This is a genomic window from Flavobacterium sp. UBA7682 (genome assembly GCF_002482945.1).
GTDB lineage: Bacteria > Bacteroidota > Bacteroidia > Flavobacteriales > Flavobacteriaceae > Flavobacterium.
This window is the reverse complement of record NZ_DLGY01000045.1, coordinates 1-90,449: the sequence shown is the minus strand read 5'-3', so window position 1 is coordinate 90,449 and position 90,449 is coordinate 1. Positions and strand designations below refer to the sequence as shown.

Here is a 90,449-nt window from a genome sequence, read left to right as displayed (position 1 = left end):
AACTTAACCTACTAATGCTATGGTAAGGTCAAATGTAAGTGGTTTAACATTTTGCAAACAAAAAATTTAGACGAACTGCATCAAAAATCGTTTAAAGACAAAAAATGTTAAAATTTTAGTACGCACGTGCATCTTTACCTTCGAAAAAATTCATAAATGCCTTGTTTACAACACGGTTACCTCCGGGTGTTGGATAGTCGCCGGTAAAGTACCAATCTCCTAGGTTTTTCGGACAAGCGATGTGCAAATTGTCAACAGTTTGGAAAATGATTTTTACTTCAGCTTTAATGTCTTCGGGATGCAATAACTCGGCTATTTTATTCGATATTTCAGTGTCGCTAAATGGTGCGTAAATTTCGGTTACGAAATTCACTACATCAGCGTCTTTTAAATTCTCTTGTGATTTACATTTTTTATAGACATCGTCTACGATGTGATAAAGATTTCTCTCTTTCAACAATTCAATCGCAGCTTGAAAAGCAACTAGCCCTTCTAATTTAGCCATATCAATCCCATAACAATCCGGATAACGAATTTGTGGTGCCGAAGAAACTACAACAATTCTTTTCGGATTCAATCGATCCATCATTTTAAGAATGCTTTTCTTCAAAGTCGTTCCGCGAACAATACTGTCGTCAATAATTACCAAATTATCCGTTGGTTTGATCACACCATAAGTCACATCATAAACGTGCGCAACCAAATCATCACGACTGCTATCTTCAGTGATAAAGGTTCTTAGTTTAGCATCTTTTATAGCAATCTTTTCCGTTCTGATTTTTACCGAAAGAATTTCTTCGAGTTTTTCTTTGGTTAACGTTTTACGGTTATTCAAAATAAACTGGTTCTTTCTTTGGTTCAGAAAATCATTCGCTGCTTCTACCATTCCGTAAAAAGAAGTTTCAGCCGTATTTGGTATAAAAGAGAAAACAGTATTGTCGGTATCGTTTTCAATTGAATCTAAAACCGCCGGTAAAATTAATTTACCCAATTCTTTTCTTTCCTGATAGATTTCGGCATCGCTGCCACGAGAAAAGTAAATGCGTTCAAAGGAACAAGCTTTTTTTACTGTTGGCGTAATGATTTCTTGTTGCGAAACGGTTCCGTTTTTCTTTACAATCAAAGCATGTCCGGGTTGTAATTCTTGTACCTTTTCGAAAGGGACGTTGAAGGAAGTTTGAATCACAGGTCTTTCAGAAGCGACGACTACAATTTCATCATCTTCATAAAAGTACGCCGGACGAATGCCAGCCGGATCACGGAAGACAAAGCTATCGCCGTGACCTAATAATCCTGCCATCGCATAACCGCCGTCCCAACCTTTAGAAGCCCGTTTTAAGATTTTGGCAATGTCTAATTTTTCAGCTATTATAGGGGAAGCTTCTCTTTTTGATAAGCCGTTGTTTTTACATTCTTGATATAAGTCGGTCACTTCATCATCAAGAAAATGACCTATTTTTTCCATCACAGTTACGGTATCCGCCATTTCTTTTGGATGTTGGCCTAATTCTACCAAACTGTTGAAAAGTTCGGTCACATTAGTCATGTTGAAATTTCCGGCCACGATAAGGTTTCGGTGCATCCAATTGTTCTGACGTAAAAAGGGATGAACGCTTTCAATGCTGTTTTTACCGAAAGTTCCGTAACGAACATGTCCCAAAAACAATTCGCCTATATAAGGAATGTGGTCTTTTTGCAATTGTACGTTGTCATTATATTCAGGATGCAAAGTCAGTTCTTCATTAATTCTTTCATTGATTTGCGCAAAAATATCCTGAATGGGTTGTGCTTTGTTTGAGCGCACGCGGCTGATGTATCTTTCACCCGCTTCAACGTCAAATTTAATCGAAGCAAATCCGGCGCCGTCTTGACCGCGGTTGTGTTGCTTTTCCATCAGCAAATACATTTTTTGTATGCCGTAAAAAGCGGTTCCGTATTTTTCTTTGTAGAATTCTAAGGGTTTTTTTAATCTTAAAAGGGCAATTCCACATTCGTGTTTTATTGCGTCACTCATTGTAGTTGTAGTTTGTAGTTAATTTGTTTTTTTTCGCAAAGTCGCAAATTAAAAATTCAAAATAAATTTGCGAATTCGCGGTCATTTTTTAATAAAAAATGCCCCGAAATTTCGAGGCATAAAGTTATTGTAATTCTATTTCAAATTGTGTTAAAGCTTTGAATTGTTTCAAGCGCTTGTTCACTTCTTCTTTTTTCAGTGAGAGCATTCTTTCGGTTCCGAATTGCTCCACACAGAAAGAAGCCAAGTTAGATCCTTGAATGATGGCAGTTTTCATGGTTTCAAAAGAAATATCTCCTTGTTGAGTAATGAATCCTGCAAATCCTCCGGCGAAAGTATCGCCTGCACCGGTTGGATCAAATACATCGGCCAATGGTAATGCAGGAGCAAAGAAGATGTGTTCATCGTGGAAAATCAATGCGCCATGTTCTCCTTTTTTGATTACCACATATTTTGGTCCCATCGTATGGATTTTCGCAGCCGCTTTTACCAAAGAATATTCTCCGGATAATTGACGTGCTTCTTCATCATTTATTGTAATAACGTCCACACGTTTAATAACGTCCAATAATTCAGGCAACGCACAATCCATCCAAAAATTCATAGTGTCTAAAACCACTAATTTAGGTTTTTGTGTCATTTGGTTTAAAACGCCGGTTTGAACAATAGGATGTAAGTTGCCTAACATCACTACATCCGCATTTTTAAAATGTTCCGGAACAATTGGGTTGAAATCAGCCAATACATTTAATTCAGTAGCCAAGGTATCTCTTGAGTTCATATCGTTGTGGTAACGACCACTCCAAAAGAACGTTTTGCCGCCTTTTACAATTTCTAAACCTGAAATATCAATATTTCTATCAGTTAATAAGTCTAAATATTCTTGTGGGAAATCATCACCAACCACCGATACAATAGCTGATTGTAAGTTAAAATGCGAAGCGGATAAACCGATGAAAGTTCCAGCGCCACCTAAGATTTTATCCGTTTTTCCAAAAGGTGTTTCGATAGCGTCAAAAGCAACCGTTCCTACTATTAAAAGTTTGTTCATTATTTGCGTTTCAAATTAAAGGCGCAAAGATAAGCATAAGTCATAAAGTGGCAAAGTCAAAACTGATAAAGTCATCTTAAAGTAACTTTCCTTCTTCTTTCTCATAAAAAGCGTCAATGGAAAGTTTCTCCAAACCTGAAGCATAAACCGCCAATTCATCGCAGCGCTCGTTTTGCGGATGGTTATTGTGGCCTTTAATCCATTTGAAATCGACTTGGTGTTGGCGGTAGATCTTGAGGAAGCGCATCCACAAATCGGGATTCTTTTTACCGGCGAAGTTTTTCTTTTCCCAACCAAAAACCCATTTCTTTTCAACAGCATCGACTACATATTTAGAATCGGAAATGACCAAGACTTTCATGTTGGGATTTTTGAGTTTTTCCAAACCTACGATTACGCCTAACAATTCCATCCTATTGTTGGTTGTATAGCGAAAACCTTCGTAAAATTCTTTTTTATAAGGTGTTCCAACCATTTCCATGACAACGCCATAACCGCCGTTTCCGGGATTTCCTTTGGCAGCGCCGTCGGTGTAGATGTGGACTTGGTGTGACATTTGGATTTCTTAGATTGGTTAGACTTTTTAAATGGGTTAGATTGATTGTACTTTTAGACTCCTTACGTTTTTCTAAGAAGTCTAAGTTAGTCTAATAATCTAACAGTCTTTCAATTGTTTTTGGGAAGTGTTCGTGTTCTAATGCTTGAACTTTAACCGCTATTTCTTCAGGAGATTGACAATCTTCAATATTTATATTTTGTTGAAAAATGAATTCGCCTTCGTCATAATGTTCGTTGACGTAATGAATGGTGATTCCGGTTTCTTTTTCTTTGTTTTCCAAAATAGTTTGGTGTACTTTCATACCATACATTCCTTTTCCGCCATATTTTGGTAAAAGCGCCGGATGAATATTGATGATTTTATTTGGGTATTGGTGTACAATAACATCTGGCATTTTCCAGAGAAAACCGGCCAGAACGATTAAGTCAGGTTGGAGTTTGTTGATTTTTTCTAGAACAAAGCCTTCGTTTAACTCCTCCCTATTGAAAACAAAGGAAAACACATTGTGGTATTTTGCTATATCTAAAACTTTGGCATGTAGATTGTTAGTAAAGATGCCGACTATACTTATACTATCGTTGTTTTTGAAATACTGTATGATATTCTCCACATTGGAACCAGCGCCCGAGGCAAAAAGCAGAATCTTTTTCATGGAAGATCAAATTTGGTAGCACAAAAAAAAGAATAATTACTCGAATTAAAACCATCATAATGTAAGATTCTGAAATAAATTTTTTATTTTCGTGGTCACATTTAGTAACAAAAAGGTTGTTTTAAAATAAAGTTTTTTATTTTTGCCAACAATTAAAATTAAAAAATTAGAAATTATGTCAGACATTGCATCAAGAGTAAAAGCGATTATCGTAGACAAATTAGGCGTTGACGAAAACGAAGTTGTAACAGAAGCAAGCTTCACAAATGATTTAGGCGCTGATTCATTAGACACTGTTGAGCTTATCATGGAGTTCGAAAAAGAATTTGATATTCAAATTCCGGACGACCAAGCAGAAAACATTGCTACTGTAGGTCAAGCTATTTCTTACATCGAAGAAGCAAAAAAATAATAATTAAATCACCCGTGAAGAACAACTGTTTTTCACGGGTTTTTATTATTTTTACTGAAAAGAATAAACATTGATTGATATTCAATCTTAAAATATTGAAATACCCCTGTCTCTTTAATGATTATATTTGAAGAAAACATGGGTATTATTTGTTTAAATACAATTGTAAAAAACATATTATGGCGTTAAAGCGAGTTGTAGTAACAGGTTTGGGTGCATTAACACCAATCGGAAATTCCATTGAAGAATATTGGAATGCGCTGGTAAACGGTAAAAGTGGCGCCGCTCTGATTACCTATTATGATACTGAAAAACACAAGACAAAATTTGCCTGCGAAGTCAAAAACTTCAATATTGAAGATTTTATGGACCGCAAGGAAGCTCGCAGAATGGACAAGTTTGCACAATATGCTGTGGCAGCCAGTGAAGAAGCAATAAAAGATGCCGGAATTACCAATGACAATGTAAATAAACAGAGAGTTGGTGTAATTTGGGGTGCCGGAATTGGCGGATTGGAAACTTTTCAAGATGAAGTGATAAGCTACGCTCAAGGAGATGGAACGCCAAGATTCAATCCTTTCTTTATCCCAAAAATGATTGCTGATATAGCTCCAGCTCACATTTCAATGCGAAATGGTTTTATGGGGCCAAATTATACTACCGTTTCTGCTTGCGCGTCTTCTGCCAATGCCTTGATTGATGCCTTCAACTACATTCGTTTAGGAATGTGTGATGTGATTATTTCAGGTGGTTCAGAGGCTGCAGTAACTATTGCCGGTATGGGCGGATTTAACTCCATGCAAGCTTTATCAACCAGAAATGACAGTCCGGAAACGGCGTCAAGACCCTTTGATGCTACTCGTGACGGATTTGTTTTAGGCGAAGGTGCCGGAGCTTTGGTTTTAGAAGAATACGAACATGCGAAAGCACGTGGTGCCAAAATATATTGTGAAATTGGCGGTGGCGGAATGTCCTCAGATGCTTATCACTTAACAGCTCCGCATCCGGAAGGAATTGGCGTGATTGCGGTTATGGAAAATACCTTACGTGATGCAGGAATGTCACCAGATCAAGTTGATCATATCAACACGCACGGAACTTCAACACCACTTGGTGACGTAGCCGAGTTGAAAGCGATTAGTGCCGTTTTTGGTGCTCATGCAAAAAACATCAACATCAATTCTACTAAATCGATGACAGGTCACTTACTAGGTGCTGCCGGGGCGATTGAAGCGATTGCCTCTATTTTAGCTATGAAATATGGAATTGTTCCGCCAACCATTAACCATACGGTTGTAGATGAAAACATTGATCCTTCTTTGAACCTGACTTTAAACAAAGCCCAAAAAAGAGAAGTGAAAGTGGCGATGAGCAATACTTTTGGTTTTGGTGGACACAACGCTTGCGTTTTATTCAAAAAACTCGAAGACTAAAATTAGATGAAAATTCTAAAAAATATATTTAAAAATTCCCGTTCGCAAGAGGACGGGATTTTTTTTAATGAAATTCAAAAAGTAATAGGTTTTAAACCGCAATCTATCATTTATTACGAAAAAGCATTCACGCATCGTTCCACAAACCGCATGGATTTGAAAGGCAATCCGATGAATTATGAGCGTTTGGAGTTTTTAGGCGATGCGATGTTAAGTGCGGTAATTGCTGCTCATTTATACAAAGAAGCACCGGCTGGTGACGAAGGTTATCTGACCAAAATGCGCTCCAAAATTGTAAGTCGTGAGCATTTAAACGAATTGGGAAGAGACTTAAACCTAATCCGATTTGTAGAAAGTAAAGTGCCAACGCAGCACTTTGGTGAGAACATCCACGGCAATATTTTTGAAGCCTTAGTAGGTGCTATTTTCTTAGACAAAGGGTATGAATTTTGCCAAAAATTTATCCAAAGAAGTGTTATTTTACCTTACGTCGATATTGCCAAACTGGAAGGTAAAGTTATCAGTTACAAGAGTTTACTGATTGAATGGTGTCAAAAAGAAAAGAAATCCTTTCATTATGATGTGTTTGACGACAATGGTATAGACGGGCAAAAATATTTTGGCGTAAAATTGAGTATTGACGATAAAGTCATTGCGAAAGCCAGAGCTACCTCGAAAAAGAAAGCAGAAGAAAAAGCATCTCAAAGAGCCTATTTTGCGTTTCAAGAAAAAATTGACAAAAAATAATACGAATTCCCTAAAAACTATAACGTTTTCGTTCATAAAATAACGTTAAGTCAATATTGAGTTGGTTATAATCTGTTTCAGATATACTATATTTACAACTTAAATTGCAATAGTCATGTATGTTCACAAATTGCATATTGGAGAGTTTGACGAGATAGATTATCAATTAATCGCTATTCATTCGCCTTTAGAGGATTATCGATTGGCGTATTATATCAATCAAAATTTACCCGTCAATCTCAAAAAAAGCAACTGCAACATCCATATTAGCAATAAAGATGGCGAAACCCAGTTTACGAGGTTTATTTTTGAAGATGATAAAGACATAGCGTGGAATTTGGTACAAAATCAAAATGATGCTATCCTTTCTTCGGAAAATAACAATCAAGGGTTGTTTGCCAACAGCAGCAATGAGTTTTCGCCCAAAATCTATTTGATTCCCGAGTTTAAAAAAGTAGATTACTTTTTAAAAATCGAAAACGATGAAGTTGCAATTGATGTTTCAAAAATTATCAATAGCCTCAAAAAAATAGACAGAATAAGCACTGTTTATGCCGTAGAAGTAGAAAAAATAAAGTCAAAAAATAATTTAATTTTTTAATTAAAATGCCAACAAGAAAAAAAACTAAAATTGTAGCCACACTTGGTCCTGCATGTAGTTCGAAAGAAGTAATTAAAAAAATGATTGATGCCGGAGTGAATGTATTTCGTATTAATTTCTCCCATGCCGATTATGAAGATGTAAAAGAAAGAATAGATATCATCAGAGGTTTGAATGATGAGTTTGGATATACTACCGCTATTTTAGCCGATTTACAAGGGCCAAAACTTCGCGTAGGGGTGATGAAAGAAGATGTAGTGGTGAATCCGGGCGATATTATTACATTTCAAACGGCCGAAGATGTTCCGGGAACTAAGGAACGTGTTTACATGAACTATAAAGAATTCCCAAGAGATGTAAATCCGGGGGAAAAAATTCTTTTAGACGATGGGAAACTAATGTTTGAGGCTTTGGAAACCAATGGTACTACAGAAGTAGTTTGTAAAGTAATTCAAGGCGGGCCATTAAAATCAAAAAAAGGAGTAAACCTCCCGAATACTAAAGTCTCTTTACCGGCATTGACCAAAAAGGACATTAAAGATGCACTTTTTGCAATCGAACAAGAAGTAGATTGGATTGCACTTTCTTTCGTAAGAACACCAAAAGACTTAGAAGAATTGCAAGACTTAATTGCGAAACATTCAAAATATAAAATTCCGATTGTAGCCAAAATAGAAAAACCGGAAGCCGTTGAAAATATTGATAAAATCGTGGCGTTCTGTGATGGTTTGATGGTAGCTCGTGGTGATCTTGGTGTAGAAATTCCGGCGCATGAAGTGCCATTGATTCAAAAGAAATTAATCCACAGAGCGAAAACGGCCAGAATTCCTGTAATTGTGGCTACGCAAATGATGGAAACGATGATTACCAGTTTAACACCAACTCGTGCTGAAGTAAACGATGTTGCCAATTCTGTTATGGATGGCGCTGATGCGGTAATGCTTTCTGGTGAAACTTCGGTTGGAAATTATCCGGTTGAGGTGATTGAAAAAATGACACAAATTATTGAAGCAGTAGAAGATTCTCCGCTTATTTTGGTGCCACAAAATCCGCCTCACGTAAGAACAAAACGTTTTATCACCAAATCAATTTGTTATCACGCAGCGATTATGGCGAATGAAATCAAAGCGAAAGCGATTTCTACGTTGACCAATAGTGGTTACACAGCTTTCCAAATTTCGGCTTGGAGACCAAAAGCACATATCTTGGTGTATACATCGAATAAAAGAATTTTGACCCAGTTGAATTTACTTTGGGGCGTGAATGCTTTTTTCTATGACAAATTTGTAAGCACCGATGATACGGTTGGAGATGTGAATGATATTGCCAAAGCTAACGGTTATGTGAAAAAGGGCGATATGTTAATCAACTTAGCTGCGATGCCTGTTGCCGATAAAGGAATGGTAAATACTTTGAGAGTTTCTGAAATAGAATAATTTTATTACTTTTAGGCTTTAAATTTTTTTAAAACAAGAAATATGAATTCAAACAATCCGTTTTTTAAAAACAAAACTTTTTCAAATACTTCTCGTGCTAATGAAGTAGTACACGAAGCAACAGTTATTGATTACAACCAAACGATGACGGTTTCGGGAACGATTAACAAAAGTTTTCTAATGCTGGTTTTATTAATTGCCAGTGCTGCGGTTACTTGGATGATGACTTTTGATGGTCAAAACCCTATTGTGTTAACAATTGGCGGTGCTATTGTTGGATTAATTTTAGTGTTAATCGCTACCTTTAAACCGCAATATTCAACTTATTTAGCACCGGGTTATGCCATTTTCGAAGGCCTTTTCATTGGTGGTATTTCCGCTATATTTGAAGTAATGTATCCCGGAATTGTGATTCAAGCCGTGAGTTGTACGTTTGTTACGTTTATGGTTTGTTTCGGTTTGTACAAATACGGAATCGTAAAAGTAAACGACAAATTCAGATCAGTTGTGGTTGCAGCGACATTAGCGATTGCAACTTATTATTTAATTTCATGGTTGTTGTCGATGTTTACCAGTTTTACGCCGGTTCACCACGGAAATTCATTGATTAGTATCGGAATTAGTGTGTTTGTAATTGTAATTGCCGCATTGAATTTGTTTTTAGACTTTGACCAAATTGAAAAAGGCGTGGAGCAAAAAATGCCTAAATATATGGAATGGTATGGCGCAATGGGATTGATGATTACCTTGGTTTGGTTGTACATTGAATTCTTAAGATTGTTGTCAAAATTATCGAGCAGAGATTAATCTCAACATATAAAAATAAAAACCGACCAATTAGGTCGGTTTTTTTTTACTTCGTACAATTGCTTCGCCAGTTCAGCTAAAGCTTCGAGCCGGCCTACGGCCTCAGGTTGGCTAAAACTCAAACTTTAATTGTACCACAACAGTCTTTTTGATTTCGGTATTCAAGTTATTCAAAGAAATCCCAAGCAGTCGAACCGATTCTTTCATCCGTTCCTGAAACAAAAGCTCTTTTGCGGTCTCGAGAAGCAATCCTTTGTCAGAAATGAAGTAAGGCAAAGTCTTGCTCCGTGTTTGGGTCGTAAAATCGCTGTATTTGATTTTGAGTGTAACAGTTTTTCCGGAAATATTATATTTTTTTAGTCGGTTTTCCAATTCGCTAGCGATACGCTCCAGTTTTTCAATCATAAAAATCTCTGAAGTCAGGTTTTCGTTAAAAGTGTGTTCGGCCGCAACTGATTTCGCAATGCGATTGGGTTTGACCGCACTATTGTGAATACCGCGCACGATATTATAAAAATGCAGACCACTTTTACTAAAATGCTCTTCGAGAAATTCTCTTGATTTTGACTTTAAATCTTTTCCGGTAAAAATGCCTAAATGGTACATTCTATCCGTAGTGACTTTACCGATACCGTAGAATTTTTTGATGTCTAAATTTTCCAGAAAAGTTTCCACTTCTTCAGGATTGACGGTTTTTTGACCATTGGGTTTGTTGTAATCGCTGGCAATTTTGGCCACAAATTTATTCACCGAAATTCCGGCGGAAGCTGTTAAACCAACTTCTTCAAAAATTCTTTTTCGAATTTCTTGCGCTATGAGCGAAGCGCTCGGATTGCCTTTTTTATTTTGGGTGACATCCAAATAAGCTTCATCTAAAGACAAGGGTTCAACCAAATCGGTATACTCGTGAAATATCTTTCGGATTTGTTTGGAGATTTCTTTGTAGCGGTCAAACCTTGGGCGAACAAAAATCAAATCGGGACAATTCCTTTTCGCCTGAATCCCACTCATGGCTGATCGAACTCCAAATTTCCGGGCTTCATAACTCGCTGCTGAAACCACACCACGGACTTCGCTTCCGCCAACTGCCAATGGTTTTCCTTTGAGTTCAGGATTGTCCAATTGTTCTACCGAAGCGTAGAAAGCATCCATGTCGATGTGGATTATTTTTCGGTATACAACTTCGGATTCCATTTTATTTGTCTTTTACCGGAAAGAAAAATGCAGTCGGACGTTTTTTAAAATAAGCCCAGGTTGAACTAAATAAGAAGCGCAATTCCGAAAGTGGAATATTTCGAGAACGGAAGGCCAATCCTAATGAAAGTGAAAAACTCACAGCAAAATTGACAAATCCAATCAGGCCAATACCAATGATTCCCCAAACGATAGTAGATAAATCAACAATAAAATCGGAACCATACAAACCTAAGGCAAAGTTACCACTGGCAAAAGTGATATGACGTATATCAAGATTTAAACCCAGAAAAGCACCAACCGAAGCAGTGCTTCCTAAAAATACACCAAACCAACCGTTGGAAACTACGCCGGCCCAATTGTTTTCGAACCATTGGGCAATTGCATTGGTTTTTACAATCCCTAAGTTTTGTTTCAAAACCGGATGTTCTTTGATTCTGTAATACACTTGATTGTGTTTGTTTTTATTAGAAATGTTGCCCGAAATAATACCGGAAAGGAATAAAAATACACCGGCAATAGCAGCATGAAGAATAGCAGCAGAAGTTATTGGTGACAAATCATTCAATAGCTTAGCCGATTTTTCGAAAGCAATATTATAGTCGAAAAAATAATCAATCAGCCAAATCCCCAGCATTGCTAGCGGAAAAGCCATTAAAACATTGCCCACAAAAGCAATAAACTGAGAACGGAATAGCCGAGCAAAAAGTTTGGCAAACGAACTGTGTTTGTTTTCGTTTTTAGTATGTTTTTTCATCCCGCTTTCCAAGGCTTTGATCAAGGTAGCTGCAGTCATTGCGGGTTGTTTGGTAGCCAAAGTATAACCCAAAAGAAAAATAATAATAAATCCAATGGAATAATTTAAGCTATAATAAAAAGCATGGCCAAAATCACTGCTGTCCATTTTTGAAAGTAAGAGCTTGATAACACACAAGATTCCAACAATAAATCCACCACCAATGGCCGCTTTGAGCATCGAAAAATATTCTGATTTGCTCTCGGTAATATAATGTTCACCTGTTTTTGCGGTATGTTGTGTTATTTCGTAGGATATCAGTTGTGTGCTTTCGTTGATTAATTGGCGCACATTGTTTTTATGGCAATTGTATTTAATCAATCGCAACACCAATAGGATAACATTGTTTTTTTTGTCAATTTCTTTATTGACCACCAAGGTTGAAATTAAAACTTTTACCCGTTGTAATTGTTGTCGTATGCGAAGCAAACTTTGATTTACTTTGATGGAAATTCCAAATTTGGTAATATTACTAAAAGCTTTGTCCACATAATCTTCACATTGTTTGTGAAAAATAATCAATTGTTTATAATTGATGTCTTCAGAGTCTATATAGTGATTCTCTCCTTTTTTTATTCTCCTGTGGATTGTATAGAGTTCGTTTTCAAAAGCAACAAAGGGACTTTCCAACTCTTCGTATTCCGGAACCATTTTGATGACATCATTTTCCATGGATCGACCGCTCATGCGTTGGGAAATCAATCCCATTGCATTCATTACTTCGGACAGTATTGATTTTTCTTCAACTGAATTATAACCATTTTCAAAACCAAGAATGTCAAATAGTTTTTGGAGTTCTTCAAACGGAATTCGGGCAATCCAAATGGGATCAGTGCTTTTGAAAAAAACTTGGTTCAACACAAACTCTAAAGTATCTTTCTCGGGTTGAAAAGGTAAAATTTTGGCAAATAATCGCTGTCTTACTTCATAGATAAAATCAGAATCTCTGAGAATTCCTGTGTCTGATAAAACGCGACTGAATTTTCTTTGGTGAAGTAACTCGGTTAAATGATCTTTCAGTAGTTTTTTTTGTTGTAGGTTCTCGGTTAGGAATTGTAAAAGCGGTTCAATCGAAATAACACTTTCGGTTTTGGGATTGCCGGGGCGAAAAAAATTAACCAAGTCGATCAAAAAAAGTAAGCCATCGTTCGACTTATAGCTGCTTTCGTTGAAATACAAGTCGAACAAATCGCCCACAGTATTGATGCTTCTTTTGTGGCGGTAAAATTTCATCTAAAAATTGTTGTGGCTATTAAGATTATGGTAAAAATACAATTTTCAAAGTTATATATTTCATAACTTGCTCCTAAATAAATAAAGAAAAAATGGTTGAAATTGAACGTAAATTTTTAGTGCTTTCCCATGATTTTGTAAAGGAAGCTTTTTCCCGGAAAAGAATTGTGCAAGCCTATTTGAGTTCAAATCCCGATAGAACAGTTCGTATCAGAATTAAAGGTGACAAAGGTTTTATCACGATAAAAGGCAAAAGTAATTCTAATGGTACAACCCGTTTGGAATGGGAAAGAGAAATTAGTTTGATGGAAGCAGAAACGTTATTGTCTCTTTGCGAAAGTGGTACGATTGACAAAATTCGCTACGAAATAAAAGTAGGCAATCACGTTTATGAAGTCGATATCTTTTCCGGAGAAAATGAAGGTTTAGTGATGGCCGAAATCGAATTGGAATCGGAAGGAGAAACTTTTGAAAAACCCAATTGGTTGGGCGAAGAAGTAACCAATGACGAGCGTTATTACAATGCGTATTTGAGTAAAAAGCCGTTTACTACTTGGTGATTATTTTCTTTCTTCAACAACTTCTATTTTTACAATCACCACGCCTGAATTTTTATTGGTAGCAATATCCATAAAAGCCCTGCGGCTTAAATCAATTTCACGCACTTTGGAGAACGGACCACGATCGGTAATTTCAACTACGACAGATTTTCCGTTGGTTTCGTTGGTAACTTTTACAAGGGTTCCAAAAGGTAGTTTTTTGTGAGCAGCAGTATATTTGTTGTTGTCAAATCGTTTTCCGCTGGCCGTTCTTTTACCGTTAAATTTATTGTGGTAGTAGGAAGCGTGAGCACTTTTTTTGTAAATTTTTAATTTTGAATTCGGGTCAATCTGTAGTGTGTCAGTTTCTTGAAAATCGATGGCAGATCTGCTTTTTAAAGTATCTGCAACTACTTTGGGTTTGTCTTTATTGTCTTTGACTGTGGTAGTTTTCTCTTTGCTTTTCTCTTGTTGAGGTTTTTCCTTTTGTTGCGGATTTTTAACAATAGCATTGAAAGTAAAAACAGAAGTTATAATGGAAAAAAAGAGGATGACTATTTTGGTATTCATAAGGAGCTTTTTAATTAGTAAAAGGGTTTTGCAAAAACCGTACCTTGATAAAAAAAGTCCTTTTCAGGACTTTAAATTTTATTTGTTAGAACCACAATTTCCAAGGAATTCGGCTCAATATCAAGAGCAAACCTAATCCGTAGAATATGGCGATTGATCTGAATTTTCCTGTGCTGGTAGTTGCTTTTTTGTGTTTAGACCAACCGATGGTAATTAAAATGATAGCAATAATATTGGTTAAAGGATGTTCAAGAACAGTTAATCTTAATTCTGCATTTTTCATAGCTGCTCCAGAAAGCTGTTCAAATCCTTTGGAAGAAACGAAATAAAGAATTAATCCAACCACTAATTGTATGTGTGTTGCAATCAAACCAAACAAAGCAATTTTTCGGTCTTTGGCGGTAAATTCTTTTTTGGATGACATTCCAATAAACGAATTAACAACAGCGACAACCAATAATAATAGTGCTAAATAAGCCCAGCCCGAATGGAATTTTTGAATGAAATCGTTCATAGTTTAATTTTTAGAATAACAAATATAACGAAAAAGGCATAAAAAAACCTCAAACTAAGTTGAGGTTTTTGTCAAATTACTGATTTTCTAAAAGTTATAACTGATAGAAAAATTCCAAGTTCTACCAAATCCAAAATATACTTGATTGGTTTGGTCTAAACCATCATATGTTCTTAAATTAGTCAGATAGGTGTTGTAATTAGTTGTGTTAGGAGTACCATCTGAATTTAAAAAATCTCCTTGATTTTTGATGTGAATGTTTGTTCTTGATTCTGAAATATAAATTTCATCCAATAGGTTATTTACATTTAATCTGAAGTTAACCGAATTAGATTTGTCTTTTCCAACCAACATTTTATAAGAGAAACCGGCATCGACTAAGCCATAAGAAGGCAATAATAAAGAACCTTTGTCATTTGCTGCTTGGGTTCTGAAATTGGTTGGGTCAATGCTGGCATAAAGTTCATCCACAAAGCGATAATTCCCATCGATTTTTACTCTTTCCACTACTTCGAATGATGCACCGATACTGGCCGTTGTTTGAGCAGCATCGCCTACTTTTAAACCGTCAATATACAGCGTTTCGGTAAATACATCACCGCTTGGATTGGTAATAACAATATTATTGTCATCTTGATAGTTCGCTACTACATTACTTCCGTATTTCCAGTTTCCAAGAGAAAACATTCCATTGATAGCGATTCTTTTGATTGGTTTGTAGGTAAAGTCAAACTCACCACCAATGTGTATTTGTTCTACTCCTTGTAAAAAAGCATTTCCTAAAATAGTTGGCGTTGCGGAGTTTAAATCATTATCAATATTAGCAGTCAATCTGATGAATCGGTCTTTCCAAGAAGTTCTGTAGAAGTTTAAATTGGCACTAAATTTTGAAGATCTAAAACCATAACCGGCTTCAACTCCCAATATTTTTTCATTAGTAAGGTTTTCATTTACTATAGAAGCATTATTAGGGAATACCGCATTGAAGAAAGGCTGCTTAGAGTAATAACCGGCATTTACAAACACGTTGTGGTTGCGGTTGATGTTGTAATTCAAACCACCTTTAATGTTTCCGCCAAGAAGATTTTCATAATCAGTAGAATATAATGGATCAGAGGTTAGGTATTTGAAATAATCATCTCTTCTGAATCCTTGTTGAGAAACCGCACCTTGGATAAAAGCGGTTAATTTTTCAGTAGAATATTCTAATTGTGTAAACAGACCATACCATCTAACCAAACCATCATTGTTGTAATTGATTTTTTGTTGGTAATCTGAATTGAATAAAGGATTAAAGTGTGGTTTAGTCGAATGTTCAAAAGTCAAAACTCTGTTGGGATTATTAACATCAAAGTTATCGGCAAAATTGTCTGCACCCAATAAATCATTGATGTTTTGAAAATGAATTCCTCTATAAGTTCTGGCGTCTAAACCAAAATCCAACATCAGTTTGTCGTTAAATTTTTTGTTTAAATTAATGATTCCGCCATACCAGTTGTGTGAATTGATAGATGATATTTTCGAAATACCATTTGTTCCATTGTTCGAAGTTGAGTTACTGTTTTGATAAAATCCACCAATAGTTCCTCTCGGATTGTTATTTGGAATTTGGGGACCAGAAGAAGGAATGATTGATACATTTTGTCCTGAATTCCAAGCTTGAATTAAATCAACATCTATAGTTCCATCCGGTTTTCTAAGATTTGGAGCAAAAAATCTGTTGCCTCTAATAGCACCGGTTCCATTGCTTCCGCCACCACGACCCCAAGAACCATAAACTACGGTAGATAATTTGGTTGATTCGTTGATTTTCCAATCCCAATTTAAGGAAGCTACAGGTTTGTGATAATAGTTGGTTCTGAAACTGTATTCTTTTCCATCTAAATAACCCCAATCAGAGTTGTATCTGATATTTGGTTCATTGCCACCTTCACCATATTTTATATAATCAGAAATGGTTGGTGCATTCGATCTTTGATTGTGCCATTGCGGCGCTCCGGTAAAAGTAATTTGAAAGTCATGTTTTTTATTCAATTCATAGCCCAAAGCCACAAAATAGTTAGCTGCGGCAAATTTAGTTCCATCCACAAAACCATCACCAAATGTTTGGCTTATTAATAATGAAGCTGAAAAGCCGTTTTCTAATTTACCGCTTGAATAGGAAGCTAATGTTTTTAGATAATCGTCATTTCCAATGGTTGATGAAAATGTTCCGCCTTGTTTTAAATCGGAAGTTTTGGTAACTACATTGATTGTACCTCCAACTGATGAAATGGCTAATTTGGACGAACCGAGACCTCTTTGTACCTGCATCGCTGAAGTAACATCTGATAATCCCGCCCAGTTACTCCAAAATACCCTGCTGTTTTCCATGTCGTTTACCGGAACACCATTAATCATTACAGCAATATTTTCTTGAGAAAAACCACGAATATTGATTCTCGAATCTCCAAAACCACCACCCGTTTTGGTAACATATACCGAAGGCGTATTGTTAAGTATTTCCGGAAATTCCTGACTACCTAATTTTTCAATGATTTCAGCCGATTTAATAGTGGAAACGGCTATAGGAGTTTTTCGGTCTTTAGCGATATCAATTACGCTCGACTTTATTACAATTTCCTCGAGTTGATTTGACTCAGGATTAAGTCTGATAACACCTAAATCTAAAACGCCATTTTTTTCTACAGAAAAATTCAAAGTTTTTGTTTGAAAACCAATATAGGTGATGATTAACTGACCTGAATTGGTTTTAGTGCTAATAGAAAATTTACCATCAACATCTGTTGTAGTGCCATCAGTTGTTCCTTTGATTAAAACATTTACTCCAGGTAAACCGCCATTTAGTTCAGCATCCAAGATAGTTCCGGAAACCTTTCCCTGTGAAAAAGCAAGGGAAGCAAAAAGACTAAAAATTATTATAAAATAATTGTTTTTAAAATTTTTCATTTTGAGTTGTTTAAATTTTTCTGCAAAATTCAATCAACCAAAAAGAAGAGGAGTTAACAAAATATTAAGAAAACTTTGTCTTTGATAAAGGCTTATTTATTTTTTAAAAAATGTTTCAAAAGAAATTCGGTAGAGCTGTCATGTTGTTTTACATCACCGGAATGAATTTCTTCCAATATCGAATTCGCCAATTGTTTGCCCAGTTCAACACCCCATTGGTCATAGCTGAAAATGTTCCAAATAATGCCTTGTACAAAGATTTTGTGTTCGTATAAAGCAATTAATGAACCCAATGATTTTGGCGTTAATTTTTCAATCAAAAGTGTGTTGGTCGGTTTATTTCCCGTGAAAACTTTAAAGGGTAAAAGATAAGCGGCTTTTTCTCCGGTTACATTTTGTTTTTCGAATTCGGCTTTGACTTGAGCTTCAGTTTTGCCGTTTAGCAAGGCTTCGGTTTGCGCAAAAAAGTTCGACATCAATTTATCATGATGGTCTTGATTGCCATATAACGGTTTTACGTAACCAATAAAATCCGTTGGAATCAACTTGGTTCCTTGGTGAATTAATTGGAAAAATGCATGCTGAGAATTGGTTCCGGGTTCGCCCCAAATAATCGTTCCGGTTTGGTAATTAACCGGTTTTCCATCGCGCCCAACACTTTTTCCATTGCTTTCCATAATGCCTTGTTGTAGATATGGTGCTAATTTTTGTAAATATTGAGTGTATGGAATTAAAGCCTCACTTTCGGCACCAAAAAAGTTATTGTACCAAATGCTTAACAAAGCCAAAATCACCGGAATATTTTTGTCAAAAGATTCGTTTTTGAAATGGTCGTCCATTTCGTTTGCGCCTTTTAATAAGTCGTCAAAATTATCAAAACCAACCGCCAAACTGATGGATAAACCAACCGCGCTCCAAAGCGAAAAACGACCGCCAACCCAATCCCACATCGGGAAAATATTATCCGGATTGATTCCGAATTCGGTTACTTTTTGAATATTAGTTGAAACGGCAACAAAGTGTTTGGCAACCTCTTCTTGTTTGGCTGATTTTAAAAACCATGCGCGAATCGTTTCGGCATTGGAAAGCGTTTCCTGTGTGGTAAATGTTTTTGAAGCGATGACGAAAAGCGTCGTTTCGGGATTCAATTTTTTGATGATTTCGTTTACATGATCGCCATCGACATTGGATACAAAATGAACGGTTAATTGGTTTTTGTAGAACTGTAAAGCCTCAACGACCATTGCTGGACCAAGGTCTGAACCTCCAATTCCGATGTTAACCACATCTGTAAATGCTTTTCCGGTGAAACCTTTTCTTTGTCCAGAAATGACTTCGTTGGAGAAAGCCTTTATTTTATTTTTTACCGCATAAATCTCCGGCATTACATTTTCTCCATCGACTAAAACACTGGCAGTTTCAGGCGAACGCAAAGCAGTATGTAAAACGGCTCTGTTTTCGGTTTGATTGATGGCATCACCTTTGAAATATTGTGCAATGGCTTCCTGAAGATTGGCTTCTTTGGCTAATTCCTGCAATAAATTGAAAGTATCTTGACTGATGATATTTTTAGAATAATCGACTAAAAAATCATTCCATTGGATATGAAATTTTGATGCTCTTGTGGTATCATTGGCAAACATTTCCTTCATGGAAACGTTTTTCATTTGAGCGTAATGTTGGTTCAGTTTTTCCCAAGCGTTTGTGCTTGTAGGATTGAGTTGTGTTAATGCCATTCGTTTACATTTGAATGACAAATTTACAAATATTGATTGGTATAAGTGATGTGAATATTTTACGCTAACGTTGTAGTTGCAAAATATTTTTAAATTAATCTCTAAACTTTAATGAAGCAGTACTATCCAACACTTTTTTCAATGGAGTGATTACTTCTAGGAATTTCTGTTTGTATTTGGAATCCATTGGAGTAGAAGTAGGCAGTTTTAAACGCAATGCATCAACTTGTACGCCATTTTTCCAGAAACGATAACAAACATGTGGTCCGGTGGCTAAACCTGTGCTACCAACTTTGCCGATGACTTGCCCTTGAGTTACTCTTTGACCACGTTTGACCAAAATTTTGGACATGTGTAAGTATTGGGTCGAATAAGTCCTGTCGTGTTTTACTTTAACAAAATTTCCGTTTCCGGTGGTAAATCCGGCTTGTTCAACAACTCCGGCAGCGGTAGACATAATTGGTGTTCCGGTTGGTGCTGCATAATCTGTTCCGTTGTGGGCTTTCCATCTTTTTTGTACCGGATGGAATCTGTTTTTGGTATATCTTGAGGTGATATTGACAAATTTCAGCGGCGCTTTCAGGAAGAAATTTTTCAGCGTTTTTCCTTCTTCATCATAATATTCCAGTCTTTTAGAACTTTCATTAGGCGAGAAAGGAAAGGCGTAGATTTTTTTGCCTTTGTACTCAAAAAAAGAAGCTTTTAAACTGTCTACACCGTCATAAACGGTGTCATTGATATAACGTTCGGTAAAAGTCAAGCCAAATTTATCTCCTTTTTGGAGTTTGAAAAAGTCAATCGACCAAGCGTATATTTTGGCAATTTTGGAAGCCAAAGCGGGATCAACATTTTCTTTGGCCAAAGTTTCCGATAACGAACCATCTAAAGCACCGGCAATTGTTCTGGTTTTAAAAGTTAACGGTCTGGTTTTCTTGTGGGCAATAATAGAATCTCTAAAATCGATTACATAATAATTGATTTTATCAGGTTGGTATATAAAATATTGAATTTTATTGGTTTTGCCTTTGCTGCGAAGAATAGAATAAGTTTTTCCTTTTCTAATGTTTCGCACGTCAAAGCTATCTTTGACTTTAGCCGCGATGTCGAAAACGCCTTTGTTGCCTAAGTTTTGTTTGTCAATAATACTGCCAAAAGTATCGCCTGATTTTACGGTGTCATTTACAATATTAAAATCATTCAGATTAAATCCGAAATCGATCAATTTTGGTTTTGGCTTTTCTACAATGAATTCTTCCTCTTTTGTTTTATCACAAGAAATTACAAAAGAAGTAAGCACTATGGCAAGGAGGATTTTTTGAAAGATTTTCGACATCATTTTTAACTATAATCCTTCACCCCAATTTTTTAACTCGTCTTCGCTCCACAATTCAGGGAAAAATATTCGGCGTTGGTATTTGGGATGCATGTATTTTTTCCAATCGCTTCCGCCGGTGGCTTCGCCAGAACCTTGACCGCTTTCAATATATTTTTTGGCGGCATTTAAATGACCCATCACCCAAGTGATGTTTACCGTGTAATCATAATGACGCATAGCATTCACTAAAGCTGCGTCTTTTTGGTCTTCAAGAGGAAGTTGTTTGAATTTTTGCCAAATATTAATGGTGTTGTATTCTTCCATATATCGAAGAAACTCTTCGCGGTATTTTCTTTCGAATTCTAAAATCAGATAGGATTTCTCTCCGGTTTTGTGGTCTTTCCCGGCGGCTTGCCAATACAAATGTTCCAGAGCATGAGAATAAGGTGTATTTCGGTCGATGTCAGCTCTGAAACGATAATCAATTAGGTTGATTAAATCGGTTGAGGAGAATTCTATCATTCTGTATTGTGCACTTTGGAATCCGCTGGCAGGCGTCAAAGTGTTTCTGAATTTCATATATTGTTCCACTTCCATTCCGTCTCCCATAATGTCAAAAGAAGTGGTTAGCATATCAAAATACCTACTGATTCTACGTAACTTTTCGGTAAAAAAAGCAGTTTTTGGTTGGTCGGTATGACACAATTGGTCAATTTCCCAAAGGATCATTTTGAATAATAATTCGTTGACTTGATGGTACATGATAAAAACCATTTCGTCGGGCAAAACGGTTCTTTGGGTTTGCAAATTTAATAAAGCGTCAGTTTGAATATAATCCCAATAGGTGATGGGTTTTGACCAAAGTAATCCTTCAAGATGGGTTTCTGTTTTTTGATTTATAGCCTCAAACTTTTGTTCTAATGCTTCTAATGTTGAGTTGTAGTTGGTTGTTTTGTTGTTCATTATTTTTTTGATTTAACCATAAAAGGACTTTTTAATCCTTTGAAGCCGTCTAAATCTGCTTTTATGGAACCAACGGCTAAACTGGCTTTAATTCGCAAAGGTATTTTATTTTCGTCATCTGATATCCAAACGGTAAGACTTTCTTCTTCTTTAAACACTCTTCCCGATTGCACTAATGGTCTAAACACCATGGTTGCTGCGGTTCCGAATTTAGTTTTTAACTGTTCTCTTCCTGTAAATTTCAACTTGAATTTAAAAACTTCGTCATCAAAAAACATGTCAACAACAATAGATTCACCTACTTTTAATTTGTCAATATTGGGATGGTTTCTCAAGTAGTAAAAGGTAGATAAGATGTCTTGAACGTTTTCAGTGACAGCAAATGTTTTTTCGGTGTTGTTTTTGTAATTTTTCACCAAAACTTTATTGGTTGCCTGATTAAAAAAACCCTCCTGATTTTTGGTATAACCACCTTCATCAATCTTTCTCACGAATTGATAAGGTTTGTTAGTAACTTTATCAAAATAACTCTCATATGTATCATCTACTTTGAAGAAAAAACGTGACATACCGACAGTATAACCTTTGCCAATAACGTGATATACTTTTTTGTTTTCTTTTACAGCTTCTTTTACTTCCATGGTTGCAAAACCGGCATTGATAAAACCATAGTGAATTCGAAACTTGAACCATTCGCCGGTATCATAGGCTTCAGGTTTTTGAGCTTCAAAACTTACAGTGATAAAAAGCAATAATAAGAATAGGAATTTTTTCATTTTTCTATGGATTTTCTACTGTAAGTGCAATATCCGTTCCAAAAGTACCAAAACAAAAAAACCCAATCAAATTAATGACTGAGTTTTTATGCTATTAACCAACCAAAAAACTATAAATTATGAAAATTTATCCAAAACTTGAGGAAACCACTCCCCTGTTTTGTCCTGCAAAGATAAATCAACACGTTGCATTATTACAAGCTAAAAGTCAACTTTAACAATAATTTAATAAAATATGGTCTTTTTTAAGGGTTGTTTTTAAATTATATTTAACAAAATTTAAATATTACAGTGTTCCTCGCAACATTTGCTCTCTTTCTATCGATTCAAATAAAGCTTTGAAATTACCCGCGCCAAATCCTCTGGCGCCCATTCTTTGAATAATCTCAAAAAATAAGGTTGGTCGGTCTTCAACCGGTCTGGTGAAAATTTGCAATAGGTAACCTTCTTCATCCGCATCAATCATAATTCCTAGTTTTTGAAGTTCGTTAATGTCTTCTTTGAACTTACTCATGTGGTCTTTCAATCTTTCAGGAATAGCATCGTAATAAGCTTGAGGCGGAGTGGTTAAGAATTCAATTCCTCTGGCGCGCATATCCGCAACGGTCGTGATAATATCGTCGGTGGCTACCGCTATATGTTGTACGCCCGGACCTTCATAAAAGTCTAGATATTCTTCAATTTGCGAACGTTTTTTTCCTTCGGCCGGTTCATTGATTGGGAATTTGATTCTTCCGTTACCGTTGCTCATTACTTTCGACATTAGCGCCGAATATTCCGTAGTGATTTGCTTGTCGTCAAAAGATAAGAAGTTTACAAATCCCATCACGTCTTCATACCATTTTACCCAAGTGTTCATTTCGTTCCAACCTACATTTCCAACCATGTGGTCAACGTATTTTAGTCCAACCGGTTTCGGATTGTAATCGGATTTCCATTCTTTATATCCCGGTAGGAATGCACCATTGTAATTTTTGCGTTCCACAAACATGTGAACTGTTTCGCCATAAGTGTAAATTCCGGCACGAACTACTTCTCCGTGTTCGTCTTTTTCTACGGTTGGTTCCATGAAAACTCTGGCGCCACGCTTAGTAGTTTCTTCGAAAGCAGAACGGGCGTCTTCCACCCATAAAGCTACTACTTTAACTCCATCGCCATGTTTTTTTACATGTTCTCCGATTGGTGAATCGCTGTTTAAGGCAGTTGTAAGGACCAAACGAATTTTGTCTTGTTTTAAAACGTAAGACGCTCTGTCTCTCATTCCGGTTTCTAATCCAGCATAGGCATGGGATTGAAAACCAAATGCGGTTTTGTAAAAATGGGCGGCTTGCTTAGCATTACCCACATAAAATTCTACATAATCGGTTCCTAAAAGCGGTAGAAAATCCTGTGCGCCTTCAAATATTTTTTCCAGTCCGTATTCAACGGATTTTATTTCTTTTGACATAATATAATATATTTAAAGGGAATGTCATTCCCCAAAAGTTGTGTTTATTTTTTTACTCTAACCAAGATTGGAAATACTTGTCATCGGCAATTTTCATAGCTTCTTCGGTTACCATTAAAGGTTTGAAAGTGTCTACCATTACGGCCAATTCTTGTGTTTCTGTTTTTCCGATACTTCTTTCTACTGCTCCCGGATGCGGTCCGTGTGGAATTCCGGCAGGATGTAAGGAAATATGTCCGGCTTCAATATCATTTCTGCTCATAAAATCACCGTCGACATAATACAAAACTTCATCGGAATCGATGTTGCTGTGGTTGTAAGGCGCCGGAATAGCATCCGGATGGTAATCGTATAAACGTGGCACAAAAGAGCAAACCACAAATGCATCAGTTTCAAATGTTTGATGAACCGGTGGTGGTTGGTGAATTCTTCCGGTTATTGGTTCGAAGTCGTGAATTGAAAAGGCATAAGGATAATTATAACCGTCATAACCTACTACATCAAAAGGATGCGTGGCGTATACCATATCGAATATTTCGTCTTTCTTTTTGACTTTGATTACAAATTCGCCTTTTTCGTCATGCGTTTCTAATTCATACGGACGACGAATGTCACGTTCACAGAAAGGAGAATGTTCTAATAATTGTCCGAACCAATTTCTATATCGTTTTGGGGTGTAAATTGGTCGGTGAGATTCAACGATAAACAAACGGTTGTCTTCGGTATCAAAATCGATTTTGTAAATGATACCGCGTGGAATCAACAGGTAATCACCGTATTTGAAATCGAGATTTCCCAACATGGTTCTTAATTTCCCGCTACCGCGATGGATGAAAAGCAATTCGTCTGAATCGGTATTTTTATAAAAATAATCTTTGGTTGACTGTTTTGGCGCTGCCAAAGCAATATGACAATCGGAATTGGTCAACACAATTTTTCGGCTTTCCAAAAAGTCGTTTTCCGGGTTTACTTGAAATCCGCGAAGGCGATAAGATTGAATGTTATTGGCTTTTGAAATTTTGGGCGCAACGCTGTATTGGTTTCTGATTTCTTTGACTTGTGTTGGTCGGTGTTCGTGATAAGAGTTGGTAGACATTCCGTCAAAACCGACGGTACCGAACAATTGTTCGTAGTACAAATCTCCGTTAGGTTTGCGGAAAATGGTATGTCTTTTGGGTGGAATATTTCCTAATTTGTGATATAATGGCATAAATTTAATGGTTTAATTAAACAATTTGAAAATGTAGCAATTGGTAAATTGTTACATTGAATAATTGATATGCTGCATCAACTCACTCAGGATTTCTCTTGATGAGGAATTTTAAATGCGCTAATAAATTATCCCATTTTTTCATTCATACAAATATCGGAAAAATATAAACGCTGAAAATGATAATTGTCAATTTTTATAAAAGCAAAAAAGGATTAAAGAGTTTTGAATGGCTCTCTAATCCTTTTTGGTAAAATGATATAATAAAATTATTCCTGTTTATTCGGATTGTTTAGCTTACTTCTCTTTTTACTGTAACCAAAGTAAATTATGAAACCTAATGCCAACCAACCTAAAAGTCTTAACCAGTTTGTCCAACCTAATCCATAAATCATAGCTAAACAAACGATAATGCCTAAAATGGGCACAAAAGGCACAAAAGGCGTTTTGAATTCGCGCTTCATGTTTGGTTCAGTTTTTCTCAAAACAATTACAGAAACACACACTAAAATAAAGGCAAATAAAGTTCCGATACTGGTCATGTCACCTACAATATCACCGGGAACAAAGGCAGCAAAAAGGCCAACAATAATTAAAATGGCTAAGTTGGCTTTGTATGGCGTTTTGTATTTTGGATGTACTTCACTAAAGGCTTTTGGCAACAAACCATCTTTACCCATTGAGTAAAAAACTCGGGATTGGCCTAATAACATTACCAAAATTACAGAAGAAAATCCTGCCAAAATAGCCACAGTAACAAGCTGTGCTAACCATTCGTAGCCAAACATGTATTTTTGAATTGCAAATGAAACTGAAGCTTCTTTTCCACCGGTTCTAAAATCTTCAACGGTTGCCACTCCTGTTAAAACGTGTGCAAATAGGATATATAAAACAGTACAAATAGCTAATGACCCTAAAATACCAATTGGCATATCGCGTTTTGGATTTTTGGTTTCTTGAGCTGCTGTACTTACGGCGTCAAATCCGATAAAAGCAAAGAAAACAGTTCCTGCTGCACCTAGAATTCCCATAATACCACCATAATTATGGCCAATACCATGTTCGTCTGTAAAGATGCCTGGCTCCGGAATATATGGTGTGTGATTGGCGTCATCAATAAAACTCCAACCAAAAACAATAATCATTACTACAATAGCTACTTTAACCACTACAATGATTCCGTTTACAAAAGCAGATTCTTGTGTGCCTTTAATTAAAAGTAAACTGATAGCCGCTACAATAAATAAAGCAGGCAAATTGATGATTCCGTTAACACCATCTAAAGAAGTTTGGAAAGGCGAATGACAAAATTCATACGGAATTGGGCTCACATGGAGCACATTGACCAGTAGATTATTAAGATATTCACTCCAAGCAATACCAACAGTAGCAGCGCCAACAGCATATTCTAAAATCAAATCCCATCCGATAATCCAAGCAAGGAATTCACCCATGGTTGCATAAGTATAAGTATAAGCACTTCCGGCAATAGGAATAGAAGAGGACAATTCAGCATAACATAATCCGGCTAAAGCACATCCGATAGCGGCTACAATAAAACCAATTGTTACTGATGGCCCGGCATTTTGAGCTGCAGCTGTGGCAGTTCTAACAAACAGACCAGCGCCTATAATAGCTCCAATTCCCAAGGCAACCAAAGACCATGCGGTTAAGGTTCTTTTTAATCCTTTTTCAGACTCTGACGCTTCTGCTAATAACAGCGCCATAGGTTTTCTTTTCCAAATCGACATAAATAGTTAGTTTAGTTAAAAGTTTTTCAAATATAGTTTTTTATGAATTATCTACTGCAAAAAAATAGTTTTTAAGGTTAATTTCAGCATTAGAACCAAAATCCAACACTGATGAAGGTAAATCCTTTAGTCAACTCGGGAGACCAAGAGTATTTTACTTCAACCGGTCCGATTACAGATTCTAAGGCATAGCCAATGGCGTAACCGTTATAGGTTGGTTTCGAAAGCCAATTGCCGGTTCTGAACAAATCATCTTCCACATTGGCAAAGTTGGCGGCAAAATTGACGTGGTTTTTTTTAAAAAACTCATAATCAAAAGTGATGCACGACTTAATATAACTATCGGCGGAAAGACTTAAAAAATCGTAACCATAGAAGTGCTTAAAGTTATTGATGGTATTATAACCGTAACCACCCAATACAAAATCAAAGAAATGAACACTGTCATTTCCAAAGACAAAGCCTAAATCAGATTGCAATTTTACTGTGGCTTTTTTGTAAAATGTTTTGACAATGCCTATTTCTCCCTTAGCAATCGAGTAACGGTTAAATTCTCTTGTATAATCAGAAGAATACAGAAAAGATTGGACGTCACCTGAGAAAAACCAACCTTTTTTAGGAAATAGTTTGTTGTCAAAAGAATCATATTTGGCATACCCAAATACACTAGCATAAGAACTTTTTTCAAAAGTTGGATTGACCTCACTTAAGTTGTCAGTTCGAATTTTCAAATATTTCCATTCGACACCGGCGCCAATTAAAAATTTTTGAATAAAAACCGTTTGCATATAAGCTTGATTGGTGAAGTCTGAAAAGTCCATATTGATGCTGTTTAAGCCCAATTGATTCAGGATTTCACCATTTCTAAAATCAGTTTCTACATTGCGATTGAATTGATTGTATCTTGATTTGATGCCAAAACTCCAATAAAAACCATTGTCGATATAGTAATCCAGATTATACCGAATGTTATCACCAAGACCAATATCCAGAGATACTACATCGTTCTTAAAGAGTGATTTCTTTTGCGTAATATTAGTCAAAAGGGCGCTTTTGTACAAACCGTCGTAATGCAAGCCGAATTTCAAAAAAGTTTTGGTTGGATTTTCGGTTAGGCTTAATTTCAATTCATCAGCTCCTTGATAAGGTTCGATAGTGTAACTGATTCTACTGAAGTTTTGGGTAGCATTGATGTTATTCACACCGGTTTTCAAATCGTCATAACTGATTTTTGTCCCGTTTTTAAAACGCAATTTCCCAAGAATATAAGCTCTGGTATAATTGTCCAATTTGTTGAGGCTGATACTTTTAATAAACAAAGAGTCTTGCTTAACACTGTGATTGTTGAGTTTATAAGTTTGGGTTGAATCGGCCAAACGTTTGATTTTGTCAATCTCGAATAGGGCTGCAATTTCTCCTTTTTTAATAATCTCTCTTCCATCATCAAAGGAAATTACGCCATAGTTGGAAATATCGGGTTTGATATAAATATCCGTAATTCTCTTTTTTTCGTTCATGCTTTTAATCATGTCCAAATTGGTGATTTGTACCAGAATTCGAGTCGCATCTTTCAACGCATCTCGATTCTTCAAATCGTCCTGAACATCGACACCTATGATAATATCGGCGCCCATTTTTCGGACTTCTTCTGCCGGATAATTATTGACCACACCGCCGTCAATAAGTAACTTACCATCGATTTCTACAGGAGAAAATAAGGAAGGAAATGCCGAACTTGCCAATAAGGCTTGCGCCAAATAACCTTCTTTCAATATTATGGCTTCACCGGTTTCGATGTCGGTGGCTACACACAAAAACGGAATGGGTAATTTGCTGAAATCGCTAACATGTCTAACGTTGTGGATCAATTTTGACAATAAATTATAATTGTACATTCCTTTGGAAAGCGCTATTGGAATTCCGATTTTGAATTTGTGAAAAGGTAACGAAATCGCATACATTTCATCGTTTCGCTTTTCGTAAAAGCTCTTGGAAGAACGCGGAATATAATCTTGTAATAATTCGTCGAAATCGGTATTGTAAAAGATAGAGTCAATTTGCGTAGCGCTATAACCTGAAGCATATAAACCGCCAACAACCGCACCCATACTGGTTCCGCCGATGTAATCTATTTTAATGCCGTTTTCCTCTAAAACTTTCAACACACCAATATGAGCAAATCCTTTGGCGCCACCACCACTAAGTACCAAGCCAATTTTTGGTCTTTTGGTTTTGGTTGAATCTTGTGCTTTTAAGGCAATTGGCAATAGTAAAAAAGCAATTGGCAATAGGCAGTAGGCAACAGAAAGAGTTTTTTTAACGATAATGTTTCGCTTTTGGCAGGCGACTAATGGCTTTTGGCTAATGGCTAATGGCTCTTTATACATTATTGTTCTTTTTGGTAAAATTCGGAAATTTTTTTGGCTTTTGACACACCTACAACGGCTGATATTTCTTTTTCAGTGGCTAATTTCAATCTTTTAACACTTTTAAAATGTTTTATTAATGTTAACATGGTTTTTTCACCAATGCCGGGAATAGTTTCAATGGTGGTTTGCAAAGCCGATTTACTGCGTTTGTCTCGATGGTGCGTAATCCCGAATCGATGCGCTTCGTTGCGCAAATGTTGGATGATTTTGAGTGTTTCACTTTTTTTATCCAAATACAACGGCACTGAATCGCCGGGATAAAACAACTCTTCCAATCTTTTGGCAATGCCGATGATGGCGATTTTTCCTCGCAAACCTAAATCGTCTATACTTTTCAATGCTGAAGACAATTGCCCTTTTCCACCGTCAATGATGATGAGTTGTGGTAACGATTGGTTTTCGTCGAGTAGGCGTTTGTATCTGCGATAAACGACTTCTTCCATCGAAGCAAAGTCATTCGGACCTTCAACGGTTTTGATATTGAAATGGCGATAGTCTTTTTTGCTTGGCTTTCCGTCTTTAAAAACCACACAGGCCGAAACGGGATTTGTTCCTTGAATATTCGAATTATCAAAACATTCTATATGTCGAGGTTCAGTCGAAAGGCGTAAATCTTTTTGCATTTGCGCCATAATTCGGTTGGTATGGCGTTCCGGATCTACAATTTGAATTTGCTTGAGTTGTTCCAAACGTTGGTATTTTGCATTGCGTTGCGACAGTTCTAATATTTGTTTTTTATCGCCGAGTTGTGGCACGGTAACTTTTATTGTAGCGCCAAAATCCAATTCAAAAGGCAAAATAATTTCCCTAGTGGTCAAATGAAAACGTTCTCTGAGTTCAACTACAGCAAGCTCTAACAATTCTTCGTCGCTTTCGTCTAATTTCTTTTTGAGCTCCAGAGTATGTGACCGAATGATTGCGCCGTGTGCTATTTGAAGGAAATTGACATACGCCATTGTTTCATCTGAAACGATTGAAAAAACATCTACATTCGAAATTTTTGGGTTTAAAATCGTGGAACGCGATTGGTAATTTTCTAAAACTTCTATTTTTTCTTTGATTTTTTGAGCGGCTTCGAACTTCATTTCGGCAGCCAATTCTTGCATCAGTCTTTTGAAATCGCGCAAACTGTCTTTGAAATTGCCTTTTAGGATTTCACGGATGGCATCGACTTGCTTTTGGTAATGTTCCAATGTTTCATAACCTTCACACGGCCCTTTGCAATTGCCGATATGGTATTCCAAACACACTTTGTATTTGCCCGATTTGATATTGGCATCGTTTAAATCGTAATTGCAAGTTCGCAACGGATACAATTCTTTGATTAAATCTAAAATCGTATTGACCGTTTTGAAATTGGTATACGGACCAAAATATTCCGAGCCGTCTTTGACCATTCTTCGCGTTGGGAATATTCTTGAAAACGGTTCTTTTTTGATGCAAATCCAAGGATAGGTTTTGTCATCTTTGAGTAATACGTTATAACGAGGTTGTAGTTTTTTGATGAGGTTGTTTTCCAGCAAAAGGGCATCGGCTTCTGAGGAAACGACGATGTGTTTGATTTCTACAATCTTTTTGACCAACACATTTGTTTTGGCGTTATCGTGGAGTTTGTTGAAATAAGAAGTAACTCTTTTTTTTAGGTTTTTGGCTTTGCCAACATATAGAATTTTTGCGTCTTTATCATAATATTGATACACACCCGGACTATCCGGCAAGGTTTGCAATTGTAGTTCTATAGAAGGGATTTCCATAAAAACAAAGTTAACGGAAATCTCCATAAAAGCAAGAGACGAAAAGCCTAACATTTATCATGTTTTTTGAGGAGACTAAGCCTTAGTTTTGATAAAAATTTTAGGTATGAAATTCTGGAAGAAACTCACCAACGACCGAAGAAAGGATCGTATTGAAAAGGCATTGCGGTCTAATGTCAATTTTTCAAAAGACATTTCATTAGGATATCCTGCATCAAAATTAGACAGCAGAGTATTTAATGACGACGCACCATTTTTAAAAGATGCGCTTATTTTGCAAACTTATGTGGCAAATCCGAACAATATCGGTTGTCACACTTTTGGCACTTCTGAAAAGGCATTTAGCGGAACGCACGACATAGAACGAGAAGTTTTAGACGTTATTGCGGTTGATATTTTTAAAGCCGAAATAGATTCTTTTGACGGTTATATTTCGCCCGGCGGAACCGAAGCTAATATTCAAGCGATTTGGATGTTTCGCAATTATTTCATCAATAATTTTGAAGCAAAAGGAGAAGAGATTGCTATAATTTCTTCAGAAGATACCCATTATTCAATCCCGAAAGCTTCTAACGTGTTACAATTGGATTGGCTAAAAATCCCGGTAGATTTTGACACGCGTTCAATTGATAGAAATGTATTGGACCAAATGGTTCTTACTGCTCAAAAAGAAGGGAAAAAATATTTCATTGCGGTTTCCAATATGGGAACCACCATGTTTGGCTCAGTTGACAATCCGGAAGATTATATTGAAGTTTTTGATAGACATCATTTACAGTATAAATTGCATATTGACGGAGCTTACGGTGGTTTTGTTTATCCGTTCAGCAATCAGGAATCGGTGATTAATTTTAGCAATCCGAAGATTAGTTCCATCACTATTGATGCGCATAAAATGTTACAAGCACCCTACGGAACCGGTGTTTTTATTTGCCGAAAAGGCTATATCGAAAACGTGCTGACCAAAGAAGCCGAATACGTAGAAGGTATGGATTTAACATTATGCGGAAGTCGAAGCGGAGCTAATGCTGTGGCGGTTTGGATGATACTATTCACTTATGGACCCAACGGTTGGTTTGAGAAAGTTAGTGTCTTGCAAATGCGTACACAATTTTTGTGTAACCAATTGGACGCGATGAATATTCAGTATTTCCGTGAGCCATTTATGAATATAGTGACGATTAAAGCGGAGTATATTCCCGAAAAAATAGCCGAAAAATACGATTTAGTGCCACAACAACATGACGGCAACAACAAGTGGTACAAAATTGTGTTGATGGATCATGTAGAAGTAGAACATTTGACTACTTTTATAGAAGATTTGACGGTTATTAATTATGCTTAAAAAAGACTTACGCAAAAAATACAAAGAACTTCGCCAGCGATTATCTCAAGAAGAATTGGAAGATAAAAGTTTGGCGATTGCCAATCGGTTGTTGCAATTAGATGTTTGGGACAACACTTATTTTCATTTGTTTCTGACTATTGAAGAACAAAAGGAAATCGATACCGAGTTTGTGTTGCAAATTTTAGCGGGAAAAGACAAAGAAATTGTGGTCGCTAAAAGCAATTTTGAAACACTCGAAATGACCAACTATTTGTTAACAGACAATACCAAGTTTCAAAAAAACGAGTATAATATTTATGAACCCGTTGATGGAATAGAAGTGCCCACTTCAAAAATTGACGTGGTTTTTGTGCCGCTTTTGGCTTATGATGCAAAGGGAAATCGAGTAGGTTATGGCAAAGGATTTTACGATAATTTTTTGTCTCAATGCAAAGAAGATGTGGTTAAAATAGGTTTGTCGTTCTTTGAACCAGAAGATTCAATAGAAGATGTTTCGGTAATTGATATTCGTTTGGATTATTGTATAACGCCTATGACTCTGTATAGTTTTCGATAGCCGTTTTTTTGGCGAAAGCCTTTTTGTTGAAAACGATTAAAATACCAACACCGGTTGAAATCGCCATATCGGCTATGTTGAAAATGGCATTGAAGAATTTGAAAGGTTGTCCGCCCCAAATGGGTAACCAATCCGGAAAGTGTCCTTCGATAATCGGGAAGTATAGCATGTCGACTACTTTTCCATGAAACCAAGTGCCATAAGGTTGGTCAGAGAACATGGTTGATAAATGGCCGTAGCTGTCATCAAAAATAACACCGTAGAAAACAGAATCGATTATATTTCCGGCAGCACCTGCAAATATCAAAGCAATGGCAACCATTAAATATCTTGAACTGTGTTTGGTACTGGCATCATACAACCAATATCCAATTCCGAAAACTGCTAAAATTCTGAAAAGCGTTAGAAATAATTTACCGTATTCTCCCGGAATTTTTGTTCCCCATGCCATCCCTTCGTTTTCAATCAGCAATATTTTAAACCAATTGGTGATGTCAATTTGACCCGCTTCACCATAAACAAAATTGGTTTTGATATAAATCTTGGTAAATTGATCGATCAATAAAATAACAGCGATGATTAAAATGGAATTGCGTAATGACATTCTTCGGGTTTTATTGGCGCAAAAATAACAATATTATTACATAAAAAACATAATATTTTTTTAGTTATAAATCTCATACTATACATTTTACAAATGGTAACAAAAGAATCGTTAATTTTACTCTTGGAAGCAACCAAATCTGTTTTTTAGCATCCACAAGAAAACAGTAACCAATAAAACTATTGATATGAAAAAATCTTATTTACTCCTCCTTTTCTTTTTTTCAATTTTCGCAGTCTCTTGTGACAATGACGACAATGCTGAATTGGCAAAATTCGCAGTTCCAACAGTAAAATCTTTAGCCGACATCAGAGCTGATGTATCAGTTACAGCGGCAAGACAAACCCAATCGGACGGAAAAATTTATGTAACAGAAGATTATCTTTTTTACATTGCTCAAGAATCAGGCGTTCACATATTTAATAATACCAATCCGGCTTCTCCGGTGAATATTGCCTTTATCAATTTGGATGGTGTTCATAATATTTCTGTAAAAGGGAATTACCTCTATGCTGACAATTTTGTGGATTTGTTGGTTTTTGATATTTCTAATATCCAAAATATTACTTTGGTTAGAACCATTGAAAATAGTATTGCTTTTTCCCCAACTTTTCCCCAAGAGGCTGAGTTTTATGATTACACCGTTTATCCGACAGGCGACGAAATCATCACCGGGTTTGACATTCAAATGAGAAACAGACCGGAAGGCGAATTTATAACTTTAGCAAATGATGCTTTGGCTTCCTTTGAAAGTGCTAATGGTGGGAATATTGGCACCGGAGGTTCTTATGCACGTTTTCAAATTAATGGCGATGCGCTTTACACGATTGATGCTTATAAGTTGAATGTTTTCAATATAGCCAATCCGGTTAATGCTTTTTTTGACAAAGAAGTTTATATGACCCAATGGTTTGGCGGTGGTGTATTTGAAACTTTATTCATCCAAAAAGAAATTTTATTTGTTGGTTCTACCACCGGAATGTATACCGTTGATGCGGAAGATGAATTTAATCCCTTTTTTGTTTCCGGATTTTCGCATGCTACGGCTTGTGATCCTGTAGTCGTTTATGGAAATACGGCTTATATTACAGTTCGAGGAGGTTCTTCTTGTGGTGCCATTGACGATCAAATTAACGTAATTGATGTGACCGATATTGCTGCTCCAACTTTGCTTTCTACGTATTTACTTGATGAACCTTATGGTTTGGGAATTAAAAACGGCGTTTTGTATGTAGGTTGCGGAAACAATGGTTTAAAGGTTTTTAATGCTGTCAATAGCGCTAATCTTACTTTAGAAAACACGTATCCAATCAATGTAAAAGACATTATTCCATTGGACAGTCATTTGATTGTGGTTGGTAATAATCACATAACCCAATACAGTTACGGTCCGAATTTCACTTTGACGCCGATAAGCGAAATAGATTTATAATTAAAAAAGCCCCGATTTATCGGGGCTTTTTTATACTTGGTAAAGTATTATCTATTATCGTTGTAAATTTTTAGCTTCTATACTCATAGTGGCGTGAGGAACTATTTTCAATCTTTCTTTTGAAATCAGCTTACCGGTTACTTTGCAAACACCGTAAGTTTTGTTTTCCACACGGAAAAGCGCATTTTTTAAATCGCGAATAAACTTCTCTTGGCGAATTGCTAATTGAGAGTTGGCTTCTTTTGACATGGTTTCGCTTCCTTCTTCGAAAGCTTTAAACGTAGGCGATGTGTCATCAGTACCGTTGTTTAAATCATTCATATAGGCGCTTTTTATCAAGTCTAAATCGGCTTTTGCTTTTTCAATTTTCGCTAAAATAATTTCTTTGAACTCTGCTAAATCAGCATCTGAGTATCTTAATTTTTCTTCTACCATAATCTTTCGTAATTATTTAGAAATTAATATTCTTGTTTTTATCTCGTCAAACTCTATCTCAGTACCATTGGAAACTTCATTGTCTAAAACTAAGGTTTCGGTTAACGTTTCTGATTTGATATAGTTTTCGTTTTCTTGTATGGCTTTCGCCAATATATCATTATGTTGTAAATGAACTTTTATTTTGTCGGTCACTTCAAATCCGCTGTCTTTTCTAAGGTTTTGGATTCGGTTAACCAATTCTCTGGCGATACCTTCGTTTTTCAATTCTTCGGTAAGCGTAATATCTAGCGCAACAGTTATGCCATTTGCATTGGCTACCAACCAACCCGGAATGTCTTGGGAAGAAATCTCTACGTCTTCTAAGGATAAAATTATACTTTTTCCTGAAATAACAAGCGTTAACTCACCTTTAATGTCTAATTCATTAATTTGTTCCGCTGTAAAACTTTGTATCTCTTTGGAAATCAAACCCATGTCTTTACCAAAACGCGGACCGAGTGTTTTGAAATTCGGCTTGATTTGCTTCACCAAAACCCCAGACGCATCGTCTAAAAGTTCGATTTCTTTGACGTTTACTTCGGCTTTTATCAGGTCGGAAACGGCCTCGATTTCAGCACGTTGATGCTCGTCAAGTATTGGTATCATTACCTTTTGCAAAGGCTGACGCACTTTTATCATTTCCTTTTTACGGAGTGATAAAACGAGTGATGAAATCGTCTGTGCTTTCATCATTTTGCTTTCAAGTGATTTATCAACAAAGTTTTCAACCGAATTTGGAAATTTCGCCAAATGTACTGACTCAAATTCCTCTGTATGTGTTGCCTGCGTTAAATCTCTGTAAAGTTTGTCCATAAAGAATGGTGCGATGGGTGCTGACAGTTTTGCTACGTTCAACAAACAAGTATACAAGGTTTGGTAAGCGGCAATTTTATCAGTTCCGTATTCGCCTTTCCAGAATCTTCTTCTGCACAAACGAACATACCAGTTGCTCAAATTCTCTTGAACAAAGTCGGAAATAGCTCTTGCAGCTTTGGTTGGTTCATAATCGGCGTAAGCTTCATCTACGACTTTAATCAACGTATGCAATTCGGATAAAATCCAACGATCAATTTCAGGTCTTTCGTTTAATGGAATTTCCGCTTCCGCGTATTTGAATCCGTCAATGTTCGCATACAAACTAAAGAACGAATAAGTATTATATAGCGTTCCGAAGAATTTACGGCGTACTTCAGCAACGCCTTCGATATCAAATTTTAAGTTGTCCCAAGGATTCGCATTCGCAATCATGTACCAACGCGTTGCATCCGGACCATATTCTGCTAAGGTTGTAAATGGATCAACAGCATTACCTAAACGTTTGGACATTTTTTGTCCGTTTTTGTCTAGTACCAAACCGTTCGACACTACATTTTTGTAGGCAATTTTATCAAAAACCAACGTTCCGATAGCGTGTAAAGTATAAAACCAACCACGAGTTTGATCAACACCTTCGGCGATGAAATCGGCTGGAAAATCTTTGTTTTCGTCAATTTTATCTTTGTTCTCGAAAGGATAATGCCATTGTGCATAAGGCATCGCGCCCGAATCAAACCAAACATCAATTAAATCGCTTTCGCGTTTCATCGGCTTGCCTGACGGAGAAACTAAGGTGATATTATCAACTACATTTTTATGCAAGTCCACTAAATTATAGTTTTCCTCGCTCATGTTGCCCACTTCAAAACCTTTGAAAGGATTTGTAGTTTCCACTCCGGCTTTTATCGCTTTTTCGATTTCGTTGTATAGTTCTTCTACCGAACCGATAAGCACTTCTTCCTGTTTGTCTTCGGTTCTCCAAATTGGCAATGGAATGCCCCAATATCTTGAACGTGATAAGTTCCAATCGTTGGCATTTTTCAACCAATTCCCGAAACGACCTTCGCCGGTGGCTTTTGGCTTCCAGTTGATGGTGTCGTTCAAATCAAACATTCTGTCTTTGACATCGGTTACTTTGATGAACCAAGAATCTAACGGATAATATAACAACGGTTCGTCGGTTCTCCAACTGTGCGGATAACTGTGAACGTATTTTTCTACTTTAAAAGCTTTGTTTTCTTCTTTTAATTGGATGGCAATTTCGACATCGGCTGAACGTTCCGGAGCTTCATGGGCTTCGTAGTATTCGTTCTTTACATATTTCCCGGAATATCCGCCCAAACCTTGGATGAATTTCCCTTGTAAATCAACAAGCGGTACAGGATTTCCGATTTCGTCTAAAACCAACATTGGCGGTACTTCAGGCGTTGCTTCTTTGGCGACTTTGGCATCATCGGCACCAAAAGTCGGCGCGGTGTGAACGATTCCGGTTCCGTCTTCGGTAGTTACGAAATCTCCTGAAATTACTCTAAAAGCATTTTCAGCATTTTGATATGGTAAAACCAATGGCATTAACTGTTCGTAACGGATATCGACTAAAGTTGCACCTTTACATTCGGTTAAAATTTGGTATGGTATTTTTTTATCTTCGGCTTTGTAATTGGCAAAATCACTGTCGTTTTCAGCAACCACGAATTTCCCGGTGAATTGTTTTCCGACTAAATTTTTAGCCAAAATAACATTTACCGGTTCGAAAGTATATTGGTTAAAGGTTTTCACCAAAACATAATCTATTTTTGGCCCGACAGTCAAAGCCGTGTTACTTGGCAACGTCCATGGCGTGGTCGTCCAAGCCAATATGTGGATGTCACCAAACCCTTGAAGGAAGTTGGGTAAGGTTTCGTTTTTTGTTTTGAACTGCGCTACAACCGTTGTATCGGTAACATCTCTATAACTTCCCGGTTGGTTTACTTCGTGTGAAGATAATCCGGTTCCGGCTTTTGGAGAATAGGGCTGAATCGTGTAGCCTTTGTATAATAAACCTTTATCATAGATTTGTTTCAAAAGCCACCAAACGCTTTCCATGTATTTGGATTTGTAAGTCACATACGGATCTTCCATATCAACCCAATAGCCCATTTTTTCGGTTAAGTCGTTCCAAACGTCAGTGTAACGCATAACAGTTTTTTTACATGCTTCGTTGTATTCTTCGATGGAAATGGTTTTTCCGATATCTTCTTTTGTGATGCCTAATTCTTTTTCGGTGCCTAGTTCAACAGGCAAACCATGTGTGTCCCAACCTGCTTTTCGCTTCACTTGGAAACCTTTTTGAGTTTTATAACGACAAAAAATATCTTTTATCGCACGTGCCATTACGTGGTGAATTCCGGGTAAGCCATTCGCAGACGGCGGTCCTTCAAAAAACACATAAGGCGTGGCACCTTCACGTGAAGTTACACTTTGCTCAAAGACGTTATTTTTTTTCCAAAAATCAAGAACTTCAGAGGCTACGGTTGGTAGGTCAAGTCCTTTGTATTCAGTAAACTTAGTACTCATTTTTGTCGTTTTCTTAAATCAGTTTGCGAAAGTAAGGAATTTTGATAAAAGAGAATAGAAAATAGAGAAAAGAGAATAGACTTTTGCTGAAAATTAAGAAAGACTTGTGATTTTTTAAACATTTAAGCAAAAACTTCTTTTAAAACGTCTAGAGATTTTGGTTTTTTGAATCCGTCAAGATGGATTGCATAATAGTCGAGTAGGATTTTGAGTAGTATTTGGCGTTCCACTCCGGCGAAAACCTTTTGGTTACTGTCAAATTTTAAGTCGATGAGTTTTTTGAACAGATGCGTTTCGTGTTCGCTAAGACAGCCGATTCCTAGAAACGGAGTAAAAAAGCCATCTTTCATTTCAAAATGTTTGCCTCCAATTTCAGAAGTGTCGGGATAGAAACCAAGGAATTTGGTGACTTCCAACATTAAAATCAAATGAAAGTTAGAGGTTTCTTCATGATTATCTAGCCAAAGTAATGCCGATTCTAAAAAGATAAATAAGTTTTCGTTTTTTTCTTCTTCTTGGATGCTATGATGGAGAATTTCCGAAAGAAAAATTACCATTGTACTCTTGATGACATCGGTATTTATGGTGTGATAAGCTGTAGAAAGTTTGATTTCTTTGAAATGTTCTAAAGTGGCTTTATTCTTGTGATTGGCTTCAATTTCGAGTAAAGTCAACGGTTGGAAATAAGCCATTTTTGTCCCGAAGCTTCGGGAGGATTTTTTAGCCGAAAAAGCATTGGGAACAAAATAACTTTTCAAGCCATCACTAAGCGTAAAGCATTTCACTATCAAGCTTTTTTCTTGGTATTTTAGGGAGGAAATGACAATGGCTTTGGTTTTGACTAACATTAGTTAATTACGAATTTAGAATTACGAATTACGAGATATTGATTTGTAATTCATAATTCGTAAATTATCTTATTATCATCACTTTTTTAACGGCAGTTTCTGAAGCATCTTCTGCAGCGATAAAAATCATATAGACTCCGGATGCTACTTTGTATTTGCCAAAAGCAGTAGTATCCCATTCGACTGTTCCGCCTTCGGAAGTGGTTTCATAAACTAAATTGCCTTCGATATCAGTGATTTTGATATTTGCTTTGGAGATTAAACCGGCAATTTTAACTGTTCCAACAAACTCGGGACGAACCGGATTAGGATAAACATACACGTCTTGTAAACTGTCTGCCGGTTTGGTTGAAGTGCCTTGGAATGAGACCAAACCTTTATCAGTGGCGAAGAAAACTTCACCGGTCTCGGCGTTGATTTCAACATCGTTAACTACATTACTGGGAAGTGGTGAGTTGTCTTTGGTAAAATGATAAATCGTTTCTTGACCATTAGAAGAAAAGAGAAAAACACCCGAATCTGCGGTAGAGATCCATTTTTGATTAGAACCGTTCACAGCAATATCGGTGATGAATTGTTCGAATAAAAGTTCTTGCGCCAAATCTTCTTCCAAAATGATAATGGGATTGGCTTTCATTTGGTCTGTTCCGTTATAACTGCTTGTGCTTGGCAAAACACGAAGGCCTTTGTTGGTTCCAATCCATAACTGATTACGATTGTCTATGGCAATGGCCCGAACATCTCTGGATGGAAGGTTTCCTAAATCAACACCATCAGTTATTTTTTTGAAAATATTGGTATTTTCGTTGAAAGCGATAACACCGTCTAGCTGAGTAGCCATCCATTTCGTTCCGCTGTTGTCAATTACAATTTTGTTTAAATTATTGGCTACAAAATTGTCTAAAATACCATCCATATCATAGGATTGCCATTGTCCGGTTGTTCTTAAGACTTTTAACCCATTTTTAATCTTACTATTGGTTACCCAAAGGTTTCCTTGTCGGTCAAAAGCGGTTCCGTTTATTCTGACGCTAGTATTAACGCCAGTTCCCAAAGATTCCAATCCGCTGTTAGTGTGGTCTAAAAGAGTTGTCGGCACATCGTTTTCCAATTTGAGTAAACCACTATGATAAGAACTAATATAGACTTGGGTTTCATCATTAGGATTGACGGTTATTTTAGACAAGGATTTAGCTTCCAAAACATCTGAATAAGGAATATTTAGCCAACCAGTTGCTGCATATTTACTAATTCCAAATTTTGTTAAATCGAATCCAATATAAGTGTATGGATTATAGGAAATGTCATAACCGCCATATACTGCCCAAAGATTAGAGGAAGAACTATTGATGGCAAACATGTTGTTTTTTATTGGCCCATTAGGCATTATAAATTCAAAGTTAGTCGGAGCACTTATGGAGGAAGCTATAACACCATTTTCGGAAGTTCCGATATAAATATTTTCGTTTATAATTGTGGCACAAGTGAATGTCACCGATGCGCTGGTTATTTGTGAACTTTGAAGATGAATGATTTGTCCCAAAGTAGTATTGTAAATAAAAACATGATTGGCTGAAGTTACTATCAAATAATTTGAAGTTGCTCTAATGTCTAGACCCGGTTGTCCAATTATGCCTACTTCACTAAAGAAAAACCCATTGTACTTGTAGACTCTATTGTTAGTGTTTAATCCGATCAGTTGGTTGTTAAAGTTTGCGATTCCATTCCAATAACCGGCATCAAAAACGGCCCATTGGGCAAAATCATTCAAATTAGGATTGGTAATAACGGCTTTTCGGATGCCATAATCTTGAGTTACTGCATAAATATCACTATTGTAAATGGTAGTTTGGAGTACTTTTATTTCCAAACCATTTGGGCCAATGAAATAGGTGTCGCCAAATTCTAAAGTGGCTAATTTGTATTGTACAATTCCGAAGTCACAAGAAACATAAACTATCCCATCATGTTCCATAAAGTGGTTTACTTTTTTGATATTGGTCGGAATGTTTTTATTTATAATATCTACCACATTGAGCATGCTTCCATCAGCATCGTTGATTACGATTATTAATCCGTTTTGGTATCCTACGATAGTTTTATTGAAAGTGTCGCTATGATAAAGGGCGGAAATGGTTTGTCCGGAAAGCCCGTCTATTGTATTAATAGTTTGAATGTCGCTGGAGAGATTGTTTTTGATAAACAAAGCATTTTCGGCAGCGGCATAAACTTTATTGGTTGATTCAGAAAGGTCTTTAATTTGATTGTATGAAAAATAGCCTTTCCAATTTTGGTTTTGTTGAGACAAACCCATTTGGAAAAAGAACAGCAACAACCACAAAAAACAATTTTTCATTTGAAAAGAATTTGGCCTACAAATATAGTATAAACGTAAAAATTATCGTTTTGGTATTTTGACATAAAAAATGCCCTCAGTGACGAGAGCATTTTTAAGGTTTTTATTCCGCTGCGCTACATATAATTAGGCGGCGCCTCGGATGGTTGGTGGTATTCTCAATTATACTATTCCTTGTGCCAACATGGCATCGGCTACTTTAACAAAACCGGCAACATTTGCGCCTTTTACGTAATCTGTATAGCCATTAGCATCAGTACCATATTTCACACAAGCAGCGTGAATGTTGGCCATAATATCTTTTAATCGTTGGTCAACTTCTTCTGAAGTCCAGCTCAAACGCAAAGAGTTTTGCGACATTTCAAGTCCAGAAGTTGCTACACCACCGGCGTTAGAAGCTTTTCCTGGTGCGAAAAGAATTTTAGCATGCGTAAATACTTCAATTGCTTCAGGAGTAGAAGGCATGTTCGCGCCTTCAGCTACACAGATGCATCCGTTGGCTACTAATGTTTTGGCTTCGTCACCGTTTAATTCATTTTGAGTTGCACATGGTAAAGCGATATCACATTTTACTTCCCACGGACGTTTCCCTGCTATGAATTTTGCATTTGGATATTTAGCTACATAATCAGAAATTCTTCCGTAGTTTACGTTTTTGATTTCCATGATGTACGCTAGTTTCTCAGCGTCAATTCCGTCAGCATCTACAATGTATCCTGAAGAGTCAGAAGCCGTAACTACTTTTCCTCCTAATTCAGTTGCTTTTTGGATTGCATATTGTGCTACGTTTCCTGAACCTGAAACCACTACGGTTTTTCCGGTGAAACTATCTCCTTTGGTAGCCAACATGTTTTGAGCGAAATAGACATCGCCGTAACCTGTTGCTTCCGGACGGATTAATGAACCTCCGAAAGAAATACCTTTTCCGGTTAAAACTCCGGTGAATTCATTTCTTAATCTTTTGTATTGACCAAACATGTAACCCACTTCTCTTCCACCAACACCAATGTCACCAGCAGGAACGTCAGTATCAGCACCGATGTGTTTAGATAATTCCGTCATAAATGATTGACAGAATCTCATGATTTCGTTGTCTGATTTTCCTTTTGGATCAAAATCAGCACCACCTTTACCACCGCCCATTGGCAATGTTGTTAAGCTGTTTTTGAAAGTTTGTTCAAAAGCTAAGAATTTCAGAATGCTTAAATTTACCGATGGATGGAAACGAATTCCGCCTTTATATGGTCCGATAGCAGAGTTCATTTGGATTCTGTAACCGCGATTCACTTGAGTATTTCCGGCATCATCAATCCAAGTTACACGGAACATGATTACTCTTTCCGGTTCAACCATTCTTTCCAAAAGCATTTTGTTTTGGTATTTTTTATTTTCTTCAATAAAAGGAATTACAGTTTCTGCAACTTCTTTAACTGCTTGCATAAATTCAGGCTCATTGGCGTTTCTTTTAGCAACCAATTCGATAAAATCGTTAATACTTTTTGACATAAAATATACTGTTAAAATTTTTTTAAGAAAACGTTTTCGTAAAATCGCACAAATATACATTTTATTAAAAATATGGGGGTGATTTTTTTTAAATTCTCAGAATTTTTAAATTTATGTTAAGGAATTTTAAAGAAGCTTATAAGAAATGTTGTGTTTTAAAACTTTTATTGCTTTTTTTCGTATATATGCCAACAATTTTTTATTTTATTTTATAACTGAATGATGTTTTTATATATTTGTCGATAATTGAACTTGTTAGTATGCAAATGCCCAAAAAATTTATCATAACCTCCCTGCTGTTATTTGTCTTGTCAAATAATGCTTTTGCTCAATTTGGTTTTTCCCATGAAATAGGCGCAATTGTTGGTCCGGTAGCTTTCCAATCTGATTATGGAGAACGTAATGATTTTGCTACCAATGCTGGTAATACAGGATATGGAATAGGGATTATTCATTATTTAAACTTTTCATATAAAGCAGAGTGTAATTGTTATACACCTGAAACTTATTTTAACGATCACTTTAAGTTAAGAAGTGAATTGTCCTATAATAAAACAGAGCTACAGCATTTTGGTAAATGGGTTGATAAAAGTAGAACCTCTTTGTTTGCGGAACAGTTGAGAGCCATGAGAGGAAGTACCGCTGTTACAAATGTTGGGATGCAGTTAGAGTATTTCCCTTTGAGTATCAGAGATTTTAGTTCTACGATTGGAGCGTGGGCGCCATTTCTTAGTTTGGGAGGCCAATTTAGTTTTTATGATCCTGAAGTTTATTCAACACTTGGTCCATTAAATTCTCCAATTTCAACTCCTATAAAATACTACGATGGTACTACTAATCAAGGAGGAACCGTTTGGTCAATAGTAGGAAGTATTGGTACCCGTTACAAGTTGACAGAGCTTTCTGATTTGATGATCGACTTGCGTTGGCAGTATTATTTTTCCAATTGGGTTGATGGTTTAAATCCGGATCCCGCTGTTTACATTGAAAACAAGGCTAATGATTGGAATGTTTGGTTGAATTTTGGATATATCTATTATTTACAATAGGCCTATTCTTCTTCTTCAATTACATCTTTATAATCCGGATATAGAAATTTATTGTATGGGAATCGCGTAATGTGAATTTCTCTTACTGCTTCATAAACTCTTTCTCTGAATTCTTCGAAATTTTCTTTGTTTGTTGCTGAAATAAATAGGGCGTTTTTTGCACCAACATTGCTCATCCAAGTAGCTTTCCAATCTTCAAGTGTATTGTGCTTTGTTGTTTTTTCAGTCATTAAATCATCTGCATCAATAACGAGGTGTTTATACGCATCAATTTTATTAAAAACCATAATGGTTGGTTTGTCATTACTCTTGATGTCTTGTAGCGTTTGATTAACAGAATTGATGTGTTCTTCAAAATCGGGATGTGAAATATCAACAACGTGTAATAACAAGTCAGCTTCTCGAACTTCGTCAAGCGTACTTTTAAATGAGTCTACTAATTGGGTAGGCAATTTTCTAATAAATCCAACCGTGTCTGATAGTAAGAAAGGCAGGTTTCTGATAACGACTTTACGAACGGTAGTGTCTAGCGTTGCAAATAATTTATTTTCTACAAAAACTTCACTTTTGCTGATGACATTCATCAAAGTTGATTTTCCCACATTGGTGTAACCTACCAAAGCTACACGAACCATTGCGCCTCGATTGCTTCTTTGAACCGACATTTGTTTATCGATAGTTTTGATTTTGTCTTTTAACAATGCAATTCGGTCACGGACAATCCTTCTGTCGGTTTCAATTTCAGTTTCTCCTGGACCGCGAAGTCCAATACCACCTTTTTGACGCTCTAAGTGTGTCCACATTCCTGATAGACGTGGTAACAAGTATTGGCATTGTGCCAATTCAACTTGGGTTCTGGCATAGGAAGTTTCCGCTCTCTGCGCAAAGATGTCCAAAATCAGATTGGTTCGGTCTAATATCTTACAATCTAAAATTTTGGATATATTTTTTTGTTGTGAAGGTGATAGTTCATCGTCAAAAATTACGGTTGAGATATTTTTTTCCTTGATGTAAAGATTTATCTCTTCCATTTTTCCAGTGCCCAAAAAAGTTTTTGGATTTGGTCTTTCCAGTTTTTGAGAAAAGCGTTTGATTACTTCGCCTCCAGCAGTGAATGTCAGGAACTCTAATTCATCCAAATATTCCTTTAACTTTTCTTCGCTTTGATTTTGAGTAATAATTCCAACAATTACGGTACGCTCAAAATTTATTACTTCTTTTTCTAACATTCGATCCTATTTGAGGTACAAAAATAGTGATAAGAAATTAAAGATTCGTTACATTTTCTTTACCAAATCATAATGCTAAATTCAATTATTTTCCCAAAAAAAATATAATTGTTATTTTTTTCATAATTTTTACTAAATTTGGAACTCAAAATCCAAAAAAAACTCAATAACAACTAAATTTTCATTTCATGAAGAAAATTACATTACTAATTTTGCTGACCTTTTTCACTATTTCTGGCTATTCTCAATTTACGCCGGTAATAGTTGAAGGATTCGAGTCAACAACAGGTCCCGAGGCATTGCCCGGAACGACTTGGGCATTAACAACGGGTAACTGGGCTGTTTTCGATAACGCTGTAGGAACCGGACAAAGATGGGGAATTAACAATACTGTTAATGATCCACCAATTGTTTATGCAGGTACAAATGCTGCCTATATCAACAGAGAAACCATGAGTATTGGTGATATCTCTGAGGATTTTTTAGCGACTCCTTTGGTTAATATTCCAAACAATGGTGAACTGCGTTTTTTTACACGTTCATTTGCTTCAGGTAACCAAGGAACGGTATACCAAATTAGAGTTGCGCCTGCTACTGCATCGCAAACTAATCCAGCAGCTTATACAATAATTCAACAATGGACAGAAGCGGATTTAACAACTACTTTTAATATTTACGAAGAGAAAGTTGTCAATATTCCTGCCATTTATCACAATCAACAAGTTTACGTTTCCTTTGTTAAGGTGCACAATCAGCAAGTAGCTGGTGTTGCCGGTTCAGGAGATCGTTGGTTAGTTGATAATGTTGCCATTGTTGAAAAATGTGCAGATCCTACCAATTTAACTTTTACAACATTACTTTCAACAAGTGCAACTTTAAATTGGGCTAATCCAAGTGGTGCAACATCTTGGGAAATAGAAGTTGTGCCTTCGGCTGGAACTCCAACAGGAGTAGGAGTAGTTTATAATGGAACACTTCCTTATGTCGTTACTGGATTACTTCCAAATACATCTTATAAATTTTATGTTAGAGCCATATGTTCTTCGGGATTCCCTAGTCTTTACGTAGGACCATCGGCAATTTTTACAACTTCTGCTGCTCCTCCGGAGTGTGGAGGAAATTTTGTCGATTCAGGAAATACATCAGCTAATTACTCTAATAGTGAGAATATCACCACGACTATTTGTCCAACCATTCCCGGAGAACAAGTAACGGTTACGTTTACGTCATTCGCTACTGAGGCCACTTGGGATGGTTTGTATGTTTACAACGGAAATACAGTTACACCTTCACAATTATTGCCAAGTGCAAATGGTGCCGGAAATGTTCCAGGCGGATTAGCCGGAGCCTATTGGGGTACGTTAACAGGAGGCAATTTGCCGGGACCATTCACTTCAACTAGTGCGGATGGATGTTTGACATTTGTTTTCAGAAGTGATACTTCAGGTGTTTTTGCGGGTTGGGTTTCAAATGTGACTTGTGCACCACCACCAGTTTGTCAAAGACCAAGTGGATTGACAACAACTGCATTAACATCAAATTCAGTGACTTTAGGTTGGACCAATAATGGGCTTGCAACTACATGGGAAGTCTTGGCTTTACCTTGTGGCTCTCCTGCTCCAACAGCAGATTCTACCGGTTGGCTTCCAACAGCAACTAATCCATACGTGTTTACCGGATTAACTTCGGCAACATGTTATGATTTATATGTAAGAGGAAATTGTAGTTCAACATCAAATGGCGTAAGTTTATGGTCAGGACCTCTAAGTGTAACTACACAAGTTGCGCCACCAGAATGTGGAGGTAATTTCGTAGATGCAGGAGGTGTTGCTGCTAATTATGCTAATAATTCAAATGTTACCACCACCATCTGTCCAACAATACCTGGAGAAAAAGTAACAGTGACCTTTACTCTTTTCAATACGGAAACAAACTGGGATGGTTTATATGTATACAATGGAAATTCGGTTACACCTTCACAATTATTGCCAAGTGCAAATGGTGCAGGAAATGTTCCAGGTGGCTTAGCCGGTTCATACTGGGGTAATTTAACAGGAGCCAATTTACCTGGGCCATTCACTTCAACTAGTGCTGATGGATGTTTGACATTTGTGTTTAGAAGTGACGGTTCGTTTAATAATCCAGGATGGGTTTCTACTATTACTTGTGCACCGCCACCGGCATGTGAACAGCCAACAAACTTGACTGCTTCAGGAATGACTACAACAACAGTGCAGTTGGGTTGGGTAAGTCCTGGAACTGCAACAGCTTGGCAAGTTATAGCTGTGCCTGCTGGATCACCTGCGCCACTACCAACTGAAACAGGTTGGACTGCAGCACCTACAAATCCATTTGTTTTAGGAGGATTAACTCCCGGAACAGCTTATGAATATTATGTGCGTGGAGATTGTGGAGGAGCTGGAGTAAGTTTATGGTCTGGACCGGTAGCTTTTTCAACAGTACCTACATGTCCTCCGCCAACAACTTTGACAACTTCTACGGTTTTATCTACTTCAGTCCAATTAAATTGGAATAGTGTTGCGCCTTCAGTTTCTTGGCAAGTATTGGTTTTGCCATGTGGATCGCCAGCACCAACTGCTTCAACAACGGGATGGATAGATGCACCAACAAATCCTTTTGTTGTAACTGGATTATCGCCAGTAACCTGTTATGATTTTTATGTTAGAGGCTTTTGTACAGATACTGATTTAAGCTTCTGGTCGCCTGTGGCAACAGTAACAACACAAGTAGCTCCACCGGTATGTGGTGGAACTTATACAGATGCTGGTGGACCAACGGCTAACTATCCAAATGGTTCAGATTCAACAGTAACGATTTGTCCGCCTGCCGGACAAGTAGTAACGGTTACTTTCTCTGCTTTTGATACAGAAACGAACTGGGATGCTTTATATGTTTTCGACGGAGCTGATATTAATGCACCGCAAATAGCCAGTACCAATGGTGCAGGATTTGTTCCAGGTGGATTAGCAGGCGGATATTGGGGTACTGCTATTCCTGGCCCATTTACGGCATCAGGTGTAGATGGTTGTTTGACTTTCAGATTTAGAAGTGATGGTTCTGTTAACAGACCTGGATGGGTTGCAAATGTAACTTGTGGAGCTGCGCCAAACTGTCCAAAACCAACGGCTTTAACCGCAACAAACATTACAACAACTTCGGCTTTATTAGGATGGACAGAATTAAACCCTCTTGTGACCTCTTGGGACATTATCATAGTGCCATTAGGTTCGCCGGTACCACTTCCAACAGATCCTGGATTTTTCACAGTTTCAGCTAATCCAGCTTTAATTACAGGATTAAATCCCGGTACACAATACACTTTTTATGTAAGGTCTAACTGTCCGGTAGAGGGAGAAAGTGCTTTGTCAAATGGATTGAACTTTAATACTTTATTGGCTAATGATAATTGTGAAGGTGCCATTTTTGCACCGGTAAACGGCTCAGCAGTTTGTCAGCAAGTAACACCGGGTTCTATTGCTGGTGCTAGTGCTTCACCGTCACCTGCCATTGCTCCTTGTTTAGGAACAGCGGATGATGATGTATGGTTCCAATTTATTGCCACAAACACTTATTTGAATGTTGCCTTGCAAAATGTTGTAGGAACTACTACGAATTTAAATTTCGCTGCCTACTCAGGACAATGTGGTACTTTAACACAATTCTTTTGTAGTGCTGCCAATTCCTTATCAGGAGTATTGAATAACTTGACTGTAGGTACTACTTATTACATAAGAGTTTATTCGAATGCTGCTACGGCTCAATCAACAACTTTTAATTTGTGTATATCAACACCGTCAACATGTCCAACTGCTTCAACCGTTTGTAGTTTAACAAACTATGCTAATACAACAGGGGTGACAAGTTTAGGTGCTATTGGCTGTTTGGGTAGTTCTCCTAATCCTGCTTATTTTACTATTCAGGTTGCAACATCAGGACCTATCAACTTTTTGTTGACACAGTCATCTACTATTGGTGGAGCACCAAATCTTGATGTTGATTATGCCGCTTGGGGACCATTTACCGGTCAAGAAGCAGCATGTACATTTATTGGTGTATCAGCACCGTTTGCACCTCCAGGAATCGGAGTGCCGGTTACTCAACAAACAGGTTGTAGTTTTTCTGCAGCTCCAACAGAAACTTTAAATATTGCTAATGCTGTAGCGGGTCAATATTATATAGTGTTAATTACCAACTTCTCTAATCAGGCTGGGTATATTAACTTAACACAAACTAATGCCGGTGCAACTGGAGCAGGTGGAACACTTTGTTGTCCTGATGCTTTCTTTAGTTATACTCCAACATCTTATTGTAAAGAGCTCGGAGCTCCAAATCCTATAGCGGTTATAGCACCTAGTTCAGTGGCTGGAGTATTTTCTTCAACTATAGTTCCTGGTTTAGTCTTTGCCGATACAGCAACGGGAGAAATTGATCTTCAAGCTAGTGCGCCCGGAAATTATGTAATTACAAATACAGTGGCGGCAACAGCTAGTTGTGATGAAAAAGTGAAATCGTTTACTATTAACATTACAGAACCAACTTCGGCTACTATAGCTTATTCAGCACCATCTTATTGTAGAAGTATTGCTTCTCTTCAAAATGTTACGTTTACGGGTTCTACTGGTGGTTCATATTCTGCAAGTCCTAACGGAGGTTTATACATAGACGCCAATACAGGGGCTATTAATCCGAGTTTAAGTGCGCCTGGGATTTACACCGTTACTTACGCTTTACCTGGAGCAGGCGTTTGTGTGAGCAGTAATCCAACGACACAAGTCGAAATTATTGCTTCGCCAGTTATTGTTCAACCAGCTCCGGTTTCTGTTTGTAATACTTATTCATTACCGGCATTAACGGTTGGAAATTATTTTGCTGCTTCTGGAGGAGTATCTCCTTTAGATATTAATACTCCAATTACAGCAACGCAAACGGTATATATCTATGCTAATAATAATGGTTGTTCGGATGAAAAATCATTTACAGTAACCATAAATACAGCACCGTCACCAACAGTAAATGTGACTCAAACTTCTTGTTTGGTTCAAACAGGAACTATTGAAGTTACTTCGCCAATAGGAACATCTAGTGGTTTACCTTCAAATTTATTTATTTCTGAAGTAACAGATGAAGATGTAGGTTCTTTAACTTATGTTGAGATATTCAATGGAACAGGTTCATCAGTAGATTTAAGCAATTATAAATTGAAAGTATTCAATAATGGAAGCACAACCGCTTCTTGTGATAATCAATTGACAGGAATATTAAACAATAACAGCACATTTGTTATTGCCGTTGGAAGTATTGTTAATCAAGGCGGAGTAGTTCCTAATCAGGTTTTTGCTACTTGTGGTGGTGTAAATACTGACGACTACATTAAATTGACAACCAGTGCAAATGTTGATGTAGATTTATGGGGAAGAACTGATGGTACAAACTTTACACCAGCAAATCAGGCAGGTTATACATACAGAAGAAATAATACGGCTACAGTTCCTAGTTTAACTTGGAATGCTGCTGATTGGACTTCTATTGACCCGCAAGATTACACCAACATTGGATCTTATGCTTTACCGCAATCAGGATACCAATATAGTTTAGACAATGGGGCTTATCAGGCAGGTACAACTTTCGCGAGCGTTGCTCCAGGGACACATACCATTACAGTGCTAGATTTAGCTACGGGATGTTACTCAGTTCCGCTTACTGTTGTAATAGACCCAGTTCCGTTTACACCAACAGTTTTAGGATTTACTTATCCAACACCGGTTTGTCAAAATGCAACAATTACTATGACGCCTACTTTGGCTGCAGGATTTACCACTGGTGGTACTTTTTCTTCAACAACAGGTTTGAATATTGATCCAACAACAGGTTTGATTACTTTGTCTGGAAATGCTGGTTCATTACCAGGGAATTATACCGTTGTTTACAGTGTTGCTCCAAATAATGCCATTTGTTTGGCAGGTGGAAGTGCTACATTTGATATTGTGATTACTCCGGTAATTACTCCGGTAACTACTATTGCTTATCAATCTCAATATTGTATTGGAAGTGCTACTCCATTACCTGATACATCAGCTCCTGGATTTACAACTGGCGGAACTTTTTCATCGACAGCAGGTTTAGATATTAATCCTACTACTGGTGAAGTTCTTTCAACAAGTATACCGGGGACATACACTATCACTTATTCAATAACTGCTGATCCAGCAACATGTAGAGTTGCAAGTTCAAGTACGGATCAAATTGTCATTGGTTCACCGATACAAATTAGTGTTTCTGGGAACTGTGAAGGGATTGAATTTGTATTAACGGTTTCTCCAACTGAAGGGTCATTTGATTCAAATGTTACTTACACTTGGGAAAACAGTTCAGGTGCAAATGTTGGAAGCACTCAAAGTATTGTGGTTTCGGCTTTAGATACTTACACGGTTACGGTAACTTCTAACGGATGTCCAAATTCTAGTTTTATTGTAGTTGATGCTATTACTTGTGTTATTCAAAAAGGTATTTCTGCTAATAATGATGGATTAAATGATTCGTTCGACCTTAGAGGATTTAATGTTAAGAAACTAGGTATTTTTAACAGATATGGTGTAAAAGTTTATGAACAAAGCAATTATACTGACCAATGGAAAGGACAATCTGATGGTGGAGACGAGCTCCCTGATGGAACTTATTATTTCGTTATTGAAAGAGATAATGGAGAGACCAGAACAGGTTGGATTTACATCAACAGAGTACAATAGGACAATATAAATTTGCATTCAAAATAAAACAAAACAAAATGAAGAAACTATATTTCATTGCAATATTAGCTTTATCGGTAACAGAGTTAAGAGCACAGCAAGATCCTCATTACACTCAGTACATGTACAATATGAGTGTGATGAATCCGGCCTATGCCGGATCTAAAGAAGCTGTTTCAGGCGGATTTCTTTATCGTAAGCAATGGGTTGAGATAGAAGATGCACCTACAACAGGAACATTCTTTATCCACAGTCCGGTTGGAAGAAACGTTGGATTAGGACTTTCTGTTATATCCGATAAAATTGGACCGGTTGAAGAGAACAACTTCTATGCAGACTTCTCATATACTTTAAACTTAGGTGGTGAACACAGACTGGCTTTCGGTATGAAAGCCGGTGTGACCATGCACAAGATAGATTTCAACACCATCTATCCAACATTGCCTGATTTAAATGATGATGTCTTTGGTAACGGGAATCCTAACAAAACTTTCTTAAACGTTGGGTCCGGGGTTTTCTACTACACGGAAAAGTACTATATCGCTTTCTCTGTACCGAATATGTTAAAAACAAAATATTTGGATTTTGACGGTAGACAATATGGAACGGAAGAATTACATTATTTCTTAACTGGAGGTTATGTGTTTGATATCAATCCAAATTTGAAATTTAAACCTTTTGCGATGGTTAAATCATCGTTAAATGCGCCAACATCTTTTGATGTCTCAACCAATTTTATGCTTTATGATAAGTTAGAATTAGGAGCCACTTATAGAGTAGAAGACTCTTTCGGAGCTATGGTCAATTTTGCTATTACACCTAGTTTAAGAATTGGGTACGCTTATGACCACATTGTTTCAGACTTGAATACCGTAACACCATCTTCTCACGAGTTGATGTTATTATTCGATTTGAACTTCCCGAAAAAAGTATCACGTTCACCAAGATATTTCTAACCTATAAAGAAACCTAAAAAATGAAAAATCTATATATAGCCATAAGTTTTGTAGCCATGAGTTTTACACTTTCGGCGCAAAATAAAGATACAAAAGCAGCCGACAAACTGTTCGCAAGATACGAGTATGTTGATGCGGCCAAGGAATATCTGAGACTTGTTGAGAATGATAAAGCCGATCCTTATGTATACAAGCAATTGGCCGATGCGAATTACAATATGTTTAACGCAACAGAAGCAGCGAAGTGGTATGCCAAAGCAACTGAAACTAATCAAGATGCGGAGACTTACTACCGCTATGCTCAGATGCTAAAAGCCAGTGGAAAATACGAAGAAGCCAACAAGCAAATGCAAAAATTTGCTGCGGCTGCTCCAAGTGACCAACGTGCGAAAGCTTTTAAAGAAAACCCTAATTACATTCCGAGATTATTAGATAAAACTAAATTGTTCAATGTTAATGCTTCTGATATTAGCAGTGACAAGTCTGATTTTGGAGCGGTACTTTATGACAATAGTTTATACTTTGCCAGTGCCAGAAACGGAGCCAGAAAAAACTACGGTTGGACTGACGAACCTTTCTTAGACATTTACAAAGCTGATTATAATACTGATGGTACAATTACCAATGCGGGTGTTGTGGCTTCTTTAAATTCTAAATGGCATGATGGTCCTGTGACTATTAGTGCTGACGGGAATACAGCTTATTTTTCTAGTGAAAGTTTTAAAGAGAAACAATCTGAGAAAGATAAAAAAGCCAATGCAAAAATCAGTCAGGTTTATTTATTCAAAGCAACTAAAAGCGGAGATACTTGGGGAGAACTTACTGCTTTGCCTTTCAATGATAAAAGCTATTCAACAGGAAATGCAAGTTTGAGCAGAGATGGTAAGACTTTATACTTTGCTTCAAACAGACCCGGAAGTATAGGTGCTTCTGACATTTGGAAAGTAGCAATAAATGCTGATGGAACTTATGGTGAGCCTCAAAACTTAGGTAACAAAGTAAATACTGAAGGCAATGAAAATTTCCCTTTTATTGCTGATGACAACAAAACATTGTACTTCGCTTCAAGCGGAAAACAAGGTTTAGGAGGTTACGATGTATATCAAATTGATTTGTCAAGTGGCTCAGATGCCAGTAATTTAGGCGCTCCGGTAAATACAGAGAAAGATGATTTCGCATTTTCTTTCAATGGTACTAAAAACGTTGGTTTCTTATCGAGTAATCGTGGCGGAAACGATGATATCTTGGTGGTTAGCCCAATTTGTGGTGTTGATGTAACTGTGGTGGTTACTAACGCGAAAACAGGTGCTATTTTATCTAATGCAAGTGTTGCTATCTTAGACGATAAGAAGAATGTTATTGCTACTGAAATGTCCAATGCCAGTGGTGAAGTTAAATACAGAGTAGAGTGTAACAAACCATATGTAGTGCAAGCTTCTAAAGATGGTTTTGAAGGGAACACTTTTGCAATAACACCAAGTAAAGGACCATCTGCTAAAGTAGATGCGGCTTTACAACCAATTGATGTAATTGTAACAGAAACAGAAATTGTATTAAAACCAATCTATTTTGAATACGACAAAAGTAACATCACGCAAGAGGGTGCTTTTGAGTTAGACAAATTAGTACAGGTGATGAAGAACAATGACAAAATGGTCATCTTAGCTAAATCTCACACGGATAACAGAGGTACCGATAAGTACAACGAAAGACTATCTGACAGAAGAGCTAAATCAACTGCGCAATATATCATTTCTAAAGGGATTGCTGCCAGCAGAATCTCTGCTAAAGGTATGGGTGAGTTAGAGCCAAAAGTAGATTGTGGCAAAGACTGTACTGAAGAGCAACACGCTCAAAACAGACGTTCAGAATTCTTGATTGTGACGAAATAAATAAGATACCACTCTTTATAAAAAAAACCTCAAGCAGTAATGTTTGGGGTTTTTTGCTGAAAAGAAATCTACACAAACCCGTTAGGGGTTTAATAGCGATAAATGGATATACAAAACATCAAAAATCCCCTCAGGGATGATATAAATGGCAAACAACATATTCAATTAATTTTCGCTTTAAAAGCACCGCTAATCCTTCTGGACTAATCAAAAACCCCACCGCGCTAATCCTCCTCGGTACCGTGCAAATTATCCCCGGTACCGCAATAACGCGCAAACCTCCGGGCTAATCGAGCGCGGTACCGCGCCGCATAAAATAACCACCGCGCTGACTTAGCTTGGCGATGGGCCAACTTGGAATACCGCCGTGCTGATTAAAAAATGACTCCGCTAACTTCGCACGGTACCGTGCCGGAAAAATTAGGAACAAATTTTTCTTTCCGCATCCCTTATTTTATAAGTAATAGATTATTTTTTAATAGGCGCGCATATTATTTTAATGATTTCTGCGTTATCTGTATAGTAAGCAGTGAATTGTAAAGGTTTAATTCTTAAGTAAATATATAAAACATTAATACTTGGCACACATCTATAAGGCAAAACAACCTTCCAAAACGGATAGGTGTCAATGAGTAATAAAAATGTTTCTAATTAAACTTTTACATTATGAAAAATTCATTTTTCCCGCAGGCCGAATCCTTATTAGTGGTTTGGGCTACGAATTACCAAGAAAAAATTGCTACCCATGCCACAACCTTAGGTCTCAGTCCGGCCGAAGTAGCTCAAGAACAGGTGCTCTGCCAGACTATTATCGATGCCATTAATGCGGTAAACAATCAGAAAAACATTTACAAAGCCTCACTAGAAACCCGTGATAATGCTATTAGCGTTCAGGGTGGCGAATTGAGAATTGACATTGCCCGTCACAAAGTGAATCCGGCTTATACTGTATCCATTGGGCAGGACTTAGGGATCATAAGTACTAGCGACGAATTTAATGCTGCTACCTATAAACCTATAATCATAGGGGAATTGTTTGGAGGTAATGTTCGCATCCGATTTAAGAAAATGGGCGTTGATGGGATCAATATTTACAGGCGAGAGAAGGGTACATCTACTTTCACCATTTTGTCCCGCGCTACCCGAAGTCCTTTTGAACACCATCCCACATTGTCGGTACCTAACAAACCCGAACACTGGGAATATCGGGCTTACGGTGTTATTGCCGATGTAGAGATTGGTCTCGCCAGTGATATTGTTGAAGTTGTATTTGGAGAATAATTTTTTTTGCCATAATCAATAACTGAAGAAAGGCTGTCAGTAATGATGGCTTTTTTTGATAGCAAAAAAAGCCCGATACGACAGTATCGGGCTTTCTGGTAATTATTTTTAATGCAATAACTATTCTATATTTTCAGCTCTAAAGCTTCCTTCTGTTACAATAATTGTTCCTCCGTTTCCATCATCGCCTGTGAATGAAAAAGTACCTTTAATAACGTCTGCTGTTACTTCAGTAATGTTCATTGTACCGGTTTCGTTGTCAGTGTATGCGTCTTCGTTAAAATCACTGTAACTTCCTCCATAAGAATCAACATTAGACGGTTCATCTGTTATGTTGTAAGTTCCGTTAGCTACATCTAATGGTGTGAACAATGTTACCACTTTACCGGTATCAGCATCATTTCCGGTGATTGATTTGGCTAAAGAATTGATCACCATCGGGTCTGCAAATTCAACCCATGTTCCGTTCACTTTACATTTTAAATAAAAGTTTGAAGAAGAACTACTACTGCTGTCAGAACTACAATTAAATGAAATGGCGCTCACTGTTACTAATACCAATAGAAGAGCTGCTTTTTTTAATGTTCTCATAATTTGTTTATTGTTTTAATAAATTGATTCCAAATGTATTGGAAATTATCTAAGTCTCAATAGAGATATGTGTTTATTTATGTTAAAGTTGGGTTTGTAATTTTACTTTGAAATGTTTCCAAAGACTAAAATAGTATTTCATTAGCCCCGATTGCAGCCTCGTCTTTTGGAACGAGACTAAAAGCGGAAACAAGGTTGCTAAGCACGTCCGAGCCATTGCTTCGCCAATTCGCTGTAGTTCGGGTCGCTCCTAAAATTTATCAATAAAAAAACCACTCCTTTTGAGAGTGGTCTTTAAACTAATGTCAATTTGCTTTTAACTTTATTCTTTTACAAAACGTTTTGTGGTTGTTGAAGTTCCATCACTTACTTCAATTAAGTAAGCACCGGATTTTAACGAACCAACAAATACATTATTATTTTCAATTTTACCTTTTCCTAATTCTTGACCCATTATATTGAAAATTCTATAGGTAGAAGAAGTTTCAAGATTAGCAATGTTTAATACATCGCCTTTTACAGGGTTTGGATACAAGTTGAAAGTAATTGTAGTGCTTTGTTCATCTTCAAAACGAGCAGTAGCTGTAATGTTTACGGTATAATCTTCCACTTCGCCATAAGAGAAGGTTTCACAAGCTGTTGGCGATGCGTTGTATTTCATTGATACACGCATTCTGGTTGAACCTAATAAAGCTGAAGCAGGAACGGTAAAACTTCTTGCAATTGGAGTAGTTTTGGTTCTGGTTACATTTACTACTTGTTCACCGCTGTCTGAGAAATCACCGTCTTGATTGTAGTCAATCCAAACTCGGTAACCTTCGTTATAGGAGGTTCCTGTCCATGTTGGCGTAATGGTAATTGAATTACTAGTGCTGCGAACTAAGTTGGTAGAAAGCGCCGTAAAGTTACCATAACCACCATTGTTGCCCGACAAGTTATTGATGGTGCCCAATTGTACTCTGTTGATATACTCATCACTAGTGTCATTTCCTCTCGAAGTACAATAAGTTACAGATGGAGTTAGTGTAGTTACATTAACAGTGTTACTCGCTGGTGAAGCATTCCCGGCAGCATCTTTAGCAATTACATAGAAAGTATAAGCTGTTGAAGCTGATAAGCCTGTAACCGCAAACGTAGTCGAAGCCGTAGAAGCTAAGAATGAACCGTTTCTGTATACATCATAGGCGGTCACGGCTACATTGTCTGTTGCACCTGACCAAGCTAAGTTTGTTGAAGAAGAAGTAGTTCCTGAAGCACTTACTGTTGGTGCTGTTGGCGCAGTAGTATCAGGAGTTAGCGTAGTTACATTAACCGTATTACTCGCCGGAGAAACATTTCCGGCAGCATCTTTTGCAATTACATAAAAACTATAGGTCGTTCCTGCAGTTAATCCGTTGGCCACAAAAGTAGTTCCTGTAGTTGAAGCTCTGAAAGCACCGTTTTGGTATACATCATATCCGGAAACACCAATGTTATCTGTGGCACCCGACCAAGATAAGTTGGTTGCGTTGGCTGTAGTTCCAGAAGCGCTTAATGTAGCCGCTGTTGGTGCAGTAGTATCAGCGACTGAACTAGTAATGGTAAAATTGGCATTAGAAACATCAAAGAAAATATGATTGGTTCCTTTTACCATGATGCGATTGGTTGTTCCTGCTAAATTCGGAATAGTAACTGCTTGTGATCCGTCATTTGGTGTGGCAGCCAATAAAGTAACCGGATAAGTAAATCCACCGTCAGTCGATAATAAAATATCAACATTGGCACAGTTCACATTGTTTGCAGTCGTCCCGGCTACATTCCAAGTTACGGTTTGAGAGCTGTTTCCGGCATAAGTAACAGCTGTATTTGGAGCGCTTACTGTAAATGGTCCGGCTGTTGCGTTAACGGTAACAATCATATCATCACTATTGTTGGCAGAACCACCGGCTCTGTTGTCGCGAACGGTTAATCTGAAATTCATATTTCTGGCTACTGAAGGCAAGGCTTCCACAGTGATTTCAGTTCCTGCAGTAGTAGTTGCCCCGTTTAAAACAGATTGAATTCTTGGAAAATACCTAACTGGTGAAGTTGATGGATTGTACGAACGGAAAGTTGGCCCTGTGGTTCTGGTAGCACTAGCAGCCGAACTTGCTCCGGTAGCGGTACTTGCCGCATTGTCAAATTGTTCCCAGTTATAGGTTAATGCATCTCCGTTAGCATCACTTCCTGATCCGGTCAACATAAACGGAGTGCTTTTTGGGATAGTATAATCTGCACCAGCACTTGCAGTTGGAATGGCATTTCCGGTTGGTGTATTGGTTTGACAAGTTTTATTTTTTACGTTATTAGTAATTTGTTGGATACTTACAGCATGAAAATAGACATCAGAATTAGGCTGAACATCTTGAGAAGTAATACCGGCATAACCCATAATGGTTGAGCCGGAACCAGGCTCCATATTTACACCTGTACCTTCATTGCTCATTGAAAAAGTATGGTTTCCTCCAAATTGATGTCCGATTTCGTGAGCCACATAATCAATATCAAATGTATCTCCTTGTGGAATTGTGCTTGAAGTAAAACCGCTTCCTTTTCCTGAACTACAGACACAGCCTATGCAGCCTGCATTACCGTTGTTGGAAGCTCTTACGAACAAATGACCTACATCATAATTGGCCTCTCCAATAACTGAAGTTAAAGTGCTTTGCAACTGACTGTTGTAACTTGTAGTATAAGGATCAGTAGAGGCATTGGTGTAAATTACAGCATCGTTGTTGGCAATTAAAACCATTCTAATTGCGAAATCTTTTTCAAAAACACCGTTTACACGAGTCATAGAATTATTCATGGCCGCTAACGCAAGTGCTTTTGTGCCTCCAAAATAAGTGGCATATTCACCAGTACAAGATAAGGCTAAACGAAAAGTTCTCAAAGTAGCATCATCGGCATTGGGTCTTAACATACTTCCATCATCATTGATTTGAGGAATAACTTCATCAATCACCGAACATTCAAAAGGATTGAGTGATTGGGCTTTGTCCGCTCTTCTAAAAACAGTATAAGTAGTAAGGTCTTGTGAAATTGGTTCAACAAAAACCGCAGCTTTGCCAGCATTTAACGTCATCGATTTAAACCCAAGCGGCGTAACGCTAAAATAAGAAGTCGAATGTGGGTTGTCAATTCCAATTCCAATATAAGATTTGATTTCCGGATAACGTGCAGCCAAAGCCGGATCTAAAGCGGAATTTTCATAAATACTAAATCTTTCTAAAACACCATTCTCATTCGGAATGGATAAAGTAACAGTAGAAGTTCTCATGCCTGCAGCTCTTTGCGGAGCACTGGCTAATACATTTCTAAGTCCGTCAAGATTCAGCGTAAAAAGATAGTTTTCGGGTAATATTATTCTGCTTTCCAGCGGAATCATATCGCTTTTTTTGGTAGTTGAATTCCAAAGTGAATTTCCTCTTTGTGAAAAAGCTACACTTGAGATTGTCAATAAGGCAACCGTGAGTAATTTGTACTTCATAAGTCTTTAAATTTGGTTAAATAGTGCTCCAAAATTAAAATTATTTTTCACATAGTAATGAACAAAATAACAAAACTATTAACAAATCGATAAACTACTAGTTATATTGGCAAGGAATAAATAATAAATTAATTAAAATATTAATAAATTCGAAAAAACTGACATTAATAGTGTCAGACAATTATTAAAAAAGGTATTTTTAAAAAAAAAATAATCATGCATTTCAGTTACTGGGAACTCAAGAATTGGTTTACCAACATCGATTTCACTATAGTCGGAAGCGGAATTGTTGGTTTGCATTGCGCGTTAGCTTTGCGCGAAAAATTTCCAGAAAGTAAAATATTAGTTTTGGAAAAGGGAATCTTACCTCAAGGCGCAAGTACTAAAAATGCCGGATTTGCTTGTTTTGGAAGTCTTTCCGAAATTCTAGACGATTTAAAGTCGCACAGCGAAGAAGAAGTCATTCAATTGATTCAAAAGCGTTGGAACGGACTGCAATTGTTGCGTAAAAATTTAACTGATGCGGCTATAGATTTCAAACCTTTCGGAGGCTATGAGTTGTTTCTTAACAGCGATGAAAGCAGTTATAATGAATGTTTGCAGAAGTTGCCTTTTGTCAACGAAATTTTAAAACCGATTTTCAGAAATGACGTTTTTGCCAAAGAAGTAGATCGTTTTGACTTCAAAGGCATACAAGAATATTTGATTTTTAATCCTTACGAAGCGCAAATCGATACCGGAAAAATGATGCAAGCATTGTTGCAAAAAGCAGTAGCGAATAACATTATGATTCTAAATCAGGTAGAAGTGACTTCGTTTCAAGAGCGAAATAATCAAGTGGAAATTGCGTTAGGTGATTTTTGTTTTAGTGCCAAAAAATTACTGTTTGCTACTAACGGTTTTGCCGGAAAGTTAACTGATAACCAAGTAAAACCGGCCAGAGCACAGGTTTTGATAACCGAGCCCATCCCGAATTTAGACATCAAAGGAACTTTCCATCTCGATAAAGGCTATTATTATTTTAGAAATATTGATGACCGCATTCTTTTTGGCGGCGGCCGAAACTTAGACTTTGAAGGAGAAACCACTGCTGATTTAGGTCAAACCGAATTAATACAAAATCGTTTGGAAGCTATTTTAAAAGAAGTAATTTTACCCAATACCGATTTCAAAATCGCCCATCGTTGGAGTGGCATCATGGGATTGGGGTCAAGCAAAAGACCAATAGTTGAGCAACTTTCCGAAAATGTCTATTGTGGTGTTCGCCTCGGTGGAATGGGCGTTGCGATAGGTAGTTTAATAGGTCAAGAATTAGCAGATTTAGTCAAATAAAATATGATAAGAAAAATTTCCCGTTGGCTTTGGAAAGCATTCCTTTGGTTTTTAGGACTTTCGATACTTACTGTAATTATTTTTAAATGGGTGCCTGTTCCGATTACGCCTTTGATGATTACCCGTGCCATCGAAAACAAGATTGACGGAAACGATGCCGTGCTCAGTCACGATTGGGTTCCATTAGAGGAAATTTCGCCGAATCTTCAAAAAGCAGTAATAGCCAGTGAAGATGGAAATTTCTTAAAACACAGCGGTTTCGATTTTGCTGCGATGCAAAAAGCCTTCAAGAACAATCAAAAAGGGAAAAAGCTAAAAGGCGGTAGCACCATATCGCAACAAACTGCTAAAAATGTTTTCCTTTGGCAAGGCAGAAGTTATCTTCGAAAAGGATTAGAAGCTTATTTTACGGTTTTAATCGAACTCATTTGGGGCAAAGAACGCATCATGGAAGTCTACCTGAACAGCATTGAAATGGGTAACGGAGTTTATGGTGCAGAAGAAGCGGCGCGCGTTTGGTACAGAAGTAAAGCCATTAATTTAACCAAAAGAGAAGCGGCTGGAATCGCAGCCATTTTGCCCAATCCAAGAAAATACAAAGCAACTAATTCGTCTTCTTATATTGAGCGAAGAAAAGACAGAATTATGCGCAATATGCGACACATCGGGAAAATAGAATATTAAAAAAAGCCGACTAGTTATAGTCGGCTTTTTCATTTTTATATTCAAAATCCTTTAGTAAAAAAGCGGTTTGTATTGTGGCCAATGCTTATAAATCAAAATAGCGTTGAATGCTAAAATGACTAACGCCACAGGCAATCCGGAAATGGCTAAAAACATATGGAACAACAATATGTTAATAGAAATAGGCGCTAATAACACTAAGGCAAAAGCAACCCATTTTTTCATCAATAACATAAGTCCAATAAATACTTCCAAAAGACCGACAGCAGAAAATATGTAACCCGGTAATCCTGTTGGCGCTTCCATCGGAATGAAGTTAAACAATTTGTTGGCTCCAAAAACAACAAGTGCCAAACCTAAAGCTATTCGAACAATTTTAGTAAACATTGAATTCATAAGTAGACCGTTTTGAATTAGAGATATGGTAAAAATAACATTAAAATATTATAGTTATGATATTAAAAATACCAATTTATTAACAGATTGATGGTGTTTGTTAATATTGTTTGAATTTTAACCGATACTGTAACATTTTTTAAAATAATTTTACTAATCATTACAACTTAAAAAAACACTCACTATGCAAGCTCATGAAATAGATTACCATATTTATGGTGAAGAAATGCAATATGTAGAAATAGAACTCGATCCGCAGGAAATTGTAGTAGCCGAAGCCGGCAGTTTTATGATGATGGATAACGGTATTCAAATGGAAACCATTTTCGGAGATGGAACCCAACAACAATCGGGTTTATTTGATAAATTATTGTCAGCCGGAAAAAGAGTACTGACCGGAGAAAGCCTTTTTATGACAGCCTATATCAATCAGAATAGTTCCAAAAGCAAAGTTTGCTTCGCTTCACCCTATCCCGGAAAAATTATCCCGATTGATTTAACCCAATTTCAAGGCAAGTTCATCTGTCAAAAGGATTCTTTTCTTTGCGCAGCCAAAGGCGTAGCGGTTGGAATTGAATTTTCTAAGAAATTAGGGCGCGGACTTTTCGGTGGAGAAGGTTTCATCATGCAAAAAATTGAAGGCGACGGAATGGCTTTCGTGCACAGCGGAGGAACTTTAGCTAAAAAAGAATTGGCATCAGGAGAAATTTTAAAAGTTGACACCGGTTGTATCGTTGGATTTACTAAAGATGTAGATTATGATATCGAATTTATAGGCGGCATTAAAAATTCTATTTTTGGCGGAGAAGGATTGTTTTTTGCCACGCTTCGCGGACCGGGAACTGTTTATGTGCAATCATTGCCATTTAGCCGTTTGGCTGACAGAATCATCGCTTCGGCGCCCAAAAGTGGCGGCAGCGGAAGAGAAGAAGGAAGTCTACTCGGTGGTTTAGGGCGAATGATAGACGGAGATAATAGATTTTAAATAAAAAAGCGTCCCAATTTCGGGACGCTTTTTTTAAATCATAAAATTAATACCGAAGACAATATTCCGACCAATATTCGGAATGCCATCCGCTTTTAGTCTTGACAAATGAGAGACATAAGCTTTGTCAAACAGATTGTTAGCATTCAGATTTACATTGAAATTGGTTTTGCCTAAAATTATTTTTCCGCCTACACTCAAATTAATTAGGGTGTAATCATCGGTTTTGGTTTCAAATTCACCGGCATTGTTTTGCGCCAAAGTACTTTCGATATTGATAGCAGCAAAACCTTCTTTCCACCAGTTTTTAACTTCAAACTCACCACGGAAAGTGTTGTTCCATTTGTTCGCCGGGATCAAAGGAAGATGGTCACCATTATCTTTTTCGCCGATAACCGTTTCGAAGCTGCTGTATAAATGCAACCAATCTAAAGGATGCGGATGGAAGTGAATACCGGTTTCACCACCGTATAATCGAGCGTTGGCTTGAACATAATCATAAACATTATTGCCGTCAATTACGTTGCCATTAGGCGAAATAAAGATGTAATCATTGATGTGGTTGTAAAATCCATTGACAAACAATTCAAAGTGCGAGCTTTTGTATTCCAAATTTAAATCGGTTTGCAAGTTTTGTTCGTTTTTTAAATTGGCGTTACCAATTTCGTAGCGATTGCTGCCTTCATGCACACCATTTGAAGTCAATTCGGCTAAATTCGGCGCACGGAAACCGGAAGCAATATTTAAACGCATCGTGAAATTTTTGGCCAAATCCGTTTTATAGCCCAAAGAAGCATTGAAACTGTCAAAGCTTTTGTCGATGGCTTCAAAATAACCTTCTTCGCCAATAATGCCGTGGTTTTCCGTAGTGACATTTCGGTTGTCAAAACGCAATCCGGCTTGGATTACATTGCTTTTCCATTCGTAGTTGGCGGTTCCAAAAATACCAAAGTCGTTGGTTAGGGCATCCGGAATTAAAAGCTCTTCTCCAAAATTCGTATTGGTTTGATTCATTCCTTGAACGCCAACGATGGTTTCAATCTTGCCTAATTTTGGCAAATAATATTTCACATCGTAATTGAAAGTTTTCAATTTCATATGCAAAACGGGGACATTAGAATCTTCAAATTCGCTTCGGTCATTGAAAATATAACCTAAGTCGGCATCCAATTTTGAGTTTTTGAAATACAAAGTATTATGCAAGCTAAGGATATGATTGTCCACGCCTTGTTTTGGATAAAGAATGTTTCTACTGGTAGATTGTTCAGCGATTCCTTCTTCGGGTATACCCAAATTCAGTTTGTTGAAATTATAACGCAATACCGATGAAAAATTCGAATTGTTGTAACCAATTCCGGCCTTCAGATCAGTCTCATTAAATCGAGTATTGGTTACTCGATCACCATCTCCGATTTTGTAATCAGCGTGCGAATTATAGTTACCACGGACTAAAAATTTCCAATGTTCACTCGAAGTTTTTAGCCCCAAAGTAGTATTGCTTCCTAAAGTATTCGAAAAAACTCTTTGACCAAAATCGGCTTTAAAATCTCCAGTGTTGGCAAATTTCTCCGGATTAAAATACAAAACGCCGCCAAGCGCATCCGAACCATAAAGCAACGAGGCCGGACCTTTAATGACTTCCACACTTTCGACACCGGCATCGTTCAAACCTAAACCGTGTTCTGCTCCAAATTGTTGGTTTTCCAAACGAACGCCTTGGGTATAAACCAAAACGCGATTGCCGCTCAAACCACGAATCACCGGTTTTCCGATAGAAGTTCCGGTGGAAACTTGTGAAACGCCGGGAATGGTAGCCAAACCTTCGATTAAAGTTGCGGCACCTTTTTGTTGTAAAGCTTTTACATTTTGGTGCTCGACTTTCATTACGTTTTGCGATTGTAATTTGTTAAAAGCAGTCGATACAATGACTTCATCCATGTGCGTGATGCTTTCTTCTAAAGTAATATTCTGTGTAATTTCTTGGGGAGAAATAACAACTGAAATGGTTTGTGAAGTAAAACCAATGCTGGAAAAAACAATTTTAAAATTACCGGTTGGTAAATTGTTTAAAGTGTAATTTCCACTTTCGCTGGTCATGGTTTCTTTGTGAATTTCCGGAATTGAAACGATGACATTCGATAAGGGTTTATTGTCTTTGTCGGAAACCGTTCCGCTGATTTTATTTTGTGCCGTAGCAACGAGTGATAATCCTAAAGTTAGGATTAGATATAGTAATTTCATAATGGATAGTTTATTGTAAATAAATAATAGACCAAAGGGATTTGGTCTTGAAAAAAGCTATTTATACAATAAAATATGGCGGTCCGCGTAGCGAAAAAAGGGAACCTCGAAATTTCTGGGTAATTTCTTTAGAATAAGAAAAAGTATAGGAAGTTGGGACTTCTGTTTTTCTGAATTCAAAAGATTTTATAGGTGTTGGAGTATAACTACTAAAGGCAAATTCACAAACAAAACACTTTTCTAAACCGTCATGACCATGGGTAACTTCGGTTTTATGATTGTGGTAAATATGATGACATTTTTTTTCGGAAAATTGTTTTGCCAAATGCTCAAAAGAGTGAACTGACTGAAAGAATATTGCGAACAATATCATCAATCCCATCAACGCATTAGTTAAAAGTAGTTTTCTTTTCATCGCTACAAATGTAAAGCATTGCCAAAGAAAATCCGCCCGATTTTAACAAACTTTAGGATTTGTAAAATAAAACGGATTATTGAGAAGTGTAAATTACACTAAATTATTGGCTACCAAATATTCAGCAATCTGAACGGTATTCGTTGCAGCACCTTTTCTCAAGTTGTCTGCTACAATCCACATGTTTAAGGAGTTCGGCTGACTTTCATCACGGCGAATTCTGCCTACAAATACATCGTCTTTTCCTTGTGCGTACAAAGGCATTGGATAAGTATAAGTGTCGTTGTTATCTTGTACGGTTACGCCATCGGTATTGTGTAAAATAGTACGAATGTCGTTCACATCAAAATCATTGGAAAATTCAACATTTACGGCTTCACTATGACCGCCAACAACCGGAATTCTAATCGCTGTTGCAGTAACTGCAATAGTTTTATCGCCGATAATTTTTTGCGTTTCGCGAACCAATTTCATTTCTTCTTTGGTATAGCCATTCTCTTCAAAACTGTCGCATTGTGGAATCGCATTGCGGTGAATTTGGTATTTGTAAGCCATTTCTCCTTTGATGCCGGCGTATTCATTTTCCAATTGTTGCACTGCTTTCACACCGGTTCCTGTAATAGATTGGTAAGTAGAAACAATCACACGTTTGATATTGTATTTTTTATGCAATGGTGCCAAAACCATTACCATTTGAATGGTAGAGCAGTTTGGGTTTGCAATAATTTTGTCAGCTGCTGTTAACTCAGAAGCGTTGATTTCAGGAACTACTAATTTTTTAGTTGGATCCATTCTCCAAGCGGAAGAGTTATCGATTACGGTTGTTCCGGCTTCAGCAAATTTTGGCGCCCAAGCTAATGAAGTTTCGCCACCTGCCGAAAATAAAGCGATATCAGCCTTCATGTCAACTGCTGTTTGTAAACCCACTACTTTATATTTCTTACCCTTAAATTCAATTTCCTTACCTACTGATTTCTCAGAAGCGACAGGGATTAATTCCGTAACCGGAAAATTTCTTTCAGCCAAAACTTGAAGCATCACTTCGCCAACCATACCGGTTGCGCCTACTACAGCAACTTTCATATTCTAATTTTTAAAGGGTTAAGATTTCAATGTGCAAAAGTATACAGAAAATAGCTTCTACTTTAGTTTTTAGTATAAAAATTACTGAATTCTGAAAGCAAAATAGGTTTTCTTTTCTTAATTTTTGGATTGTTTTTGAAGGATTTACGATTGGTGAAAGACGATTTGCCAAAAAGAAAAACCGCCCCAATTAAGGAGCGGTTTAGTCCTGAAATGAATTCAGGATAAATTTAGAATATATAATGTAGCGGTATTATTTTTTCAATAAATCTCTGATTTGAGTAAGTAATTCTTCCTGAGTTGGTCCTGCAGGTGCAGCCGGAGCTATTTCTTCTTTTTTCTTCATTCTTTCAGCAGCACGAAGAATAATAAAAATAAACAACGCAATAATGATAAAATTGATAGTGGCTTGTACCAGATTACCGTATGTAATTACAGCAGCGCCGGCTTCTTTGGCTTTAGCTAAGCTTTCATAACTGTTACCATCCAAAGTAATGAATTTGGTTGTAAAGTCAATGCCGCCGGTTAATAAACCAACAATTGGCATAATAACATCGTCAACAGCTGAACCTACAATTTTCCCGAAAGCTCCACCGATAACAACTGCAGTTGCTAAACTCAATACATCGCCTTTCATTAAAGACGCTTTGAAATCGCTAAAAAATCCCATAATTCTTTTGTTTTAATTGGTTATAGTGATACTAAATTAACTAATTTTCTAAACGATTCACAAATTTTTAAAATTATTCTCTGAAAAAGACACGTTTAACGCGTTGTGAAATACTGGTCAGAATTTCATAGGGAATAGTATTCAATTGTTTGGCCATGTGATTTACGGAAGGGTTTTCCCCAAAAATAATCACCGAGTTGCCTTCTTTACAATCAATGCTAGTCACATCAACCATTAGCATGTCCATACAAATACTACCAACAATTTTGGCTTGTTTGTTATTGATAACAACATAACCAACGCCATTGCCCCAACTTCTGCGAATGCCATCGGCGTAACCAATAGGAATCGTAGCGATTTTAGTTGCGTCATCTGCCATAAATCTTCGCCCGTAACCCACGCTTTCGCCTTGGTCAATCGTTCTGATTTGGGAAATGACGGATTTTAAAGTGCCGACATTCTCTAAGTACTTTTGTTCTTCTTCATCGTTTGAAATCCCATACAAACCAATACCTAAGCGAACCATGTCGTATTGCGCATCGGGATAATTGGATATGCCCGAAGTGTTTAAAATATGCCGAATCGGTTTGATGTTTAATGCTGAAAGCAATTGAGCCGACAATTTTTCAAACAATGCAATCTGTGATTGAGCAAAAGCATCGTGTTTCAAATCATCACTCGTTGCCATGTGTGACAAAACACTTTTAATTTGAACCGTTTCGTTGCCTTTTAGGATGGAAATCAATTCGGATAAATTTTCTTCTTCAAAGCCCAAACGATGCATTCCGGTGTCAATTTTAATATGAATCGGGAAGCTTTTTAGTTTTTTTTGTTCCGCAATTTTCAGAAAAGCTTTCAAACCTTTAATCGAATAAATCTCCGGTTCTAAGTTGTGCTGAATAATAGCCGAAAAACTAGTCGTCTCGGGATTCATCACCATAATCGGAACAGTAATCCCGGCACTTTTTAGTGAAATTCCTTCATCGGCGAAAGCCACACCAAGATAATCGATTTTGTGGTGTTCCAACAATTTAGCAATCTCAAAACCGCCATTTCCATAGCCAAAAGCTTTCACCATGACCATCATTTTGGTTTTGGGAGCCAATTTTGATTTGAAGAAATTTAAGTTATAACTAATCGCGTTTAAGTTGATTTCTAAAACAGTTTCATGGGTTTTCTCTTCCAACATCGAGACGATTTCTTCAAAGTGAAAATCGCGAGCGCCTTTAACCAATATGGTTTCGTTTTCAAAATTCAATCGGTCAAATGCATCTGCAAATTCGGCTACATCGTTAAAAGCAACACTATTGATAAATTTGCTTTTATACTGCGAAATGGTTTCGCCAATACCAATCACACGAGTGATTTTATTTGAAATAATCAATTGCGAAACTTGAGAATATAGTTCTTCATTGTTCAATCCGCTTTGGAAAATATCGGAGAGAATTATGGTTTTCTTTTTGTGTTGTTTTTGGTGTTCCAAAAAGTCTAAAGCAATCTTCAACGACTGAAAATCAGAACTGTAACTGTCATCGATAATCGTACAATTGTAAATTCCGTTTTTGACTTTCAGACGCATTTCCACCGGATACAATTGCGCCATTCGAGTCTGAATGACTTTGTGATTGTAGCCAAAATACAACATCACCATCATGCAGTGAATCGCATTTTCTACCGAAGCTTGGTCTTGAAACGGAATGATAATCGGGAAAGTATCTTCTTTGTAAGTAACTTGCAATTCGGTTAAATCGCCGATATTTTTTTTGGTAATATAAACATCCGCACTTTTATCATCGGAACACCAACTGAATGTTTTAATCTTCGGATTGACAAAGGCATTGATGGTTTTGTTTTTATTTAAAATCAAAACATTGACCGAAGTAAATAACTTTAATTTTTCTTTAATTTTTTCTGCAACACTCGGAAATCCTTCGTCGTGCGCCGAACCTATATTTGATAAGATTCCAATTGTCGGGCGAATAATTTTCTGGAGTTTTTCCATTTCATTTATCGTGGAAATACCGGCTTCAAAAATTCCGAGATTGTGTTTTTCATTGATGCCCAAAATTGACAACGGAACGCCAACTTGCGAGTTGTAACTTTTCGGACTTCGAATAATGTTGTAATCCGGACTCAAAAGGAAATTTAACCATTCTTTGATAATGGTTTTGCCGTTACTTCCGGTAATTCCGATGATAGGAAATTCGAATAAACTTCGGTAATACGCCGCCAATTTTTGCAACGCTTCCAAAGTGTTCTCCACCACTAAAAAGTTGGCTTTTCCGGTTACATTCTCAGGAATTTGAGTAACGACAAAATGCTTTACGCCTTTTTCAATCAATTCCTCAATATAGGAATGGCCATCATTATTCGGTCCGGTAATTGCAAAAAACAAAGTGTTCTCGCCATTTTGCAATGAGCGACTGTCAATAGAAACCGCATCAATAATGGCTACATCATTTTGGCCGATCCAATTGGCCTTGATGATGGGAATGATATTTCGTAGGGTTAGTGTCAAGGAGTTATTCTTCTTTAGATAGGTTTTCGGCGTCTTTTACCACCATGTTTTCACGCATGGCATTGAAATAAGCAGCGCGACTCAAAGGTTCATACTCTTCGGTTTCGCCAAGCATGACCAATTTTTCATTGTCATTTTTTCTAAAACTATAATGCGCTAAATTTCCCGTTCGGGTACAAACGGCGTGTACTTTGGTTACATATTCTGCGGTTGCCATCAAAGCAGGCATTGGTCCAAAAGGATTGCCTTTAAAGTCCATATCCAATCCCGCTACAATTACGCGTATTCCGGAATTGGCTAAATCATTGCAAACCGCAACAATTTCGTCATCAAAAAACTGCGCTTCGTCAATGCCTACGACATCACAGCCTTGTGCCAAAATTCGAATGTTGGCAGCCGCCGGAACCGGAGTTGAGCGAATTTCGTTTTTGTTATGGGAAACAACCATCTCTTCATCGTAGCGCGTATCGATGGAAGGTTTGAAGATTTCGACTTTTTGTTTGGCAAATTGAGCCCTTTTTAATCGGCGAATGAGTTCTTCCGTTTTGCCCGAAAACATCGATCCGCAGATGACTTCAATCCAACCAAATTGTTCTTTATGATTTACTGTATTTTCGAGAAACATTTTGTATTTTTCTTGCGCTAAAAATGAATAGTTTTTATTACTTTGTAACGAAAACAAACCGACATCATTTTTTTCTATTTTTACGTCGATTCAAATGTAGAAAAATTTTAATTACCGTTACTTCTTCCCGAGGTTAAATAAATGCAACGGAAGAAAATTAATAAAAAAGATACAAGCGTATTTCCTATAATTTCCAAAAGATGAAAAAAAGATTAGAATCCGAATTAATCAGCATTGCCCACCGAATTTTGAAACTGAAAAACAAATCGGAAGTAGATCAATTGTATAAAGAAACCCAAAAATTATACGAGACATTAACCGTTTTAAAGTTTTATCAAGACAATTTTGAATCGGTTAAAAACGATGTTCAAGCTGCAGTTTTGGAAGGAAAACTAGAGCAACATTTACAGGAAGAAACGCCACAAGAAGTAGTTTTGGAAGTAAAACAAGTTGAAGAGCCAGCTGTTGAAATACAAGCAGAACCTGAAACTGTTGTAGCCACTGAAGAAGAAGCTGAGATTGTTTCAGAGGAAGAAATCGAAGAAGCCGTTGAACCTGTTTCGGAAGAACAAATGGAAGATGTAGTAGCCGAAAACGAACCTGATACCAAAGAAGAACCGGTTTTCAAGCCTATATTTGAATTGGCTGAAGACGATGAAGAAGACCAGAGCGACAGCGAACTGGCGGAACAAATCGAACCGGCTGAGACAGCTTCAGAAGTAAAACCCGGAACCAAGCATGTAGCTTTAGAAGATTTATTGGGCGAAAACTATGTCGACCCGATTTTTGTAAAGCCGAATGAAGTTTCGCTTTTTTCTTCAGACTCGAGCGATAGCGAACTGGTGAAAGAAGCAGTGACCGAAACCAAAGAAATATCCGAACCTAAATCGACTTCCATAAATACATCTTTTGGTAAAACCATGGAAATCGGATTGAACGACAGGGTAGCTTTTGTCAATAATCTTTTTGCCGGAAGCAATGAAGATTTTAACCGCGTGATTTCGCAATTAAATACTTTTGATAATTTAGCAGAAGCCAAAGATTTTCTAAATGAAATGGTCATTCCTGATTATAATTATTGGGTTGGCAAAGAAGATTATATCGAGCGATTTATGGAGGTTGTGGAGAAAAAATTTGCTTAAAAAATTTATAAAAACACAGATTTCACAAATTAGCACAAATTGAATCTGTGAAAATTTGTGAAATCTGTGTTTAGCTCAATTCTATGTCAAAATTATACATCGTTCCAACGCCAATCGGCAACTTAGAAGACATGACTTTCAGAGCGATAAAAGTTTTGAAAGAAGTCGATTTGATTTTGGCCGAAGACACACGCACGAGCGGAAAATTGCTTAAGCATTTCGAAATTTCGACGCACATGCACAGTCACCACATGCATAACGAACATAAAACCGTGGAGAGTTTGGTGAAGCGTTTGCAAGCCGGAGAAAGTATTGCTTTGATTAGCGATGCCGGAACGCCTGCAATTTCAGATCCCGGATTTTTATTGACAAGAGCTTGTGTGGAAAATAATATTGAAGTGGATTGTTTGCCCGGCGCTACGGCTTTTGTACCGGCTTTGGTCAATAGCGGTTTGCCCAATGACCGATTCGTTTTCGAAGGTTTTTTGCCCGAGAAAAAAGGTCGTCAAACCCGATATTTAGCACTAGCCGAGGAAAACAGAACGATGATTTTTTATGTTTCTCCACATAAATTGGTCAAAACTTTAGCAGAATTTGTTCAGTATTTTGGAGCAGATAGACCGGTTTCCGTTTCCAGAGAATTATCAAAATTACATGAAGAAACCATCCGAGGAACAGCCGCTGAGGTTTTGAAGCATTTTGAAACCAAACCACCAAAAGGAGAAATCGTAGCGGTAGTTGGCGGTAATATTTCTGAAAAAGAAAAGACCCGAGGCACACGAGCCAAAGGCGAACGGAGCAACGCTAATAAAAGCGAAGAATGATAAGAGTTTTGGCTATAGCAATTGTATTTCTCTTCTGTACTTCTTGTTCAGAAGACAGTAAATATGCTCCGATCACGCCTGCTGCTATTATTGCTTTACCCGAAACGCCTTATAACTATTCCAATCTAAATTTACCGTCGCATTTTACCACCAATGACGGTGGCGTTTTGCCCAGTTCCATCAACGGAATCGACAATACTCCGGAAGACAATCCGATTACAGATGGCGGAGCGACTTTGGGAAGAGTGCTTTTTTATGATGTAAATTTGAGTCGAAATAAAACGGTTGCATGTGCTAGTTGTCACCGTCAGAATTTGGCTTTTACCGATTCTCCCGTGCTTAGTCTTGGGTTTAATTTTGCCCCAACCAGAAGACATTCGATTACGTTAGTCAACCAAAGGTATTATGTGCGTGGCCGTTTTTTTTGGGATGAACGAGCAGCTACTTTGGAAGAACAAGTTTTGCAACCGATTGTAGACCATAACGAAATGGGCTTAACTGAAACTGAAATTATTCAAAGAGTTTCTGAACGTCCTTTTTATAGTAATTTGTTTTTGGGCGCATTTGGTTCAGGAAATATAACTAACGAAAGAATTGCCAAAGCCTTGTCACAATTCATCAGAAGCATCGTCAGTTCCCAAAGTAAATATGATGAAGGAAGAGCGCAAGTAGCTACAAGACTAACACCATTTCCAAATTTTACTGACGCAGAGAATTTAGGCAAAGAACTTTTTTTAAAACCGGTTGCCTAAGGTGGCGCAGGTTGTGTTAATTGTCATGCCACAGAAGCTTTTGTAAGCGTCAACTCGGGACCAAAAAACAATGGATTGGATGTAATTTCGACCAATGATTTTGGGGCTTTTGAAACTTTTCCGACGAATAGCAGTTTAAAAGGTGCTTTTAAAATCCCGACCTTAAAAAACATAGCTTTAGGAAGCCCTTACATGCATGATGGTCGTTTTCAGACTTTGCAACAAGTTGTTGAACATTACAATAGCGGTGTAAAAAATCACCCGAATTTATCGCCGTTTTTAAAAGGTTCGGATGGCAGTCCGCAACAGCTTAATTTGACTGAGGCACAAAAAGAGGCTTTGGTTGCTTTTCTGAGAACGTTGACCGATCCGAATATTTTGAATAATGAAAAATGGGCTGATCCTTTTATCAATCAGCATCTTTAGCGAATTATTTTACTTCTAGATCCACAAAAGAAAAACTGTTGCCGCTAAACAATCCTTTGTCAGATAATTTCAAATCGGGAATCACCAACAGCGCCATAAACGAAAGTGTCATAAACGGTGCTTTTAAAGTACTGCCTAATTCTTTTGCCATCGCGTCGATTTCTTGGTATAAACGTCCGGCTTCCCAACCGTTTTGATCACTCATAATTCCGGCAACCGGAAGCGCTAATGACTTTTTATCTGAACCATTTACGGCACAAATTCCGCCGGTATTTTGGATAATTAAATTCACGGCACTTAAAATTTCTTCGTCAGAAGTGCCAACCACAACGATATTGTGGCAATCATGCGCTACTGAACTCGCAATTGCGCCTTTTTTCAAACCAAAATTTTTGATAAAAGCAATAGCGGGTGGAGCATTTTCATAGCGATTCACGACTGCCATTTTCAAGATGTCGTTTTCAACATCGGAAACTAAGTTTCCATCAATAATTTTTGGTGTAAAATGAATTTCATTGGTAATCAATTGGCCTTCCAAAGCTTCAATGACGCGAATGGTTTTGGCGGAACTTTCTATTTTAAAATCACTTAAAAATTTAGCCGAAGTATTGAAATTGTTGGGTTTCTCAAATTCGACATGTTCTACAAATGATTGACCGTTTTCGGCAACCAATTCTCCGTTGATGTAGGTTTGTTTTACTTTGAAATCAACCAAATCTTCCACGACGATAAAATCGGCAGCATCGTTATTTTGGAGTAAGCCAACTTCCATCTTATAATGTTTCACCGGATTGATACAAGCGACTTGTAATATTTTGAAAACGTCGATGCCTTTGGCAACCGCTCTTGCACAAAGTTGGTTGATATGTCCTAAAATCAAATCGTCCGGATGTTTGTCATCAGAACAGAACATCATGTTTTCGAAATTGTCGGGAAGCAAATCGATTAGTGCTTCAAAGTTTTTGGCGGCACTTCCTTCACGAATAATAACTTTCATGCCGAGGGATAGTTTTTCGGCGGCTTCGTCAAAAGTAAAACATTCATGGTCTGTTGTGATTCCGGCAGAAATGTATTTTTTAACAGGTTCGCCACGCAATCCCGGCGCATGGCCGTCCACAGGTTTGTTGAAATGTTTCGCCCAAGCAATCTTTTTCAAAACTTCTTCGTCGTCAAACAGAACACCCGGATAATTCATCATTTCCGATAAATAATAAATATCCGGTAAAGCCATTAATTCCTTGATTTGTTCCGAATCAATTACGGCACCGGCGGTTTCAAAAAAAGTAGCCGGAACGCAGGAAGGCGCTCCAAAATGAAATTTCAACGGTACTTTTTTCCCATTGTCAATCATATAGTGCACACCGGCTTTTCCTAATACATTGGCAATTTCATGCGGATCAGAGATGGTGCCGACAGTTCCGTGCAAAACTGCAATTTTAGCAAATTCAGAAGGGACAAGCATCGAACTTTCGATATGAATATGCGCGTCAATAAATCCGGGAAGAATGTAGTTTTTGATGTCATGATTTTTCTCTGTAATGGAGACAATTTTACCATTGGCTACAGTAACTTCACCTGAATAAATTCGTTTGTTTTCGATATCGACAATTTGACCTTTAACTTGCATTTTGGTTTACTTTTATAGTTCAAATGTAGCGAATAAATAATCAGAATTAAAAAAAGGAGAAAATTCAAATTATAAAATAATTTTCTTACTTTTATCATTCAAATCGTAATTCATAATTTTCAATTCGTAATTAAATATGCGCTGGACACTCAAACCAAAACCGTCTTCCGAAAAAGTAAAAGCTCTAGCCGCAGAATTAAAAGTGGACGAATTGATCGCGACGCTTTTGGTACAAAGAGGTATTGAAACGTATGAAGCCGCGCGACAATTTTTCCGTCCAAATTTGGATGATTTGCACGATCCGTATTTGATGAAAGACATGGACAAAGCCGTAAACCGAATTGAAGCCGCGATTGCGAATGGTGAGAATATTCTAGTCTTTGGCGATTATGATGTTGATGGCACGACGGCGGTTTCTCTGATGTCGAGTTATTTGAAAAGCTATTATCCCAATGTCGCGACATATATTCCCGATCGCTATGATGAAGGTTATGGAATATCCTATAAAGGCATTGATTTTGCCGATGACAATGGTTGTTCGTTGATTATCGCTTTGGATTGCGGCATTAAATCTATCGATCATGTGGCTTACGCCAAAGCAAAAAATATTGACTTTATCATTTGTGATCACCATCGTCCGGGCGAATTTTTACCGGATGCGGTTGCTGTTTTGGATCCAAAACGAGAGGATTGTCATTATCCTTATGATGAATTGTGCGGTTGTGGTGTTGGTTTTAAATTGGTACAAGCCTTGGCCCAAAATAGAAAGCAAACCATTGAAGATTTATTGCCCTATTTAGATTTGGTTGCTACTGCAATTGCCGCAGATATTGTTCCGATGACGGGCGAAAACAGGACTTTGGCGAAATTTGGGTTGGAAGTGATTAATGCCAATCCACGTCCGGGAATCAAAGCTTTGGTTCAAAATGTGAAGACCCGAGCCAACGGTGAACGGAGCGAAGCTAAAAAAGTACTGACGATTACGGATGTTGTTTTTATCATTGCGCCAAGAATCAACGCAGCAGGAAGAATCAAGCACGGCAATGAAGCCGTGGCTTTACTCACAGAATACGACTTAGACCAAGCCGAAATTTTTGCTTCTGAAATTGAGCAACACAATAGCGACCGCAAAGATTTAGACAAACAAATTACAATTGAAGCGCTGGATCAAATTGAAATAAATCAGGAGACAGAAAAATTTACAACAGTGGTTTATAATAAAAATTGGCACAAAGGCGTCATCGGCATTGTCGCTTCCCGATTGACCGAAACATATTATCGCCCGACAGTTGTTTTTACCAAAAGTGGAGACAAACTTGCTGCTTCAGCTCGCTCGGTAAAAGATTTTGATATTTACAATGCGTTGGAAGCATGTGCACAGCATTTGGAACAATTTGGTGGACACATGTATGCCGCCGGAATGACGTTGAAAGAAGAAAATTATGCCGCTTTCAAAGAAGCTTTCGAAACCGTTGTGGAAGAAACCATTCATCCTGATTTATTAACACCGGAAATTTCGGTGGATGCAGAAATTAATTTAGCGGATATCAACGAAAGGTTAATCAGAATTTTGAACCAATTCGAACCTTTTGGGCCACAAAATATGACGCCGGTTTTTATGTCGAAAGGATTAATAGATTCGGGTTATGCCAAAGGAATCGGAGCCGATGAAAACCATTTAAAACTATTCGTCAAACAGTCCCGAAGTTTCGGGAGTAGTCAAGGTTTTGGTGCTATCGGATTTGGATTAGGAAAAAAATTAGATTTAGTTAAGAATCAGAATCCGTTTGAAGCGGTTTATTGTATTGATGAAAACGATTTCAATGGCAATGTAGCGGTTCAGTTGAGGTTGAAGGATTTGAGGTAGCGTATTTCTTTCGTCGAAAAGACAAGGAATAAGTTGAGGCAATTTCAAACACAGATTTCACAAATTTTCACAGATTAAATTTGTGTGAATTTACTTCGTCAGTTCGCTACTCTCGGGTGTGAAATTTGTCTTATTTATATTCTTTCAACTCAAAATTCTCGCCGTCAAAAACCCCATAAGTAAAATAACCAATCCAATCGCCTAAGTTTACATATTCTGAGTTTTCACCTACTTTGATAACCATGGGAAGATGTCTGTGACCAAAGATGAAGTAATTGTAATGTTTGGTTTCGAGTTTGCGTTTGGCGTATTGCACTAACCATTCGTTTTCTTCGCCCAAGAATTTTACATCGGCATCGCCTGAAATCAGTTTGTTTTTTACCGAAAGATATTGTGCCAATTTCACACCCAAATCAGGATGTAACCAACGAAATAACCATTTCGAAAACGGACTCGTAAACACTTTTTTCATGCGTTTGTAGCCTTTATCGCCCGGACCTTTTCCATCACCGTGACCAATCAAAAACGTTTTGTCATTAAAAGTAAATTCCTGGTTGTCGTGATAAACGGGAATGTTTAGCTCTTTTTCAAAATAGTCATTCATCCACAAATCGTGATTGCCTACGAAAAAGTAAATCGGAATACCGCTGTCGCGAATTTCGGCTAATTTGCCTAAAACACGCACGAAGCCTTTAGGAACAACGGTTTTATATTCGAACCAAAAATCAAACAAATCGCCTAAAAGAAAAATAACATCGGCATCTTTCTTGACTTCATCTAACCATGCGATAAACTTTTGTTCGCGCGGAAAACTCAACTCGGGCGTTGGCGCACCAAGGTGTTGGTCGGAAGCGAAGTATATTTTTTTATTGGGTGAAATCGTCATTTAAGATTAGTTTTTTTAAGGCACTTCGACTGCGCTCAGTGTGACAGTTTAGTTGTCAGAGGCGTACCATTCGGCAAAAGAGGTTTCGGTTTCTTGTAATTTTAACGAATGCAAATTAATGTCTTTTGGCAAACGACTTTTAATTTTTTGAGCAAAATCGGTTACCATATTTTCACTTGTTGGTTGGTAATCGACTAAAATTACATGATGTCCACGATTTTTCAATTCGGCAGCCAATTCAATATGCGGTGTGTTTTTATTAAAAACGGTAGCATGGTCGAAAATGTCTACGATTTCTTCTTTTACAATTTTTTTTAAATCAGAGAAATCAATCACCATTCCAAACTTCACATTCGAAATGTCAGTTATGGGTTGGCCAATCACCGTCACCGATAATTTATAACTGTGTCCGTGTACATTTTTACATTTTCCGTCATAGCCATAAAGTGCATGTCCGGTTTCGAAAGAAAATTGTTTGGTGATTCTGATGTTACTCATGAAAGAAGTTTTTACGCTGCAAATTTAGTAAAATATTGCTATTGGTCGTTTTGTCTTTTTTTAGCACGGCTGTACATTAAATAAGCAACACCAACCAGTAATACAAAAGGTAAAACATAACCAATCCAAATGCCGATTAAATAACCATTATCCGGGGCATTTTTTATTTTTTCATCGATATTGACTTGTTGAATAAGAGAAATAAGAGTCATGATTTATTTTTTAAATTCACTTAAAGCATTTTTTGTAAAATCGGAAAGTACTAATCTTCCTGATATTGCTGCTCTTTGATATAAAAGTTCGTCCCAATTTTCAGTGCCTTCCCAAAAAACTTTCTTCATTTCAGCCAAAGCCTCCGGATTGTAACCGGCTAGTTTTTTGGCGAAAGCCAAAGTATTTTCGTCTAATTCTCCGTAACTATCAAAGAGATCAGCATAAAGTCCTTTTTCTACAGCCCAGTCCGCAGTTTGCCAATGATAAGGCTGTAATGTTAATTGGGTCATCGCTGTTTTTCCGATTTTTCTCGAAACCGCCGGTTCAATCACAAACGGACCAATTCCGATGGCTATTTCAGATAGTTTAATCGAAGCATCTTGGTAGGCAAAAGCAAAATCACAAGCCGAAGCCAAGCCAACGCCACCGCCAACCGCTTTTCCTTGTATTTTTCCGATGATAATCTTGGAGCATTTCCGCATCGCATTAATCACATTGGCAAAGCCGGAAAAGAATTTTTTACCGGTTTCGAAATCATTAATGGAAAGCAATTCCTCAAAAGAAGCACCGGCACAAAAAGTTTTGCCTGTGCTTTGTAGAATGACCACATTAACACTATCATTATTACTTAAAGCGTTTAATTCTTCGGTTAGTTTTTGCAATAAATCACTTGGGAAAGAATTGCTTGCAGGATGACTAAAGGTAACCGTTGCAATAGTATTATCAATTTGGATTTCAATCAATCCATTGGGGTTTTCGGCAGACATAGAATGGTAATTTTATGTAAATTTATAACAAATCTCAAAAAGATAGGTTTGGAATTGCTTTTTGTTTCTATAAAATTATATATTTGTGCTCTCCAAAAATGGGGTATTAGCTCATTTGGCTAGAGCGTCCCGATGGTAATCGGGAAGGTAATCTTTAGTTGATATAAGATTGGGGGATTAGCTCATTTGGCTAGAGCGCTTGCCTGGCAGGCAAGAGGTGACCGGTTCGAATCCGGTATTCTCCACAAAGTCCCGATTTATCGGGACTTTTTTATTTTTAGTATGTTTTACGTATACATCATATATTCTCAATCACTAAATAAGTATTATGTAGGTTCTTGTCGAAATATTGACGAGCGACTTAACGATCATTTAAATAGTAGAAGCAAATACACAAAATCAGCTAAAGATTGGGAACTTAAATATTCAGAAACATTTTCTTCAATAAGTGATGCTTATCAGCGAGAAATACAGATTAAGAAGATGAAAAGTAGAATCTACATTGAGAATTTAATTAATAAGGATTAAATCGTCCTTATACGATTGGCAATGTTTTTTACTTCCCATTTTTTAAATCTTCCGCTACTTTTTCCAATTCAGCATACCAATCTTCCCCAAATTTTCGAATTAACGCTTCTTTGACAAATTTATAAACCGGTACTTGAAGTTCTTTACCCAAAGTACAAGCGTCACTGCAAATATCCCAACGGTCATAATTCACAGCTGCAAATTCGCTGAAATCTTTCACTCTAATTGGATATAAATGACACGAAACCGGTTTTTTCCAGTTGATTATACCTTGATTGTATGCTTGTTCAATACCGCAAAGTGCTGTTTTTCCGTCAAAAATTACGTAAGCACAATCTTTATTGTCAATGAGTGGAGTTTCTAAATCTTGGTCGGTTCCGACAACCCAAGTGCCTAATCTTTCTATGGCTTCTATTCCTTCTTTGCGTAAAAACGGTTTTATTTTCGGATAGATTTCTTCCAAGATTTTAGTTTCTTCTTTATTTAAAGGTGCGCCGGCATCGCCATCAACACAACATGCGCCGTGACAAGCCGAAAGGTTGCACACAAAATCTTTTTCAAGGATGTCTTCTGAAACTATGGTTTTGCCTAATTGAAACATAATCTGATTTTAAGAATGCAAAAGTACAAATGAAATTTGGCTTAAGTGAATTATTAAAAACCTAATTTTGCAAAAAAAATAAACGGTATGAATTTAGATTTTAGAGAAATAGCGACAGCAACCATGGTTCTTTTTGCTGTGATTGATATCGTTGGAAGTATTCCGGTGATTATTGATTTGAGAACAAAATTTGGTCATATTCAATCGGAAAAAGCATCTTTGGTTTCGGCCGGAATCATGATTGCGTTTCTTTTTGTAGGCGAAGAAATTTTGAAATTGATTGGTATTGACGTGAATTCATTTGCAGTAGCCGGTTCGTTTGTGTTGTTCTTTTTGGCTTTAGAAATGATTTTAGGGATAAGACTATATCGCGATGAAGCAGCAACTTCGGCTTCGATTGTGCCGATTGCTTTTCCTTTAATTGCCGGTGCCGGAACGATGACTACATTACTTTCATTGCGAGCCGAATTTCAGTCGATAAATATTATCATTGCTATTTTGTTGAATATTATATTGGTTTATGCCATATTGAAATCGTCTTCAAAAATTGAAAGAATGCTTAGCAAAAACGGATTGAGCATCATAAGGAAAGTTTTTGGCGTAGTTTTACTGGCGATTGCTGTTAAATTATTTGCGACTAATGTTAAAGGGCTATTTGCATAACCTTAAAAATTAGTATTTTTGTTCCATAAATTTATTACATGAAAATTTTCACCAACATACTTATATTTCTTGCCGTTGCGCTGATATTGGTAAATATTTATTTACTTGATTTTAATAATCCTTTTGAAGGCGACAGCATGGTGGCTTTAATCGGTATAGCTGCTTCATTTTGTGCGGTCTTAATCCTTTTGATTTTTAGAATGTCAAAGAAAATCGAGGACAAATTAAAAAACTAACATTTTTAAATTCCAATTTGAAAGCGCCAAATTCCAAGTAAATTTCAATTCCGAAACTTCAGATTTTAAAGGATTGAACATTGAGATTTGATTTTTGAAGCTTATTTGTAATTTGATTTTTAATATTTTTAATTTTCCTTTCTATGTATGATGTTTTGATAATTGGTGGTGGCGTTTCTGGCATGTCTTGTGCCTTGATTTTAGGTTCGGCTCAAAACAAACCTTTTGTTATTGATAAAAAAATTGGCATCATCACTCATCAAAAAGCTTCTTCGCTACAAGACGCACTTTTTAATAACGCTTACGGAATTCCTTCAGGAAAATTAGGTTCAGAATTACTAACGGAAAGTATTGACCATTTAAACCAATTGTATCCGCATATCGACCAAATTTCCGGTGAAAAGGTAATGAAGATAGAAGGTGAAGCCGGAAATTTTACCGTTATCACCAATCAGAATTCTTATCAAACGAAAATTGTTGTTATCGGAATCGGTGCCGGAAACCCTTTTACCATTGAAGGCTTAGCCGAATATGTAATGCCACATCAAAAAGTTATTCCTGAGAAGAATAGAATCCAACTTAAAAATATCGATCATAAAGTAACCGAAGGTATTTATGTGATCGGAACTTTAGCCGGTTGGCGCAGTCAGTTAGCAATCGCTGCCGTAAGTGGCGCTGCTGTTGCAACCGATATTCTAACTTTATGGAATAATGGTGTTCATGCGCAAGTACATGATAGCATTAGAAAGTAAGGTTACTTCAAAATTGCTTTTAACATGGTGTCTTCTTTCAATAAAATTTGGTAGTATTGGTCTTCGCCAAAAAGTTGTCGGGCATATTCAGCCGTCAAGAATTTTTTAACCAAAGCTTTATTATTAGACAAAGACATATCCAAACCGGAGTCTTTTAAATAGCTTTCAAATTTAGAAACTGTACTGTCGTCTTTTTGCATTTTGGTCAAAAATGCGTCAAATGTCATTCCTTTAAACGAGTCGCGACTTTTGTCTAATAGTTCAAAAACAAAATGACTTACCAAACCAGAGCTTAAAATATAAGCCAAACTTTCTTCTCCTTTTTTGACTTCCAAAGGCACAAAAATATCCGGAACGATACCGCCGCCGCCATAAACTATTCTGCCTTTTTTAGTTTTGAATTTTAGAGAATCGGCGACTTTAATTTTATTTTTGGCATACAACTCACCGTTTTCAAATCGCTTTTCATAGTCATGACTGTACACTTCGCCTTGGCCTTTTACATAAGGTTTTTGGATTGAACGACCGCTGGGTGTGTAATATCTGGAAGTAGTTAAACGTACGGCCGAACCATCATCAAAATCCATTTCGCGTTGCACTAATCCTTTTCCGAAAGAACGTCGGCCAACAATAGTTCCTCGGTCATTATCCTGAATGGCACCGGCTAAAATTTCGCTGGCAGAAGCCGAATTTTCATCGATTAAAACATAAACGCTTCCGGTTTCAAATATGCCTTCTTCGGTAGCAAAGGTTTTGTTGATTTCACCTCTTTTGTTTTTGGTGAAAACGATTAGTTCTTTGTCTTTCAACAATTCGTCGGCAATTTCAACCGCTTTTTCTAAATAACCGCCACCATTATCGCGCAAATCAATCACCAATGTTTTCATGCCTTGCTTTTTCAATTGTTCCAATCCTAGGCGGAATTCATCATAAGTATTTTCGGCGAATCGATTGATTTTGATATAACCGGTTGTGGCGTTTAGTTTTAAATAAGTGTCAACACTTTTAATGGGAACGACATCGCGAATCACAGGAATTTTTAGTTTCTTGTTGGCGCTTTTTCGATAAATCGTTAATAAAACGCTTGAACCTTCTTCCCCTTTTAATTTGTTGAACAAACTGTCGGTTGGTAATTTTCTTCCGAATAGTTTGTCTTTATCGGCGTATAAAATTCGGTCACCGGCTAAGATTCCTGCTTTTTCGGCCGGACCATTTTCTAATGGTTTTACAATCGTAACTGTGTCATTGAACATGTAAAAATTGACACCAATACCAACAAAATCCCCTTTCATCAATTCGGCTTCCGAAGATTGTTCGCTTGGCGGAATATAAACAGAATGTGGATCAAGATTGGCTAAAATGCTGTTCACTGTTAAATCAACAATAGAATCTGAATTGACGTCGTCAACATATTCCTCATTGATAAAGTCTATCAGTCTTTCGATTTTGGCTTTGCTGGCGTTTTGCTTAGAAAGTGTTCGTTTAGGAAAATTAAGCATACCACCAATGATGATTCCCAAGGCGACGCATGAGAATAGTAATAAAGGCAAGTATTTTTCCTTAGATTTCATTTTATGCTGAATTTATTTACTGCATCAGTTTGTTTCGCTCGTGTCAGTATCTTTTTAGGATAGCAGAGATTGTTATAGATTTAGTCTAAATTTTCAATTTGTGTTACTTCAATTCCGGCTTTTCGTAGAAAATCTAAACCGGATTCATCTCGATATCCATTCTTGAAAACAACTCTTTTGATTCCGGACTGATGAATGAGTTTGCTGCATTCTTTGCAAGGCGAAAGTGTGATGTACAACGTTGCATTTTCACAAGTTTGGGTAGAACGTGCCACTTTGGAAATGGCATTGGCTTCGGCGTGTAGAACATACCATTTGGTTAAGCCTTCCTCGTCTTCGCAACAGTTTTCAAATCCGGATGGCGTTCCGTTGTAGCCGTCGGAAATGATCATTCGGTCTCGCACGATGATGGCGCCCACTTGCTTGCGTTGACAATAGGATAATTTGCTCCATTCGGCGGCAATTCGTAGGTAGGCAACGTCGTATTTTTTTTGCTTGGCTTCTTTCATTTATTCTGAACTTGTTTTTCAGAATCTTGTTTTGTGTTACAAGATTACTGATAATCAAATGGTTTTTCTTTTAGCCCCGATAGTCGTGGAAATCCTTTTTTGACTTGCCATGGGTTTAAACCCGTGGTAATTTAAAAAAGATTGTAACAGATAGCGGGAAAATGGATAGCAAATATACCTAAACCTTTCACTTCTGAACAATTATTTAACCCAAATTTCACTTTGTAAAATCATCGGAATCACGACGCCAATAATAAAAGCAGAAATCATTAAAATCCAATCGCGTTTGGAGAATTTTAGTAGCGTTTGAAAGACAAAGGCAAGCATTAATGAGGCGATTACCACAATGATTTGTGCCGCTTCAATGCCCAATGCAAATTCAAACATGGGTAATAATTTGTCGGTAGGTTTTCCGGAAAGGATGCTGTTGAAGTAATTTGAAAATCCTAAGCCGTGTATGATTCCGAAAAAAACAGTGATAAAACCGATGAAAGTCATGTTGTCTTTTTTGGCTGATTTTCCGGTTGAATACAGGTTGAAAATAGCGGTAATCAAGATGGTGATTGGAATTAAAAATTCAATGAAGGTTGGATTGATTTTTATGATTTCAAAAACAGCCAAGAATAAAGATAATGTATGTCCCAAGGTAAATAAGGAAACTAAAATTAAAATTCGTTTCCAGGCTTTGGCATCGTAAGGAACGGTTAAGGCTAAGAGGAATAAAACATGGTCATAAGCAGAAATATCAAGCACATGTTTTAATCCGAGATTGAAGTATATCCAGAAATCTGACATTATGGTTTGGTTGTTTGGAACGTAAACTTACAATTAATTTTAATTGCCTTAGAAAAACAAACCCAAAAATCGATGAAAAACATTTTGCGAATTGGTTTTCTAAAAAAGTAAATTGGCTTATATTTGCAGTATTAAAACCAATAAAATTATGTCAATTTCAGATTTATTTGATAGCGAGTTCAAAAGCAGAAACAAAGGGCATTTTTCAGCTATTGTTCGTGTGGCCATTGCCGATGGTGATATGAGCAAAGAGGAAAAAGAATTTTTGGATAAATTGGCTTCTCGTTTAGAAATTTCAGCAGCAGAATATGAAGAGATTTTAGAAAATCCTTTAAAATACCCAATCAATCCGCCGTATTTGCACTCTCAAAGATTAGAGCGTTTGTATGATTTGACACGTATGGTTTATGCTGACCATGTTCTTGGACCAAAACAGAAAGAGATTTTGACCAAATTTGCTTTGGCTTTAGGATTTACTCCGGGTAACGTGCCTTATATTGTTGATAAAGCGTTGTCGTTATTGGTGATGAATGTAGATTCAGACACTTTCGTTTACGAAATGACTCATATGAATAAGTAATAAAAAAAGCCCTGAGAAATCAGGGCTTTTTTTAAACGTATTTGGCCATATACTCTTCAGCCTTCTCTACCATATTGTAACTTCCACAGAAGAAAGGAACGCGTTGGTGTAATTCTGACGGGCTAATCTCCATGATTCTTCCAAAGCCGTCTGAGGCTTTTCCGCCGGCTTGTTCAGCAATGAACGCCATTGGGTTGCATTCGTATAGCAAACGCAATTTTCCGTTAGGTGCTTTAGAGCTGGTTGGGTAAATATAAATGCCGCCTTTAATCATATTACGGTGAATGTCGGAAACTAAACTGCCGATATAACGCGAAGTATAAGGTCTATCACCTTCTTCCAGCTGACAGTATTTTAGATAATCCTTTACGCCTTGTGGAAAATGCACATAATTGCCTTCGTTGATGGAATAAATATTACCATCTTTTGAAAACTGCATATTCGGATGCGATAGATAAAATGTTCCAATCGCCGGATTCAAAGTAAATCCGTTAACGCCGTGACCTGTTGTATACACCAACATCGTTGAAGTTCCGTAAATCACATAACCGGCTGCTACTTGTTGCGTTCCGGGTTGTAAAAAATCGGCAGTAGTAACCGGAGTTCCAACCGGAGTTACTCTTCGGTAAACTGAAAAAATAGTTCCCACGGAAACATTCACATCAATATTAGAGGAACCATCTAGAGGATCCATTAAAACAACATATTTATTACTATGTGTTTTATCTGAACCGGCAACAGTAATATAATCATCATTTTCTTCTGAAGCAATTCCACAGACAATTTCACGGTTGATTAAAGTTTGAATAAAAACTTCATTGGCATATACATCCAACTTTTGTTGGTCTTCGCCTTGAATGTTTTGGTCTCCGGCAGCACCGATGATATCTACCAATCCGGCTTTGTTTACCTTATAGTTTACGACTTTTGCCGCCAATCGGATGGAATTGATGATTCTGGATAATTCTCCTGAGGAATATTTAAACTCCTCTTGTTTTTCGATGATAAATTCACCAAGTGTTTTGTTGCGTTCTTCCATTGCGAAATCGATGTAGTTGTGGTTGCAAATATCGCTAAATTTGCCCAAGAAAAAATCTATTTCGCAAAGAAATTATAAATTGTATTTTTGCCACTCGAGACCTTTAGGTCGAACTGTTGCGAAGTAAAAAAATTTGACCCAAATGAACATCCGAAAAGGAACAAAAAACGACATGAAGGCCGTATTGGATTTAATCCGAGAATTGGCCGTTTTTGAAAAAGAACCTGATGCAGTTGTCGTAACAGTAGCCGATTTGGAACGTGATGGTTTTGGTGAAAATCCATTGTTCTTCACTTTCGTGGCTGAGGTTGATGGAGACCCGAGCGATAGCGAACAGGCGAAGCAGATCGTTGGAATGGCGTTGTATTATTATCGTTATTCGACTTGGAAAGGGAAAACCATTCATTTGGAGGATTTAATTGTCAAAGAAAAAATGCGCGGCACCGGTTTGGGATTTGCTTTGTATACCAAAATTATGGAACAAGGCAAATCAGACAACGTTCGAAGAATCGAATGGAATGTCTTAGATTGGAATACACCGGCGGTAGAATTTTATAAAAAATCGGGGGCGAAAGTCTTAGAAGATTGGGACGTTGTTCAAATGGACGAACAAGGAATTTCCAATTTTCTGAGAGATCTGAAAATCAAATAAAAAAGCACAAATCTCAATAGTAAAAAAATTGGGATTTGAAATTTTAAACAAAGGAATTTAATTAATTATGAGAATTTTCAAATTTGGGGGAGCATCAGTAAAAGATGCTGAAGGTATTAAAAACGTATTTAGTGTATTAGAAAAAGTAGGTCATGAAGACACGCTTTTGGTGATTTCCGCCATGGGAAAGACCACTAATGCTTTAGAATTAGTAATCAAGAATTACTTCGAGAAGTCGAATGAATTGCATTCCTCATTACAAGAAGTCAAGAAGTACCACTACCAAATTTTGATGGATTTATTTGAAGACGAAGAACACGATGTGTATTTCGCTGTAAATAGTCATTTCGCCGATTTAGAATATTTTATCAGAAGCAGCAAATCGCCTAATTACAACTATGTTTATGACCAAGTTGTGAGTTATGGGGAGATTCTTTCCACTACGATTGTCAGTCATTATTTCAATCAAGCCGGTTTAAAAAACAATTGGATTGATGTTAGAAATTTTATCAAAACAGACAATACTTACCGTGATGCGAATGTTGATTGGGAAAAAACCCAACAATTAATTTCAAAAGGCGTAAAGAAAAAAGCATTAAATATAACTCAAGGATTTTTAGGATCGGATGAGAATAATTTTACCACAACTTTAGGTCGTGAGGGTTCCGATTATACCGCCGCGATTTTTGCCTATTGCTTAAATGCAGAAAGCGTAACCATTTGGAAAGATGTTCCGGGTGTGATGAATGCCGATCCGAGATATTTTGAAAATGCGATTTTGTTAAACCAAATTTCTTATCGCGAAGCCATAGAGTTAGCGTTTTACGGCGCAACAGTAATTCACCCAAAAACGTTACAACCGTTACAGAAAAAAGAAATTCCGTTGCATGTAAAATCATTTATCAATCCGCTATTGCCGGGAACCAGCGTTTCCAAAGGAAAAGATTTAGAGCCGCATACACCATGTTATATCGTTAAAAGAGACCAATTGTTGATTTCGTTATCCTCTATCGATTTCTCTTTTATTATGGAAGAAAACATCAGCGAAATTTTTGCCTTGTTCCACCAATACAAAATGAAAGTGAGTTTGATTCAGAACTCGGCCATTAGTTTTTCAGTAAGTATCGAAGATAAATTTGGCAATTTCAACGAGTTGAAAGCCATTTTGTCTAAAAAATTTAAAGTAGCTTACAACGAAAACGTGTCTTTATATACCATTCGTCACTTCAATAAAGAAGCCGCCGAAATGGTGGAGAAAGGCAAAACGGTATTGTTAAAACAGATTTCGAGAGAAACCATGCAAGTGGTGACGAAAGAGTAAACATAAAATGAGCAAACATAAAAACCGCGAATGCCGAAAATATAGTGTGTTCGCGGTTTTTTATATTAAATCGACTATTTTTACGTTATAAATGATATGTTTAAAAAACGGCTACTATTGTTGGTGTTATTTGGTTTTTCCGGTCTTTCGGCTCAGGAAATCAAATCGTTGTACCAAACCAAAAAAGTTGCCGTTTCCCAAGATACTATTGCTATTGAAAAAGTAAGCATCAGCCCAAGTTTCTTCAAATTACTGACACGCGAAGGCAAAGAAATCGATACGACATTCTACAAAGTCGAATTTAAAACCGGGAAATTATTCTTCAAAAATGGATTTACTTCCGCAGACAGTTTGACCATTCGCTATTTCAAATATCCTGAACATTTAACAAAGACTTACAGCATTTACGACCAAGACAAAGTGGTTCCGAATGAAGCCGGAAATCTTTTTCAGGTCAATCGTTCGGTCAAAAAATTTGTTCCGTTTGACGGACTAAATACTTCCGGAAGTATTACGCGTGGCGTTACGATTGGGAATAATCAAAATGCTTCCGTCACGTCCAATCTCGATTTACAAATCACAGGAAAAATT

74 protein-coding genes, 1 tRNA gene and 1 pseudogene are annotated in these 90,449 nt (G+C 37.2%); 32 read left to right on the top strand and 44 right to left on the bottom strand.

The window, feature by feature from the left end; translation table 11 throughout:
- Positions 1 to 115: 115 nt before the first annotated feature.
- The 4 genes from B3C16_RS13370 to B3C16_RS13355 all read right to left on the bottom strand — a co-directional run bounded on the left by B3C16_RS13370 (position 116) and on the right by B3C16_RS13355 (position 4,276).
- Complete coding sequence (locus tag B3C16_RS13370; protein ID WP_121312069.1) at positions 116 to 2,014, bottom strand: amidophosphoribosyltransferase; 1,899 nt, start codon at positions 2,012 to 2,014, stop codon at positions 116 to 118.
- A 124-nt stretch (positions 2,015 to 2,138) separates the two neighbouring features.
- Positions 2,139 to 3,065, bottom strand: a complete 927-nt coding sequence (locus tag B3C16_RS13365; protein ID WP_121312068.1) for a PfkB family carbohydrate kinase — start codon at positions 3,063 to 3,065, stop codon at positions 2,139 to 2,141.
- A 76-nt stretch (positions 3,066 to 3,141) separates the two neighbouring features.
- Positions 3,142 to 3,621: a ribonuclease HI gene (rnhA, locus tag B3C16_RS13360; RefSeq protein WP_121312067.1), complete on the bottom strand. Its 480-nt coding sequence runs from the start codon at positions 3,619 to 3,621 to the stop codon at positions 3,142 to 3,144.
- Positions 3,622 to 3,712: 91 nt separating this feature from the next.
- On the bottom strand, positions 3,713 to 4,276 hold the full coding sequence (locus tag B3C16_RS13355; protein ID WP_291132551.1) for a phosphoribosylglycinamide formyltransferase: 564 nt from the start codon (positions 4,274 to 4,276) through the stop codon (positions 3,713 to 3,715).
- Between the two features lie 175 nt (positions 4,277 to 4,451).
- Between B3C16_RS13355 and B3C16_RS13350 the strand changes: the two genes are divergently transcribed.
- The 6 genes from B3C16_RS13350 to B3C16_RS13325 all read left to right on the top strand — a co-directional run bounded on the left by B3C16_RS13350 (position 4,452) and on the right by B3C16_RS13325 (position 9,712).
- Positions 4,452 to 4,688, top strand: a complete 237-nt coding sequence (locus tag B3C16_RS13350; protein WP_007137004.1) for an acyl carrier protein — start codon at positions 4,452 to 4,454, stop codon at positions 4,686 to 4,688.
- A gap of 179 nt (positions 4,689 to 4,867) precedes the next feature.
- Positions 4,868 to 6,121 carry a beta-ketoacyl-ACP synthase II gene (gene fabF, locus B3C16_RS13345; protein ID WP_121312065.1) on the top strand — a complete coding sequence of 418 codons (1,254 nt, stop codon included), beginning with the start codon at positions 4,868 to 4,870 and terminating at the stop codon, positions 6,119 to 6,121.
- A 6-nt stretch (positions 6,122 to 6,127) separates the two neighbouring features.
- Positions 6,128 to 6,868 (top strand): ribonuclease III, encoded by a 741-nt coding sequence (rnc, locus tag B3C16_RS13340; RefSeq protein WP_121312064.1) that lies wholly within the window; start codon positions 6,128 to 6,130, stop codon positions 6,866 to 6,868.
- 115 nt (positions 6,869 to 6,983) lie between these two features.
- The gene (locus B3C16_RS13335) at positions 6,984 to 7,469 is read left to right on the top strand and encodes an IPExxxVDY family protein (protein WP_121312063.1); all 486 of its coding nucleotides are present in this window, start codon (positions 6,984 to 6,986) and stop codon (positions 7,467 to 7,469) included.
- Between the two features lie 5 nt (positions 7,470 to 7,474).
- Positions 7,475 to 8,905 carry a pyruvate kinase gene (pyk, locus tag B3C16_RS13330; protein WP_121312062.1) on the top strand — a complete coding sequence of 477 codons (1,431 nt, stop codon included), beginning with the start codon at positions 7,475 to 7,477 and terminating at the stop codon, positions 8,903 to 8,905.
- A 42-nt stretch (positions 8,906 to 8,947) separates the two neighbouring features.
- Complete coding sequence (locus B3C16_RS13325; protein ID WP_121312061.1) at positions 8,948 to 9,712, top strand: Bax inhibitor-1/YccA family protein; 765 nt, start codon at positions 8,948 to 8,950, stop codon at positions 9,710 to 9,712.
- A gap of 111 nt (positions 9,713 to 9,823) precedes the next feature.
- Here B3C16_RS13325 and dinB read toward each other — a convergent pair whose 3' ends face one another.
- Together dinB and B3C16_RS13315 are read right to left on the bottom strand one after the other, a co-directional pair.
- Complete coding sequence (dinB, locus tag B3C16_RS13320) at positions 9,824 to 10,906, bottom strand: DNA polymerase IV (RefSeq protein WP_291132547.1); 1,083 nt, start codon at positions 10,904 to 10,906, stop codon at positions 9,824 to 9,826.
- Between the two features lies 1 nt (position 10,907).
- On the bottom strand, positions 10,908 to 12,935 hold the full coding sequence (locus B3C16_RS13315) for a recombinase (RefSeq protein WP_291132545.1): 2,028 nt from the start codon (positions 12,933 to 12,935) through the stop codon (positions 10,908 to 10,910).
- Positions 12,936 to 13,027: 92 nt separating this feature from the next.
- Here B3C16_RS13315 and B3C16_RS13310 point away from each other — a divergent pair, with 92 nt between their 5' ends.
- The gene (locus B3C16_RS13310; protein WP_291132543.1) at positions 13,028 to 13,495 is read left to right on the top strand and encodes a CYTH domain-containing protein; all 468 of its coding nucleotides are present in this window, start codon (positions 13,028 to 13,030) and stop codon (positions 13,493 to 13,495) included.
- Here the strand turns inward: B3C16_RS13310 and B3C16_RS13305 are convergent, their stop codons facing one another.
- The 12 genes from B3C16_RS13305 to uvrC form a co-directional block, all read right to left on the bottom strand.
- Entirely contained in the window at positions 13,496 to 14,044 is a 549-nt protein-coding gene (locus tag B3C16_RS13305; protein ID WP_121312057.1) for a septal ring lytic transglycosylase RlpA family protein, read from the bottom strand.
- Between the two features lie 85 nt (positions 14,045 to 14,129).
- Positions 14,130 to 14,558: a hypothetical protein gene (locus tag B3C16_RS13300; protein ID WP_291132541.1), complete on the bottom strand. Its 429-nt coding sequence runs from the start codon at positions 14,556 to 14,558 to the stop codon at positions 14,130 to 14,132.
- Between the two features lie 87 nt (positions 14,559 to 14,645).
- Complete coding sequence (locus B3C16_RS13295) at positions 14,646 to 17,507, bottom strand: TonB-dependent receptor (protein WP_291132539.1); 2,862 nt, start codon at positions 17,505 to 17,507, stop codon at positions 14,646 to 14,648.
- A 92-nt stretch (positions 17,508 to 17,599) separates the two neighbouring features.
- Positions 17,600 to 19,243, bottom strand: coding sequence for a glucose-6-phosphate isomerase (gene pgi, locus B3C16_RS13290; protein WP_291132537.1), 1,644 nt, complete (start codon positions 19,241 to 19,243; stop codon positions 17,600 to 17,602).
- Between the two features lie 94 nt (positions 19,244 to 19,337).
- Positions 19,338 to 20,579, bottom strand: a complete 1,242-nt coding sequence (locus tag B3C16_RS13285) for a M23 family metallopeptidase (protein WP_291132535.1) — start codon at positions 20,577 to 20,579, stop codon at positions 19,338 to 19,340.
- A 6-nt stretch (positions 20,580 to 20,585) separates the two neighbouring features.
- Complete coding sequence (locus tag B3C16_RS13280) at positions 20,586 to 21,521, bottom strand: tryptophan 2,3-dioxygenase family protein (protein WP_121312053.1); 936 nt, start codon at positions 21,519 to 21,521, stop codon at positions 20,586 to 20,588.
- Positions 21,521 to 22,297: a DUF3108 domain-containing protein gene (locus B3C16_RS13275; RefSeq protein WP_121312052.1), complete on the bottom strand. Its 777-nt coding sequence runs from the start codon at positions 22,295 to 22,297 to the stop codon at positions 21,521 to 21,523. The genes B3C16_RS13280 and B3C16_RS13275 overlap by 1 nt, the downstream gene beginning before the upstream one ends.
- Positions 22,298 to 22,583: 286 nt before the next feature.
- Entirely contained in the window at positions 22,584 to 23,744 is a 1,161-nt protein-coding gene (gene hppD / locus B3C16_RS13270; RefSeq protein ID WP_291132532.1) for a 4-hydroxyphenylpyruvate dioxygenase, read from the bottom strand.
- 52 nt (positions 23,745 to 23,796) lie between these two features.
- Positions 23,797 to 24,954: a homogentisate 1,2-dioxygenase gene (locus B3C16_RS13265; protein WP_291132530.1), complete on the bottom strand. Its 1,158-nt coding sequence runs from the start codon at positions 24,952 to 24,954 to the stop codon at positions 23,797 to 23,799.
- Positions 24,955 to 25,223: 269 nt separating this feature from the next.
- Positions 25,224 to 26,705, bottom strand: a complete 1,482-nt coding sequence (locus tag B3C16_RS13260; RefSeq protein WP_291132528.1) for an amino acid permease — start codon at positions 26,703 to 26,705, stop codon at positions 25,224 to 25,226.
- Between the two features lie 89 nt (positions 26,706 to 26,794).
- Positions 26,795 to 29,092, bottom strand: coding sequence for a patatin-like phospholipase family protein (locus B3C16_RS13255; protein ID WP_291132526.1), 2,298 nt, complete (start codon positions 29,090 to 29,092; stop codon positions 26,795 to 26,797).
- Positions 29,092 to 30,888, bottom strand: coding sequence for an excinuclease ABC subunit UvrC (uvrC, locus tag B3C16_RS13250; RefSeq protein WP_291132524.1), 1,797 nt, complete (start codon positions 30,886 to 30,888; stop codon positions 29,092 to 29,094). Before uvrC ends, B3C16_RS13255 begins: the two co-directional genes overlap by 1 nt.
- A 106-nt stretch (positions 30,889 to 30,994) precedes the next feature.
- Between uvrC and B3C16_RS13245 the strand changes: the two genes are divergently transcribed.
- On the top strand, positions 30,995 to 32,233 hold the full coding sequence (locus B3C16_RS13245) for a pyridoxal-dependent decarboxylase (protein ID WP_121312047.1): 1,239 nt from the start codon (positions 30,995 to 30,997) through the stop codon (positions 32,231 to 32,233).
- The gene (locus B3C16_RS13240) at positions 32,226 to 32,792 is read left to right on the top strand and encodes a 5-formyltetrahydrofolate cyclo-ligase (RefSeq protein ID WP_121312046.1); all 567 of its coding nucleotides are present in this window, start codon (positions 32,226 to 32,228) and stop codon (positions 32,790 to 32,792) included. The genes B3C16_RS13245 and B3C16_RS13240 overlap by 8 nt, the downstream gene beginning before the upstream one ends.
- Here the strand turns inward: B3C16_RS13240 and B3C16_RS13235 are convergent.
- Positions 32,767 to 33,396: a lipoprotein signal peptidase gene (locus B3C16_RS13235; protein WP_121312045.1), complete on the bottom strand. Its 630-nt coding sequence runs from the start codon at positions 33,394 to 33,396 to the stop codon at positions 32,767 to 32,769. The two genes, B3C16_RS13240 and B3C16_RS13235, sit on opposite strands and share 26 nt — an antisense overlap.
- A 187-nt stretch (positions 33,397 to 33,583) precedes the next feature.
- Here B3C16_RS13235 and B3C16_RS13230 point away from each other — a divergent pair, with 187 nt between their 5' ends.
- The gene (locus B3C16_RS13230; protein ID WP_291132521.1) at positions 33,584 to 34,828 is read left to right on the top strand and encodes an LVIVD repeat-containing protein; all 1,245 of its coding nucleotides are present in this window, start codon (positions 33,584 to 33,586) and stop codon (positions 34,826 to 34,828) included.
- Between the two features lie 54 nt (positions 34,829 to 34,882).
- Here the strand turns inward: B3C16_RS13230 and B3C16_RS13225 are convergent, their stop codons facing one another.
- The 5 genes from B3C16_RS13225 to gdhA form a co-directional block, all read right to left on the bottom strand.
- The gene (locus tag B3C16_RS13225; RefSeq protein WP_121312043.1) at positions 34,883 to 35,263 is read right to left on the bottom strand and encodes a TraR/DksA family transcriptional regulator; all 381 of its coding nucleotides are present in this window, start codon (positions 35,261 to 35,263) and stop codon (positions 34,883 to 34,885) included.
- Positions 35,264 to 35,275: 12 nt separating this feature from the next.
- Positions 35,276 to 38,677 carry an isoleucine--tRNA ligase gene (gene ileS / locus B3C16_RS13220; protein WP_291132518.1) on the bottom strand — a complete coding sequence of 1,134 codons (3,402 nt, stop codon included), beginning with the start codon at positions 38,675 to 38,677 and terminating at the stop codon, positions 35,276 to 35,278.
- 122 nt (positions 38,678 to 38,799) lie between these two features.
- Positions 38,800 to 39,525: a DNA repair protein RecO gene (gene recO / locus B3C16_RS13215; RefSeq protein ID WP_291132516.1), complete on the bottom strand. Its 726-nt coding sequence runs from the start codon at positions 39,523 to 39,525 to the stop codon at positions 38,800 to 38,802.
- 64 nt (positions 39,526 to 39,589) lie between these two features.
- Positions 39,590 to 41,881: a two-component regulator propeller domain-containing protein gene (locus B3C16_RS13210; RefSeq protein ID WP_291132514.1), complete on the bottom strand. Its 2,292-nt coding sequence runs from the start codon at positions 41,879 to 41,881 to the stop codon at positions 39,590 to 39,592.
- 162 nt (positions 41,882 to 42,043) lie between these two features.
- Positions 42,044 to 43,387 (bottom strand): NADP-specific glutamate dehydrogenase, encoded by a 1,344-nt coding sequence (gene gdhA, locus B3C16_RS13205; RefSeq protein WP_291132512.1) that lies wholly within the window; start codon positions 43,385 to 43,387, stop codon positions 42,044 to 42,046.
- Between the two features lie 266 nt (positions 43,388 to 43,653).
- Here gdhA and B3C16_RS13200 point away from each other — a divergent pair, with 266 nt between their 5' ends.
- A complete protein-coding gene (locus B3C16_RS13200) occupies positions 43,654 to 44,436 on the top strand; it encodes a THC0290_0291 family protein (RefSeq protein WP_121314946.1) in 783 nt (260 codons plus the stop codon).
- Between the two features lie 2 nt (positions 44,437 to 44,438).
- On the opposite strand, the gene hflX is transcribed toward B3C16_RS13200, so the two are convergent.
- Entirely contained in the window at positions 44,439 to 45,665 is a 1,227-nt protein-coding gene (gene hflX / locus B3C16_RS13195) for a GTPase HflX (RefSeq protein WP_291132510.1), read from the bottom strand.
- 188 nt (positions 45,666 to 45,853) lie between these two features.
- Here hflX and B3C16_RS13190 point away from each other — a divergent pair, with 188 nt between their 5' ends.
- From B3C16_RS13190 to B3C16_RS13175, 4 genes are all read left to right on the top strand, one after another.
- The gene (locus B3C16_RS13190) at positions 45,854 to 52,432 is read left to right on the top strand and encodes a fibronectin type III domain-containing protein (RefSeq protein ID WP_291132508.1); all 6,579 of its coding nucleotides are present in this window, start codon (positions 45,854 to 45,856) and stop codon (positions 52,430 to 52,432) included.
- Positions 52,433 to 52,470: 38 nt separating this feature from the next.
- The gene (locus tag B3C16_RS13185) at positions 52,471 to 53,388 is read left to right on the top strand and encodes a PorP/SprF family type IX secretion system membrane protein (protein WP_121312036.1); all 918 of its coding nucleotides are present in this window, start codon (positions 52,471 to 52,473) and stop codon (positions 53,386 to 53,388) included.
- A 20-nt stretch (positions 53,389 to 53,408) separates the two neighbouring features.
- Complete coding sequence (locus B3C16_RS13180; protein ID WP_291132505.1) at positions 53,409 to 55,280, top strand: OmpA family protein; 1,872 nt, start codon at positions 53,409 to 53,411, stop codon at positions 55,278 to 55,280.
- 705 nt (positions 55,281 to 55,985) lie between these two features.
- Positions 55,986 to 56,561: a hypothetical protein gene (locus B3C16_RS13175; RefSeq protein ID WP_291132503.1), complete on the top strand. Its 576-nt coding sequence runs from the start codon at positions 55,986 to 55,988 to the stop codon at positions 56,559 to 56,561.
- 120 nt (positions 56,562 to 56,681) lie between these two features.
- Here B3C16_RS13175 and B3C16_RS13170 read toward each other — a convergent pair whose 3' ends face one another.
- Together B3C16_RS13170 and B3C16_RS13165 are read right to left on the bottom strand one after the other, a co-directional pair.
- Positions 56,682 to 57,152, bottom strand: coding sequence for a DUF6252 family protein (locus tag B3C16_RS13170; protein ID WP_291132501.1), 471 nt, complete (start codon positions 57,150 to 57,152; stop codon positions 56,682 to 56,684).
- A gap of 322 nt (positions 57,153 to 57,474) precedes the next feature.
- Positions 57,475 to 60,660 carry a reprolysin-like metallopeptidase gene (locus tag B3C16_RS13165; protein WP_291132499.1) on the bottom strand — a complete coding sequence of 1,062 codons (3,186 nt, stop codon included), beginning with the start codon at positions 60,658 to 60,660 and terminating at the stop codon, positions 57,475 to 57,477.
- A gap of 216 nt (positions 60,661 to 60,876) precedes the next feature.
- Here B3C16_RS13165 and B3C16_RS13160 point away from each other — a divergent pair, with 216 nt between their 5' ends.
- Positions 60,877 to 61,992: an NAD(P)/FAD-dependent oxidoreductase gene (locus B3C16_RS13160; protein WP_121312031.1), complete on the top strand. Its 1,116-nt coding sequence runs from the start codon at positions 60,877 to 60,879 to the stop codon at positions 61,990 to 61,992.
- A 3-nt stretch (positions 61,993 to 61,995) separates the two neighbouring features.
- A complete protein-coding gene (gene mtgA / locus B3C16_RS13155) occupies positions 61,996 to 62,676 on the top strand; it encodes a monofunctional biosynthetic peptidoglycan transglycosylase (protein WP_121312030.1) in 681 nt (226 codons plus the stop codon).
- 51 nt (positions 62,677 to 62,727) lie between these two features.
- Here mtgA and B3C16_RS13150 read toward each other — a convergent pair whose 3' ends face one another.
- Complete coding sequence (locus B3C16_RS13150; protein WP_291132497.1) at positions 62,728 to 63,072, bottom strand: DoxX protein; 345 nt, start codon at positions 63,070 to 63,072, stop codon at positions 62,728 to 62,730.
- Positions 63,073 to 63,256: 184 nt separating this feature from the next.
- Here B3C16_RS13150 and B3C16_RS13145 point away from each other — a divergent pair, with 184 nt between their 5' ends.
- Positions 63,257 to 64,057: a TIGR00266 family protein gene (locus tag B3C16_RS13145; protein ID WP_121312028.1), complete on the top strand. Its 801-nt coding sequence runs from the start codon at positions 63,257 to 63,259 to the stop codon at positions 64,055 to 64,057.
- Between the two features lie 33 nt (positions 64,058 to 64,090).
- Here the strand turns inward: B3C16_RS13145 and B3C16_RS13140 are convergent, their stop codons facing one another.
- From B3C16_RS13140 to B3C16_RS13115, 6 genes are all read right to left on the bottom strand, one after another.
- Entirely contained in the window at positions 64,091 to 66,298 is a 2,208-nt protein-coding gene (locus B3C16_RS13140; protein WP_291132492.1) for a TonB-dependent receptor, read from the bottom strand.
- A 61-nt stretch (positions 66,299 to 66,359) separates the two neighbouring features.
- The gene (locus tag B3C16_RS13135; protein WP_121312026.1) at positions 66,360 to 66,713 is read right to left on the bottom strand and encodes a hypothetical protein; all 354 of its coding nucleotides are present in this window, start codon (positions 66,711 to 66,713) and stop codon (positions 66,360 to 66,362) included.
- Positions 66,714 to 66,806: 93 nt separating this feature from the next.
- The gene (locus B3C16_RS13130; RefSeq protein ID WP_291132488.1) at positions 66,807 to 67,796 is read right to left on the bottom strand and encodes an aspartate-semialdehyde dehydrogenase; all 990 of its coding nucleotides are present in this window, start codon (positions 67,794 to 67,796) and stop codon (positions 66,807 to 66,809) included.
- 253 nt (positions 67,797 to 68,049) lie between these two features.
- A complete protein-coding gene (gene mscL, locus B3C16_RS13125; protein WP_121312024.1) occupies positions 68,050 to 68,466 on the bottom strand; it encodes a large conductance mechanosensitive channel protein MscL in 417 nt (138 codons plus the stop codon).
- A gap of 73 nt (positions 68,467 to 68,539) precedes the next feature.
- Positions 68,540 to 70,984: a bifunctional UDP-N-acetylmuramoyl-tripeptide:D-alanyl-D-alanine ligase/alanine racemase gene (locus B3C16_RS13120; protein WP_291132484.1), complete on the bottom strand. Its 2,445-nt coding sequence runs from the start codon at positions 70,982 to 70,984 to the stop codon at positions 68,540 to 68,542.
- 4 nt (positions 70,985 to 70,988) lie between these two features.
- Entirely contained in the window at positions 70,989 to 71,609 is a 621-nt protein-coding gene (locus B3C16_RS13115) for a thymidine kinase (protein ID WP_291132481.1), read from the bottom strand.
- A 200-nt stretch (positions 71,610 to 71,809) separates the two neighbouring features.
- On the opposite strand from B3C16_RS13115, the gene B3C16_RS13110 reads away from it, so the two are divergent.
- From B3C16_RS13110 to B3C16_RS13095, 4 genes are all read left to right on the top strand, one after another.
- Complete coding sequence (locus B3C16_RS13110; RefSeq protein ID WP_291132478.1) at positions 71,810 to 72,751, top strand: hypothetical protein; 942 nt, start codon at positions 71,810 to 71,812, stop codon at positions 72,749 to 72,751.
- Positions 72,752 to 72,834: 83 nt separating this feature from the next.
- On the top strand, positions 72,835 to 73,575 hold the full coding sequence (gene rsmI / locus B3C16_RS13105) for a 16S rRNA (cytidine(1402)-2'-O)-methyltransferase (RefSeq protein WP_291132475.1): 741 nt from the start codon (positions 72,835 to 72,837) through the stop codon (positions 73,573 to 73,575).
- Positions 73,572 to 74,327 carry a cytochrome-c peroxidase gene (locus B3C16_RS13100; RefSeq protein WP_291132472.1) on the top strand — a complete coding sequence of 252 codons (756 nt, stop codon included), beginning with the start codon at positions 73,572 to 73,574 and terminating at the stop codon, positions 74,325 to 74,327. Before rsmI ends, B3C16_RS13100 begins: the two co-directional genes overlap by 4 nt.
- Before the next feature lie 75 nt (positions 74,328 to 74,402).
- Positions 74,403 to 74,753 (top strand): cytochrome-c peroxidase, encoded by a 351-nt coding sequence (locus B3C16_RS13095; protein WP_291132469.1) that lies wholly within the window; start codon positions 74,403 to 74,405, stop codon positions 74,751 to 74,753.
- 4 nt (positions 74,754 to 74,757) lie between these two features.
- On the opposite strand, the gene ade is transcribed toward B3C16_RS13095, so the two are convergent.
- A complete protein-coding gene (gene ade / locus B3C16_RS13090; protein WP_291132465.1) occupies positions 74,758 to 76,380 on the bottom strand; it encodes an adenine deaminase in 1,623 nt (540 codons plus the stop codon).
- A 136-nt stretch (positions 76,381 to 76,516) separates the two neighbouring features.
- On the opposite strand from ade, the gene recJ reads away from it, so the two are divergent.
- The gene (gene recJ, locus B3C16_RS13085; RefSeq protein ID WP_291132462.1) at positions 76,517 to 78,247 is read left to right on the top strand and encodes a single-stranded-DNA-specific exonuclease RecJ; all 1,731 of its coding nucleotides are present in this window, start codon (positions 76,517 to 76,519) and stop codon (positions 78,245 to 78,247) included.
- A gap of 130 nt (positions 78,248 to 78,377) precedes the next feature.
- Here the strand turns inward: recJ and B3C16_RS13080 are convergent, their stop codons facing one another.
- Genes B3C16_RS13080 through B3C16_RS13065 form a run of 4 tightly spaced genes read right to left on the bottom strand, consistent with a single transcriptional unit; the run spans position 78,378 to position 80,611 of the window.
- Positions 78,378 to 79,133, bottom strand: a complete 756-nt coding sequence (locus B3C16_RS13080) for a UDP-2,3-diacylglucosamine diphosphatase (RefSeq protein ID WP_291132459.1) — start codon at positions 79,131 to 79,133, stop codon at positions 78,378 to 78,380.
- 48 nt (positions 79,134 to 79,181) lie between these two features.
- Positions 79,182 to 79,631: a 6-pyruvoyl trahydropterin synthase family protein gene (locus B3C16_RS13075; RefSeq protein WP_121312015.1), complete on the bottom strand. Its 450-nt coding sequence runs from the start codon at positions 79,629 to 79,631 to the stop codon at positions 79,182 to 79,184.
- Positions 79,632 to 79,669: 38 nt separating this feature from the next.
- A complete protein-coding gene (locus B3C16_RS13070) occupies positions 79,670 to 79,843 on the bottom strand; it encodes a protein BatD (RefSeq protein WP_147406803.1) in 174 nt (57 codons plus the stop codon).
- Between the two features lie 3 nt (positions 79,844 to 79,846).
- Positions 79,847 to 80,611: an enoyl-CoA hydratase/isomerase family protein gene (locus B3C16_RS13065; protein WP_291132455.1), complete on the bottom strand. Its 765-nt coding sequence runs from the start codon at positions 80,609 to 80,611 to the stop codon at positions 79,847 to 79,849.
- Positions 80,612 to 80,782: 171 nt separating this feature from the next.
- On the opposite strand from B3C16_RS13065, the gene B3C16_RS13060 reads away from it, so the two are divergent.
- Positions 80,783 to 80,856: transfer RNA gene (locus B3C16_RS13060), tRNA-Ala, on the top strand.
- A 37-nt stretch (positions 80,857 to 80,893) separates the two neighbouring features.
- The gene (locus B3C16_RS13055; RefSeq protein ID WP_291132452.1) at positions 80,894 to 81,139 is read left to right on the top strand and encodes a GIY-YIG nuclease family protein; all 246 of its coding nucleotides are present in this window, start codon (positions 80,894 to 80,896) and stop codon (positions 81,137 to 81,139) included.
- 28 nt (positions 81,140 to 81,167) lie between these two features.
- On the opposite strand, the gene B3C16_RS13050 is transcribed toward B3C16_RS13055, so the two are convergent.
- Positions 81,168 to 81,740: a DUF3109 family protein gene (locus B3C16_RS13050; RefSeq protein WP_121312013.1), complete on the bottom strand. Its 573-nt coding sequence runs from the start codon at positions 81,738 to 81,740 to the stop codon at positions 81,168 to 81,170.
- Between the two features lie 87 nt (positions 81,741 to 81,827).
- Between B3C16_RS13050 and B3C16_RS13045 the strand changes: the two genes are divergently transcribed.
- The 3 genes from B3C16_RS13045 (at position 81,828) to B3C16_RS13035 (ending at position 83,391) form a co-directional block, all read left to right on the top strand.
- Positions 81,828 to 82,403, top strand: a complete 576-nt coding sequence (locus B3C16_RS13045; protein WP_121312012.1) for a MarC family protein — start codon at positions 81,828 to 81,830, stop codon at positions 82,401 to 82,403.
- A 38-nt stretch (positions 82,404 to 82,441) separates the two neighbouring features.
- On the top strand, positions 82,442 to 82,639 hold the full coding sequence (locus tag B3C16_RS13040) for a hypothetical protein (protein ID WP_171221455.1): 198 nt from the start codon (positions 82,442 to 82,444) through the stop codon (positions 82,637 to 82,639).
- Between the two features lie 143 nt (positions 82,640 to 82,782).
- Positions 82,783 to 83,391: an FAD-dependent oxidoreductase gene (locus B3C16_RS13035; protein WP_291132445.1), complete on the top strand. Its 609-nt coding sequence runs from the start codon at positions 82,783 to 82,785 to the stop codon at positions 83,389 to 83,391.
- A gap of 2 nt (positions 83,392 to 83,393) precedes the next feature.
- Here the strand turns inward: B3C16_RS13035 and B3C16_RS13030 are convergent, their stop codons facing one another.
- From B3C16_RS13030 to B3C16_RS13020, 3 genes are all read right to left on the bottom strand, one after another.
- The gene (locus tag B3C16_RS13030) at positions 83,394 to 84,962 is read right to left on the bottom strand and encodes a S41 family peptidase (RefSeq protein ID WP_291132440.1); all 1,569 of its coding nucleotides are present in this window, start codon (positions 84,960 to 84,962) and stop codon (positions 83,394 to 83,396) included.
- 80 nt (positions 84,963 to 85,042) lie between these two features.
- Positions 85,043 to 85,471: a deoxycytidylate deaminase gene (locus tag B3C16_RS13025; protein ID WP_121312008.1), complete on the bottom strand. Its 429-nt coding sequence runs from the start codon at positions 85,469 to 85,471 to the stop codon at positions 85,043 to 85,045.
- 201 nt (positions 85,472 to 85,672) lie between these two features.
- A complete protein-coding gene (locus B3C16_RS13020; RefSeq protein ID WP_121312007.1) occupies positions 85,673 to 86,266 on the bottom strand; it encodes a HupE/UreJ family protein in 594 nt (197 codons plus the stop codon).
- 148 nt (positions 86,267 to 86,414) lie between these two features.
- Between B3C16_RS13020 and B3C16_RS13015 the strand changes: the two genes are divergently transcribed.
- Positions 86,415 to 86,846, top strand: coding sequence for a TerB family tellurite resistance protein (locus B3C16_RS13015; RefSeq protein WP_121312006.1), 432 nt, complete (start codon positions 86,415 to 86,417; stop codon positions 86,844 to 86,846).
- Between the two features lie 31 nt (positions 86,847 to 86,877).
- Here B3C16_RS13015 and fbp read toward each other — a convergent pair whose 3' ends face one another.
- Positions 86,878 to 87,885 (bottom strand): class 1 fructose-bisphosphatase, encoded by a 1,008-nt coding sequence (gene fbp / locus B3C16_RS13010; protein ID WP_121312005.1) that lies wholly within the window; start codon positions 87,883 to 87,885, stop codon positions 86,878 to 86,880.
- A gap of 142 nt (positions 87,886 to 88,027) precedes the next feature.
- On the opposite strand from fbp, the gene B3C16_RS13005 reads away from it, so the two are divergent.
- The 3 genes and pseudogenes from B3C16_RS13005 to B3C16_RS12995 form a co-directional block, all read left to right on the top strand.
- The gene (locus B3C16_RS13005) at positions 88,028 to 88,537 is read left to right on the top strand and encodes a GNAT family N-acetyltransferase (RefSeq protein ID WP_291132436.1); all 510 of its coding nucleotides are present in this window, start codon (positions 88,028 to 88,030) and stop codon (positions 88,535 to 88,537) included.
- Positions 88,538 to 88,604: 67 nt separating this feature from the next.
- On the top strand, positions 88,605 to 89,858 hold the full coding sequence (locus B3C16_RS13000) for an aspartate kinase (protein WP_121312003.1): 1,254 nt from the start codon (positions 88,605 to 88,607) through the stop codon (positions 89,856 to 89,858).
- A 96-nt stretch (positions 89,859 to 89,954) separates the two neighbouring features.
- Positions 89,955 to 90,449: pseudogene (locus B3C16_RS12995) on the top strand (hypothetical protein); the annotation flags it as partial.

Bases quoted from the DNA above. Each gene is read 5' to 3' on its own strand.
- B3C16_RS13045 (WP_121312012.1), top strand. From the start codon at position 81,828: ATGAATTTAGATTTTAGAGAAATAGCGACAGCAACCATGGTTCTTTTT.
- B3C16_RS13040 (WP_171221455.1), top strand. From the start codon at position 82,442: ATGAAAATTTTCACCAACATACTTATATTTCTTGCCGTTGCGCTGATA.
- B3C16_RS13130 (WP_291132488.1), bottom strand. From the start codon at position 67,796: ATGAAAGTTGCTGTAGTAGGCGCAACCGGTATGGTTGGCGAAGTGATG.
- B3C16_RS13035 (WP_291132445.1), top strand. From the start codon at position 82,783: ATGTATGATGTTTTGATAATTGGTGGTGGCGTTTCTGGCATGTCTTGT.
- B3C16_RS13145 (WP_121312028.1), top strand. From the start codon at position 63,257: ATGCAAGCTCATGAAATAGATTACCATATTTATGGTGAAGAAATGCAA.
- B3C16_RS13190 (WP_291132508.1), top strand. From the start codon at position 45,854: ATGAAGAAAATTACATTACTAATTTTGCTGACCTTTTTCACTATTTCT.
- B3C16_RS13180 (WP_291132505.1), top strand. From the start codon at position 53,409: ATGAAAAATCTATATATAGCCATAAGTTTTGTAGCCATGAGTTTTACA.
- B3C16_RS13285 (WP_291132535.1), bottom strand. From the start codon at position 20,579: ATGATGTCGAAAATCTTTCAAAAAATCCTCCTTGCCATAGTGCTTACT.
- rnc (WP_121312064.1), top strand. From the start codon at position 6,128: ATGAAAATTCTAAAAAATATATTTAAAAATTCCCGTTCGCAAGAGGAC.
- B3C16_RS13000 (WP_121312003.1), top strand. From the start codon at position 88,605: ATGAGAATTTTCAAATTTGGGGGAGCATCAGTAAAAGATGCTGAAGGT.
- mscL (WP_121312024.1), bottom strand. From the start codon at position 68,466: ATGGGATTTTTTAGCGATTTCAAAGCGTCTTTAATGAAAGGCGATGTA.
- ade (WP_291132465.1), bottom strand. From the start codon at position 76,380: ATGCAAGTTAAAGGTCAAATTGTCGATATCGAAAACAAACGAATTTAT.
- fabF (WP_121312065.1), top strand. From the start codon at position 4,868: ATGGCGTTAAAGCGAGTTGTAGTAACAGGTTTGGGTGCATTAACACCA.
- B3C16_RS13020 (WP_121312007.1), bottom strand. From the start codon at position 86,266: ATGTCAGATTTCTGGATATACTTCAATCTCGGATTAAAACATGTGCTT.
- hppD (WP_291132532.1), bottom strand. From the start codon at position 23,744: ATGTCAAAAGAAATAAAATCCGTTGAATACGGACTGGAAAAAATATTT.
- B3C16_RS13070 (WP_147406803.1), bottom strand. From the start codon at position 79,843: ATGACTCTTATTTCTCTTATTCAACAAGTCAATATCGATGAAAAAATA.
- B3C16_RS13350 (WP_007137004.1), top strand. From the start codon at position 4,452: ATGTCAGACATTGCATCAAGAGTAAAAGCGATTATCGTAGACAAATTA.
- B3C16_RS13305 (WP_121312057.1), bottom strand. From the start codon at position 14,044: ATGAATACCAAAATAGTCATCCTCTTTTTTTCCATTATAACTTCTGTT.
- B3C16_RS13245 (WP_121312047.1), top strand. From the start codon at position 30,995: ATGAAATTCTGGAAGAAACTCACCAACGACCGAAGAAAGGATCGTATT.
- B3C16_RS13365 (WP_121312068.1), bottom strand. From the start codon at position 3,065: ATGAACAAACTTTTAATAGTAGGAACGGTTGCTTTTGACGCTATCGAA.
- fbp (WP_121312005.1), bottom strand. From the start codon at position 87,885: ATGGAAGAACGCAACAAAACACTTGGTGAATTTATCATCGAAAAACAA.
- B3C16_RS13075 (WP_121312015.1), bottom strand. From the start codon at position 79,631: ATGAGTAACATCAGAATCACCAAACAATTTTCTTTCGAAACCGGACAT.
- B3C16_RS13200 (WP_121314946.1), top strand. From the start codon at position 43,654: ATGCCCAAAAAATTTATCATAACCTCCCTGCTGTTATTTGTCTTGTCA.
- B3C16_RS13140 (WP_291132492.1), bottom strand. From the start codon at position 66,298: ATGAAATTACTATATCTAATCCTAACTTTAGGATTATCACTCGTTGCT.
- uvrC (WP_291132524.1), bottom strand. From the start codon at position 30,888: ATGGAAATCCCTTCTATAGAACTACAATTGCAAACCTTGCCGGATAGT.
- B3C16_RS13110 (WP_291132478.1), top strand. From the start codon at position 71,810: ATGAAAAAAAGATTAGAATCCGAATTAATCAGCATTGCCCACCGAATT.
- B3C16_RS13185 (WP_121312036.1), top strand. From the start codon at position 52,471: ATGAAGAAACTATATTTCATTGCAATATTAGCTTTATCGGTAACAGAG.
- B3C16_RS13135 (WP_121312026.1), bottom strand. From the start codon at position 66,713: ATGAAAAGAAAACTACTTTTAACTAATGCGTTGATGGGATTGATGATA.
- B3C16_RS13255 (WP_291132526.1), bottom strand. From the start codon at position 29,092: ATGTATAAAGAGCCATTAGCCATTAGCCAAAAGCCATTAGTCGCCTGC.
- B3C16_RS13115 (WP_291132481.1), bottom strand. From the start codon at position 71,609: ATGTTTCTCGAAAATACAGTAAATCATAAAGAACAATTTGGTTGGATT.
- B3C16_RS13025 (WP_121312008.1), bottom strand. From the start codon at position 85,471: ATGAAAGAAGCCAAGCAAAAAAAATACGACGTTGCCTACCTACGAATT.
- B3C16_RS13150 (WP_291132497.1), bottom strand. From the start codon at position 63,072: ATGAATTCAATGTTTACTAAAATTGTTCGAATAGCTTTAGGTTTGGCA.
- dinB (WP_291132547.1), bottom strand. From the start codon at position 10,906: ATGGAATCCGAAGTTGTATACCGAAAAATAATCCACATCGACATGGAT.
- B3C16_RS13005 (WP_291132436.1), top strand. From the start codon at position 88,028: ATGAACATCCGAAAAGGAACAAAAAACGACATGAAGGCCGTATTGGAT.
- B3C16_RS13065 (WP_291132455.1), bottom strand. From the start codon at position 80,611: ATGTCTGCCGAAAACCCCAATGGATTGATTGAAATCCAAATTGATAAT.
- B3C16_RS13235 (WP_121312045.1), bottom strand. From the start codon at position 33,396: ATGTCATTACGCAATTCCATTTTAATCATCGCTGTTATTTTATTGATC.
- B3C16_RS13265 (WP_291132530.1), bottom strand. From the start codon at position 24,954: ATGCCATTATATCACAAATTAGGAAATATTCCACCCAAAAGACATACC.
- recO (WP_291132516.1), bottom strand. From the start codon at position 39,525: ATGTTAGTCAAAACCAAAGCCATTGTCATTTCCTCCCTAAAATACCAA.
- B3C16_RS13170 (WP_291132501.1), bottom strand. From the start codon at position 57,152: ATGAGAACATTAAAAAAAGCAGCTCTTCTATTGGTATTAGTAACAGTG.
- rnhA (WP_121312067.1), bottom strand. From the start codon at position 3,621: ATGTCACACCAAGTCCACATCTACACCGACGGCGCTGCCAAAGGAAAT.
- B3C16_RS13260 (WP_291132528.1), bottom strand. From the start codon at position 26,705: ATGTCGATTTGGAAAAGAAAACCTATGGCGCTGTTATTAGCAGAAGCG.
- B3C16_RS13280 (WP_121312053.1), bottom strand. From the start codon at position 21,521: ATGAACAACAAAACAACCAACTACAACTCAACATTAGAAGCATTAGAA.
- B3C16_RS13050 (WP_121312013.1), bottom strand. From the start codon at position 81,740: ATGTTTCAATTAGGCAAAACCATAGTTTCAGAAGACATCCTTGAAAAA.
- B3C16_RS13295 (WP_291132539.1), bottom strand. From the start codon at position 17,507: ATGAAAAATTTTAAAAACAATTATTTTATAATAATTTTTAGTCTTTTT.
- gdhA (WP_291132512.1), bottom strand. From the start codon at position 43,387: ATGTCAAAAAGTATTAACGATTTTATCGAATTGGTTGCTAAAAGAAAC.
- pgi (WP_291132537.1), bottom strand. From the start codon at position 19,243: ATGGCATTAACACAACTCAATCCTACAAGCACAAACGCTTGGGAAAAA.
- B3C16_RS13315 (WP_291132545.1), bottom strand. From the start codon at position 12,935: ATGAAATTTTACCGCCACAAAAGAAGCATCAATACTGTGGGCGATTTG.
- B3C16_RS13015 (WP_121312006.1), top strand. From the start codon at position 86,415: ATGTCAATTTCAGATTTATTTGATAGCGAGTTCAAAAGCAGAAACAAA.
- ileS (WP_291132518.1), bottom strand. From the start codon at position 38,677: ATGAGTACTAAGTTTACTGAATACAAAGGACTTGACCTACCAACCGTA.
- rsmI (WP_291132475.1), top strand. From the start codon at position 72,835: ATGTCAAAATTATACATCGTTCCAACGCCAATCGGCAACTTAGAAGAC.
- B3C16_RS13230 (WP_291132521.1), top strand. From the start codon at position 33,584: ATGAAAAAATCTTATTTACTCCTCCTTTTCTTTTTTTCAATTTTCGCA.
- B3C16_RS13030 (WP_291132440.1), bottom strand. From the start codon at position 84,962: ATGAAATCTAAGGAAAAATACTTGCCTTTATTACTATTCTCATGCGTC.
- B3C16_RS13225 (WP_121312043.1), bottom strand. From the start codon at position 35,263: ATGGTAGAAGAAAAATTAAGATACTCAGATGCTGATTTAGCAGAGTTC.
- B3C16_RS13310 (WP_291132543.1), top strand. From the start codon at position 13,028: ATGGTTGAAATTGAACGTAAATTTTTAGTGCTTTCCCATGATTTTGTA.
- B3C16_RS13100 (WP_291132472.1), top strand. From the start codon at position 73,572: ATGATAAGAGTTTTGGCTATAGCAATTGTATTTCTCTTCTGTACTTCT.
- B3C16_RS13370 (WP_121312069.1), bottom strand. From the start codon at position 2,014: ATGAGTGACGCAATAAAACACGAATGTGGAATTGCCCTTTTAAGATTA.
- B3C16_RS13210 (WP_291132514.1), bottom strand. From the start codon at position 41,881: ATGAAAAATTGTTTTTTGTGGTTGTTGCTGTTCTTTTTCCAAATGGGT.
- B3C16_RS13335 (WP_121312063.1), top strand. From the start codon at position 6,984: ATGTATGTTCACAAATTGCATATTGGAGAGTTTGACGAGATAGATTAT.
- B3C16_RS13240 (WP_121312046.1), top strand. From the start codon at position 32,226: ATGCTTAAAAAAGACTTACGCAAAAAATACAAAGAACTTCGCCAGCGA.
- B3C16_RS13055 (WP_291132452.1), top strand. From the start codon at position 80,894: ATGTTTTACGTATACATCATATATTCTCAATCACTAAATAAGTATTAT.
- hflX (WP_291132510.1), bottom strand. From the start codon at position 45,665: ATGTTAGAAAAAGAAGTAATAAATTTTGAGCGTACCGTAATTGTTGGA.
- mtgA (WP_121312030.1), top strand. From the start codon at position 61,996: ATGATAAGAAAAATTTCCCGTTGGCTTTGGAAAGCATTCCTTTGGTTT.
- B3C16_RS13080 (WP_291132459.1), bottom strand. From the start codon at position 79,133: ATGACGATTTCACCCAATAAAAAAATATACTTCGCTTCCGACCAACAC.
- B3C16_RS13355 (WP_291132551.1), bottom strand. From the start codon at position 4,276: ATGAAAAAGATTCTGCTTTTTGCCTCGGGCGCTGGTTCCAATGTGGAG.
- pyk (WP_121312062.1), top strand. From the start codon at position 7,475: ATGCCAACAAGAAAAAAAACTAAAATTGTAGCCACACTTGGTCCTGCA.
- B3C16_RS13300 (WP_291132541.1), bottom strand. From the start codon at position 14,558: ATGAACGATTTCATTCAAAAATTCCATTCGGGCTGGGCTTATTTAGCA.
- B3C16_RS13325 (WP_121312061.1), top strand. From the start codon at position 8,948: ATGAATTCAAACAATCCGTTTTTTAAAAACAAAACTTTTTCAAATACT.
- recJ (WP_291132462.1), top strand. From the start codon at position 76,517: ATGCGCTGGACACTCAAACCAAAACCGTCTTCCGAAAAAGTAAAAGCT.
- B3C16_RS13275 (WP_121312052.1), bottom strand. From the start codon at position 22,297: ATGAAAAAATTCCTATTCTTATTATTGCTTTTTATCACTGTAAGTTTT.
- B3C16_RS13165 (WP_291132499.1), bottom strand. From the start codon at position 60,660: ATGAAGTACAAATTACTCACGGTTGCCTTATTGACAATCTCAAGTGTA.
- B3C16_RS13160 (WP_121312031.1), top strand. From the start codon at position 60,877: ATGCATTTCAGTTACTGGGAACTCAAGAATTGGTTTACCAACATCGAT.